Source organism: Lachnoclostridium sp. Marseille-P6806 (assembly GCF_900625025.1).
Classification (GTDB): domain Bacteria; phylum Bacillota; class Clostridia; order Lachnospirales; family Lachnospiraceae; genus CAG-791.
Window position 1 is genome coordinate 57,191 of sequence record NZ_LR130574.1, and the last position, 115,343, is coordinate 172,533.

The following is a 115,343-nucleotide window of genomic DNA, read 5'->3' on the forward strand; positions in this document are numbered from 1 at the left end:
CGATATGGGGCCTGCCATTTGCCGTCGGAGGGCCGTCGTAGAACATATAGATCGGATGTCCCTCATTCTGCTCCACGCTCTTTTCAAAAATTCTGTTTTCGGCCCAGAACCTCGCCGTGTTCTCTTCTCTCTCGACAAAATTCAGATCCGGACTTACTTTCTTATACATATGCCTGTCATCCTCTTCTTCCGTCATTTTTCATGGAACCCGTAAATATCCGACACGTCTCTCCGCCGGGCGGCACTTTGCGCCAAAGTATAAAACCGGGCCCGCGGCCTGTCAAGAAACACGCCGCTCTCTGCCGCGCAGACAGCGACCCCGGAGCCCGTCCCCGCAAAGGCTCTGCCGTCGGACTTCTGCTTCTCCCTCAGTTCGCGCCGAGCCACCGGCTCTGATAACTCTCGCAGAGCTCTTCGACCCATTCGCGCCGCGCGAGCGCTGCTCTCTCTTCCTCCGGCACGGCCGCCGCGCCGTAGAAGATCCCGGCAAGAGCCCCTGCCGCGGCCGCGGCCCGGCCGGCTGCCGCCGCGCCGCGCCCCAAGGCCGCCGCTTTCCCGATGCACTCGCGGAAAGAAGAACTGTTCAGCAGGCACCAGACCGCCGTCTCCAGCGTATCGACGGCGCGGCCGTCCCCCGAAAGGGCCGACTCCGGAAGCGCGCGGAAGCGGCTGATGGCATGGAGCCGCGTGAGATCCGCCAGCGCCGAACGGACCGCATCGTAATCCTTGACCGCTTCGCGGTGCTCCTCCAGCGCTTTCCGCTCCTCTTCATCTGCCGCCTCCTCGCCGACGCGATAGAACAGGAGCATTTCGTTTACCGCATCCTGCACATGCTTCTCCGCATTCTCTTTCGGAAGATGCGTCACCAGATTCCGCACAATCAGGGAATAGAGCTCGCAGACCGCCTTGCTGCGCGGATGAGCGTGTGTGAGCGCCGAGGCCTGATGAAGCAGGGCGCGGTCGGCGTCCGTACAGAAAGGCTGTCCCTGCCGGCACAGCAGAAGCGAAAACGGCAGAATCCGGACAAGAGCCCCGCTCCCGTCCGCGCTCTCATCCCCGATTCCGCAGGAGAGCGGCGTCATTCCCCGCGCGTAGTTCATGATCGCCGCATCGGTCGTCTCCCCGATGCCGGACGCGCTGCCGGACGCCGTATACTCTCCATACATCCGCCAGCGGAAGAGCTTTTCCATCACGTCGCCGAAGTCCGGCGCTTTCTTCGCGGACAGGCTGTCCAGCGCGGCGAGCGTCATGCTGCCGGCCGCCGACCAGAGCGTCTCCGCACCCGCGCTGTCCGGCGTGCTCTCCGCCGTGCCGTCCCCGCAGCGGAGCGGCGGGGACGCCATGCCGAATGCCTCGCCGACGAGAAGTCCCGTCACCGCCGCAGCCGTAAGGCCGCTCTCCGGCCGGCGGAGCGTGATCTGCAGCTGAGGCCCCGGGCCCGCGGCGGCTCCGGCAGATCCCCCCTGCGCGGCGAGCGTCTCTTTCCGGCGCTTTTCCGCCTCCTCACGCAATTTGCGGATATTCTCCATGAATGCCTGATACCGGCGATAGGTCTCCTCGTCCGGCGCGCACATGACGACCTGCATCACATAGTCCTGATGCGCCGCGAGCCACCCGGTCGCCGCGGAAATCACGGCCGGAATCTGCTCCTCCAGCGGGAAGCCTCCCTGCGAGGCTCCCGGAAAGGCGATGCTGTGCAGCTCTCCGCCGCGGGACAGCTCGAGCGCCGCCGCGCAGCCCCTCATAAGAAGCGCCCCGGCCTCTCTCTTCTCCTGCGCCGTGCCCCCCGCAGGATAGGACGGCACAAAAATACGGATCCGGCGCGGCTTCTCTTCTGTCTCATCCGCAAAGACCGCCGTCCCGGCCTCCCTGTTCTCTTTCCCCGCGTCCTCCATACTGACGGCGCCCTGCGCGCCGGCTGAGGCCGCGTCCGCTTTCTGAATGAATACGTGGCTCCGCTTCGCCGTCTCCGCCGTTGTCCGGCGCGCATCCTCCGTCTTCAATATCGCCGCGATCGTCGTCCGCGGCAGAAGGAAGCGCTTTCCCCACGGGTTAATAAGGACCCCCTGCAGCGCTTCCGTCCGCCCGATCATTTCCAGCGCCTCCCGCAGAGGTATGGCGAGCACCGGCGTCTGTGCGCCTTTCTTCTGCTCCGCCTCGCTGGTAAAGAGAACGGCCGCCTCTTTCCCGTCCGGCGATTTCAATCTGTTCAGGACAAAGCGCCTCTGCTTCTGCTTCGGATTGCGGAAATCCACGGTCTCCGCCGCCGGAGCCGCCGCGAGCAGCACCCGCGTCCCCGGAGCGAGCTGACGCCGCACGGCCTCCATCACCGCCATCACGTTCTGATTGGTTCTGTTTTCATGATAGGCAAGAATCGCCGCCTCAATCTCCCCGTTGCCTTTCAGCATGTCCGCGATCGTAATCCTTGCTCTGGTTATCCGTTTTGAATCGTTCATCTCTGACCCCTTTGAAAGCTGTAACTCCAAGCATTAAGAATACTACACAAGCGCCTGTTCTGCCTACTTATTTATATAATCCTCCCATTTTCTTCCAATCTGGAGTATAATCAACTAACCACATGATTACGTGCGGCGCAGGCTGTTTGCCCGCGTTTTCCCAGAAAGGAACCCCCATGCGGCCCCCGCATTTCCCGGAAGCTCTGAAAAAGAAAGAACCCGCCGAGCTCGTCGCCTATGCCGTTCTCATCGCCGGCATGATCTTTGTGCTGATGCAGCTCCTGACCACCTACACCGGTTACAGCTTCTATGAATACCGACGGATCGAGAACGGAATTTCGGGCGAGCTTGTCCGCACGGACGGCAGGACGCTCCGCTTCAGGGGCAACAGCTTCCCGGTTCCCCGGTCCGGCGATACGCTGATCGTGCGTGTCCCTCTCTCCCGGGAGAATCATCTTCTGAATTCCGCTCTCAGCTTCTGCTGGACCGGCGCCGTCGTGACCGCTTCGGATCCGGAGGGAAATCTTCTTTTTTCCTACGGTGAGAACATGGAGGCCGAGGGACATCAGATCGGCGACGTTCTCTGCATTATTCCTCTCCCTGAGAGCGCATGGGAGCACTTCGTCACCCTCACGCTCCGGCAGGCGCAGGGGCGCGGGGCAGGTCACTTTCATTCCCTGCGCATCACAAGGACCGCCAATGCCATTCATTATGCCCTTGTCCGCTATCTGGTTGAATTCGTCCTGTTTATAACCTGCTTCTGGACCGCGCTGGTCTGCACCGTCTTGTTCGGCATTGCCGCCGTGCGCAGACCCGGTCTGCGTCAGTGGTTCTGGTTTTCCGCTTTCTGCGCCGCCTCCTCGGGCTGGGTTATCGGCTATCTGCATTTCATCAATGCCATTTCCCGCTGGAGCTACCTTGCGGCAAATTCCGCATACATCTCAGTCTGCATCATGCCCGCCGCCGTCTCGATGTTCCTCAGCCGCTGGCCTTTTCCGCCGAAAATATGCCGTTTCTACCGCCGGAGCGCGCTGCTTTTCACCGCTTTTTTTGCCGCCGCCGTTCTTTTCGAGCTCTTCACGCCGCTCCACTACTACCATTTTATGGGGCCGCTCTGCACACTGGTTTTCATTCATATTCTCCTTACGGCCTATGTTCTTCTCCGCGTTTCCCCCGCACAGAGCAACGAGCGGCCGACCATGGTGCTCAAATGGGGACTGCTCGCATCCTGCCTGTTTCTCCTCTTAGAGCTTATCCGCTTCTCGGCAGACCGGCTCGTCGACCGTCCGGGTCCGGCCATGCGGCTTTTCCTTTCCATCAATATGGCCCCTGCCTTTGTGTTCCTGACCATTCTCTCTTTTCTTCTGAACAGCATTCTCATGCTCTTTCACCAGATCATGGAGAGCCGCGAAAAGGAAAATCTGAAAAAGATCGCGTGGATCGACCCTCTTTCCGCCATCCCGAACCGGCAGGCCTGCGTCCGCCGACTGGAGGAGCTGGAGCAAAAAGAGATCCGGAATTATACGCTGTATTTTTTTGATGCCGACAATCTGAAAAAAGCGAATGATACCTACGGACACGATATGGGAGACGAGCTGATTATCTTTGTCGCCCACAGCGTCCGGAATACCTTTGAGGACTATCCCGGCTTCTTCGGGCGCTGGGGCGGCGACGAATTCATTGCCTGCGTCATCGGCAGCATTCCCCCCGAGGATCCCATCGCCACGTTCCGCAGAAATATCGAGGAGGGGAATCAATACCATTTCTTCCCCTTTCACGCCTCCGTCTCGCAGGGCTGGGCCGTGAGCACCGCCGAAGCGCCTCTCACGCCGAAAGAGGCCTTAGAGGAGGCCGACCGGCGCATGTACGAACACAAGCGACAAGCCAAGGCCTCCCGCCGCAGCTTTCCGAACTGAGAAAGGGCTCCCCGCCGCATGAAACACGATACCCCCGCAATACCAAAACCGCATCGCAGCAGCATGCTGCTTATCCTGTGCTCCGCCCTCGCCATGCTCTTTCTTCTTCAGTGCATACAGACGCTCCCCGACGTAAGCCGCCCGGACTATCAGTCCGTGGATAATGTGATCACGGTCGACGTTCTGCGCCGGGGCGGCGTGACCGAGCACTATGACGGCGCCGATTTTGCGCCGGCCGGGAAAGAGGAGACGGTCGTCGTCAATCTCTCCCTCCCCGAGGAACGCCGCATCGCGGACGCCTCTCTCTGCTTTTACTGGTACAACGCGACCTGCACCGTTTCCCATGATAAAAAGATCATCTATTCCTACGGCAACAAGCGCTACGAGCGGCAGATTCCGCTGGGGAATCTCCTGTTCACCGTACCGATCCCGGAGAATGCGTGGGGCGATACGCTGCAGATCACGCTCGCGCAGCGGGAGGGAAGCAGCCTCTCCAATGTTCATTCCATGCGCATCATGCCGACCGTCGGCGTCCGGCGCTATCCTCTGATCCGGCACGGCCTCGAGTTCTTCTCTTTTCTCACGCTCGGCGTCAACGCGGCGTTTCTCTTGCTTATTCTCCTGTTGCTCCGCAGACATCTGCGCGTCATGCCGCTGTTTTGCCTCTGCCTGTATACGATTGCCTCTTCCGTCTGGATGTTCGGGTACCTCCGCCTCTTTTATGTCTTCACCAGCAACACGGCGTTTGCGGCCAATATCGAATACATCACCATTTTTCTGGTTCCCATCTCTCTTTCCATGCTGATCAAGGAGCAGAGCGTCGGAAGCCGCGTACAGGCCGCCTCCTCGATTTTCGGCGGAGGCTTTATCGTTCTGTTTATTTTCGCAGTGTTGAACCGCGCCGCGACGGGGATGCACCTGCTGGTGTTCTCCCCGCTCATCGGTCTGTTCATGGCCCTCTATCTGATTGTCTGCGCCGTGCTTCTCCACCTGCTTCCCAAGGCGGAGCGCAACGAAGAAAATTCTCTGCTTCGTTCTGCGCTGACGATCGCTTCTGTCCTGTCCGTGCTTGAGCTTGCGCGGAATGCGCTGAGCCAGTACGCTCTTCTGCCGCCGTTCCTCAGCAGTCTTCTCTCCCGCAGCACCTTTCTCCCTGTCGCGGTACTGTCGCTCCTTTACTCATTCGGCCTGATTGAATTCATGCGCCAGCGCCGGGAGCAGCAGTCGGTCAGAAACCGCAAGCGACTCGATCTCGTCGCCTATCATGACGCTCTTACCTGCATTCCGAACCGCCAGTTCGCTCTGAAAGAATTTCATCTTCTGGAAAAATCCCGCATCCCGGAATTCTGCGTCTTTTTTTTCGACGCGGACGGCCTGAAACGGGCCAATGATCTCTACGGGCACGAGGCCGGAGACATTCTTCTTAGGGAAACCGCATCCTGCATAAAGTCTGCCTTTGAACGCCCGGACAGCTTCTATGCCCGCTGGGGCGGCGACGAATTCATCGCCTGCATCCGTGGCGACGCGGAGCCGGACGCCGTCATGCACAGCTTTTACACGGCTATCGAGAAGACGAACGCCAAAAACCTGTTGCCTTTTCCGATCTCCGTCTCCTGCGGCTTCTGTCAGAGCACCCTGTCGGCGCCTTTCCGCCCGACCGAAGCCATCGAAGAGGCCGACCGGAGAATGTATGCCAGCAAGCAGCAGCGCAAGGCGGCCGCACGCGAACGCGCACTCACGCAAGAAGCTCCGCAAGCTCAAGAATCAGGCGCTTGCTCTTCTTCCAGCCAAGACAAGGATCCGTAATGGACCTGCCGTAGACACCCTCTCCGATTTTCTGCGCCCCGTCCTCGAGATAGCTCTCGATCATAAGGCCTTTCACAAGGTGCCGGATATCCTCCGACACCCGCATGCTGTGGAGGACATCCTTGGCGATGCGGATCTGCTCCATGTACTGCTTGCCGGAGTTGGAATGATTCGTGTCGACGATAACCGCCGGATTGACCAGCCTCAGCTTCGCGTATTCTTTTTGAAGCCCCCGCAGGTCCTCGTAATGATAATTGGAGATGCTGTTGCCGAACCGGTCCGAATGCCCGCGCAGAATGGCATGCGCGAGAGGGTTGCCCTCCGTCTGTACCTCCCAGCCGCGATACAGAAACTTCTGGGGGCTCTGCGCCGCGGTCACGGCGTTCATCATAACCGAAATGTCGCCGCTCGTCGGATTTTTCATCCCTGCGGGAATCCCGATTCCGCTGGCTACAATCCGGTGCTGCTGATCCTCGACCGAGCGCGCACCGACCGCCACATAGCTCAGAAGGTCCGAAAGATAGCGGTGATTTTCCGGATAGAGCATCTCCTCCGCCGTGGAAAATCCGGTCTCCCGGAGCACGCGGGTATGCAGCTCACGGATTGCTATGATCCCGGCGAGCATGTCCTCCGCTTTCTCCGGATCGGGCTGGTGCAGCATCCCCTTGTAGCCGATTCCCTTGGTCCGGGGCTTATTGGTATACACCCGCGGAATAATGAAAATCCGCTCCCTTACTTTCTCCTGCACTGCGGCGAGCCGCGTCATATACTCGACGACCGCATCCTCCCGGTCGGCGGAGCAGGGCCCTATGATCAGGAGAAGCCGGTCGTCCTCCCCGCGGAAAATCCGCGCGATTTCCTCATCCCGCTCCTCTTTGATGCCACGGAGCTTCGCATCCAGCGGGAACTGCGCTTTCAGCTCCTGCGGAGCTGGAATCTTTCTGATAAATTCCATCTGCATTTCCATATTCATCACCATGACGAAGCGCCCTGTGTGAGGCGCATGCCGCAGACAGGCTACGCAAACGATCTGTGAATGACTTCGATGACACGGCTCTGCTGCTCCGGCGTCATCTTGTTGTCCGACGGCAGGCACAGTCCTCTTCGGAAAATATCACTGCCGACGTCCTGCTCCTCTGTTCCGGCGATGTAAGCGTTGCTTTGTCCGCGCCCGTTTCCCTCTACCGTGACAAAGGCGTTCATCCGGTAAATCGGCTGCATGTGCATGGGCTTCCAGACCGGCCGGCCCTCTGCGCGGATCGCCGCAAGCATATCCAGTATTTCCTGCGGACAGCTTCTGCCCGGGACCGACTGATAGAGGAAGTCCCGCTCCCCCCGCACCATCGGGCTCATGGCCTCTTCGCGGATGAGAAGACAGCTCAGCCAGTAGTTCGGCTCGCTGCGCTCTCCGTCAAAGGGGTTCATCTCGATCGGAAGATCCGCAAGCCCCTCCCGGTAACGCTCGTAGATCGCTTTTTTCTGCGCGATGTGCTCCGGAAGATGAGGGAGCTGCCCCCGCACCAGACCGGCAATCACGTTGCTCATACGGTAGTTGTAGCCGATCTCCTCGTGCTGATACCACGGAGCCGCTTCCCGCGACTGCGTCGACCATTTGCGCACCTTATCCGCATCCGCCCTGCTGTCCGTCAGAAACATGCCGCCCGACGAGCCGGTGATGATCTTGTTCCCGTTGAAGCTGATGGCGTTGTAATCGCCGAAGGTCCCAGTCTGCCGGCCGTCATACATTGCGCCGAGAGACTCTGCCGCATCCTCGACGATCAGCGCCCCGTGCGAATCCGCAATCCGACGGATCTCCGCAATCCGGGCGGGCGTACCGTAGAGATGCGCCGCCACGATCAGTCTGACCTCGGGATAAAGAGCAAACGCTCTCTCCAGCGCGGCGGGATCCATGTTCCACGTGTTTCGCTCCGTGTCAATGAACACGGCCTCGCCGTCCTCATAGGCCACCGGATTCACCGTGGCGTCAAAGGTCATATCCGAACAGAATACTTTATGTCCGCGGAGCGTCCCCTCATTCGGACGGGCCATGCCGTAAAGCCGTTCTCCCGCAAGCTTCACCGCAAGATGGAGCGATGCCGTTCCGCAGGACAGCGCCACCGCATGACGGCAGCCGACATATTCCGCGACGCCGCGCTCCAACGCGTCGATGTTCTCCCCCACCGTGGACAGCCAGTTCGTCTCGTAGGCCTCCGTCACATAGCGGAGCTCGTCCCCGTGCATCGTGGGCGACGAAAGCCACAGCTTCTCCTCAAAGGGCCTGATATTCCCCAGTTCTTTCATCGGTCTTTTCTCCCTGTCATAAAATCCTGCAGCGCCATCACAGATGCTCCTCTCCCCAGCGCTTCAGCATCAGAAGAATCGGTATCATGCTGCGCGATTTATCGGTCAGGGAATATTCTACACGAACCGGCATCTCCATGTACTGCTTTCTTTCCACCAGTCCGTCCGTCTCCATCTCCCGGAGGGACTGCGCCAGCATGGTGTTTGTGATTCCGTAGACGGCCCGCCGCAGATCGCCGTAGCGGACGTTTCCCTCATCATTGATGACACAGAGAATCAGTATTTTCCATTTCCCTCCGATGATGTCCAGAACCTTCTTCAGGCCGCAGCCCTCGCCTGCCGTGCTTTCGCAGAGCGACTCCCTCCGCTCTTTACCTGTCGTTTCCATAAAAATCACCATGCCGAAGCTCTCCCGGCGAGACATGCGCCGTAAAATCCGCACACTCGTCCGTTCCCATGTATCCGACTGTTTTCATTCCGATCGTTCCCCGGTAATTTTTCCGTACCAGCTAACTATATACTGCGTACTTGATAAGTTTTCCGTACTTTCAGTAATATGTCAAATATAGAACATTCCACGCCGCAAAACAAGTATATGAGGTTTTCCATGAATCTTTCTGTCGAAACCAATCTTTCCGTTCTGACTGTACTTCTTCAGGGATTTCTGAGCTTCTTCTCCCCCTGTGTGCTGCCGCTCCTCCCGGTTTATTTCGGGTATCTTTCCGGCGGCACCGCGCAGAGCGACGAAAACGGGGTCATGCAGTACGACCGCCGCAGGGTATTCAAAAATACGCTGCTCTTCGTCCTTGGAATCAGCTTTGCTTTCTCCGCGCCGGGACTCGGCATGACCGCGCTCGGTGTCTTCTTCCGCAGCCATCATTTGCTTTTTTCGCGGATCGGCGGCGGGATCATTCTGCTGTTCGGCCTGCTTCAGCTCATCCTGTACAGCACGGACACGTCGAAGCTCCTTCGCATTCCGGGCCTTTCGCGACTCCTCGGATTCTTTGCCGGTGAGCACCGGCTCCCGCTCCGCCTCTCACAGATGGCGCTGTCCCCGCTCACCGCGTTTCTGCTTGGCTTCGTCTTCAGCTTTGCATGGACGCCCTGCGTCGGCCCCACGCTGTCCTCCGTCCTCCTCATGGCCGCGGCGCGAAGCTCCGCCGCGGAGGGCTTTCTTCTGATCGCGGCATATACCCTCGGCTTCGTCATCCCGTTCCTTGCCGCGGGTCTTTTCACCACCAGTCTCCTCGGCCTTTTCCGCAGGCATTCGGGTATTGTCCGCGGCGCGGCGCTGATCGGCGCGGTGATTATGATTCTCATCGGTACGATCATGCTGACCGGCGGAGCGGGCCGCATTTCCTCATGGGTCGCGGCCGGATCCGCTGACCCGGGACGGCAATGTGTTCGGCTATGTCACCGGGAGCCTTTCGGAACAGACCATGCGGAACATCATCGCGCAGACGCAGGAGGACGGCGGAAAATAATCCCGCTTGACATGACCGGATCGGGTATTGTAAGATACTATCTGCGCCACAGGGAATCATTGATGTGACGCAATCGAGGCGTGGCTCAGTTTGGTAGAGCGCTGCGTTCGGGACGCAGAGGTCGTGGGTTCGAATCCCGTCGCCTCGACTTTATTTATATTGAAAAGAGACTGTGGAAAAGGGAAAGTCCGGCTCATAAACCACGCTGATATTGCCGTATCGGCGCGCTGCATGAGACAGACTTTCTGCTTTTTCACAGTTTTTTGTTCCGGTATCGTTTCCCTTTACCGGGCAGATTCCGGAACCGCATCCGTCAGAAATTTGTTTTTCTGCATTTTGAATACGCCATTTCCAGCATTCCGATATTCAGCACCGCAAACACGATCAGGTATACCGGCATGATCCCGATTCCGATATTTTGCTGAAGATGTCCGAACACCATTGGCATAAAAGTGCTTCCCACATAAGCAGAAGCCATCTGAAGCCCGATCACGGCAGCACTGTATCTTTTTCCAAAATTAGTCGGCGCCATATGCTGAATGGCTGGATATACAGGCCCCATGCCGGTACCGATCACAACAAAACCGATGACTGCAATCCAGTAGTTTGCCGTAGGCATTAACAGCATAAGAATTCCTGCGCATTCGACAAAGACTCCAGTCCGAATAAGCCTCTTATCTCCTATCCGGTTGGAAATAAATCCGGAAATAAGCCTGCCGAGCATCAGGCCGCCGAAGATAAGCGAACCGAAGGATGCGATTCTCTCATCTGTCAGCCCCGTCTTTGTGGCGGCAAAGTAGCTTGGCGTCCACAAGAAGCAGGTCGCCTCGCCTGCGCAGTATGCAAAGAAGGCAATCAATGTAAGCACAACCCCCGGCTCTTTAAGCGTTTCCCTGATGCCAGCGCTGTTTCTGTTATCCTCGTCTGTATACGAACCGTTTTTCTTCCATAAAGGCAGTGACAAGATTACCACTGCAAGTATTCCCATCTGTACAAAGGAGGTCCAGCGGTAACCCTCATTCCACCCCGCGTATTTAAGAGCCAGCGACATGATATAAGGGCTGATGACCGCGCCGATCCCATAGAAGCAGTGCAGAAAGTTCATCACTGCGCCCGAATAATTGTTTGCCACATAATGATTGACGGATGCATCGATTGCTCCTGCGCCAAGTCCATAGGGTATCGCAAACACAAACAGCATCCAGTACTGACGGCTGAATGAAAATCCGATCAGACCTGAGATGGTAAGCGCTATGGATGATATTACAATCCATTTTGTATGAAACCTTCTGATCATCCTTGGGCTGAGCAGCGCAGAGATAATCGTCATGAAAGATATCGTCATCGACACATATCCCGCATAGGAGGACGGCACTCCGAATACCATCTGCATTTTAGGCCATCCCGAGCCGAGAAGCGAGTCCGGAAGGCCCAGACTGATAAAGATTAAATATATGACTGCCAACAATAAGGAACCCATATGATTTTCCCCATTTCCGTCCTGACCTGAAGTCAGGTCTATGCGCTGCAATACGTTTTGTACCACAGCATGAAGAAAACTACAATCACTTTATTGTTATGAGAGAAATTCGCCCTCTCTTCTCAATCTTTTTCTTTTTTTCAATCTTTTCTCAAGCTTTTCGCTGTATCATGATAACGTAAGGTGGTGATGGTATGCGAATCCTTTTGGCGGAAGATGAAAAAAGAATGGCGGCAGCCCTTGTTGCGCTGATGAAGCAGGAAAAATACGATGTGGATCACGCGGCGGACGGTGCCTCCGCCCTCGCGGCACTGGAGAGCGGTGTTTACGACATCGCCGTTCTCGACGTCATGATGCCGGAAGTAAACGGTTTTGAAGTTGCACGCAGAGCAAGAAGCCGCGGTATAAAAACACCGATTCTGATGCTTACCGCAAAGAGTCAGCTGGATGATAAAGTAGAGGGTCTTGACAACGGAGCAGATGATTATCTCACAAAGCCCTTTCAGACCAAAGAGCTGCTGGCCAGACTTCGCGCCCTCGGGCGCAGGAACGTGAGCTTCCAGGACAATAAGCGGCGCTTTGGCGATCTTTCTCTGGATACATCAAACGCATCCCTCAGCTGTGATCTCACCGGACAGAGCGTCCGTCTCGGGGAAAAAGAGCTGCGCATTCTGGAATACATGTTCGACAACCGGGGACAGATCATGACCAGAGAGCAGCTGGCCGTAAAGATCTGGGGATTTGAAAATGAGACAGAATACAACAACGTAGAAGTATATATGTCCTTTACGCGGAAAAAGCTGGCTTTTGTCGGATCAAATGTCCAGATCAAGGCAGTTCGCGGTCTGGGATATGAATTGAGGGAACATGATGTTTCATAAATCCCGAAAAAAAATCATACTGGCGATCATGGGATCCCTCATTCTTCTGTTCTCCATTACCCTGACCGTCATCCTGCTTGTCAGTTTCCGGGAAGTGCGGCAGAAGAATACAGATATGCTGAACCGCTACGCAGAGATGTACTCTCTCGAACAGCAGGCGGACAGACAGAACCGGTTCCTGCCCGAATTCGGCAGCCAAAACCTGCCGGGGACAGGACAGAATCAAGGCAGGCCTCCTATCAACGAAAGGCCTGATTATCAGCTTTCCACATTTTATTCCGTAGCCTTGTCCGAAGACGGGACGGTCCTTGCCGTGGATACCGGAGAAAAAACGGTATACGAAGAAAGCACCCTCGTAGAGATCGCAAAGGAGATACTGGTCGGAAACAGGACATCCGGAAGACGCAATCATCTTTCCTACATCGTAAACCGCAGGGACGGATATACACTGATCGCCTTTATGGACAACACCGTATCAGAGGGCGGACTGCATACGCTGCTTCACAATATCCTGATTGTCGGCAGCATTGCGATCGTACTGCTGTTCTTCATTTCTCTCTCGCTTTCAAGGCGGATCATCCGCCCGCTGGAGGAAAACGACCGACAACAGAAACGATTTATCTCCGATGCAGGTCACGAGCTGAAAACGCCGGTTGCGGTAATCAGCGCCAACACCGAGCTTCTTTCCAGAGAGCTTGGAGAAAACGAATGGCTTGCGAATATTCAATATGAAAATGAGCGCATGGGCGATCTCGTGAAGCAGCTTCTGGACCTTTCCAGAGCGGAAAACACCGAAGCGCCCATGGTGCCTGTTGATTTCTCCCGCGTCGTTGCCGGTGAAACGCTTGCCTTCGAGAGCTTCGCATTCGAGCAGGGAAAAACGATCCGGAGCGACCTTGATGACGGAATCCATGTCATGGGAAATCCGGCTCAGCTTACGCAGCTTACATCCATTCTGCTTGATAATGCAGTAAGACATTCCACGGGCAACGATATCGAGGTGCTGCTTAAGCATCCGGCCCACTCCGCTGTCCTCCGTGTGGCAAACGACGATCCGGAGATTCCGTCCGAAAAAATGGAACACCTCTTTGACCGTTTCTATCGGGTCGACGAGGCCAGAAACAGCGAGGGACATCATTACGGTCTTGGCCTTTCCATAGCAAAAGCAATTACAGAAAAGCACGGCGGAAGTATTGCCGTCTCCAGCCATGACGGCAGGGTTCGGCTCACGGTATCGATTCCTGAAAAAAATAAATGAAACTTCAATCTTCTTTCAATCAACCTCCCTTACAATGATCCCATCAAATGTAAGGGAGGTATTCTTTATGGCTTTACAATACAGGCATGAATGGAAGTACATCCTGAATACCGGGGATCTGCTGATACTGCGTAAACGTCTCCGGGCTATCATGGAGAGTGACCCGCATGCGATAAACGGAAGATATCAGATACGCAGCCTGTATTTTGATACCCTTGATGATAAAGCGCTGAGAGAGAAAATCGATGGCGTTGACATGCGGGAGAAGTTCAGAATCCGGCTATATAATCACGATCCTTCGGTGCTCCATCTGGAAAAGAAAAGCAAGCGCAATGGTCTTGGAGTCAAGCATTCTGCAAAGCTGACCGCCGAAGAGGCACAGAAAATCCTGGCCGGGGACCTCGACTGGATGCTTAACCCTGATCGTCCTCTGCTGCAGGAGCTTTACTGCAGGATGCGCTGTCAGGGAATGCGTCCGAAGACGATTGTAGATTATACCAGGGAGCCGTTTATCTTTCGCCCCGGAAACGTCCGCGTCACGCTGGACTATGATATTCGGACCGGACTGAGCTGCACGGACTTTCTGAATCCGGATGCCGTTACCATCCCTGCCGGCGATCCTCCGATTCTCGTTGAAGTCAAGTGGGATAATTTTCTCCCCTCCATCATTCGGGACACGGTTTCCGTGCCGAACCGGCGCGTCGGCTCATTTTCCAAATATGCACAATGCCGTGTGTACGGCTGATTTGAAAGGAGCAAAAATCATGTCATTCTCAGAGATTTTTAAATCAAGCTTTCTTGAAAATGTAACCAGCATCAGCCTTCTGGATATGGCGCTCGCCCTGATATTAGCTTTCGGCGTCGGCCTGTTCATCTTCTTCATTTATAAAAAGACCTATGCGGGCGTGATGTATTCGTCTTCCTTCGGCGTAACATTGATCGCCCTGACGATGATTACGACCCTTGTGATTCTGGCCGTGACAAGCAATGTCGTTCTTTCCCTCGGCATGGTCGGCGCTTTGTCTATTGTGAGATTTCGCACCGCCATTAAGGAACCGATGGACATCGCTTTCCTCTTCTGGTCCATTGCCGCCGGCATCGTGCTTGCCGCCGGCCTGATTCCGCTGGCGGTATTCGGCAGCGTTATGATCGGCATTATTCTTCTGGTGTTTGCCAACCGCAAGGAACACTCCAATCCGTACATCGTGGTGATCTCCTGCGAGAGCAGCAAAAGCGAGAAATCCGCAACGGAATATCTCGCACAGAATACGAAAAAACTCACTGTCAAGAGCAAAACCGTACGTAAGGGCGACGTGGAGCTGAACATCGAAATCCGTCTGAAAGACGACAACACCGACTTTATCAATTCCCTGGCAGACCTGCCGGGAGTCCAGAATGCGGTTCTTGTAAGCTATAACGGAGACTACATGGGATAAGGAGGCGATCACATGTCCACGCGCAGAAATATCGACAGAATATGTATTGTCGTGCTCGTGCTGACGCTTCTCCTGACCGTGGTCTTTATGAACGGTGAAAGGCTGGGAATCAGAGTCACCGCCGATGAGGATGCGGAATCGTACAGCAGCGGCAGCTATTTCACTGAGAATGACTTAGACGGAGATTGGGCTGATAATTCCTATACAACTTATATCACACTCGATGGTTCCGGTGGAGAAATCAATGGCAATGGCGCCTACTTTCTGAACGGAGATCTTGTGATCTCAAACGGCGGATGGTATGTACTTTCCGGCACGCTGGAAGACGGGAGCATCATCGTAGATGCCGATGATTCCTCCAAGATCTGGATACGGCTGAGCGGCGTGAGCATCAACTGTTCCGACGACGCGTGTCTGCAGGTCGATCAGGCGGATAAAGTGTTCCTGACACTGGCCAAAGACACAGAGAATGTATTTACCAGCGGGAGCACATACTCGGAAGATGCGCTGTCGGACAACACAGGCGGCGCTATCTTCTCCCATGATGATTTGACGATCAACGGCAGCGGCAGTCTGGCGATTACCGCCGGATATAAGCACGGCATCGACGTGAATGACTCCCTCGTTATCACCGGAGGAAGCATCACAATCAGCGCGCCGCAGGACGGCATCCATGTCAACGACAGCTTCCGCTATGCAGAGGCGTCATTAATCATAGACGCAGGAGATGACGCTGTTCACAGCGATGACGAGCTTTACATTGAGAGCGGCACAATCCTCATCCATTCCTGCTATGAGGGGCTTGAAGCAATCACCGTTGATATCGCCGGAGGCAACATTACGATTTATCCCCGCGATGACGGGATCAATGCCAACGGTGACGATAACGCAATGGAATTCGGCGGTATGGAGGTTCCCCCCTCCGGCAGCACAGGAAATCGTGACCGCAGCGAAGCAGGCGGGATGCCCGCCCCTCCGGAATTACCAGATGGTGAAATGTCTTCCGTGTTTACCGAAATATCCGGGCGGCAAGAGGAGGCACAGACAGAAACAGACGACTCATCTGATGAGAAAGAGGCATACATCCGTATCAGCGGCGGAACCCTGACGATCATCAACGAAACCGGGCGGGACGCAGACGGACTTGACTCCAACGGAAATATCTATATTGGCGGCGGAGATATCCGCATCAGCCTTCCGGGCGACGGCAACAACTGCGCCATCGACTATGGCAGCGAAAGCGGAGGTGAGTGCATCGTTACCGGCGGAACGGTTCTGGCCTTCGGCGGCTCCAGTATGACGGAAGACTTCAGTTCCGACAGCTCGCAGTGCGCCGTGCTCTATAATCTGGATTCGACAATGGAGGCCGACACGCTGTTCCAGGTTCTGAGCGAAGACGGCGATGAAATCCTCTCTTTCGCTCCCGCCTGCGGGTATTCTTCCATAGCCTTCAGTGCACCGGAGCTGACAGTCGGCGAAACCTATACCATTGTCTGCGGCGAGAACAGCACAGAACTGACACTTGACTCCACTGCCACGTCAACAGGCAGCTCCGGCAGCACGCCGTCACAGGACATGGGACAAACCGGCTTTATGCCCGAAAGCAAGGAGTCCGGCAGCGAAATGCACCGCGGAGGGCCGACTCGGCCAGATGAAAACAAAGAGGATGCGAATGGCTTTGTATCAGAGGAGCCGGTTAATTCCGAAGATAAGGAAATCGCGTCCGGTAACTTTATTTCATTGAACGAGATCGACAAAAATGTCTGGATACTATCCGGTGCATCTGTTCTGGTTCTGGCCGCTGCGATTCTGATTGCAAGGAAATATCACAGAAATTAATGCCTGCGGTCATAAAATAAAAAACATCCATATCGTCGCGAATGTATGGGCTGTAAGCAAAATGGGGTTTTCTTCCCCTCCTCACCGCGAGGACTTTTCATCGTCCTCTCTGCTATCGCCGAAGAAAAACAGCGCCACCGTGCCGGGCCCTGTGTGGCTTCCGATCGTCGTGCCGATCGAATTGATCTCCACCGGGCCGGACAGCTTCGGGAACGCCTGCTCCACCGCCGCCGCCACGGCCTTTGCATCCTCCATGCAGGCCGACTGTGAGATATAGCATTTCCCGCTGTATTCCGTTCCGTTCTCCGCATGGCGTTTCATACGCTCGACAATCTCGCGGATCACCCTGTTCTTGCCTCGGCACTTGCTGCGGACGATGAGCCTGCCCTCCCGGTCCATGTTGAGAAGAGGACAAATACCGAGAAGACCGCCGAACATGCCCGCCGCCTTGGATATGCGGCCGCCCCGGACATAGTATTCCAGCGTCGTGGAAAAGAACCAGTGCGCGGTATTCAGCCGGTGCTTCTGCGCCCACGCGGCAAGCTCCTCAAGCTCCATTCCCCCGTCCCGCAGATCCGCAAGACGGTCCATCAGAAGACCGTAGCCCGAGGAGGCGCCGAGCGAGTCGACAATAAAAAGCTTCCGATCCGGGTATTGCTCCATGAGCTCCGTTTTCGCAATCATCGCCGCGTTATGGCTCCCGGACAGGCCGGAGCTGAGCGTCACATGCAGGATGTCCTTTCCCTCTTTCAGAAAGCTCTCAAAATAGTCCCGGTATTCCTCGGCGTTGACCTGCGAGGTCTTTGTGATGACTCCCTCCGCCATCGCCGCATAGAACTGCTCAAACGGCACCGACCGGCCGCAGTCGTCCGAATACCAGTTCTCCCCGAGCTGAAAGTGAAAGCAGATATAGCGGATGTCTCTTTTTTGAAAGTGTTCCGCCGAAAGATCCGCCGTGGAACAGCAGCTCAACACATAATTCCGACTCATTGTTTTTCCTCCTGCAAATATGCCGAAGACACACAGAAAGAGCACAGCGCCGTGCCCCGTTCCGCGGCTTCTCCGTCACTCAGACCATCTTTCCGTCTCTCAAACCAGCTTCCCGTCTCTCAAACCAGCTTCCCCGCCGGATCCACCAGCCGCCATCCCGGCCAAAGCTCATGCATGACCTCCGGAATGCAGCGCTGGGTCGTCTTGTGGATCGACGGCCGGATCATGATCTTCTCCGTCCCGCGATTCAGGCGCGCCCCCCAGAAGCTGAATGTGGAATTCGCGCAGATATTCACCTCGCAGAGGCTCATGAGCTGCATGTCAAGCAGGCTGTCCCGCCCGGTGTTCCAATCGCAGACCGTGTTTTCCTCCGCCGTCTCGCCGAAGTGAAGTATCCGGGCATATGCCGGATCGTCCGAAAAAATGTAAAAATGGAGCTGCCCGGGCTTTCCGCCCCGAAGCGACCGCACCGCGCCGTCGTAATAGGCAGGCGTGGCGATTCCGCCGAGAAGACGACGGTTTTCAGGGGTCAGATAATCCCCTCTCCTCAGATGAATGGAGACCGCGGTGATTCCCTCCTCCCTCTCCCGCCGTATCGACTCCGCGAGGGCCGCATTTTTCTCTGCCGCCGCCTTGTCCTCCGCCTCCGGGAAAGCAAACAGCTCCCGCAACTCCGGCAAAATGGCCGCATAGTACCTCTCGCAGGCAAAATACCCGGTAAGATAGCCCTCTCTCCGGCTGAGGAGGTCCTCATGGTACATCTCGCTCTCCATGAAAATCTGTCCACGGCGCAGACCCAGCCGTCTTGCCAGACGGCTCAGTGCATCGTCGCCGCCGGTGAAAGCACGCTTCTCCTCTGGAGAGGCAAGCTCCAGCGGCAGCCCCGGAAACAGCGAAAGCTCCAGCGCGCGCCGCGTGCCGACGCCGTCCTGCTCCGCCTCCGAAAACCACGACGCATCCAGCTTTGCCGGCGTTCCAAGCGACAGAAAACGCCGGTACAGCGCATACTGCTGCATCTGATTTCCCAGCCCTCCGGCCAGCTGAACAATAATCATATGAATCCTCCCGGCCGAAGCACCCCAGCCGCTCTCACAGAAGCCCCCAAAGCGCCTTCAGCGCTCAAGCCGCGACAGAAACGCCAGCACCGCCCCCTGCCCCCACGGATAATTCCCGTAATTCTGCGGATGATTCCCAAAATCAATACATTCCGCCAAAGCCTGCTGCACCCGTCCCTGCGGATCGGTCCATGAGCGGAGGGCCCCGGCCGCGCGGTCAAGTGTCCCGGCCGACACCGCCGCTCCTTCCCCGCACGGAAAAAGGACGCTCTCTGCATAGCTTATCATTGCTGTCGCCGAGGTGTCGACAGGAATTTCCTTCCCATCCTCCGACCGCGCGGCGAGATGCCACGTGAACATGCCGTCCTCTCTACGGCAGCTCTCGACAAGAGAGAGGAGCACCTCCGTGCGGCCGTCGGTCACCGCCCTGTCGCAGACCGCGGTAAGATATCCGGAGAGCCCCATGAGATACCAGCCCACAGCGCGCCCCCAGCCGACCAGTCCTTTCGTCTTTATGCCTCCGCCCTGCTGTGCCTCATAGCCATGGAACGGCAGGCCCGTCGTACGGTCAAAGCCGTATTCCCGGAACGCACAGAGCTGCCGTCCGGCGGTCATGAGCGCTTCCTCCCGCTTCTGCGGCCGCACGAGCGCGTAGCGGGACAGAAACAGCGCCAGCTCCCCCACCCCGTCCGCAAGGACGTAGTCATGCGCCCGCCCCGGCCGGTAGATCACCGCGCCGGTCCGGTCTTCGGAGCGCTCCGCGGCAAAATCGTACATCCTGTCGCAGACCGCGAGGTATTTTTCCTCCCCCGTCGCCTCATAACGCGCAGCGAACGCCGCCCCCGCCAGCACGTCGTCGATCTGAAAGAGCCGGCCGCCGTCCCGCTCCCACGCCGCCAGATGCCGGTCCATCGACGCCTGTACCGCGCGCCGGGTTTCCTCGTTCAGCGCCCCGGGCTTTCGCTCCCCCAGCGCAAGGTACTCACTCATCCCCAGAAGCAGCAGCCCTGCGGGCCAGAACATCCGATCCCGCTCCGGGACATATCTCCCGAGGAGACGTCTTGCCAGGTTCTTCGCTCTGACAAAAAGAGATATTTCCCCGTAGCCGTCCAGCTCCCGCGCGGCCTCCGCCGCGATCTGATCCAAAACCGTCAATTTTACACTCCTTATCCTGCAGAGCGCCGGAAGCCCGCGCCCCGCACTCAACCGCCGAATCTCCTTTTCACGAGCCGGAACAGATAGCGCGCCTCCCGCGTGCGTCCGAACACCGCCAGAAAAAGACCGTTGTACACAAGCGTAATCAGCACGCCCATGATAAGAAAACGCGGCAGAGTGACATCCGAAACCGCCGGCAGCAGATGAACGCGGATCCGGTAAAGCCCCGCGAGAATCCCGCCCAAAACCGCCGCGTATTTCAGAGATTCCAGAAAATAATGCGCCGCGCTCCTCCCGAAGCAGACGCGGTATATGATGATCGGCTTCGTGACATTCGCGATCAGACCGGAGACGACCGTGCCCACGTAGACCCCTGTCAGACCGATTTTCTGCACAAGCCAGACAGAGAGTGCCAGATTTACAATGCCCTGCACCGCCGCCAGATATTTGTCCTGCTCAAATACGCCGGCCGCCGTCTTGTAATTGGAGAGCACGATGCGCTCCCCCTTGAAATAAAAATCAAGGAGAATCAGCGCCACCGCCGGAGCCGGGAGGATCCATGCCCGGCCCAGCCAGAGTCCGCCGACAAAGGGCGTGAGAAGAAGAAAGAAGCCGGCCGCGCAGAAGCCGTAAATCCATGAGGCGAAGAAGCGGTATACGGAAAAAATCTCAAACTGCTTCTCCCGGCTCTCCGTCGCGATCAGATTCCCAAGGCTCGAGATCACGGAATTGAAGATGATGTTGACGAAGCCCGCCACCGCCGTAATGACCTGATTGTAGTTGTCCACCATCCCCGAGACGGTGACCTCGATAAAGGACGAAATGATGACGGAGTCCGTCTGGAGCCTCGCCGCGTCCCCTACCCTGTGCCAGACGAGCGCCCTCGTCTTCGTCCATACCTCGCCTCTCTCCTCCTTCGAGAGCGGGGCCGCGCCCTTTTCCCGAAGATACGGATAAAGCCGGTTCAGATAGGCGTTCACGAAAATCTTCTGCACGAGCTGAATCGCCGCGTCTGTGAGGAGATAGAAGTAGAAATTCTTCGTCGTCACCAGAACCAGCATCTGCAGCAGCACGGTGACAATCTTCGTGACGGCCGCAATGTTGGTCTGAATATAGTTTTTCTGCTCCGCGTTGACCAGACTGTATTTATAAGCGACAAAATAGCTGCTGACCGTGTTGAACAGAAAGATAAGATAGTACAGCGTGAGATCCTGCCAGCGGTTGTCTCCCGGATTCCGGATGAATACGGGCAGGAACGGCGTAAGAAGAAGTCCCATTCCGGCCACCGCAAGCGCGATCACATGATAGGCCCTGCGATACATCCGCATATAGGAGCGGACCTTTTCCCGATCTCCGCGCGCCACCGGGGCATACAGGCTGTAATTCAGCGCCGTGCCGATCCCCAGCTCCGCCATGTTAAGGAGCGATAATATCCCCGTGTAGAGACCGTTCACGCCGTTCAGCGTCGCAGATAAGTTCGAGATGAAAACCTGCTTAAGCAGAAAGCCAAGAATCGCCGTCGTCAGCGTGCCCGCATAGCCGAACGCAATATTTTTTGCCGCAGATTTTGTTCTTCCCATCTGAATTCCTGTCTGGCGTCTCCCGTTCATCCCTCTGTTATGCTCCGATACAGCGCCATGACCGCCCGCCCGTTTTCCAGCGCCCGGCGGCAATAACCGGGCATGATGTCATGGAGGTGCGCACGGATTCCGTTCTCATGTGCAAGGAGCCATTCATAGGCGTCAATGAGCTGCCGCTCCTCCCGAAGCTCCTGCACCGGCAGAACATAATGCTCCGCCGTGCCGAACAGCTCCTCGGCGATGCCCTGCGCCTTGACGGAGTACCCCAGCACGAGCGTCGGCACCTCCGACGAATATGCCGCGATCGTCGCATGCGTCCGCGCGCCGATGAAGAAGCGGCACTTTCCGATGATACCCTTGAGATCCCCGGCGTTTCCGTCCTCCGCCATGACGACCCGTCCGGTGCCCTGAAACATCGCCATCAGGCGGCCGAGAGGGATGCGGTCGTCGCTCCTCTCCCAGACCACATGCGGAATCAGGGCAACCGTCATATCCGATTCCGCAAGAATATGACGGATCAGAGCCGCGCAGCTCTGCAGCGCCAGTTCCGGATTCTCCGCATAATCCGCCGCCATCGGACTGAGATTGATTCCGACCGTCCCGCCCCGGAGGACCGGGCTTCCGGCCGGAACCGCCCGCCCGGCCCGGTTTCCCGCCGGGGAGCCGGGCCCGCCTCTCTCCTCCCACACAGGGAGCGCTATGGAGAAGCCCTCCGGCAGCACGGCGCGGGGATTCATCGGCAGCGCAAAGGCGGGGTCTGGGATGCGCCGGAGCTTTGCCTCCGGGATCCCCGCGCCGCGCAGCGCCTCATAGGTTCTTCCCTCCCGCGCGGTGATCAGCGCGTAACGGTGCATATCCTCGATCAGCGCCCGGCTCTCCTTTGTCTCTCCGGTAAGAAGCGCCGGCTCGATGGAGCAGCCCAGCAGCATCGTCCGCGTCCCCTGCCGGTTCAGCATGGCGTTGGCGAGCTCCAGATCATTTACCATGGACGGATAGCAGTAGTTGTCCCCCCCGATGGAGACGGCAAGCGCCGGCTTCTCCGCACCCGTAACCGGAAAGAGCCGGTAGCGCAGGAACGATTCCCGGTCCCTTGTGAGAGCCCGCCAGCCATAATAAAAGATATGGGCGAGACGATGCTCCGCTATGCGGCGTTCCTCGGCAAGCCTCACAAAGCTGCCGAAGCTACCGAGCGCATAGCGCTGATCCTCCGCTCTGCTGTTCGTCACCAGTGTGACCGGCGGCGGAGCGCCCTGCTCCCGGAGCTGCCGAAGCAGACTGTCCGCCAGCGCCTCACACCCGTGATTCCCGCTCCCTGCGTGCATACAGAGCGCGATCCCCGTCTTTTTTCCCGTCATGCCTCGTCTTTCCTTTCCGCCGGCACGCCTCATCCCCGCTTCCAGCGCCCGTATGCCGCATAATACAGCGCCGGCGACAGCCGGAACAGCCGCGTTTTTATCCCGTAGCCTTTCGGCAGGAAATCCTGTACTCCCGGAACCGCAAGGCATTCCCTTACCGTCTGCCGGAGCGTCTCTGTGGTTTCCGCCTCGTCCATCCGCTCCGCCTCAGCAAGCCGCGCGAGCTTCCCGGCGATCAGCATAGCCGAAACCGCACGGATCGCCGCAAGGCGCGCCATGCACCGCGAATCTTCCGCAAGATCGCTCCGCTCCTCCCGTATCCACCGCCCGGCTGCCTCCCAGCAGCGGAGCTGATCCATGTACTGCGGTGTATAGGGCTTTTGCATCGCCCCCGCGGGATTGCTGTAATAATAATACAGCCGCGCCTCTGTCCGCACCACCGTTCCCAGCCTCTTTGTGAGCGCGAGGAGAAACAGCATGTCCTCGCCGATCGTATAGCTCCGGCGAAAATGCGTCCTGCCGATGCACGAGCGCCGGATCAGCTTGCTCCAGATGCGCGTATCGGACGAGAGGATTCCCCGCAGAACAAAATCAGCCCCCGTCATGATTTCCGTCCTCACGGGGTCAAAGAAAGCGCCCGGCGGCACACTGCCCGCCTCCGGCTCCGCCGCCGCGATGTCCGAGGGCTCCGCAAAGGGCAGAAACGAGCAGCCCGCCATATCCGCGCGATAGGTTCTGATGAGCGCCAGCAGAACGCCCAGCATATTCGGCGCGATTCTGTCGTCGGCATCAAGAAATGAGACAAACTCCCCCTGCGCCTCGGAAAGTCCGGCGTTCCGCGCCTCGGAAACACCGCGCTGCTCCTGCGTCAGCAGACGGATGCGGGGGTCCTGTCCGCAGTAGCTCTGCGCCAGCTTCACCGAGCCGTCCGCGGAGCCGTCGTTCACAAGGATCAGCTCCCAGTCGGTCTCTGTCTGCACGAGGACGCTCTCGATGCAGGCCGTCAGCGTTTTCTGCGCGTTATGAAAGGGGGTGATAATACTGATCATCGCGATTCCTCCCGTGGTTTCTCCCGTATGAAAGCGCTCTGTCAGGCCTTTGCCTGCCACAGAAAGATGCGGCGGATGATGCGGACGCGAAGCGGCGAGGGCCGTCTCATCAAGAGTGCCAGCAGACGGTTCGCAGGCTCTCTCACCGCGCGCGGGCCGCCGATCGCGGCAAGAAGCGCCTCGGAATGATTCTCCCCGCAGAGCGCGCGGATGCGTGAAACGGCTTCTCCGGCGGAGATATCCGTCCGGCGCAGCTCGTTTTTCAAAAGAAGAAGAAACAGAAAGGCAAATTCCCGGTCTGCCATCGCCTCCGCCTCCGGAACGGCAAAATCCCGCAGCACGCGCCGGATCACAGCATCCAGCGCCCGGATATTCTCACAGAGCCTCGGATCATAGCGATGCACCATGGACTCCCTGCGGAAGCGGTAGTGATAGTCGTAATGTCCGGGGAGGATCACGACGCGGCCGGCGGACAGCAGAACCGGGAGCATAATGTTCACATCCTCCCCCATACGGATCGCCGGGTTGCAGTAGGGGAGCCCCTCCGTAAGAAGCTCCCTCGGAACGAGCTTCATACAGCGCGAAAGAATCACGGCGCGCCGTTCACAGCCGATGACCCGCCTGCGGATCTCTTTCTCAAGCCGTTCTCCCGTATACACGCCCGGAGCGGCTCCGTGCCCCTTTCTCTCCGCCCGGTTCTCCCACTCCCTCTCGATCAAATAGGAGCAGCAGACAAGCTGCCGTGTCAAAAGGCCCGGCTGCGCTTCCTCCGCCGCCGTCCCCGCGCAGACGAGCGCCTCGATCATCTCCGGCTCGATCCAGTCGTCGCCGTCCACAAAGCAGATCCAGTCCTCCGCCGCCTCGCGAAGTCCTCTCTGCCATGCGGCCATCAGCCCGCCGTTTGTCTGATGCACCGCATGAACATTCGCAAAGTCCGCCGCATAGCGGTCACAGATGCCGGCGCTCCCGTCCGCGGAGCCGTCGTCGATGAGATAGACCGACAGCCGTTTCCAGCTCTGCGCCAGAATGCTGTCGACGCAGCAGGGCAGATCCGCCGCATTATTATAGACCGGTACGATAACAGCGACGGAAAACTCCGCCGCTGCCCCTCTCGCTGTCTCATCCTCTTTCCGCTCCGGCTCTGCCGAGACATTTCTCATAGATTCTCTCCAACTCCTCAATATGGCGCTCCAGACTGTAATCGCGCCGCGCCGCCGCAAGGGACGCCGCACCGGCTGCCTCTCTCTCTTCCTCGTGCGTGAGGTAGCGGATGATGCCCTCCGCCATGCCGGCCGCGTCGCCCGGCTCATAGAGGCGGCCGTTCACACCGTCCTCGATCAGACGGGGAATTCCTCCTGTGCGGGAAGCAACAGCCGGAACGGCATAGCCCATCGCCTCCAGAATCGACATGGGCATCGCCTCGCTGTACGACGGCAGAAGAAACACCGCCGTGCCGTGCATGACGCGATCCTTCTCCTCGCCGCGGATCCAGCCGGGGAACCGCACATTTTTCTCCCGCAGCTTCTCCGGGAGTCCCGCCCGGACAGCCTCCGTCTCTCCCACGCCGCAGAGCACAAAGCGCGCGTCCGGCACCGCCTCGCAGACCCGGGCGATAATCTCCGGCATGTCCCGGCTCCCTTTCATCGGATTGATGAGCCCCAGAAAGGTGACCTGCTTACTGACGCGGCTCTCCGGCGTCGGCCCGTCCGTCCGGATCGCGGTGTAATTATGGAGCACCTCGATCTTTTCTTCTGGGACAATCGCAAGAAAGCGCTCCTTCCATGCCTCGGTCAGGGTAAGGATCACCGCGCATTCCCCGTAGACCCGTTTCACCTGACGCTTCTTGAAGCGTCCCGCCCGGGTATAGAAGCGGTCAAATTCGGACCCGTGGATATGATTCACCACCGGGATCCCGCGCCGCGCACAGGCGTCGATGATCGGAAGCTTCCGCCAGAAGCTCGGACCGAAAGAAGAATGCACATGCACCAGAGCCGGCGGATCGCTGCGAAGAAGCCGCCGAAACGCAAGATACCCCCGGAGCGCTTTCCGGAGCTTCGTCCACTTCGAGCCGTCGCAGTAGGTCTCGATATAGGTGACGTCGTAATCCTCCTCGAGGCGGCTTCCGTAATAGGCGGAAATCACGGCCGTCATTCCGCCCTTTACGTCGCGCTGTGTAACGATCATGCAGATATGCGTTTTCATTTTGCTCCCTTATGAAACAGCACGACGCCCACGGTCTGCAGAAGAATCTTGATATCCAGCGCGAGGCTCCAGTTGTCGATATACTGGAGATCAAGACGCACCACCTCGTCAAAATCCGTGATGTCCGACCGGCCGCTCACCTGCCAGAGCCCGGTGAGACCCGGCGTCATGGAAATGCGCCGGCGGTAATGCTCATTGTACTGCTCGAACTCTTTCTCTGTCGGCGGCCGCGTTCCCACAAGGCTCATGTCGCCCTTCAGCACATTCAGAAACTGCGGAAACTCGTCGAGACTGGTCCGGCGCAGGAAGCGCCCGACCCTCGTGATCCGCGGATCATTTTCCATCTTGAACATAAGACCGTTCATCTCATTGCTGCCCTGCAGCTCCCGAAGCCGCTCCTCCGCGTCCCGATACATCGAGCGGAACTTATATATCCGGAAGCGGCGCCCGTTTTTTCCGACGCGAAGCTGGGAAAAGAACACCGGCCCGGGCGAGTCAATGAGGATCGCCGGGGCAAGAAACAGCGTGATGATCCCCATGAGCAGAACACCGATCAGCCCACCCAGAATATCCATCGCCCGCTTGCACAGAAGCCGCTTGCTGCTGTACCGGAAGCGAGTATAGGAAATGACGGAGTAATCCCCGAACATGTCCACCTTTCCCGCAGTTCCCTCCAGATCGGGGAGCTCGAGATTGTAATGCACGGTGACGCCCATCTCCTCAAAGCCCGCGATGATCCCATGCATCCGATATTGCGAGATCTCCGGTGTATTGATGAACACCTCGTCGAACGGGACCGTCGTCATGAGCTCCGTGAGATTCTGCAGCCCCATGAATACCGGAATCCCGAAAATATCCTCTTTCATCTCCGTGGCCGCCTGGCCGGGTTCCGCGAGCACCGCCCCGATCACCTCAAGACCGGCGTCCGCCTCCCGCCGGAGGCGGATGATCGTGCTCTCCATCTGCTCCGCTCCGGCAATGACGAGCACCTTTGTCACCAGCAGCTCCGCCCGCATCGCCCTGCGGAGAATTTCCTTATATATGCAGTGCACCGTCAGCAGGGCCGCGCCGTCGATGGCAAAAAACCACAAAAATACAGTCCGGGAAATATAGAGCGAAAGCCTTGCCATGAACACGAACACCACGGCGATCAGCAGAATCACCGCGTTGAATTTCAGCACCGCCGTCAGCTCCCGGAAATATCCCCGCTTCAGATAATCATGATTCCAGTCGAGGAAAAAGCTGTACACCGACGCCCCCATCAGAAACACCGCGAGAATGAGATAATGGATCCGGGAACTCGCCATATCATTATTGTTGCCGTAGCGTATCCATGTCGCGATGAGGTAGCTCACCGTGATGCAGACCATGTCGAGAAACCACAGACTGTATGTGCGGAATACATTTTTGTTCTGATTCATGAAAATCACCATTCCGAAGCACTTTATGCGAGGCACACACCGCAAGATCCGCGCAGGCGGTTTGCGGATGCGATGGGGGCGATTCGGGCTTCGGCACAAATCGCCGTGTGAAAATCAACGCATCCTCGTGATGTTTCACACCATTCCTCCGCGCAGAATGGCCGCGCCTCCGCCCCGTCAGCCGCCCCTGCCTGCCGCGGGAGCCGTCCTCTCCTCCCCCAGGAGCCCGGGAAGATACGAGGCCAGAAGCGGCAGCGCGATGTTGCGCCCGAGATAAATCGAGACGACATGCGCCTCAATCAAAGTATACAGCACAAGACAGCTCACCAGCATGTACGCCGCAGCGTCGCGGCGCAGACGGATCTGTCGGAGCCATTCGAATACGAGCTGGGTCAGCAGAATCATCGGGATCACGCCGTACCAGTAAACGACTCTCAGCCACCCCAGATCAAAATAGGACGTATTGGCGCGGTCCGAAAACCAGTACCATGTCGCGAGCGTCCCCGAGAAAAAGGTCGTGCCCCACAGCGAGGCGACGCGGCCCGTCAGCACATGGCCGTCGAGCCAGTGAATCAGGGGAATTTTCGTCCCCCAGACGGCTGCCGCCGCAAGGAGGACAAGCCCTGCCGCAAAGACGGCCCCGGTCACCCGGTACACCGCGTCCCGTGCGCGGAGGCGCTTCCTGTAATGAAACGCCATGGACATCGCGATCGCAAGAAACGCCGTTCCCGCCGCCGCCGCGGAGCGGCACAGCCGCCAGAGCACAAAATGCAGGACAAGGAGCGCGGCGTAATGCTGCCAGCGCAGCCTGTTCTCCCACAAATAAAGGCCGAGGATCAGGAGCATCGTCAGCATGCAGTGCGCAGCGTTCGGATTTCCCATACCGAAGCAGTACCGCAGATCCGTCCCCGTCCCGTCAAAATCCTGAACCCGGTACAGATCGCCGAAGATCCCCGCCGCCGCGAGAACCGCCAGCGCAAGGCAGCCCGCAAGCGTGACGAAAAAGGAATACTTCATCACCCGCCGGTGATCCTCACCCCGAAGCGCCGCAAGCAGGACGGCGGCGCGGAGAAGCTCATTTCTTCCCGCGCAGCGCCATGAAATCACGCCGAGAACACACGCGGAGAGGAAGAACACCAGCTCCCGCCGCGTGAATTTTTCCGAAGCCGCCTTGATCAGAAAGAGAAGAAAGGTGACGCGGAAAATCTGCCCCGGATACGGCACCGTCGCGTTGCTCTTATCCCAGATCACAAGAAGCAGCTCGATGGTGAGCGCCGTCCAGAACGCAGATTCTGCCGGAATGCGGAGCAGGGCCCGCAGCGGCTGCAGCACGGCGTTCATCCGGTCCGCCGCTATTTTGACCGGTTTGGTCAAAAGGTAGACGGCCGTGTCCGCACGGCGCTTCCGCTCCGCCCGTCTCTCCTCCCGGAGCGCGTGCCGGTAGCGCCGCGCCGCATCCGGAATCCCGAGATCCGCGGGGAGCTCCTCCTCCGGCAGATGGTTCGCCGCGAGCCTTGCCAGAAGATAATCAGCAAAGCGCCGCCCCCGCTCCGGGACGTCCGCCGCTCCGGAAACCGGCATATAGCGCCGGTAAATATACAGCAGCTCACGGATGTTTACCGTCTCGTCGTCCCGCACACTCTCCGTGAGCTGATCTCCGGAGAGGCCGATGGTGACCCACGGCTCGGGGGAGCAGGCAAAATGCGGATTTCCCTGCAGGAGCCGCAGATAATATTCCTCATCCACAAGCCACGTGAGCTCCGGGTCATAGCGGCAGGCGGACGGCGCGCTCCGCCGCACCAGCACCGCGCTCGGCGCACCGATGGTATTGCCGAGAAACAGATTTCTCCAATCCTTACGAAGCAGCGCCTCGTCCTCCGCCGAGATGCCGCGCGGCGTCCTGTGCAGCGTACCGTCCGAAGCAAAGAAAGCCTGATATGTCCCACAAAACGCGAGATCCGCCTCCGGATGGCTCTCAAGAAGCTCCACCAGAGAGCCGAGGCTCCCCTCATCCGAAAACCAGTCGTCATGGTGCATGAGCTTCACATATTCGCCCTGCGCGAGCGACAGCGCCCGGTTCCAGTTCCGAACCGCTCCCAGTCCCGGAGTATTGCGGAAATAGCGGAGCAGAACGCTTCCCGGCCCCTCCCCGCAGCGTCCGGAGCGGCGGGCGGCCTCCCGGACGGCGCGCTCGACGGCGTCACTCCCCGAGTCATCCGTCACAATGAGCTCAAAGTCCGTATAACGCTGCGAAAAAACAGATTCCAGCAGCCGTTTGATTCCCTCCGGATTCTCATACGCCGGAATACAGATTGACAGCTTGGGCATAGCCTGCTCCCTCAGTTGCTCTCTCAGACGGATGCCCGTCCGCTCTCCGGGCCGACTCCGGCAGCACACCGGCGCAGCTTATCCGCCGCGCGCCGAAGCTTCCGGCAAAGGGCCTGTTTTTGACTCAGCAGACGAACCGCCGGCGCATCACTTTCCCATGCCCTCTGCCGCTTTCTGCGGGCAAAGCGGCGGCTCCTCCGGTACGCCGAAAGCTCCTCCCGGCACTGTTCTGCCGTACAGAGCCTGCCGTCCCGACCGAGATACGCAAACGCATCATAAATATTCTGCTCCGAGGCCCAGTAACCGTCCGAAACGTTGTGACGGGCCCAGTATTTCGGCGCAATCACCATGCGCACGGTATCGCTCGTATAGGCCGGAAAGAACGCGAAGCTCGAATTGGAAAGGATAAGATAACGGGCGTTCTTCACGGTCACATAGTCTTTTTCCGGAGAAAAATGATACGCAGGGAGCTCCGGCAGCAGCTCCCGCGCCGCCTCCATGTCGTCCGTCACAATCATAAAGCGCATGGCGGGATTCTCCCGTCGCATGAGCGCCATGGCGTCCGTCCAGTATTTTTTCCGGAGAAAAAGCTCACTCTTGTCCCGGTACTCCCCGCCCCGCAGGTTGAGGATGCACAGATCGTCCGCCGTATATTCGTCCGACTCGTACTCCGGCTTCACGGCAAGCCAGCGGCGGATATCCCCGCGGTGCCCGCGGAAATACGCCTCGGCCTGCAGATTTCCGTACAGGAGCGTACAGACGTCTGCTCTGCCCGCGATCTCACGAAGCCCCGGATCCGCCCCGGCAATATAGCAGCCGCGGGTCATGTCATGCGGCGAGTTTTTGCAGTATATCCGCTCCTCGGCCTCGTCGTACCGGACAAGCCGCACGCCCGGCGGCAGCTCCTCCGCGCGCTGTCCCGGCCCGGCGGAGAGGAAATCCGCCTGCAGAAGCTCCCATCCCGCCGTTACAAAGGGCACGCCGAGCTCCTCGGCGAGGCACCTTGCCGTGACATAGCAGAAGAGCCGGTTTCCGAGCCCCTGCCCGGGAAGAAATTCCGTTCCGATCATCCGCGCTCTCCTCCGCCGCGTCCGCACCGCCCCCGCAGAAGCATGCGCCTGCGCGCTTCGATGGCGCCGACGCTGACCCTGTCCCAGAGCCGCTGATACCACTTCGGTTCCTTATAAAGAAGATAGGAAAAGCGATCTATATGCTCGCGCAGATACCGGGGATAGCTGTCGTCAATCACGCTGACCACCAGCTCGCTGTCCCGTCCCAGAATATCCTTTTTGCTGCGAAGATTGCTGCCGACCTCAAAGAGCGTCCGGCGGTTATTGTAATTCTGATGCGCCGCGCTCCGGATCTTGTAGCGGACCCGGTCCTCTACAGACTGATCCTTTCCCCCGCCCATATAGCTGAAATGCCAGCCGCCGCGGTCCACCCGCACGCCGATGGCCTGCTGCTCCCTGTCCCGGAGCTGCTCGGTCGTGTACTGCGACAGGAGGCGCTTACGGCATATTTTCGTCCCGAGCCAGCGCTTTGGCTCCGCGCCCTCAAACTCGCCGGTCGTCGAAAGATTCTTTCCGGAGACATCCTCAAGATTGAGAAAGCAGTAAAACAGGCGCTGCGCCAGCATATAGATCCTGCCGTCCTCCACCGCGGGGAGAAGCTCCCGGAGCGTTTCCGGATCAGGAATTTCATCCACATCGGAAAAAATGATGATGTCCTCCGGCTTCGCTTCCGTGAGGCCGCGCATCACCGCGCACTTCTGATGATGATCCCGCGCATAGGCGTCGCAGTCCATCGGCGTGTCGTCCACAACCACATGGATGATCCTGTCCTTGAACTCCCGGAACAGCTCCCGGTTCTCCTCATAGAACAGAGGCTTGGGATCCCCCGAAAAGGTCACTGTCGACTCGCTGATGACAAAGCGGTCGACCACATCGCTCAGAATATGGAGCCGCAGATCCAGAATATCCAGCTCATTGAAGAACTGAAAGCAGTCATATACCATAGTACTCCCCATACCGAAGCGTTTTTTTGCGAGGCACGCGCCGTAAAATCCGCGCAGGCGGTTTTGCGGCTGCGATCAGGAGCAATTTGGGCTTCGGCACAAATTGCTGTGTGAAAAATCAGCGCATCAGCGTGATTTTTCATACTGAGCCCCATGCCGAAGCGTCCCCCGCGAGGCACGCGCCGATTCCCGCAGATCCAGTCTGTCCATCAGCTTCTGCACTCTTCGGCTCTTGAAAAGAAAGTTCGGATACTCCGCGTTCGTCCCCGCCCATTTATGAAAGACAAAGGGGCGTATCCCCTCAAACTCCGGCTGCATGCTCTCGTGCCCGAAATATTTCGCAAGCTCAAACGGCGCAAAGCGCATCCCCGCCTCCTCAAAAAGAAGGTGATTTTTTACGCAGATAAAGCCGTCCTCGTTGAAAAAGCCGTGATCCGCCTCAAACGGCATGCCGCTCTGCGAGGGAAATTTCAGCAGCCGGAGACTGCGGATCGAGACGCTGTTCCCGACACGGATGAGCCTGCCCTCCGGGTCGCGGTAAGTGACATCGTCTTTCGGAACCGGGAACGGCGAGCCGATATAATCGTAATCCAGAAATTCATCCCGCCAGCTTTCCGGGTTAACCACAAAGCCGTCGTAATGCACGAGAAGCATATAGTCCGTGTGAATGTACCTCCACATCTCATAGATCATATCGTAATTGAACCGGTCGATATGGTCGATTCGGTCAATATGCTGATAGCGGATATTCTTTGGAAGAAACAGCGGCTTTTTGTGCGAAATCAGCGTCACCGCGGCAAAGTCGACGCCCCGGCAGCTGTATTCCAGCGCTTTTACGGTCGCCCCGAGCTTCACGCTGGTCATCGCCGCCAGCGTCACATTCGGAAGCTGCAGTTTTCCGTTTTTATATTCTGCCATATCCTATTTCCCGCTCTGCCCCCTGTCTTCGGAAACAATGGTCCGAATAAGACGCCGCGCGCCGCTTTTCAGCGGAACCGCGAGTCTCTCATAGAGCGCCGCCGCACGCGCATAGCACCCCGGCGAGCGCAGAAACAGCGCCATCCGGAAGCGGTCGCCTCTTCTCACATAATCCGCGCCGTATATGCGGCGAATCTCGTCTCTGTTACTCTCCGCCAGCGCCTCCAGCTCCCGGGCATACGCTTTCATCCCCGGCGTTCTGCGAAACTCCAGGTCATAGGCAAGGAGCCTCCGGCAGAGCATATACAGCGCCCGGTCCGCAATATCGGGCAGGCCGTTTTCCCGGAAGCAGGCGATCTGCCCGCACCAGTTGGGGATCTCGTCCCGGAGCCGCCGCTCGCCGAGCTTCCGGTTCATGATGCTCCCCTGCCGGTCGGAGAGATAGTCATACAGAGGCTCCCGCAGCACCGCGCAGACCGTGATGCGGCAGAAAGTCCGTCCCGTATAAACAATATCCTCTGAATTTTTTCCCGTCTGGAAAAGAATGCCGTCCGCGATATCCCGCCGGAACAGCTTGCTCCAGACGGAATTGAAGAGGATGGGCTCCCCGGGGCCCAGATAGTTTTCGAGCGCTCCGCACCTGTTTAATAATACACTTCCGGAAAGTATATGGTCAATGTCGCGGGGACGGGCCGGAGAGCGCAGAATGCTCTCCGCCTGCGTCTCCTGCACCTGCCGGTACTGCACGGCGGAGATCTCCGCTCCCGTAAGAAGACAGGCGCGCACCATGGCTTCATACATCTCCGGCTCGCACCAGTCGTCCCCGTCGAGATACCCGATGTAGTCTCCCCGCGCCTCGGGGAGCGCCGCGTTCCGGGCGTCCGAAAGGCCGCCGTTTGCCTTGTGTATCACGCGGATTCGGGGGTCCCGCGCCGCGTAGGCGTCCGCGATCCCGGGCGTCCCGTCCGTCGAGCCGTCATCCACCACAAGAATGTCGAGCCGCCGCCATGTCTGCCAAAGAAGCGAGTCCAGCGCGCGGGGAAGATAGCGTTCGATATTATAGGCCGCGACGATAACGGAAACGAGCGGCTCCGCAGCTCCCGGCCCCGCGGCGCGCTGTCCGTCCCGGTTGATCCGCAGCATGTCTTCCGTGAAGATATCCGTCCTCGCGGCATCCGAGCCGTCCGGCATATGGATCCAGAGGGACGGCGCGATCACCTGCTCCGATGAAGCAAGAAAAGCCCCCCACCAGCTGAAGCTGCTGTTGGCGATGATATGTCTCCGGCAGCAGCTCATAAGATAGAGATCCAGATAGCCGTGCTCCTCATCGCTCCCGGAGAGAACGGTAAATCCGGCATTCTCCGGAAGCTCCATCTGCGAAAACTCTCTCTCCGCAAGAGGCGCCTCGTTCGTGAAGATATAAAAATGCACGGCGCCTCCCGAAGAGGGCTCCGCCGCGGCGATGCGCAGCGCCGCCTCATAATAGGCCCGCGTCGTGATCCCGCCGTAGGTCTCCGCCTTGTCAAGATAATCGCCGAAGCGAAGATGCACCGCGACCGAATTTTCCGCCCGGAGCTGCTCTCCGCGCCGGCGCAGCGCCTCGTCCAGCCCCGGCATCCCCTCCGGAAAGGCAAAGCACTCCCTGATCTCCTGCTCAATATCCTCAAAATAGCGGGGACTCTGGAAACAGCCGCTGAAATACACCTCATCCAGAGAAAGAAGCTCCGGGGCAAAGATAAAATCGCGGTCGCTCCGCTCCCGCGAGCGGCGGCCGAAGATCTTCCGCCGAATACGCGCCGGGAGACGGAGCGAGGCGTCCCGGAGACGCGTGATATCCTCTTTCCGCGCGCGGGGATAGTCGATGCCGAAAAGTCCGAGCTGAACCGGGCGGCAGACGCCCGTCTCCTCCTGCCGCTCATAGCCGCTCACATCGTCAAAAAAGACCTCCCGCCCGAGAGTGCGGAGCTTTCTTCCAAATGCGTATTGAAACATCTGATTTCCGAGGCCGCCGGAAAGACGGATAATGACCATAAATCCTCCATGCCGGAGCGCCCGCAGGGATGCCCCGCGCCGGCCTCCCATCACAGGGCGCCGGCCGTTCTTCTCATAACTATATCACAGCCGCAGTAATCATGGGGTTTTGTCCAGATACCGCCGCATCTCGGCAAGAAATACGGTTCCCAGCAGCGAGTTCCATGCGGGCAGGGAGCCGATCCCAATGCTGCGGCTGACCGGCGGAGAAAAATAGCGCATGACCAGCTTCCCGGGCATCGACTTCTGCACCAGCTCCTGCGAAATGGAAATCCCCACGCCTTTCTCAACAAAGGCGGCAATCTCCCCGTCATCCCGGAAATAAAATTCCGAGTCCGGCGTTTGCCCGAAGCTCTCGAGAAGCTGCTTGATGTCATTGTCGCAGCCGGGCGCTTCCATGATCAGCGGATAGCGGATCACCTCGGCGAGCGTCACCTCCTCAAGCGCTTCGAGAGGATGCCCCGGCGGAAATATGACGCACAGAGGGTCCCGGTAAAGCGGAACAAAGCGGAGCCCCTGTGCCGCAATCGAGGACAGAAAGCCTACGTCCGCGATGCCCTGCCGTATCCAGCTCCGGATCTCATCGTAGTTCCCGTCCATGATCTCCAGCTTCACGAGCGGGTAATGCTCCCGGAAGTACAGCACCATATCCGGGAGCCACGACTCCGTCACGCTGGAAAAGGAGCCGATGCGCAGCGTCCCCTCGACCTTATTGTTCATGTCGTAGGTGAAGCTCCGCAGATTTTCCTCCTCCCGAAGAACATTCCTCACATAGGGCAGGATCCTCTGCCCATTCGCCGTGAGCTCCACCCCGTTCCTCCTGCGGATGAAAAGCTGTATGCCCAGCTCCTCCTCCAGCCCCCTGATCACATGGCTGATCCCGGACTGCGTGTAGCCCATGGCCTCGGCGGTGCGGGATACGCTCCCTGTTTCCGCCGCCTTGAGAAAAATCTGATATCTGCTGATGCTCATGACCTGCCGGCTTCTCTCTTTCCATTACTATTTTTCATATCTTATAGTTTAACCATTCATTTTACATATATCAATGCACGGGTTACGCTCTCAGAAGTTATGTATTCCGGTTTGGATTCCGGATTCGATTCCTGCGGGCATCCGCAGACGGGAGGAACAGATGAAAAGCGAATCATCCTTTACAGGCCAGCTCGGTTTTATCCTGACCGCGGCGGGAAGCGCCGTCGGCGTCGGAAATCTCTGGCGTTTTCCCTATCTCGCCGCCAAGGACGGAGGCGGTCTGTTCCTCATCGTCTATCTGATTCTTGCCCTGACGTTCGGCTACACCCTGCTCTCCTCCGATATCGCCATCGGCCGGAGAACGCAAAAAAGCTCGATTCTCGCCTATACGGAGATGAACCCGAAATGGAAATTTCTCGGTGTTCTGACATTTCTCGTCCCCGTCATCATCATGACCTACTACGCCGTCATCGGCGGCTGGATCACCCGCTATGCCGCGGCGTTCCTTGGCGGCGAAGCTCTGAAAACCGCAGACGCCCATTACTTCACCGACTTTATCTCCTCTCCGTGGATCGCGGCCGCGTTCGCCCTGCTCTTCATGGCGGTCACGGCGTTCATCGTCTACATGGGCGTGGAGAGCGGCATTGAAAAGGTCTCGAAATTCATGATGCCCATTCTTCTCATCATGGTGATCGGCATCGCCGTGTTCTCCCTGACGCTCCGTCACGAGGACGCGGACGGCCGCATCCGCACGGGTCTTCAGGGACTTCTGATTTATCTCACGCCCGATCTCACCGGACTTACCGTGAAGCGCTTCCTGCAAATTCTTCTGGACGCCATGAGCCAGCTTTTCTTTTCCCTTTCCGTCTCCATGGGAATCATGATCACCTACGGCTCCTATGTGAAGAAGGACGTCAATCTGAACCACGCCGTCACCATGATCGAGGGCTTTGACACCCTCGTGGCGTTCCTCGCGGGAATCATGATCATCCCGGCCGTCTACGTGTTTCAGGGAACCGAGGGGATGGGCGCCGGTCCCAGCTTGATGTTCATTTCCCTGCCGCAGGTGTTCGCCTCCATGGGAAAGGCCGGCGCCGCGGTCGGAGCCGCCTTTTTCATCATGACCGTCTTCGCCACGCTGACTTCCTGCATCTCGGTCCTTGAAACGATTGTGGCCAACTGCATGATCATCTTCCGCAGCGGACGGAAAAAAACAACGCTGGCGCTCACGCTCGTCTATCTCGCCGCATCCGCGGTCATCGCCCTCGGGTACAGCGTGTTCTACGTGGAGATCAAGCTTCCCAACGGCTCGGTCGGACAGCTCCTTGACCTGATGGATTACATCAGCAACAGCGTCATGATGCCGTTTATTGCTTTCCTCTCCTGCATCCTCATCGGCTGGATCGTGAAGCCGCTCTATGTCACAGAGGAGATGGAATACGGCGGCGCCGTCATGCGGAAAAAGGGCCTTTACAGCGCAATGGTGAAATATGCCGCCCCGGTTCTGATGCTGATTCTCTTCATTCAGTCCACGGGAATACTGAACTGATCGGCCGGGGATTTCTATACAATAATTGCGTATCACATGAATGAATCAAGAAATGGTTTCTGCCGCGTCTGTATCGATTTCAGCGGCAGCCTGATCTTATATCTACGGCGGGCAGGGTATAACCCTTGCCCGCTTTATTTGTACGCCCCACTCATTGCCCGCGGGAATAAATTTTCATAGATGCTCTGAAAATTCACATTTTCGTGATACAATATATGGCGTACACCGTGACGAAGAGGAGGCGTAAAGCCGCCTGCGCGGATTCTACGGCGCATGCCTCGCACAAAACACTTCGGCATTGAGGATTACTATGGCTGTAAGTTACAAGAAATTATTCCATATGCTGATAGACAGAAATATGACAGCTGCGGAGCTTCAGAAAAAAGCCGGATACAGCGCCAATATTTCAACACGAATGCGCCGGGACGAGTATGTGTCCCTCGATTCGATAGAAAAAATATGCCGAGTATTGGGCTGTAAGGTAGACGATATCGTTGATTTCATACCTGATGAGGATAAGGTGTCAGAGAAATGAGATTTATCGGAAATAAAGAGTCAATCGTAGAGCAAATTGATTCTTTTATTGATAGCAAAATAACATCCAATGATAAGCTCACTCTATTCGATGCGTTTTGCGGAACAGGCTCTGTATCAGACAGATTAAAAAATAAATTTGGCGTTGTTATTAATGACAATCTTAGGTGGGCCACCGTTTATACCGCCGGCAGATTATATGCTCCAATCTGTCATTTTGAAAAGCTTGGCTTTGATCCGTTTGATTTTTTAAATCAAAGCTGTGATAAAATTCACGGTTTTATATATAAAACATACGCTCCGACGGAAAGCGAAAGAATGTATTTTACTCCTGAGAATGCAGCACGGATCGACTATTTCAGAAATCAGATAGAAGAATGGTATAGAGGCGAATTGCTTACTGAATCAGAATATATGTTTCTTCTTGCCAGCCTTATAGAGTCAGTATCAAAGGTTTCAAATACTGCAGGAGTATACGGTGCGTTCTTAAAAAAATGGGATGGACGAGCATTAAAACCGATTGAATTTGTAAAGCCGTCATATAATGAACGCACACCAGAAGATGTTAAAATCTATAATGATAAAATAGAAACTATCATTTCGAACGTCGAATGCGATATTCTATATTTAGACCCACCGTACACACAGAATCAGTACGGAACACAATATCATTTGCTTGAAACATTAATTTTGAATGATTTTCCTTGTGTTAGCAAGGTGACGGGATCTCGCCCCGTCATGCCTATGAGATCTGATTGGTCTAAAGAGTACAAGGTTAATATCCTTTTCGACAAGATTATTGCTAAAACCAAAGCGCGCTATATTGTCCTTAGCTATAACAATGACGGCTTCATGTCTAAAGAATATATTGAAGCTGTTATGAAACGCTATGGAAAAGCAGAAACATATTGCTGTAAAAAAATTAGCTATAAAAAATATCAGAACTGGAAGTCACAAAACCATAAGGAACATTTTGAATATTTATTCTTTGTAGAGAAAAAGAATCCATCGAATGTTGTATATGAATCACCGCTCAACTATATAGGAAACAAAACTCGTGTAATTACAGAAATAAAAAAAGGTCTTCCTGTCGATATAGACAATTTTATAGATGCGTTTGGGGGCGGTTTTAATGTTGGAATCAATATAAATTCTGAAAGCATCATATACAATGAGTACAATCACTTTGTCAAGGAACTTATCGAATCCTTTTGGCATTATGATACGTTTTCCTATATTGTCTATATGAAAAAAATAATACAGCGCTTTAAATTGGAACGTGGAGATAAAGATTCCTATCTCAAAGTGCGCAATTATTACAACTCTTTTAGAGAGAATAAACGTGATCCACGATTATTACTCGTAGTAATACTATATAGTTTTCAACAACAGGTTCGTTTTAATGGAAACCATGAATTTAACAATCCTGTGGGGATGCGATGGTTTAACGATAAGATTTTGGAAAAGCTTATAAGTTTTTCCCGCCGTATAAAGGAATTAAATGTTCGATTCTACTGTTCAGATTACACGGAAATGTTTCAACATGTTAATGATGGGCACACGTTCATATATCTCGATCCACCGTATATGCTTACCAATGGCTCGTATAATGATGGAAAAAGAGGTTTTAAAGGCTGGGATGCTTCGCAAGAGTTTGCACTCTTCAATTTTTTGGACAGATTAAACAGCGTGGGAAGCCGATTTATGCTGTCCTACATTTTGGAACATAAAGGCAAAATAAACCAAAATCTACTGAATTGGACGAGAGACAACAATTACCACATCATAGAATTGGGAGATATTCTAGGGATATCCGGAAGTCGCAGAAAGGAAATATTGGTAGTCAACTATGAATGATAAACCTTTATTTGTAATCAAGCGAAATTTACAAAAATCTGCACAGACAGGGGTAACCTTTCAAGATCAACTTGAGGATGAAAACCTAAAAGATATCTGCCAGAAAATAACCGGTCGCTCGGATTATAATTGTCAATATGTAGAAAATGATTATAGCGATGTTTTTTTAGCTAACACCTATAATAAGGGCCGTCTGGCAACACTCCGCTATGGTGGCTATGTTCACTTCATAACATTTTCAGAACTAGCTGTCGAGGGACGCAACTCAAGTATTCAGAGCGTGCCTACGGCATTTAATATCTTTTATATGTGCCCGTATGAAAAGAAAAAATTATATTATTATTTCATCTGCAAACATGGAAATCCAGCAACAGATTATCATTTGTTCATCTATAGGCTTATGCAGACAGTAGGATTCACTTTCTTGAATTTTCCCATCTCATCCGCAACAACTAGTTTTGTAACAATTGAAGACATGATGCGAGCACGTGATGAGAATCGCGGAACAAACAGAAGCAATAATTCCACTTATATTAGCAAAAACGAAGACGGCAAATATGAGGCTTATTGCAAAACCTATGGTGCAAGCAAATATGAATCCAGTCTTATATGTTATGCAATGTCCATGATAATTGGGCACGCAGAAAAAATAAAGCTATATGAAATATTAGAAGGCAATTTGAACGAACTGCCAGACTCAAGTTTACAAGTCCTTAGAAAAATGGACACGGTTGATATTATAAAAACCGACTTGACTTTTGAAAAAAGAATTTTTGAAGAGAGCCGTGATAATCAACTGCGTTCTCCGAGGTATCAGTATAATCTGCTCAATAAACTCGGAGAGAAACATTGCGCCCTGTGTGGATGTACGATTCCTGATATAATTCAAGGCGCACATATCTGGCCTGTTGCGAGCATAAAGGCTGCAAAATCAATCAGTATAGATGATAAAGTTCGATATGCAACAGATGGGGATAATGGCCTTTGGCTGTGCGAGAATCACCATAAATTGTTTGATAGAAACATAATTGCAATTATGAGTGATGGTTCCGTTAAATATAATCATAGCCTTTCCGCATCCTATATTCCTTATCTGCATACATTTACAGAAAATACACAATTGCCGTCCATGTACCTAAACGATAAGTTTAAGCACTATGTTGAACTTCGTAACAGAGTTCTGGATGCTGCAAGTTTTGTCAGGTTTAAATTGCACTCATAATTATTCAGCCGGCTCAGCATATCTTTTAAGATATACAAGTACAGCTGAAGATAAGCGGAAGAAAGAACTGACCCTTGAGAAGTCAAATACCCCGCCGCAGAACACCTGAATAAAATTGCCGAAGCCCAAATAGCCCCCCATCGCAGCCGCAAAACCGCCTGCGCGGACCTTTCAGCAAACGAAACTGCTGTCCGGCAGAGGGACGGCACGAGCCGCAACGCGACTCGGCACCCTGCGCGCTGGCGCTGGGTGATTGCGGCGCATACCTCGCCGGGAACACTTCGGCACGGAGGACAACATGAAGATTGCGCTGCGCATGGATGATATTACCGCCGATATGGACTGGGCCCGTTTCCGGAGAATGAAAGCACTGCTGGACCGCGCCGGAATACGCCCGCTCATCGGCGTCGTGCCGTCGCCGCAGGATGCAGGGCTCCATTTCGAGGCGCCGCACGAAGACTTCTGGGCTTCCGTAAGACAGTGGAAAGAGGCCGGCTGGACCATCGCCATGCACGGCCTCACACATGTTTATACCACGGCGGACGGCGGCATGTTTCCGCTGAACCGCCAGTCCGAATTTGCGGGCCTTTCTCTCTCCCGGCAGCGGGACATGATCGCGGAGGGGAAACGGCTTCTTGCAGAGCAGGGCATCCGCACGGATATCTTCATGGCCCCCTCCCACTCCTACGACCGGTCTACTCTGACGGCCCTGAAAGACAACGGCTTCACCCGTATCACGGACGGCTTCGGCCGCGCGCCCTACCGCTGCGCTGGCATGACGTTCTATCCGATCTCCGCCGACCGGCGCAGGGCTCTTGCCGCCCGCAGAGGCATGACCACCTTTGTCCTCCACACAAACACGATGACAGAGAGCGACTTCGCTTTCTATGAGACACTGCTGGAGGGGGGAAAGGTGATCTCCTACGACGAGCTGCTGCAATGCCCGGCCGGGCCCAGAGGTCCTCTCGGGTGCGCTCTGGAGTACGGCATGGCCCGCGGAAAGCGCTTCCTTGTCGGGCTCCGAACTGGGCGGGGGTGATCCTCCGCGGCGTTCAGGCGCTCTGCCGTCCGCCTCTCTCTGATCTCATCCATTCCTCGAACATCAGCACATACCAGATCTGCGGCCTCCACACGCCGTTCCGCATGAAATCATCCCAGAGCCGGCGCACCGCCGATACATTGAGAAATCCCTCCGCCCGGAGCCTTTCCGGCACAAGCAGCTCCTCCGCCCACTCTCTGAGTCCCGGCTCGCGGAGCCATCCTGCCACCGGCACGGAAAAACCCTTTTTCGGCCGGTCCATGAGCTCTTTCGGCACGTAGCGGTAAAGGACGTTCCGAAGTATCCGCTTCCCCGTTCCGTCCCCGCGAAGAAACTCCACCGGGAGAGACCACGCAAATTCCACTACATCCCTGTCAAGCAACGGCACGCGGGTCTCCAGAGATACCGCCATAGACGTCCGATCCACCTTTACCAGAATATCGTCCGGCAGATACAGCAGCATATCCCCCAGCATGCAGTCATGATACAGCTCTCCCGGCTCGTCCGGCGGAAGCGCGGCATACGGCGTCTCCTCCGGGATCAGCGGGAGCGCCGCTCCGTCTGGGGAAAGAACAAGGCCGTCCGCAAACGGATCGCTGCAATATGCGGAATCATGAATGTCAAGAGGCCCCCGCGCGGCAAGCTGAAGCCCCCGCCCCCGCCACAGCTTCTTTCCGGCAAGCGGGCTGCGCAGGAGAGCCGCCCCTGCGGGCCTCCTGAGGAGGGGCGGGAGCTTTTTCGCTTTCCGCCACTTGCCCTCCGCCCACGAATAGGCATTATAACCCGCAAACAGCTCGTCCCCTGCATCGCCGGAAAGGGACACCGTCACGTGCTGTCTCGTCATCCGGCTGACGAGATAGGTCGGAATCTGCGAGGAATCCGCAAAGGGCTCGGAGAACATCGCCGGAAGCAGCGGAATGACGGCCTTGGCGTCCTCCTCCGTGATATACAGCTCCGTGTGATCGGTGCCGAGCTGCCGTGCAATCTGCGCCGCCGCCTCCGCCTCATCGTGCTCCCGGTCCTCCATGCCGATCGTGAAGCTCCGGACCCGCGCCGTGCTCTCCGCCTGCATCAGCGCCGTGATCGTGCTGCTGTCAATCCCCGCGGAGAGGAACGCGCCCAGCGGGACATCCGCGGCGCTCTGCTCCCGGACGGCGCGCCGGAGAAGACGCTCGAGCTCTGCCGATGCCTCCTCAAAGCTCCCCCGGAACCGGTTGCTCTGTCCGCGCTGCGCCGTCTCCCGCAGCGACCAGTAGGGGGTCACAAAGGCGCTCAGCTCCCCGACGCTCCGCACCGCGCGCCCCGTCCCCGCACCGCCGCGCGAGACGCCCTCCACGCCGTCCTCCGTGACTTTCAGCGTCAGCGTCGTCCCCGGCAGGAGCTTCGCCGCATTCCGGTAGATCGTGCAGGGCGCGGGGATATAGCCCCGCGCAAAATAAAAAGGCAGCACACGGCGATCCGGCTCGCCGTCAAAGCCGTCCAGCAGAGCAAGGCTTCCCAGCTCCGAGGCAAACGCAAAGACAGCTCCCGCAAAGCCGTAATACAGCGGCTTCTCTCCGATCCGGTCCCGCATCAGCGTGAGCTCGCGCCGCTCGAGATCATACAGCGCGACGGCAAACATCCCCCGGCACGCCCGCAGCGTCTTTTCTATTCCGAACGCCGCAAAGCTCTCGAGGAGAATCTCCGTGTCCGAGCTCCCCCGCAGGGAAGAGACATTCCCCTCCGCGAGCAGCTGCGCACGGAGCTCCGCGCTGTTATAGATCTCGCCGTTGTAGACCATCGCATAGCGCCCGGAACGGGAGAGCATCGGCTGCGCGCCGGTTTCCGTGAGGTCCACCACCGCAAGGCGGCGATGCCCCAGCGCCACCGCGCCGTCGCCGGAGACCCAGCTCCCATCCGCATCCGGCCCGCGGTGCGCCATGCGGCTCTTCATTCTCTCAATATTCTCTTTTGCCGCCGGCCCGCCGTGAATCAGCCCCGCGATTCCGCACATAAAAAACCTCCATTCACTCCGCTTCCTCCGGCTTTTTCGCGTAGCTCCCGTCCTCGATATGCCCCCGTATCGTCTCCATCGCCGCCGCCTGCTCCGCCGTCCACTGCTCATAGGCCGTCTGCCACGAGCCGTAGCGCGCATCCCCGCGGCGGTCCGGCAGATCATAGTTCTCGGCGAGGTACCGCTCAAACCATGCCGTGACTTTCTGCGCTCCGGAGGCATTGGTGTGACTGCCGTAGTCCTTGAAGTCAGACGCTCCATCAAGACCAATCGCCCCGTACTCCCGGTTCATGTTCACAAAACCGAAGCCCTCCGAGCGCACGCGGGTCCCGATATAATTGAACATCTCCATCTGTTCCTTTGTAAGGAGGTAGGGCGAAACGATAAAAAGAGCCTGCTGCCCTCTCTCGTTCAGCCAGTCCATGAGCTCTGTCAGACACTCGTCCTGTACCGCCGGAATCGGCGTCTCCGCCATATCCTCCGACCAATCCTCCAGCACGATGGGAGCGACATCGTCTGTGATATCAAAGCCTTTCTGCGCGTCCGGCACGTTGTAAAAAGCCGTTTCCCACTGACCGAAAAGGCGAAGCGAGCGCCAGTTTGCATGATATTTGAAAATATCAAAATAATAGCTGTACGCTTCCTTGTCCGGATCCGAGATCCCGCCCTCCACGCGGCTCTCGTCAAGCAGGGTGCGGATCGCCGCCGCCCGGTTAGCCGAGTAGCGGAGATTGTCCGTCACCCCGCGCGTGAATGCCATGTTGTTCGTCATATCATGCTCGTCGCCCGTGTACATGCGCACTTCAAAGATGAGAAGCTCCGGGCTTTGCCGCGAGAGCGCCTCCTTTGCGAGATAGAGCTGGGCTGCCGGCCGCTGCGTGTTCGTCGAAAGAGGGTAGCACACCAGTCCCGTCTCCCCGTACATCTGCGGCGTGCTGTAATACGGGAACACCGGACTCGACCCGATCATCACCGCGTCGATGCTGTGCTTCGGCTCCGCATAAAATCCGTTGAAGCGGTCCTTGACGTCTCCGTTTGTTCGCAGGATATACGTGAGGCGCGCGAGAAGAAACAGAAAGAGGGCAAGAAAAAGAGCCGATTGCATCCATTGTTTTCTGGTCATTCCGATACCTGTCCCCCGCTGCTTCCATCCAGCACGCTCCGCAGATACTCTTCCCAGCGGGCAAGCGCCTGCTCCGGAGCGCAGAGCTCCCGGACCCGGACGGCGGCCTGTCCCATCCGCGCGGCAAGCTCCGGCGCCTCCAGCAGCTCCCGGCAGGCCTCCTCCATCGCCCTGGCATCGCCCACCGGGACAAGGATCCCGTTCTCATGGTCACGGATGAGCTCGCCCGGGCCGCCGCAGGGACAGTCCGTCGCGATGCAGGGAAGTCCCAGTGCCATGGCCTCGAGCAGAGCGTTCGGCATCCCCTCCCGGTTCGAGGCAAGGAGAAAGAGCGACGCCCGGCTGATCCGTTCCGCCACGTCCTCCGTCGTCCCGGCAAAAAGAACCCGCTCCGCAAGTCCGAGCCGGCATGTCTCCGCCTCGAGCGCCTCCCGCGCGGGGCCGTCTCCGTACAGCACCAGCCGGTACTCCGGAAATGCCGCCGCCAGACGTGAAAACGACGTGATCATCAGCTTTTGATTTTTATTCTCATCGATGCGTCCCACGGAGACAATGGTCTTCTCCCGCTCGCCCGTCCACGGCTCCCGCATGAACTGTTCATGCAGCGGATTCGGAAGAATCACGGCCTTTTCCGCGATAACCTGCGGAAAAAAATCCTTTCCCGCCGCGGTCTGGAGCACGACTCCCGCCGCGCGCGGGAAAAACCGCAGCATCTCTCTGCGCAGTCTCGGATCGGCGTACTCTCTCGCGGGATCGCTGCGGACGGACACGACGACCGGAATCCCCAGTCCCGATGCCGAGGACAGGGCCATGACGTTATTTTTTCCGATAAAGGAGAGTATGATATCCGGCCGCTCCTTTTTCCATATCCCCCGAAGCTTTTTCCAGCGGCGGAAAAAATTGACCGGCCTCCCGACAAGCGGCAGCGCACAGAGCTCCCGCCCCGTGATGTCCGAGAGAACCCGGCGGATGCCGTCTCCGCCCGCATGACGCAGCCGGTATTCGTCCGGACGGCGGTACTGGGTCACAAGCGTCACCTGCCAGCCCCGCTCGCAGAGATAATCCGCCAGATTCGCCATCACGCGTTCCGCACCGCCCTTATTCAGTGAATTGATAAACAACGCAATGTTCGGCATCCGCTTCTCCGTGTTCATCCCATATATTTTTCATACCACTGCTGAAAGACAAAAAACGACCATGCCAGCTTGGAATAGTTCGCCCCGGTCGCAGGACCCCCGTCCCCCTTTGCAAGGTAGCCCGCCATGAGCCTTGCGGTATAATCCGAGTCGAACAGTCCCTGCCGGGCAAGAAAATCCCGGTCGCAGTACGCCTCGAGCCGCTCCCGGAGAGGGCCCCGCAGCCATTTGTCGAGCGGAACGCCGAAGCCCCGCTTGGGCCGATCAAGAAGCGCGCGCGGGATGTAATCATAGGAGAGATCCTTGAGTATCGCTTTCTTCTCCCCTCTGCGGCACTTGAACGCATGGGGAATGCGGAACGAAAGCTCCATCACCTCCTGATCGAGGATGGGGCAGCGGGTCTCCAGCGAATATTTCATCGACGCACGGTCGACCTTGCACAGAATATCGCCCGGCAGATAGTACTCCATGTCAAGCAGCATCCTCCGGATCTGCCAGTTTCTCACGCCGTAGCGGCTCTCCACCGGATAATTCACGGGGAGCATGCCGCCCGCGGAGGGGCCGCCGCTTCCCTCCGGAGCCTGCACCATCCGGATCGCATGCTCCACATAGCTCCCCGCGCCGAACTGGGTCTTCGTCTCGCGGTTCCGGTTGGCCGCGACCACGCGGACGCGGAACGGATAACGCGATTCCAGCTTCCGCCCCCCTCCGGCCGGAAGCTGTCCCACCGCATGGGCGAGCGCCCCGATTCCGTCAAGAAGCTGTGCCTGCCGAACATTGTCATAGATATTGTAGCCGCAGTAAAACTCGTCGCCGCCGTCGCCGGAGAGGGCGACCGTGACCTCGCGCCGCGCCAGCATGGACACAAGCATGGTCGGGATTTGCGAGCTGTCCGCAAAGGGCTCGTCGAAGTATGCGGGAATGCTGTCCACAAGCCCGAACATCTCGTTTTCTCCGATGCAGAGCTCCGTGTGATCGGTCCCGAGATGCCGCGCCACCTCCCGCGCGTATCCGGATTCGTCGTACTGCTTCTCCTCAAAGCCGATGGAAAACGTCCTGAGGGGCTGCCCGCCCTCCTGCAGGGATATCCTCTGCGCGATCGCCGAAATCAGCGAGCTGTCGTAGCCCCCGCTGAGAAAGGAGCCAAGCGGAACATCCGCGACCATGCGCTCCCTCGTCGCGGCGGTGAGCGCCTCCGAGAGCCTCCGCTTCGCCTCCGCGTAATCCCGGATCGGATCGGCGGCCATCCGGTGATAAACCTCCGGAACGCTCCAGTACCGCGTCTTCATAAGACGCTTCTCTGCCGGCCCGCCGCCGAGCCGCAGCGTCATCCGCATGCCCGGCTCCAGCTTGTACACATTCTCAAAAATCGTCTCCGGCGCGTTGATGTACTGCTGAAACAGGAACCTCGCCATCACATCCCGCCGGATGCACCCGGTAAAGCCCGGACAGAGCAGAATCGGCTTCAGCTCGGAGGCAAAGGCCAGCTCCGTTCCGTCAAGCCAGTAGTAAAAGGGTTTCTTCCCGATGCGGTCCCTCGCAAAGACAAGCTTTCGCTCCTCTCTGTCATAGATCGCGAGGGCAAACATTCCCCGCAGATGATCGAAGCAGTCCTCTCCCCATTTCCGGTACGCCGCAAGAATGACCTCCGTATCGCAGGAGGAGCGGTAGGGATAATCCGGCAGCTCGCTTCGCAGCTCCCGGAAATTATAAATTTCTCCGTTGAACACGATGACGAGCCCCCCGTCCGCCGAGGTCATCGGCTGATGGCCCTGCGGGGACAGGTCGTTGATCGAAAGCCGCCGGTGCGCCAGCAGAACCTGCACGCCCTCCGCCGCCTCAAAGCGGGCGGTTCCGGCGTCATTCGGCCCCCGGTGCGTCATGCTGTCGTTCATCGCCGACAGCGCCTCCTCCGTAATCCGTTTTTTTCCGATGTATCCGCAGATTCCGCACATACGAACCACTATGCCGAAGCACTTTGTGTCAGGCGCGCGCCGCAAAATCCGCGCCGGCGGTTTTGCGGCTGCGATCAGGAGCAATTTGGGCTTCGGCACAAATTGCTGTGTGAAAAATCAGCGCATCAGCGTGATTTTTCACACAAATAACCCGCCATTCCGTGTCATTGCTTCCGCAGGAGGCTGGGAACCGTCTCAAAGTGCTCCCGCAGCTCCGCGAAATCCTTGCACTCATTGTCGATCGAATCGATCATTTCCATGTACTTCTCATCGATCAGAGTGCGGTAATTGTTCAGATTGTCATAGCCCTTTTTCGTCCACGCAAAGGGATGCGTCAGAATCTGCACCCTGCGGTGTCCCCGGATATTCGCCTCGTCCGGATAACCGTAGCGCCAGATATGATTGGCGTCGGACATATATTTGACCGCAAGGGACGTATCGTCCGTCACGTTCGGCGCAAAGCTGAAAAAGTCGTCCTGGTAGGCGTTGAGTATCCCCGGCAGCTTGATGTTTTCCGCCAGAACATCGGGCGAGGGCCGGTGAATCGAGAATGCGCGGATCTCAAAGCCCAGCATATCGCTCAGCATATCGATCTCCTTGCGTATTCTCTTCCGGACGAGCTCCATATCCGTCATGCCGTTCAGCGCAAAGTGCAGGCCGATATGCTGCCCGCGCTCGTGCATGTCCGTGAGAATATCGCGGTTCTTGCGGGAAAGGATATTGTAGGAATTGTTCGTCCACTGGAAAAAGTAGGTGGAGCGGAAATCCATACTCTCCTCCACCTTGGCAAGCTCTCTCGCCCTCTCGACGGAATATTCCACATCGTGGCGCATGATGATGAACGCGTCCCGTTCAAGGGCCTCTGCATAGTCCGCCTGCAGCCCGGTCTCCTTGATGCGCCGGATGATTTCCCGATAATCCTCATATGAAAACATGTTCTCTCCTTTGCCGAAAAACGAGCGCACGGCTCGGCATTCCGGATTCTCTGCACTGTGAGGAAACACTCAGCGCGCCCCGGGAGCCGAGACCGTCTCCAGATATGCGCGCCACTGCCGGAGTATCACCTCCCCGGAGGCGCGCTCCGAGAGCCGCGCCGCCTCCGCGCCGAGGCGCTCCGCCAGCGCGTCGTCCTCGATCAGCCGACAGATTCCCTCCGCCAGCGCCTCCGGATCCCGTATGGGCACCAGCAGTCCGTTTTTCCCGTTTTCGATAATCTCTGCCGGCCCGCCGCAGGGACAGTCCGTCGCGACCACCGGCATACCGAGGGCCATGGCCTCCATCAATGCGTTCGGCAGCCCCTCCCAGTCGGAGGAAAAGGCATAGATCCGGCCCTTTGTGAGCTCTCTCTCGAGCTCGCCACAGGCTCCCATCAGCATAACATAGGATTCCGCCCCCCGCTCCCGGATTTTTCTCTCCAGAATTTCTTTCGTCCCGTCGCCGCTGTCCCCGCCGTAAATCCGGAGCACATAGTCCGGGTGCCTGCGGTGCACGAGCTCAAACGCATCCAGCAGCATCGGCTGATTCTTGAAATCCACAAGGCGCGCCGACTGCACGACGCTCTTTTCGCTGCGCTCCGGCCGCGGACGCCCGATGTATTTCGGGTGAATGGGATTCAAAATGATCGCGGAACGATCCTGAAGATACGGACGGAAAAACTCCCGCTGAAGCGTGGTCTGAAAGACGCAGCCCGCGGCCCGGGGAAAAAGCAGGCGGATCTGAATCCGGTCCGAGAGGCGGTCATAGTGCCCCACCGGGTCCGTGCGGATCGAAATGACCACGGGGACGCCGGTCCCTTTCCCGGCCATCAGGGCGCGATAATTAGCACGCTGGGCGAATGCGCAGAGCACATCCGGACGCTCTGCCTCCATGAACTGCCGCAGATATTTCACCCGCAGCCGGAACTTCCGTACGCGGCTCTTTTTTTCATCCTCCGGGCGAAGCCCCACATGGACGCGGCGCACACGCGGGTCCAGTAAATACTCATTCTGTCCCGTCTCCTCCGTCGCAACGAGGACCTCAAAGCCCTCTGCCGCAAACTGATTGGCCAGATTGCTGACGACGCGCTCCGCGCCGCCCTGCTCCAGATTGTTGAGATGAAACGCTATTTTATGCATAGAAGATAAACGCTCCCGCTCCTCAGTACAGAAGATCGCCCGCCTGAGGCTCCGCCCCGCCCTCGAAACGGTCGATGAGGAGCGAGCCGTCTACGGTCCGCACGACCGGCCTGCCGTCGAAGACATCAACGATTTCACCCGGCGCATAGTCCGAAAAATCGATCATCTCATCAAAGGGATGCGCCTCCCATACCGTGATCCGGAAAGCGTCCTCCGCATCCGCCCCTTTTTTCAGGAAGCAGTACGCACCCGGAAACGGCGCGGTCACGCCGCGGATCAGATCGTAGATATGACGGGTTCTGTCGTGGAAGTCGATCTTCCCGTCCGCCGGCGTCCGCTTGGCGTACCACGAGTCAAAGTCCTTTGAATCCCTGCGGATCGGAATTTCCCCGCCCTGCCGGTAGGCTGCGATCAGCTTTCGGATGAGGCGCTTGCTGCAGATCATGTTTTTGTACTGCGCCGTGCGGATATCATCGTGTTCGTTCAGCGAAAACAGCTCCGTCGCAAAGACGTTCGGACTGTCCGCTTTCTCATCATAGCGGAAGAGATTCAGATGAAAGCGCGTGTCGCCGAGAATGATCGACCAGTTGAGCGGCGAGCGCCCGCGCCCGAACGGCAGGTAGCCGCAGTTCCCGTGAAATCCGAAGATGCCGCGCGAGAACGCGTCCAGAACCGACGGCGGGATGAGCCTCTGCCATCCCATGACGATGCCGAGGTCAAAGGTGTTTTCTCCGATGAAGCGCTGCGTCCTCTCGTCGGTGAGGAAATAGGACTTTGCTTCAAACACCGGAATCCCGTATTTTTCTGTCAGAAACGAGAGCCCCTTGAAGCCGGAAACCTGATTGCGCGCTGTCACCTCCTGCGCGATCGTGATGACCAGTTCCACCGGACAGAGCTCCCTGTGAATAAATTCAATGATATGTTCGGACGTATCCTTGACGCCGAAGACGACAACACCGTAGTGCATATGAATCCTTTCTGCAAAACGCCGCGCAGGAATCACCGCTGCCGCGCAGCGTCAGATGCCGAGAAACTCCCGGCAGCGCTCCCTGTACCGCTCCATGGAAAAATCCGCCGCGCGGACTTTTCCCGCCCTGCCGGCCTCCTCCCGCGGCGATTCCAGCAGCGCCCGCATGCTCTGCGCCAAATGAATATCCTCCTCGGGGATGTGCTCCGCGGAGAGATCCTTTTCTCCGGAAAGCGGCGGAAGCAGCACGCCGCACGGCGCGCCGGCCCCGGAAATCAGAATTTCACGCGGGCCTGTCGGGCAGTCCGCCGCGATCACCGGAACGCCCAGCGCCATCGCCTCCACCAGAGCATTCGGAAAGCCCTCGTTGATCGAGGTCAGGATATACCCGTCCGCCATCTGCAGCAGCGGATGCGGCTCATGCAGGACACCGGTAAAGAGGACATGCTCTGCTATGCCGAGCTCAGATGCAAGCGCTTTGTATTCCGCAAAATCCCCGAGACCGATGATCACAAGCCCCGCGCGGGCAACGTCCCCCGCCTCTCTGCGCAGGACGGCGAACGCCTTGATGAGATGCCAGAAGCCCTTGACGTCGTCCTCCCGCCCCATGCTCATGAAAAGCACGGCATGGCGCTCCGTAAACCGGCGGATATCCTCTCTCTCATTAAAAAGTGCCGCCCGTCCCTCCGCAAGAGCCGCCCTCTCCGGCACGGAAACCGGATTGTAGAGGGTCACGGCGCTCCCGCAGCCGTAATCCCGGCGAAGCTCTTCTTCAATGGCCGCGGAACAGCATATCACCTGGTCAAAGCGTCGGCAGAACAGACGGATTTTCCACGGATTCTGCATATCCTGATAGCTCCGTATGCTGCCGATGCAGCGGTCGCCCGCCCGGGCAAAGACATTGGCCAGATTCGCCGTCTGCCCCAGACTGTAAGAAATCCGGATTCCCAGCTTTTTTTTCAGTCTTTTCAGGGCGCGGACCCTCGCCTGCCACGTGACGAGCTTGCCGAGTCTCCCGGCTCTGCTCGGGAGCCCGAGATCCACGACCGTGAGCCCCGTCACATCGTAGTCCGTGTGCTCGGTCGTAAATGCCGCGATCGTGATTTCATAGAACGGGGCGAGAAGCCGCGCCGTCAGTACACAGACCCGCTCAAAGCCGCCCTGATGAAGCGCCGGCACGACAAGCAGAAGACGCGGACGGGACGAATTGTTTTTTATTTCAGCGACAGATACCATTCCTGCATGCTCCTTGCCTGTCTGCGGATATCAAACCCGGCCTCCGCGAGAGCGGCCTGCGCAGCCTCTGAACGCCCGGGCCGTCCGCAGAGCTGCACACTCTCCGTCCCTGCTCCAGCCGCCCGCTCTGTGCCCTCCGCACAGAACGCAGCGTCGCCTGCAGCCTGCTCCGACGCCAGCGTCCGAAGCTCTCTGATCCAGCGCTCCGGCTCCTCCAGCGAAAGCCTTTCTACAAACGGCGTGACCGCCGTCTCGTCCGTGATCCGATCCGAGATCAGACAGGGAAGCCCCGCCGCCTGCGCCTCGATCACCGTCCCCGGCAGCCCCTCGTACAGCGAGGGAAACACAAAGACATCCATCGCCTGATATAAGGCCTGCGTCCTCCTGCGCGGCTGCTGCCCGCAAAACATCACGCGCTGTGCAAGTCCCGCCGCGGCAAGCCGCTCCCGGACGGCGTCCATGCGCCTGCCCTCTCCGACAAGGAGAAGACGGAAATCCCCTTTCTCCCCGCTGCACAATTCGATGAAACGCTCCGCAAGATAGGAGTGGTTCTTGGCATCGTCAAAGCGTCCGACATGCCCCAGAACAACGGCATTTTCCGGGATCCCGAGCTCCTGCCGGACGGCCTTTCGGACAGCGGGCCGAAAGCGAAATTCCTCGATTTCCAAGGCATTCGGCACCACTCTGACCCGCCCGGAGCGCATCATCCGTCTGCCGTATACCGCCTCCCCGGCAAGCCGCGAGCAGGCCAGCAGATGATCCGCCGCAAAAGGGAGCGGCACGCGCAGAAGTCTTGTCGCCAGCCCGCGAAGCCCGGACGAAACGCCGGCGCTCCGGACGTGCGCAATGACAACCGGCACCCCCGCGCGCTTCGCGATCGGCAGGTAGACCGAGGCCATGGATGTCATATGCCCCTCGACAGCGGCAAAATCATGGTGCTCCGCAAAAAAACGCCGCGCCGCCCGCCGGTATGCCGCGAGGTTTTTCCCATTGAAGCGGGGCAGCGCATAGATCCTCGCGCCGAGAGTGCGTGCCTCCGCGTCATAGGCCTCCGGCTCCCGCCGCTGCATGAGCTGCTCCGTCGTCGGAGATGCCGTCCCCGGAACCGGCGCAGCGCTGTGCACCAGAAAATCGAACTGCACCCGGCTCCGGTCAATGTGCCGGTAAAGATCCATGATGCGGCTCTCCGCGCCGCCCATATTCAGAACGCCGAGCACATGAAGAATGCGGATCGGCTTTCCGCCTGCCATGTCTCCCGTCATCTCCCTCTCCGCCGGAACATCCGCGCTCCGCGCACGCTCACAGGTTTTCACGATACCAGTCGATCGCGAGCTGAATGCCCGCCCTGAAATCATAGGACGGATCGTAGCCGAGCTTCTCCCGCGCCGCCGTGATATCCGCGTTGGAATCCCGGATATCCCCTCTTCGTTCCGGTCCGTAATTCGGCTCGCGCACAATCCCCAGCGCATCGCAGAGCGCATGGTAGACGTCGATCAGATATTCCCGGCCGCCCGCGCCGATGTTGTAGGCCGCGCCCGCCGCATCGCCGGACGCCAGACAGGCGCGCAGGTTCCCCTCGATCACATTGTCGATGTAGGTGAAATCACGGCTCTGCCGCCCGTCCCCGTTGATGGTGGGCGTCCCGCCGTTCATGAGGAGCTTCAGGAACTTCGGAATGACCGCCGCATACGCGCCGTCCGGATCCTGTCTGCGGCCGAACACATTGAAATAGCGGAGCCCGTAGGTATCAAGACCGTACAGCTTTTTGTAGAGCTTTCCGTATTCCTCGTCCGTCCGCTTGGTCAGCGCATAGGGAGAGAGCAGCTCGCCCTCGCCGCCCTCCTTTTTGGGGAGCGTCGTTGAATCGCCGTAGACGGAGCTCGAAGAGGCGTACACAAATTTTTTCACGCCGTTCTGCCGCGAGGCCTCCATCATATTGAGTGTCCCGCGGATATTGATCTCCTCGTAGAGAAGCGGCATTTCGATGGAGCGCGGGACGCTTCCCCACGCCGCCTCGTTCAGAACATAGTCCGCGCCCTCCGTCGCCGCCATGCAGGCGTCAAGATTCCGGATGTCCTCCTCAATAAAGCGAAAGCGCGGATGAGCCAGAAACGGCTGTATGTTCTCCTTATGTCCGGTGGACAGATTGTCCATGCAGCGCACGGTATACCCCATGCGAAGCAGCGCCTCACAGAGGTTGGAGCCGATAAAGCCCGCCCCTCCGGTGACGAGAAATACACTGTCCGGATCAAATTGCAACTGTTCAAAGCTCATAATTCATCCTCTCCGCCTGCCGCGGCAATCAATTCACTTGTATCATTGTAGCACAGATGCTCTTTATATCAGAAGCAGCGGTCAAGAAGCGCCCGGAGCTCCTCAAAGCTTTCCACCCGGTTCACCTCCTCCCGGATCCGGGAGGAGCCCGGGAATCCCGCGATATACCACGCGACATGCTTGCGCATCTCCTGCATGGCGACCGCCGGGGACTTGAAGCGAAGCTGAAGCTCCGCATGCCGGAGTATCATCGCTTTCCGCTCCGCACCGCCGTGCGGCGAATGCCTCCCGGCGCTCCGCGCCGAATCGTCCCCGCCGCGGAGAAGATATTCCTGTATGTCACCGAAAATCCACGGGTTCCCCTGCGCACCCCGGCCGATCATCACCGCGTCGCACCCTGTTTCCTTAAAGAGCCGGAGCGCGGAGGGGCCGTCCGTCACATCGCCGTTGCCGAATACCGGGATGCGAAGCGCCTCCCGGACCTCCGCGATTTTCGTCCAGTCAGCCCGCCCGGAGTACATCTGCGTCCGGGTTCTGCCATGGACGCCGACCGCCGCGGCGCCCCCCTCCTGCGCGGCCAGCGCACATTCCACCACATTGATATGCGCCTCGTCAATGCCGGTTCTCAGCTTGACCGTCACCGGGCGCGAGCCGTGGGCGGCCGCTGCGCGGACCAGCTTCTCAATGAGCTCCGGCGATTTCATCAGCGCCGAGCCCTCGCCGTTGTTCACGATTTTCGGCACCGGGCAGCCCATGTTGATATCCAGAAGATCAAAGGACGGCAGAAATCCGTCCTCTGCCGTCCTCCCCTCCTCCATGCGGTCCAGCGCCTCCGCCATGATCTCCGGTTCATGCCCGAAAAGCTGCAGGGAAACCGGTCTCTCCTCCGGAAGCGTCCGCATCAGGGAAACGGTGGCGCGGTTGCGGTAACAGACCGCTTTCGCGCTGATCATCTCCATACAGACAAGCCCCGCCCCCTGCTCATGACAGAGCAGACGAAAAGGCAGGTCGCTTACCCCTGCCATCGGAGCCAGTATGAGCCGGTTCGTAAGGACGGCGCTGCGTTCTCTGCCTTTTATTTCCAGTGGTTCCGTATAATATTTATTCATCATCGTCCGTGGATTTCCATATCGCCGTGCTCTCCTCATCGAACACGCTGCCCGGATCCTCGTGAAATATCATGATGCGGTAAAACATGGAAAGGGACTCGAACAGCTCTTTCTTTTTCCGGCGGAGCTCGCGGATCATCAGCCCGCAGCCGATTTCATCATAGAGAAGATCGCCCTCGTCCGCCTGCGTCTCCATCTCGACGTCCCCGGCAGGCGTAAACACGATCGTGAAGATTCCGCCGACCTCCTCCGTGAAGAGCACGCAGAGAATATGCAGCTCGTCTTTCACACTCTCCGGAAGCCTGTCAAAGGCCCGGTTGAAATAATATTTCTTATCATAGGCGCTGGCCGCGCATAGTACGACGCGGATCCTGCGGTGTTCCAGCTTTTCATCCATCAGACATAGCCCTCCACTCCGCGGACGGAAACCTCCCCCGCGGAAATAAGACGCAGCTCCGGCGCGCCGCCCTCTCCCCCGGGGCCTCTCACGGCGTCCGGGAGCACGCGCAGCTCTCCGCGGTCCGTGATGCCGACCGCCGTGCCGTTAAACGGTTCTTTCGGATCCATGACGCGCACGCCGCGGTTCATATTCACAAGCAGCGCCTCATACCGCGCGCGAAGAGGGCGGAGCGACCCCGCCTCCTCAAAAAGACGGTAAAGCTCTTCAAAGCGGCGCCAAATCCTTGCCGTAAGAGCCGCCCGGTCAAGGCGTCTCCCGCCCTCGGCAAGCCGCATGGAGGTCGCCGTATCCCGGAGCTCCTCCGGAAATTCTGTCATATTGACATTGATCCCGATACCGATCGTGACATCGCGGATCTCTCTCTCCTCAAGGCGAAGCTCCGTAAGAATGCCGCACATCTTCCGCCACGCCGGCACCGAACGGCTCCTCACGACCACATCGTTCGGCCACTTGATCCGATACTGCGGCACGTCCTTCGTGTCCTCCTCTGCAGCCAGAGCAGACGCGGCGGCAGATTCATTCGCCGCCTCGCAGGCCGCCAGAGCCATGACAATCGTGACCATCGGCACAATGTCCGTGGGGAGCTTCGGCCGAAGCAGAAGACTCATATAGATATTTCCCTCGTCCGGCGAAATCCACGCCCGCCCGCGGCGGCCCTTGCCTTTGGTCTGCCGCGCCGAGACGACGAGCGTCCCCTCCGGACTGCCCTCGTCGGCCAGAGCGGCAATATCGTCGTTGGTCGACCTCGTTGCCGCGCGGAAGATAACCGGATGTCCTACCCACGCCAAAAAGGCGAGCCGGCTCTCCAGCTCCGCCTGATTCAGGATATCGGCATCCTGCGTATCAAGAAGACGGTACCCCCGGTTCGGAACCGAGGCAATCGGATAACCCTCCTCCCGGAGCCTCCCGACCGCTTTCCACACCGCGGTGCGGGAAATGCCGAGCTCCCGGCTGAGCTGCTGCCCGGAGAGAAAGTCCCCCTCCTCTTTGAGTCTGCGAAGTATTTCTTTTTTCAAAATCAACCGCCGTATTTCAAAATGCTGTGCGCGCCGATCCGGGCGGCATCCGTCCTCCGACGCGGTTTCCGCTGCGTCATGACTCCAAAAGCGTCTTCGGAAGCTCTCCCCGGAACGACTCCGGCACGCCGAGCGTCGCGGCGATCACCGCCTTGATCGTGTGCATGCGGTTCTCCGCCTCCTCGAACACGACCGACTGCGGCCCCTCGAACACCTCGTCCTCGACCTCCATCTCCGTGACGCCGAACTTCTCACAGATACGGCGGCCGATCCCGGTTTTCTGATCGTGAAATGCCGGCAGGCAGTGCATGAAAAGAGCCTGCGGCCCCGCGGCCTCCATGAGTCTGCGGGTGATGCGGTACGGCGTCATCGCCTCGATGCGCTCGGCCCAGACCTCATCCGGCTCTCCCATCGAAACCCACACATCCGTATAGAGGACATCCGCTCCCGCAGCGCCCGCCTCCGGATCGGAGGTCAGAGAAATGCTTCCGCCCGTCTCCTCCGCCGCCGCGCGGCAGAGCTGCGTCAGCTCTTTCCCCGGGAAATATTCCTCCGGGCCGCACAGCGTAATGTGCAGCCCCATTTTCGCGCCGGCCGCCATCCACGAGTCCGCCATGTTGTAGCGGCAGTCTCCGAAGAACGTCAGCCGCTTCCCGCGGAGCGTCCCGAGGCGCTCCTGCATCGTCAGCAGATCCGCCAGCATCTGCGTCGGATGAAATTCATTCGTCAGGCCGTTCCAGACCGGAACCGACGCATAGCGTGCAAGCTCCTCGACAATCTCCTGCCCGAAGCCCCGGTACTCGATCCCCTCGTACATGCCGGACAGCACGCGCGCGGTATCGGCGATGCTCTCCTTTTTCCCGATCTGCGATCCCGTCGGGTCAAGATACGTCGTCCCCATCCCGAGGTCATGCGCCGCCACCTCAAAGGCGCAGCGGGTGCGGGTGCTGGTCTTCTCAAAGATGAGCGCCGCATTTTTCCCGCGGAACCACTCGGTGAGGACCCCCGCGCGCTTCGCCGCTTTCAGCCTTGCGGCCAGCAGGAGAAGAGCGGAAATCTCCTCCGGCGTGAAATCCAGCAGCTTCAGAAAATCCCGGCCTTTCAGCCCCTCCAGAACGGACATGGCTCCTCCTCCCGCGCGGCAGTCAGGACAGCAGCCCTGCGCAGACGTCCCGCCGCATCGTTAATGGAGATATGTTAGCACAAACCATGGAGCAACGCAAAAGGCGGGTGAACGCGACACAGGCAGGGATGCTCTGTTTGTCACCCCTGCCTGTATTCTGCGGCGTTTAATAAATTCCCGGCATCAGAGGATCATCCTCTGCCCCGCGGCAGAGATTTTCCCCGCGAATCCATTTTTCATCCACGGCAACAAACTTAATGTTGCTGCGGTTGTTCCAGCTGTATACCGTAAGAATCGTCCCATCTGCAGCCTGCACCATGGCAGGATATTCATAGCGGCGGTTATTGATGTCGTTGTATGGTCCGAAAAAGCCCTCGCCGGGCTCTATGATTCTTCGATACGGCCACGTAACGCCCCCGTCATCGGAAATCGCCGCGGCCACCGGGCAGCGCTGCTTCGGCCAGACCGTCCTTGTCATGTCGTCATTAAATTTCACATGGTTATAAATCACCGCTATCGCGCCGCTTTGAAGCGCAGTGCAGGAGATGCTGGAATTATTGTTGGGAAGCTCTGTCCTGACCGGTGCCGTCCACGTCTCCCCGCCGTCCTCCGATACCGAGCGCCAGATGTTGTCGGCAAAGCGGCTGCGGAAGAAACAAATCAGACGGCCGTTATCCGTCTCAACGATATTTGCGTGGACGCGTCCCGCACTGTCCGGCAGATCAACTCTCCTCCAGCTTCTTCCCTCATCATCCGAGATGCGAAATACCGTGATATCGCTTCCGTTTCTTGTGTGATCGTCAAAGCACATCCAGTTCCCGAATATCCATCTTCCGTTCGACAGCACCTGAATTTTCTGTCTGCAGAAAGAGCCGGGCTCGCCGAACATGGTTGATGTCTCTCCCCATGTATATCCGTTATCATGCGAAATCCGTCTCCGAATTTCCGCTGTGTACTGAAGATTGAATTCGACCTTGATTTCCGGCGTTCTGGATATCTGCGCCGTATATATCACCCAGATATCTCCATTCGGAGCCATAAACAGGGAGGGATTCTGTTCCGAACGGGTCGGATCATCTGAAATGATCTGCGGCTCCGTCCACTGATCGGCCCCCTTGTTCAGCCTTGAAAGCGCAATGCTGATATCTGCATTTCCCTCGTCGCTTCCCGCAAACCAGCAGCAGAGAATGTCCCCATTGGGAAGCTCCAGAAGATCAGAAGCATGACAGCTTGCATAGGGGTTCGGAATCAGCGCTTCCACCGTATCAAGAAGATTATTATGATAAAGCTTTCCATCATTCCTCATAAGAGGAATCTCTATAAGTCTGCGATCCGATAACATCATTCGCCTTTCCCCATGTCAGCCCTTGACCGAGCCGATCAGAATGCCTTTCTTAAAGTATTTCTGCACAAACGGATACACCAGAACAATCGGAACCATCGCGACAAATGTGGCCGCGGCTTTCAGATTCTGCTGATTCAATGTAATTCCGCCAATTACAATATTTTTGAAGGTTGTGGATGATCCCTGATCCGTGATGACGACCGACTTCAAAACCTGCTGGATCGTCTTGAACGAATCAGATTTCAGATAAATGAGCGGGAGCGTGTACTGATTCCAGATCATAACCGCATAAAAGATTCCAAGCGTCGCGAATATCGTTGTCGAAAGAGGCATATAGACTTTCCAAAGAATCTGAAAATCATTTGCACCGTCGACCTCCGCAGCCTCCTCAAGCTCCTTGGGGATCCCCTGCAGAAAGGCCCGGCAGATAATCAGATACTGCGTACTGATCGCTCCCGGAATGATCATGACCAGCGGATTATCGACAAAGCCCATTTTGCTGTAAATAATATACTGCGGAATGAGGCCGGCATCGAATACCCATGTGATAATGAACAGCTTGGAGAGGATATGGCGGGTTTTTATTCTCGGGTTATTTAATACATACGCCGTCAGGTATGTACAGAAAAGCCCTGCAGCCGTTCCAATAATCGTATACAGAAAGGAATTCCTCAGGCCCGTAAAGACGTGAAAATTTGTGTTGGATAAAATATAACGAAAGGATTCCAGATTAAAGCCCATCGGCCAGAATGTCACTTTCCCTCTGGACAAATACACGCCGTCGCTCGATCCCACAAAAAAGATATACAGGAACGGATAGATGCAGATCAGCGCGAGCAGTATGAGCAGCGTGCCGTTTACCGCATCAAATACAGAAATCTTTTTCCTGTATGCAATATGTTTTTTTACACTCTCTTTCGCCATCATTCCGTCCTCTAGAACATCCTCGTCTCTGCGTACCTGTCAGCAAGCTTGTTGACAAGTATAACTAGGATATAGGCAATTACAGATTTCAGTATATTTGCAGCAGCGCCGTAGCTGTAATCCGGAAATCCCTTGGATTCAAAGCCGATGCGGTAGACATAAGTCTGAATAACATCAGCGGTATCATAGGTGCTCTGGTTATACATAAGGAGAATGCGGTCCAGATTTACGGTAAAGATATTACCAACGCTGATGATCAGCATGGTAATCACCGTCGTGGAAATACAGGGAAGCGTGATCCGGAACATCTTGCTCCAGCGGCCGGCCCCGTCGACCTCCGCAGCCTCATACAGCTCCGGACTGATGCTCGTCATAGCCGCAATATAGATGATGGCCGAATATCCAAAAGTCTGCCAGACCTCCAGCAAAACATACAGAAACCGGAACCATGACGCCTTTGCCATAAAATTAATCGGCTGCCCCCCAAACGTCCGGATGATATTATTGACGATTCCGGTATTCGGGTTCATGATCATCGCCAAAATAGACACCATAACCGCCGACGAGATAAAATATGGCAGAAAGCTCAGGGACTGGACAAATCCGCGGACCTTGGCGTTTCTGATTTCATTCAGAAAAAGGGCAAAGATCACCGGGACAGGAAATGAAATTCCAATCGAAAGCACGGCGAGGATGACTGTATTGTTTACCACTTTCGGGATATACGGATCCTTGAAAATCTTAATAAAATTAACAAGCCCGACAAATTTGCTTCCAAAGATTCCCTGATAAGCGGAGAATTTTTGAAACGCAATCACCATCGCCGCAACCGGTCCGATCTTAAAAAAAATCAGAATAAATAATCCGGGAAGCAGCATAAGATAAAGGCGCCAATTACGTTTGATATCCCTGAAAATGCGTTTTCCCGTACTCTCCCTTTGTAATCTGGCTATTGTCCGTCTGTTCTCAGCCATTTGCCCCTCCGGATTAAAGCAGTACCGATGGCTTTGATGGCTCCGCCATCGGTACTGTATATGTCTCCTCTGTCCGCTTCACGAAATCACTGAACAGACGCCTGTGTTTCGTTGTAGGCCGCCGCCTCGATCTCCTCGATCCGGGAAAGTCCAAGGCCGTCCATCTCATCCACAAAAGCCTGATAGTTCGCTTCCGTCAGTTCTCTGTCTCCCGTAATAAATGCCGTCAGGCCGGCCACCTGCGCATCATAGACCGTTGCCACAAGACTGACCATCTCCGAAAGCTCTTCCGTCGTATAATTGATTGTTGCTACCGGCTGAATATTTTCATCCTTAAGGAGCCTGCTCATCGCTTCCGACACCAGCTCGTCATTCCATTTGAAGAATGCGGAATTGTCAACCGGCTTGCAAACCGTAAAGCGATCCGAGAGGAAAGACCATTTCTTCTCTCCGTCAGGCTTGGACTCTTCCTGATGATACAGCCCGTCTGGGAACTGCGGTTCGCCCTGATCATCATATTCAAAGCTCTCGCCCTCCACGCCGTAGCTGGCAAGAAGCTTTCCCTCCTCGGTGTAGAAATAATTGATAAAGCCAAGAATTGTTGCAATGGTATCTTCGCTGCAGTCAGAGCTGATTGCCGTCGCATTGCCGTCCTGCCATGTGGGACAGGTCGTGACAGGCATCACCTTACCGTTCTCATCCTGCAGGAAGTCAAGAACCGCCATCTGATATCCGGCATCCGCATCGGTTCCGCCGTTGTCCATGAACCACTGAGGTCTCGCATAATAATCATAGAAAACGGAACCGTCGCCGCCCAGCATCGCCTGTTCCCAGTCGCCCTCGGAAAAAGTTCCCGCAATCCACTGAGGATTGATCAGTCCCTCGTCATACCATTTCTTCATCGTCTCAACCATGGTATAGGCATTTTCCGATTTGATATCAAAATTCCCGTCTTTCTCATGCGTGTAATAAACGCCGTGCGCTCCGTCCGCATCCACATAGGAGGATGCCCCGAACCATGCCGCAAAGCGAAGTGCCGAATCGCGTCCGGTCAGAGGATAATAGCTCGGATTATCTTTCCCATAGTAATCTTTCAGCGTTTCAAGTGTCGCAGTAAAATCGTCAATCGTCTTGATTTGAGACGCGTCCACTCCTGCCTTTTCAAACTGATCGGCGCGATAGCCGATGACATCGACCAGCTCCGGAGTTTCCTTTACCAGTCCGTAGATGCCGCCGTCCCCGGCTGTGATATAAGCTTTGTAATCAGGATTCTCGTCAATATACTTTTGATAATCCGGCGCATATTTTGCAATATAAGGCGTCAGATCGACAAACGCCCCCTGTTCGCCGTAGACCTTGGCCTGGGAAAGCTCGCACATGCTGGCATCTTCCAGCGTATGGCTTGTAACCCTCTGATCGATTTCCGCATATACATCGTCGAACTCATCCGGTCCTTCAATATAATTGACGCTGACCCCCAGACGCTTCTCCGCTTCGTCATACCACTTCTGATCCTTGATCCACGTGACATAGGTGCTGCGCATGAACATGTTATACGTCTTTGATCCCTGAACCGTATAGCCGGAATCAGAAGCAGCTCCCGACTCTGCCTGCCCGTCTGCCGGCGCCGCTTCGGTTTCTGCTTCCGCACCCGAAGCTGCCGCCCCGGGCGCCGAGCCGCACCCCGCCGTCAGGACACCGAGCATTGCTGCCGTAAGTATCAGACTGATACTTTTCCTGTATTTCATACATACCTCCCTTTTCTGCTGATTACAGCACTGTGCATTTGTTCAATTTAATACACACCTTATCCATTGATGCTTTTCATTCTAACAGTTTTGTTTCAATTTACAATTTTTAAGTCCCTGTTTTTGTGTATTTTTAGTTTCAATTTGAAACAATCTATTGCTTTTATTTTTTATGCTTATGCTGTTTTTCATTCATGTAACATTTTATTTCTGTTTTCCGCCAGCTTTGCGGCATAATCAACCGCATTGGCAAGACTCCTCTCGTTGCTCGTTCCCGTTCCGGCAAGCGCATATCCCGTCCCATGATCCACGCTGACCCGAATTACAGGGAGGCCAAGGGTAACATTGATCCCCTCCACAGCTTTCCAGTTTTTCTTTGTTCTGTCATAGACAAAGCCGACCGTCTTGACGGGAATATGTCCCTGATCGTGATACATGCAGACAACGATGTCATACCAGCCCCCGATCGCCTGCGAAAAAACGCTGTCCGGAGGCAGCGGCCCGATGGCATTGATCCCCTCTTTCACGGCCGCCTCAATGGCGGGTGTTATTTCCTCAATTTCTTCTCTGCCGAAAAGCCCGCCCTCGCCGCAGTGCGGATTAAGGCCGGCGACCGCGACACGCGGCTCCGCGATTCCGATGTCTCTGCAGGCGCGATCCGCAATTTCAATCACCTCAAGCACTCTGTCTTTCCTGACCCGGCTGCATGCCTCGCGAAGAGAAACATGCGTCGACACATGGATAACGCGAAAATCCCCGTGCGCAAGCATCATGGCATATTTTGAGGTTCCCGTGTATTCCGCATATATTTCCGTATGTCCGGAATAATGGTGCCCCGCCATATTAATCGCCTCTTTACTGATTGCATTGGTAACCGTTCCGTCAATCTCGCGATCCATGGCCAGCCGGATGAGCTTTACAACATATTGAAATGCCGCTTCTCCGCCAAGCGCGCAGGGCCCTCTGCCAAACGCCCCGGGCCCCTCGCCCCCGCAGAGATCAGGAATTTCATCCTCAGGAACGAGTGCAAGATCAATGACATCAATGATGCCCGGCTGAAAAAAAGCTTCCGAAACAGAGCCGACAGCATGAATCTTTACCTCCGCTCCGTACACTTTTTTCGCGACCGCCGCCGCATACACGAGACAGCTCCTGTCTCCGACAACAATCGGCCGGCATTTTTCCCATATCTCCCTGCCCGCAAGCAGCTTAACCGTAATTTCCGGTCCGTTGCCAAAAGGATCTCCCATTGAAATTCCAATAATTGGTTTTTCCATCACTGTCCCTTTCCGTTACCTCATTCCGTTCTTCCGGTTTTCATCCAGAACGGCCCGGAGAGCTTCCGTACCCTCTTCGCTCAGATAGTTAAACGGGCGCCTGCACTCTCCCACATTGCGGCCGAGCATCCTGACCGCTTTCTTTACCACGGTATTCGGATTTCCGTATCGAAACACCGCCCGGAACGACAGGATAGAATCCTGCGCTTTCTGCGCTCCGTCCATATCTCCCGCTTCAAACAGATCGTAAATGGATGAAAGCGTTTCGGGATACACGTTTGCACATCCGGCGATCCCTCCGGAGCCGCCGGCCTGGAGCGCTTTCAGAATAAGAGCGTCATTGCCCGACAAAACGCGGAAATCTTTATCCAGCTCTCCGGCAAGAGAGAGATAGGCGCTCAGATTGTCCCAGTCTCCGCTGGAATCCTTGACACCCATAATGACATCCATATCTCTTGCCAGCCGGTAAACCGTCTCCGGAAGAAGCCTGTTTCCGGTTCTTGCCGGGATGTTATACAGAACAATGGGAATATCGACCTGACCGGCGACCGCAGCATAATGATCGTACAGCTCTTTCTGGGATGCCGCGGCGAAGCCGGGCGTAATAATCGACAGAGCATCCGCTCCGATCTCCTGCGCTTTCCTGCTGACACGTATCGTATCGCCGGTCGAAATACAGCCCGTTCCCGCATAGACCGGTACTCTGCCTCTTACCTCGTCGATGGCGACACGCAGAATCTCATATTTTTCATCTTCACTGAGAATATAGCCCTCTCCATTTGTCCCGAAACAGAAAATACCGTGAACTCCACCCTCAATCAGCCGGTCGATCTCTTTCCTCAGTTCCTCGTAATTAACGCTTTCATCCTCATACATCGGCGTGAGAACCGGCGGAATAATTCCGTGAATATCCAAATTCTTCATATATCCCCCTCTTCTTTCACAGTACGGAAAGATAGATGCTTCGGGCGTCCTCGGGCGTCACCCGGCGCATATTGTTGACAAGAAGCCTCTGCTGTTCCATCGCGCCCTTTACAAGCCCGTCCAGATCATTTCTGCTGACGCCGAAGCCCGACAGATCCGACGGGATGTCAAGATGCTTTACGATCCGCTCCATCCAATCGATCATATATCTGCTCTTTTCCGCGTCGGCTGTGCATTCCCTCTCCGCATGCACACAGCGGTCATAGGCCTGTACAAGCCTTTCCCGACAGGCCTCTTCGTTGAACCGCATAACCGGCATCAGCATAATCGCATTGGAAATCCCGTGCGCAATATGGTATTTTCCGCCCAGAGGATAACTCAAAGCGTGCACTGCCGTAGTTCCGGACGCTGCAATCGCCACGCCCGCATAAAAGCTGGCGATCTGCATCATTCTCTTTTCATGGATTGCTTCCTGATCGTCACAGGCCTTTTCTATGCTGCTCAGAATCATATCCAAGGCCTGTATGGCAAACACATCGCTGAACGGATTGGACTTGTTGCCCGTCCAGCATTCGATCGCATGACAGAGGGCGTCTATCCCGGTCGCCGCCGCAATGTTTCTCGGCAGCCTGCGAACCATCTCGCCGTCAAGAACAACATAATCCGGCATCATCTGTCGATTTACAATCCCGACCTTGATCTCCTTTTCCGGAACCGCAACGATGGCATTCGGCGTTGCTTCCGCGCCCGTTCCGGCCGTCGTCGGTACCATAAGCGTTGCAATCTGCTTATATCCTATCCCCGGATTATTCAGAAGATCTTTTACATCGTACTCATCCGTAGCCAGTATCGAGGTCAGCTTCGCCGCGTCCATCACGCTTCCCCCGCCGACCGCAATAATAAAGTCACAGCCCGAGGCACGAAATTCCCCGACACTTTCCTGTACCTGCCGATAAGACGGCTCCGTTGCAAGGTTATCGAAAATACGGTAGTCTCTGCCCGCTTTCTCAAGCCTCATCGAAACAGGCTCCAGAAGCCCTGCCGATACAATTCCCTTATCTGCATAGACAGCTGTTCTTTTTGCGCCTTTCAGTACCTCCGGAATTCTGTCAAGGGCATTTTCACCGGCAAATACCATGCCCGGCATCTGCAATTCATATTTTGTCAGCAACATTTACCTCCTCCCGCTGCAGCAGCCAGTCTGCAAGCTCTGCCAGTATCGTTTCATGTCCCAATCCTCCCGACTTTGAAATCATCTGGAGCCGTCTCCCTTCCCATGCAAAAACAGAAAGAACAGTCCCCGGAAATATTTCCTCTACGGGAGTGAGTGATTCCACGCTCAGCTGCTCCAGAATTCCCAGAAGAGTATCTCCTCCGATAACCATAAGCGCAGCCTCCCGCTCTCCCATCAGAACCCTCACCACTTTTCCAAGAGAGGCCGGGATCCGCTTCTGCACCTCATGGGCAGACAGTCCCTTTTCTGACGCATACTGATCCGTAGCGGCTTTATCCGCGGAAGAACTTCCATCCACGATACATCTCGAATGCTTTCGATACTCGTCAAGCATCTCCTCCAGCTTTGATTTTCCAGCCTCCGTTTCCCAGTAATCAGACTCGATTTTTTCCTCTGCCGTGAGAGAAATACGACAAAAGCCATTCTGTTCCGCAGCCCGGAGCTGCGCCTCCGTAACAGGGTTAAGGCTGCTGTTGATCACAAGAATTCTGCTCTCATATGCGGCAGCTCTCACCGCCTGCGCTTTCATTTGCAGCAGCTCCGGCAGAACAGCGGCAAATCCCGCACATCCGGCCATAATTTCAAGCTTCCCTGCCTCGTACAGCCCCTTGGCGATTTCCAGCTCTTCCGCCTCGCTTTGAGAATCATATACACCGATTCCTGCCGGAACTTCCCGTTCCGGCTCACTGCCGGAGCAGAAGAGATGCACCGGAACATCACTCTGCAGACGGATAATCTCCGGTATGTACGAAACCGTAACCGGATCAAAAGGATCCCGTCCGAAAACGGATTCCGCCACCGGACACCCGTCTATATACTGAATTCCGTTCCGCGTGATACGGTTTGCCTTGGGAAAGGCCGGAATAAAAGGCAGGTAGCCTTTGCCCGACGCTTCCAGAAGCGCAGACAGCTCAGCGCCTATATTTCCGCGAAGCCCGGAATCTGTTTTTTTGTATATGCGGGGCACATGATGTTTCACTGCACAGCGCGTCAGCCGGTAAACAATATGATACGCATCCGCCGGACACATATGCCGGCTTCTGGTATTCACAACCAGAATGCGCTCGCCGCCCTGAAAATCCTCCGGAACGATCTGATCGTTTATTTTTACAATTGTCCGGATTCCGGCAGAAGCAAACTGTACTCCTGTATCCAGCGCACCGGTAAAATCATCCGCAATAACCAATAAATCAATCATATTCTCCCCGTTTTGAAACAGTATTTTGAAACAGCATCTTTCCGATCCGCTCTTTCGTTTCATTATGAAATCCATTTTAGCAGAGCTTTCCTCTGTTTCAAACGATTGCATCGCATCTTTATGTTCAAATTTGAAACATTCCTATTGAAACCAAGCGATTTACTCTCTATAATTAAGATCAATACATATGACAGGGGTGAAACGGAAATATGAAAAAAGTGAGAGTGCTGGCCATTGCTCCCTATTCCGGAATGACAGAAATGCTCAACCAGATCAAGCAGTCGAGAGACGATATAGACCTTACCATTCAGCAGGGAAATCTTCATGACGGACTGGATATTGCCCGCACTTTGCTGCGGCAAAATACCTATGACGTGGTAATTTCCAGAGGCGGAACCGCAGAGCTGTTAAAAAAGGAGCTGAATAATATTGTCATCGAGATTCCACTCTCCGTCTATGACATACTTCGCTGCATCAAAATGGCGCAAAACTATGGCGGAAAGTTCGCCATAGCCGGCTTCCGCGGAATCACAAGCAGCGCGCAGGTTCTCTGCGATCTTCTGCAAATAGATACAAAAATCGAGACCTTTCAGGATGAATCCGATGTTCTTCCTGTTTTGCAGAACATCAGAGAGGAGGGCTTCTCGCTGGTCGTATGCGATCAGATCGGTCAGATAACGGCACAATCCATCGGCCTGAACTCTATTTTCATACCATCCGGGCTGGAAAGCATTCATCAGGCCATTGCGGAAGCCGTTCACACAGTACATGCCAATTCCGTCGTTTACAGACAGATGGAAATTTTCAAATCCGCAATCATGGCGGACGAATGCTCACACATGATATTTGATACCGCCGGAAATGTGATATTTTCCTCCATAAAAAAAATGTCGATTGAATCGCGGGTAAAAGAGCTGTACCACACGCATTTCAAAAACTCCGACAGCGAGGAGAGTCTTGGAATCGTCAGAAAAATCGGAGGGATCCCTTTTGAAATTCGCGTTAAATTCTTTTGGATTGATAACCAAAAGTATTCTTTCCTGAAAATAGCAGAGAAGAGAAATCTATACGGAGAAGAGGATCGCACGATCGCGGTATATAACAATATTCAGGATATTTCGCAGGCGGAAAGCATGGCGGGAAATAACAGCGCAAATCTCGTCGGAGAGCTCTATACTCTGATCGGAAAATATGCCTCTACCTCTTATCCAATCGTTATTACCGGAGAGTCCGGAACCGGAAAAGCAAAAGCCGCTGACCTCATCTATGCGGGCAGCGCCTCTCATATACATCCCTATTATGTCATTAACTGCAGATTGATGACGGATGCGAAATGGAATTCTCTGATGAACGACGATTCCTCCCCTCTGGGAGAGAACAACATCACCATCAATTTCAAGGATATGCAGGAATTAAGCGATTCTCAGCTGTCCGAACTGTATGCGTTCATAAAAGATACGGCTTTATTGACGAGAGACCGGATTATTTTTTCTGTTCTTCTCCCGGGAGAGCGGTCAGATATGATCAGAGAAAAACTGATGAATCAGTTTTCATGTCTTCTGCTGGCTTTGAAGCCTCTCCGGGAACGCACCGAAGACATCCCGGGCATTGCAACCATCTATCTGAATCAGCTTAATGATGCGCTCGGAAAGCAGATCATAGGCTTTCAGGCTCCGGCCATACAGCTTCTGCAGCAGTACACATGGCCGGATAATCTGAATCAGTTTCACAGAATCATGAAAGAACTCACATCGATTACAGACGGGTATTATATTTCTGAAGCAGATGTAAAATACATCCTCGGTCAGGAAAAAGCGCACGCAGCAGGTTCCCTGCCTCTGCCCGACGCGGCAGCCCCGGTAGACCTCCATCAGCCCTTGGTTCAGATCGAAAAAGATGTCCTCAATTATGTCCTCCGACAGGAAAACATGAGCCGGGAAGCTGCGGCAAAGCGTCTGGGCATCAGCCGTACCACACTCTGGCGAATGCTGAAAAATCGTTAAGAAAACGCTGAACCACGTTTTTTAAAGTGATTCGGTATTCATTTTCCTGTCAGAGACCTGAAATCTCTGAGAAATGATCGCTTTACCGACGGGACGGACATTGGCTGCTGTTGCTGTGATCGTATGGACATAACCGCTTCCGGCGTCGGCTCCGGAATGGATCTTCATCCCGTAATACCACTGGTTACCCCCTTTTGTCTGATGCATTTCGGGATCGCGTTTGCCTTCCTTGTTCTTTGTTGAACTCGGGGGCGTTGATAATGGCTGTATCCACGATTGTTCCTCCATGCAGGATCCGTCCCGCTTTTTCAAGATGACGGGACTTCAGGAGGGTGGTGGCATCCGGTATCTGTTCCTTATAAAAATCAGGGTGCATGAAAGATCTCATGGCGCAGCTGTCATAGATCGTATCTTCCATTGCTGCATCGGAAAGATTGAACCAGTTCTGCATGAGATACATGCGGAGCATGCTCTCGATTCCCCTCGTGGGGCGCCCGCGCTTTCCGGAGGGATAGCAGGGCTCGATCAGGGCGATCCATTCTTTCCAACCGTACTGGTGGCAAGGGCATTGACACCGGCCGAGCTGAATAACACAATCCGGGCTATTACTGCCGCCGTAATCCGCCCTGATCTTCCTCTCATCAATCTCATCACCACCCCCACGCTGAAACATTTCACACATCTGCACAAAAATGGTCCATTTATGCGGTTTTCATAGAATACCAATAGAATTTCATGCTCTTTTTCCTCCCTTCCCTCTGGGAAATCGAGTAGAAGGGACTTATTTTACAGCCTCTTGCTTTCTGAGAATCTTCACGTCATACGGTGCAAATGAAATGGTTTCTCCCGCAGCATAGGTTTTTCTTGCCACTATGTCCGTCACGGAAACCTTCAAAAGGAGCTGCTTTTTTTCCTCTTTATGGTTCAGGCAGAACCAGAAGTCACCCTTTTCGCTGCTGCGTCTGGTGATTTCCATCCTCTCCGGAGCTTCTTTCGTCAGCTCCCGCGCGCAGGATTCGATTCCGGCTTCTTCGCAGATCACTTTCATGAAGTCATGGTAGAACGCCGCATTGGATCTGGTTCCGATATAGTAGACCTGCCCTTTCCCGTAAGCATTGCGGGTCAGAACCGGTGTCCCCGCGTAAAAGTCGCTCTGATACTCTGCGAGTCCCTCTGCCTGCTCGCAGTGCGAAATTGCAAAGACATAGCGGCCCGGATACTCCGTTCCGTTCCAGACAAAGCGGTTTTCTTTCTCTTTCAGTGCATCAAACTCTTCCGTCCAGATCCCCGCCAGGCCGCGCAGCTCCCCCGGATAGCCGCCGCATACCACCTGATCGTTTTCATTGGCAATGCCGCAGTACAAAGACAGAACCAGCGTACCTCCGTCCTGCACGAATTTCTCCAGAGACTCTTTCACTCCCGGCTTCACCATATACAGCTCCGGTGCGATCACCAGCTGATAGCGGCCCAGATCCTCCTGCATTTCAATGACATCCACATCAATATTTGCAGCAAACAGGGGCCGGTAATACTGCAGCACCTCTTCCGGATACTCGATATCAAGGGAGAGGCCTGACGAACCCTCGATCGCCCAACGATTGTTCCAGTCATACAGAATCGCCGTTTTTGGCTTCGCCATGCTGCCAAGAGTTGCGTCTCCAAGCTCCCGCAGCTCCGCGCCCAGCTGCATACACTCCCGAAACACCCGACTCTGGTCGCTGCCAACGTGCTGAATCACTGCTCCGTGGAACTTCTCGCAGGAGGCCATACTCTGCCGCATCTGAAAGAACATCACCGTATCTGCGCCGTGCGCCACTGCCTGATAGCTGATGAGCCGCATCTCACCGGGACGTTTCAAGGTTGCGCTGGGCAGCCAGTTGGACACGCTCGGCGTCTGCTCCATCAGGCAGAACGGAAGATCACGCTTCACGCCTCTCATCAAATCGTGCTTAAACGCGATGTCCGCCGGGCCCTCTGCCGCCTCCGGATAGTTGTCCCATGCGACAAAGTCCATATATTTTCCCCACTTCTGGTAGTCCAGTCCCGGGTACAGCCCCATCAGATTGGTGGTGATCTGCGCGTCGGGGATCCACTTCCTGATCGCGTTGTATTCCGCCCGGAAGTTTTCCAGCATGCTGTCGGACATAAATCGTTTGTAATCCAGCGTAATCCCGGGAAACATGCTTCTTCTCTCCTCGAAGTGCTCGCTCAGAAGGTTCGGAGCCACAATCTCCTCCCATTCATAGAACGTATGTCCCCAGAAATGTGTATTCCATGCCTTGTTCACGGCCTCCAGGGAGCCGTACTTTTTCCGAAGCCACACGCGGAATGCGTTCTCGCAATTCTCACAGTAGCAGGCTCCTCCGTACTCATTGCTGACATGCCAGGCCACAATATTCTTCTGACCCCTGTAATGCTCTGCAAGGCGGGAGGAAAGCTCTGCCGAGAAATGCCGGAAAGCGCAGCTGTTCGGGCAGGAGTTATGACGTCCGCCGAATTTTCTCTTCATACCGTTAAATTCTGTGCGCAGGATTTCCGGATAGCGCCTGGCCATCCATGCGGGATGCGCACCGGTTGAGGTTGCCATACAGATGCTCATTCCGTTGTCCGTGACACACTTCACGGTCTCATCCAGCTCCAGGAAATCATAAATCTCCTCCGAGGGCTGAATCATTGCCCAGTTGAAAACGTTGAGTGTCACAACGTCAATACCGGCCTCTTTCAGATATTTCATGTCCTGCTCACGAGTTTCTTCCGGCCACTGCTCCGGATTGTAATCCCCGCCGTACAGTATCTTTGTCACTTTAGAATTGCCGATCATAACTCCCTCCCTGTTGAAAGTGAAATTTTCGAAGCAACATTTCATACCCCTCGAAGCGTTCGCAGTTTTCAAACCGGAATGATTCCGGGAGACGAAGCATTTCCTCCGCATTGTGCTTCCGCAGAACCTTCTCCAGAAGGTGCTTCTTCTGGAGAAAGTACAGGATCGCGCGCTGGCGAAAAGAGAGTATGTAGCGCTCCTCCTTCGAGGCATCCGGAAAATACATGCCGCAGAATTCATTCACGGCTTTTTCTCCCCGCGCGGCATCTTCATCGTGATCCCACGTTTTGCCGAACTCCCCGGCAAGCTTCATCCAAAGAGACTCCTCTTTCGGATAAACCAGTCCCATGAACCGCGCATCCTTGTAGCTCCAGAGCGTAAAGGAAACCTGATATTTACGGCAAAGCCTTACCGTCTCCTGAAGGAGCGTCACCGTAAATTCCGGATTTTTCCAGTCCGTCTCATACCCGGCTTCTCCGCACAGAACCGGGCGGTCAAACCGTTCCCGGATGTTCAAAAGCGAAGTGAAAACATCCTCGAACACTTCTCTCCGCTTCGCCGGATCATAATCTTTCTGATACAATGCCGGTTCCCAAACCGTCGGATAATAATGAAACATCAATGCCGTCTTTGCATCCTTCACTTCACGGATGCAGTCGAATTCCATGGCAAAATGGTCACCCTCCAGGAACAGAATGTGATTCCCGTCATACCGCCGGATCTCCCTTGTCGTTTCCTCGTAAAAATCCTGAATCAAAGAGGTTCCCGTATCCGTTGACCGATCCGAAAACACACAGGGTTCATTCAAAAGATCATAGCCGAGAAGATACGGTTCTTCGCAATACCGCTCCGCAATTCTTCCCCAGAGCTCTGCCATCTGCCTCCGGAAGACCCCATAATGCCAGAACTGCGTGTGACCGGTGCTGTTGTCGCTGTGCCAGTCCGGATTCTGTCCTCCCGGCACGGCGTGAAGATCCGGCAGAATATAAATTTGATACTTTCTGCCGAAAGCAAGAAGCCGATCCAGATATCGGAACCCCTCTTCTCGAAATGCATCCGGGTTTTCATCCTCCAGAAACAGACGATAGTTAAACGGCACCCGAAGAAGATTGATTCCCATATCTTTCAGATAGGCAAAGTCCTCCTCCGTCACAAACTCCAGAACAAATTTTTCAAAAAACTTCTGCGCCGTCTCCGCACCAAAGACCGCTCTAAAGCTGTCCCGCATCTGGGAATCCGTGCAAGGCATTCCTACCATGAAATGTTCGATATTCAGCCAGGAACTGATACCGAGACCCTTGAACAGCACCGGCTTCCCGTCACATACAAATTCCTTCCCCCGTATTTCAATAAAACTTCCCATTTTCCTCCCGGCCCGTCTTTCCGCAATGAGCGGTCTTCTCCCTTCCCGGCTTTCCGCCGTCTGTTTTTCCGAAATGACCGGCGGCGAATCCATACCGTCTCCCCGTTCAGAAAAAATTACAGTTTCACTTTCTTAAAGATGAAATCATTCAGATTCATCTTGCTGATCATGTCAATGACCTCGCCTATGGAGATCTTATCAAACTTCCGCAGAATGTTGTGAATCTGCGTTTTCACCGTGGACATTTCCACCTGACGCAGCTCACATATCTCTCTTCTGGACTTGCCTTCCAGAAGAAGCCCCAGAATTTCCAGCTCCGTGGTCGTCAGCGAAGAAACAAGATTCACAGCGTACAGAAAACTGGTCTCATAAGAGCGCACTCTCTTGAATTCCCCGAGAATCCGCGATGCAATCTCCGGCCTCAGCGGACAGTTGTTCTCATAGACATTGTGAATGCTCCTGATAATTTCCTCCTGGCTCGCGTTCTTTAAGATATAGTCGCATACCCCCAACTGGAACGCTGTAAAGATAAGCTCGTCCTCTTCATACACCGTCAGGATAATGATCCGCACTTCCGGATTCTCCTGCAGAATGCTTTGCGTCGCTCGGATCCCGGCATCCGGCGTCTCCATTTCAATGTCCATCAGGATGACATCCGGCTTCGTTTCCCTGGCTTGTTCCACGGCTTCCTCGCCGGATCCGACGACCGAGACCACCTTCAGATTTTCCGAAGCGTTGATGATTTTCACATACTTTCTCCGGATCGGTTCCATATCCTCTGCAATCAAAACTCTAATCTTCCTGTCCATTTGTGCTCTATATCTCTCCCTCCTCCGCAGTGCCCGCGTTTTGCAAAATAGACGGCAGAACAATCCGAAATGTGGTTTCTTCGTGCTCTGTGCTTTCCACTTCAATTCTTCCGCCGTGCGTCGTAATAATCTTGTACGTCAGTCCCAGGCCAATTCCCCAGTGCTTCTTAATCGGAGCCGAAGAATAGAACGGTGTAAAGATTTTATTCATATTGACTGCCGAAATGCCCGCTCCGTTGTCCGTGATCGAAATCTGTACCCAGTTGTCGATAGAATAAATCCGAACGTTCAGAATACTGTTCCTGTCCGGGCACTTCTCCATCGCCTCCCGTGCATTCATCAGGATGTTGTGCACCGCCTGATCAAAATAAGCGCTATCGACCATAACCGCTGGAATTTTCTTTCCATATTCTGTCCGGATCTCGCAGTCCTTGAAGTCCGGTGCCATATGCTCCAGAATTTCATCCATAAGACAGCAGATATCCGTCCTTTTCAAGATAAGTTCCGACATCTTCGTGCTGTGGTGGATTTCATCCAGCCGCCGATACAGGTTGTCGCAGCGCTCCAGAATTTCTTTCTTGTCCTCTTCCTCCGCCTCTCCGACGTTCAACATTTCCACTTCCGCCTGAATTGCAAGAAGCTCATTCTTCATATAATGGCAAAACGTCTTGGAGGTGGTATCCGCCGCATCAATCTGACGCCGGATGTTCAGTTCGTTTCTCTCCAGCTTCCTGCGATTTACAATGGAGTGCCCCAAAAAATATATGATGACAAAGGTCGCCAGCACCAGATAATACGGATAGAACCGGTAAACCAGATTGCTCCCGGAGAGAGGCACAGACCGGTAGGAGACAAAGCCTGCCAGCCTCGACACCTTGACGAAGCTCATCGGCGCGAACCAGAAGATGAATAGATACGCAATCGCAATACAGGCAAAGCAGAGGCTCTCTCCCCACGCATAGTACCGGAAGAAATACGCCGGTGCCACCTTACAATTGATCCAGAACACTCTTCTCACCGCGTCAATAATCAGTCCGCAGTTCAGAATGCAGGTCACCATATGGATGATCTTTCCTGTCTCTCCGAACATCGGAGCATCCAGTACTTTCGGATACAGGAGAAGATACAGCGTCTCCTGGACCTGCGGATCATAGAACAGACACTGAATTCCCAGAAAGAGCACCAGCTGACGCCGAAATCTCCGGTTATTCCAAACCGCCGCATCCGACAGAAATGTCAGCGAGAACTGGACGAAAAGGTAAATGACCAGGAGAGCCGATGCATTCAGCCAACGGATCAGCCAGCCACGCGGCACTGCAGCAAACATCAGAGCCTTCCAGATCCCCTGCGGCAGGGAAAAATAATTGTTCACGACATTATAGTAATAGGCATCCCGGGCAATATAGGCCACCAGAGCAATGATTGCCATCGTAAAGGCCGCAAGTGCCCGGGACAGATATTTATCGGATGCTTTCTTGTCTTTTCTCGTCATAAAGAAAAGGACAAGGACCAGAATGATCAGGATAAAATAAAACATCTGTCCCCCCACTGCTCTCTTCCGGCCGGGTATGTTCTGCGTCAGCGGCCCCATCCTTCCTATATCCCATCGGCTTCCCGTCAGGTATGCTATACTGTAACTGCTGTCCTCCCGCATATTTTATCCCTGCCCTCTATCTGAAAGAATTCCCGAATAAAATATGCATGCCGTTACTTGTTATTGTACCATTCTGCTGCCATGGAGGTTATTTCGCATGAAGCGCCATTTGGTTGCATGCCCCCTCGTTTCCTGCTCCGGAATACGAATCCATCCCTTTCTGACCCCGATCTTGGGCGTTTCTCTGGCCGCAGCCGCTCTTCTTGGCGGCTGTTCTCCTGCACCGGAAATACAGCTTTCTTCTGCTCTCTCAGAGGAGCCGATTACTCTCAACGTCTGCGTGTGGGCCGATGAACTGACCTATGTCACAGCCGCAGCGGATGCCTACAACGCTATTTCCAAAGATGTCGCGGTCCGCGTGCTTCCGCTGTCTAATGACGATTACGATCAGCATGTCGATGATGTCCTGATAGATTCCGCTGTTTACGATCTTGTCGGTATCAAGGGAATTGCCAAGACGGTACAGCTGGCCAATAAGGATCTGATTCTCGATCTCACTGATTATATCCGCGACAGCATTGCACGCAATACGATTGACACGACGGCGTACGGCAACATGTTCAACGACATCACCTACCAGGACCGTTATTACGCCATTCCAACCCGCACGACCTGCTGGGCTCTTTTCTATAACAAGGAACTTTTTGATCAGGCAAATCTTCCTTACCCCGGCCAGATGACCTGGGCCGAGTATACCGACCTTGCACAGAAGCTGACCGATTCAAAGAACAATATCTATGGCGGATATTTTCTTCCCTGGATTCCCAATTGCATCGCCCTGCAGGGCGGCAGCTATCTGACCGACGATGACACCTCGCCTCTCCGCCAGTCTCTTCAGCTGCTGAATTCCCTTTACGCCACCTCACACATCAGCTACTACGAGATGGAGGATGTCGAAAACCCGCCGGAGAATGTCTACAATACCTTTGAAGACGGGCGGGTTGCCATGGTGCCGAATGGAGAATGGATGGTGAATCTCCTCCTTCAGGACGAGGCCGCCGGCAAATCCATTCCGGACTGGGACATTGCACCGATGCCCGTCAGCCCCGGTCAGGAGAATGGCTCCACCTGGGGCCAGTACCAGTATATGAGTATCTGCTCCTCGACGAAGCATCCGGTAGAGGCCTTTGATTTTCTTCTTTTCCTGTGCGGCAGGCCCGGGGCAGAAATTTATGCTAATCACGCCATCATCCCCGCCTACTCAGATGATCAGATCGCTGTCTCCTATCAAAAAGCTGCCGGTCACGATTCCGCACACTATTTCTTCGAATCCAAAAAGATGCAGGAACAGCTTCCCATCCCCGGTTATCAGGAAACCATCGAGATCTTTAATCGCGAAGCCAAGAGCTATTTTGCCGGGGAGCAGACGCTGGATGAAGCAATGGAGCATTTCGAAACGGAACGTTCCGCGATCTTCGCCGCTCCCTAAAAGTTTATACGTCTTTCTCAGCCTTTCAGACCCGAGAAAGCAATGCCCTCGATCAGATACTTCTGTGCGCACACGTACAGCATGATCATCGGAATCAGAGAGCAGACTGTTCCTGCCATGATCAGGCCATATTCCGTCTTGTACAGGGTGCGGAATGCCGCGAGCCCCAGCTGGATCGTCTTGATCTTGTCATCGTCCAGGTAGATCATGGGCGCCATGTAATCATTCCACATGAAGTTGAAAGTGAATACCGTCAGTGTTGCAAGTCCGGGCTTGCACAAAGGAAGGATAATCCTCCGATAATTCGAGAATTCGCTGCAGCCGTCCATTCTCGCGGCCTCGCAGAGCTCATCCGGAATTCCCAGCATAAACTGGCGAAGAAGAAACACGCCAAATGCGCTGAACAGATTCATGCAGATCAGGGACCATGGGCTGTTGTACAGTCTCAGCGTCTTGTTGACGATGAACTGCGGAATCATAATGGCATGCCAAGGGACCATCATCGTTGCAAGGTAAGCGAGAAACAGCTTATCTCGTCCAGGATAATTCAGCTTCGCGAAAGAGTACGCCGCCAGGGAACAGGTAAACAGCTGCCCCAGCGTAACGATCAGCGAGTAAACCAGTGTGTTCAAATAGTACCGGAGGAACGGAATCTCCGTCCAGACCTCCACATAATTGGAGAAGCGGATCGGCTGCGGAATCCACCGGATCGGATACAGAAAAATTTCATTGTTATACTTAAACGAGGATGACAGCATCCAGACAAACGGAATGATCATCGTAATACCAAAGATCAGAAGAACAATGGACAGAATCGCACTCCGCACCGGATGATAGTCTTTTTTCTTGATTACAGCTTCTTTTGCCATAATTTTCTCTCTACCTTCTTCTATAGATTAAGCGGCATAATGATTATTCAGACAGTATCCTGGTTTGCTTCGCAAATCCTCAATATGAAACAGCCGTTCAGCGTCCGCTCTGCTGTTCCCATTGTTATCACATGTATGTAACCCACTTTTTCTGTCCTCTGAACTGAATCAGCGTAATAACAAGAATGACGGCAAACAGGAAATAAGCCATTGCAGATGCATATCCGTAGTGCATATACTGAAAACCCTCCTGATAGATCCGGTATACCAGTACGTTGGTTGCCCGTCCCGGGCCGCCCTCCGTCATGATTTGAATCAGATCGAAAACCTGGAAAGAAGAAATAACAGAAAGAATGGTAACCATGAACGTCGTGGGCGACAGGAGCGGGAGCGTAATGCTGAAGAACTTTCGGACCGGGCCGGCGCCGTCAACCTCTGCGGCTTCATAGAGCTGCTTCGGAATGCCCTGAAGTCCTGCAAGAATCATGACCATGTAATACCCGACGCCTTTCCAAACAGCTACGATCATGACCGCCCAAAGTGCGAATTTCGTAGAAAGCAGCCACTTCGGAGGGTTGGCGGTTCCGGCGGCGCGAAGAACGTTGTTGATCGGCCCTACGGTCGGGTTGAACAGAAGCGTCCAGATGATGCCAACGGCAACCATGGAAGTAATGTACGGGAAGAAATACATGGTCTTAAACAGGCTGGAGCCTTTGATCCCTGTGTTCAACGCCACCGCAAGAAGCGTGGAGAGTATCAGCGTGACCGGAACAGTTATCAGCGTGTAGAGGAAATTGTTCTTCACTGATACAATGAAATAGTCATCCTTGAACATATCGATGTAATTTTTAAATCCGACAAAATCCATCTTGGTGAAACCGTCATAGTTAGTAAGGGAAATGGCAAATCCCATCACGATCGGAATCATCATGAAAATAAAAAAACCTACAAAGTTCGGAAGAACAAAAAGATATCCGGAAATAATTTCTCTGCGTCTTGCTTTCGTAAATCCTTTCGACTTCGTTCTTTCTTTTTTCGGAGTGTCTTTCATATTTACCTTTCCTGTCGCCCGCGGCATTTATAGTGTTTGAGAAAAATGCCATCCGACATTTCTTCCAAAATCTGCCCTTCGCAGAAAAGAAAGGGACTTTTTCTCCGATTACCTGAGAAAAAGTCCTTCGCCAGAGAATTTCATGCAGTCCTTTTCACTTTCGGAGCAATGATAACCGAACCGATTCCGCTCCAATCCTACTTCGAGCTTTCTGCACGAAGAGCATCCGCATGATCCTTGAAGTCCGCCATCGTGGCATCAATGTCCTGCTCACCCAGGAAATACAGCTGAGCCTGCTCATTGAACGCGTTCAAGAACTGATCATAACCTTCGGTATTCGGCTGCTCCTGAATCTTCTTCGCATCGAAGAGAACCTGTACGGATTCCTTGCCGGAAGCGTCTTTCAAAGCCTGCGCTGCACTGTCGGTAGAGTATGCATGAATCATACCGGAGGAAGCGTAAACTTCTGCACCCTGCTCGCCGCAAAGATACTTCAGGAAATCGAATGCCTCATCGGGGTGCTTCGTGGAAGCGGTAATGCCTGCGAACTGGAACTGGCCCCAGCTTGTTCCGTCCTCAACGCCTTCCGGAACCGGCATCGGAGCGACCTCCCAGTTGACATCGGTCTTACCCTCTGCCTGTGCCTGCATCAGCATGTTAACGCACCACTCACCGTTTGGAAGAAGAGCGACATGCCCGTTCTCGAACTCAGAGATGTAGTCATAGGTGCCGGAGGAAACATCCTCGTAGCTGTAATGAGATCCGTCGGAATACAAACTCTTCAACAACTCAATGGACTCCTGCAGATACTGCGTGTCCTCATCATTTGCGTAGGAGCCATGCTGTACCGCATCGAATACATAGATCCACGGTACCCAATAGCCGGCCTTGATCGGTGTTCCATCCTCTGCCGTCTTACCGTTATAGAAATCTCTGAGCTTGTCTGCGTACTCCTTATACTCCGTCCATGTCATCTGGCCAGGCTCCTCGAGTCCTGCTTCCCTGATCAGATCTGCATTGTATAAAAGCGCCCAGCAGGTTGTCCTGGTCGGCATGATGTAGTACTTTCCATTGTAAGTACTGTTTTCCCACATCTCGCCATACTTGCTGGTATCCAGCCCGCTGCCCGCGATTCTTTCGGTCAGATCCAGAAGTGCACCGCCTGCCGCATAGGTGGTTGCCTGTGCCATACCACGGATATCAACCAGGTCAACATCCGACTGGCCGGCCAGAAGAACCTTAAGCTTATCGTCATAACTGTCACTCGGAATTGAGGTCAGCGTTACGTGAATCTTATCCTGAGAAGAGTTATACTGATCGACAACCTTGGAAATATAATTTTCCTCATCACTCCAGATATAGAAAGAAAGATCAACCGCGCCGTCTGCTGCCGTGGCGTCTGCATCCTTTGCCGCCGCAGAGCCGGAACCGGAAGCTGCTGCGGTGTCCCCCGATGCGGAAGATCCGCAGCCTGCAAGTATGCCGCCTGCAAGTATGCCGGTCAACACCGCCGTCAGCACTCTCTTCATTGCCTTACTTTTCATAGCTACCCCCTTAAATAAAAAACACCTTATCCTTCTCAGAAACCATCTGACAGGGCAAGGATACGGCAGAATGCACGAGCTGAATAGGATGATCTTTTATAAACCTCAAAAGCCGCTTTCTGAAGTATTTTCCCTTCAGAAAGCGGTAACCGAATGGCAGAGACGCAATCAGAATCCGTAAAAGCAATGCGCGCCGATGACCTGTCCGCCGGAGATGCGCGCCTGACAGAAGAAAACTGCGTCTCCCACCGGCCGTGCGCCGGACACAGCTTCCCGCGCCGCCTCCATGCAGCTCTCCGGCACGCCGCCCCGCGCAACCAGTGATGCACACAGCCTTGCCGGAAGAAACTGTCCGGACTGCATGATCACCGCCTGCATAGCGTCCGGGAACCTTGTGCTGAGCATCCGGTTGATGACGACATTGCCAACCGCCACCTTTCCCTCGTAGGATTCCGTGTTGGCCTCATAGAAAATCAGCGCGCCGAGAAGCCGCACATCCTCCTCTGTGATGCTGTCCATGATCTTCTGTCTCCGGCTGGCCGCCGCCTCTTCTTTCAGCCTCTTCTCCGCGGCCCTGCCTGCTGCTTCCGCAGCGGCTGCCGCCGCATCCGCCGCCGCGCTCTTCTCCACCGCATCCGCAGCGGCTGCCGCCGCATCCGTCACAACATTCAGCGCTACATTCTGCACGGCCGCCAGCATTTCCGTATCAATCGAATCGCTGAGGAACAGTCTCTGCGCCTCCTGCACCGTCTCTGCGGCCGTCTGCGCCTCCGCCCCCAGCTTTTCCGCCTCTTTCTGCGCAAGCTCCGCTTCCATCTGCGCAGCCGCCGCACGGCCTGCTGCCTCACCCGCAAGCGCCTGCGCCGCATCCGCGGTCATCATTGTCATTTCCGTACCGGCGGCAAGGGTATTGACACCGGCCGAGCTGAAGAACACAATCCCGGCCATGATCGCCGCCGTAATTCGCCCTGCTCTTCCTCTCATCAATCGCATCATCAACCTCCAGGATGAACTATTTCACACATCTGCGCAAAATTTATTAATATTGTTTTGCGTTTTGTTACAGACTTATTACGTTCGTCGAGGAGAGATTGTATTTTAACGTAATATTTTTGTCAAGTTTTCTCCATTTTACCGCAGGGAATGTCCCCCACCATGGAAACTCCTTTTTCTTATCTTCCGAAAACAGCCCATTTATGCAGTTTTCAGAGAACACCAATAAAATTTCATGCTCTTTTCCCCTCCCTTTTCCCTCCGAAAAAAAGAAACAGGATTGTACAATTTCCTGTACAATCCCGTTTCCCCGTTTACTTTGGAAAACCTCTCAAGTCCGCTGATTCAGCGGATCAGACGCTTCTCCTCCGTCATTTTTTCTCTTTTTTCAAAGCAGGCAGACTCGCACGTCTCCAGAAGCCGTTCGGGGTCGATGGAAAAATCTGCCGTTTTCGTTTCCGGTTTCCTTAAACGCCTTATATATAGCGGATATTATTTCTTTATCTACGATTTCGTTTCCTTTTTTCACAGCTTTTTCGATTTCTCGATGGCTGCGCCGACGGCCTGCATAACCGCCCCGCGGAACGCATTCTTCTCCAGCGTCTCGACACCCTCGATGGTCGTGCCCCCGGGGGAGCAGACCATATCCTTCAGCTCGCCGGGCGTCTTGCCGGATTCCAGCATGAGCCGGGCCGCACCAAGGACCGTCTGCGCCGCGAAGCGGTAGCTCTGCGCTCTGGGAAGCCCGCCCTTTACCCCTGCGTCCGCCAGAGCCTCAATAAACAGGAATACAAAGGCCGGCGAGGAACCGTTGACGCCGCCTGCCGTGTCCATAAGCTGCTCCGGTACAAGCTCCGCCATCCCGCAGCAGCTCCCGATCAGGCGGAGAACCAGCCCGAGCTCCTCCTCCGTCACATTTTCATTGCGGCAGACCGCGGCGCAGCCCTCGCCCACAAGAGCCGGCGTATTGGGCATGCACCGCACGATCTTCACCGGGCCGGGAAAGGCCTCCGAGAGCCACTTCGTCGTCTTCCCCGCCGCCACGCTGACGATCAGCGTTCGCTCGGTCACCGCATTCCGGATATCCTCCAGCACGACCGGGAGGTACTGCGGCTTGACCGCCAGAAACAGGATATCGGCCTCCGCGGCGATCTGCGCATTGGACTCCGAGGTCCGGATGCCGAAATCCGCCTCCATTCTCCGGCGGGTCTCCGCGGTCGCCGCCGAGCCCGTGATGTCCTCCGGCGCCACGGCCTTTTCTTTCAGAATTCCCCCGATCAGCGCCCTTGCCATGTTGCCCAGTCCGATAAATCCGATTACCATGATTTCCTCCCTTGTTTCGTTCCCTGCGGCACCGCAGGAAAAATTCCGCGCAGGCAGATTTAACGCTGCCATTCGCCTCCCCGCCGCTGCCGTGCAGGCGGATTTAACACTGCCGTTCGCCTCCCCGCCGCTGCCGCGCCGCCTCGTACAGCAATATGCCCGCCGCCATCGCTGCATTGAGCGATTCGATCTTTCCCTGCATGGGGATTCTCAGCCTCTGCCGCGCCGCGGCCGCCGTTTCTTCGCGAAGGCCGCTCCCCTCGTTGCCGATAAGAAACGCCGTTCCTTTCCTATAAGAAAGCACATCATAGGACGCCGCGCCGGACATCTGTGCCGCGCAGGTCATAATGCCCTGCCGGTGCAGCTCGCTGAGCGCTGCGGAGAGATCCCCGGTGTAGAAAAACGGCATACGGAAGACGGAGCTCATCGTCGCCCGCACGGCCTTGGGATTCGTCACGTCCGCGGTCCCGCGGCTCATCAGTATGCCCGTCGCCCCGGCCGCCTCCGCCGTACGGAACATGGTTCCCAGGTTTCCCGGGTCCTGCACATCCTCGAGAACAAGGAGAAGCGGCTCCTCTCCGTCCGCTCCGAGAAGCCCTGCCAGACTGTGCTCCGGCATTCTCACGACGCAGAGCACGCCCTGCGGGGTCTGCGTATCCGAGACGCGGAGCAGCGCCTCGTCCCCAATGAGAGTGTACCCCGTCCGCGCCAGCTTTTCACGGTTTGCGAGATCTCCGGCAAAGCTCTCCGTACAGTATATTTCCGAAAGAAATTCCTCCGGCGTGTCGAGAAAGAGGCGCCGGCCCTCGATCACAAAGGCGCGCTCCTCTCTGCGCGTCTTTGCCCTCTGCTGCAAGGCCGCAACCCGTTTCAGACGCGGATTCGATGCGGCGGTGATTTTTTCCTGCATGATCATCCCCCATGCCGAAGCACTTTAGTGCGAGGCACGCGCCCCAAAATCTGCGCAGGCGGTTTTGGGGCTGCGATCAGGGCTATTTGGGCTTCGGCACAAATAGCCGTGTGTAAAAATCAGCGCATCAGCGTGATTTTTCACACTATCCCCCATACCGAAGCACTTTGTGCGAGGCACGCGCCGCTTTCCGTCACCGGCTCAGCGCCTGACTGATCTCAAACTGGTACTCCGGAATTTCCTTTGTCATCGTGAGAGCCTCCTCCATATCGAAGTCCTGAAATTTTCCGTCCCGATAGCCGATGACACGGTTCGTCCCTCCCGCCGCCAGAATATCCGCCGCAAAGGCGCCCATAATGGAGGCGTAGAAACGGTCCTTGCAGCTTGGCGAACCGCCGCGCTGCATGTAGCCGAGAATGGTCGCCCGCGTCTCAATCCCCGTGGCCGCCTCGATGCGGCGCGCCATGGAGGTCGAATGACCGATCCCCTCGGCATTGATGATGATGTGGTGCTTCTTGCCGTGCTTGCGGTTGGAAATGATGTTATCGATGATCCGCTGCTCGTTGTAATCGTATTTTTCCGGCAGAAGAATGTCCTCCGCGCCGTTCGCCACGCCGCACCACAGCGCGATATAGCCAGCGTTCCGTCCCATGACCTCGATGATGGAGCAGCGCTCATGAGAGGACGAGGTATCGCGCACCTTATCGATCGCCTGCATCGCCGTATTGACCGCCGTGTCGAAGCCGATCGTATAATCCGTGCAGGCAATGTCAAGATCGATGGTGCCGGGCAGACCGATCGTATTGATTCCCTGTCTCGCGAGCGCCTGCGCTCCGCGGTAGGAGCCGTCGCCGCCGATGACGACCATCCCGTCGATCCCGTGCTTCCGGCAGATCTCCGCTCCCTTTTCCTGCCCCTCCGCCGTGCGGAACTCCGAGCAGCGGGCAGTGCCGAGTATCGTCCCGCCCCGCTGGATGATATCCGAGACGCTGTGCTTGTCCATATCCACGATCTCTTCGTTCAGAAGCCCCATGTAGCCGCGCTGTATGCCCTTGACCTTAAGGCCGTTTCCGATCGCGCGCCGCACCGCGGCGCGGATGGCCGCGTTCATGCCGGGCGCGTCGCCCCCGCTGGTCAGAATCCCTATCGTCCTTACTTCCTTTGCCATAACCATCCTCCACACCGAATGACGCTGCGCCGCTTTCTGCGGCTGCCATAATCATAGCGCACTCTCACCGAAAGATCACGTTTTCCTTTCCAAAGCACTCTCCGAGCTCCGCAAGAAGTTCGTCCGTAACGCGGACGCCGAAGCCCGGCGGAAGCGTCTTCATCATCCTCGGCTGATCCACATAGACTGTGACCTTGTCCGGCCCGCCGTGATCCCCGACGAATCGCATCAGCGCCTCTTCCCCCTCCCGGTACTCCTCCATGGTGGCAAAGCGCACCCAGAGCTTTCTGGGGATCCCGTCAAAGGGCGTGATCTGCTGACAGACGAGCTTCCCCTCTTTTTCCTCCTCCACCTGCACCTTGCCGCAGATGAACACCTTGCCGTCCTCGGTGAGGAGCCCCGAAAACTTCTCGTAATCGCGTGGGAAGACGATGACCTCCACCGAGCCGGTCAGGTCCTCGAGCTGCAGAAAGCACATGATCTGGTCCCGCTTCGTGTACTTGACCCGCTTGTCCGCGATCATCCCTCCGATCGTCACGATCTCGCCGTCTTTCACCTCGGTCTGCCCGCTCTCCTCGTCGATCGCAAAATCAGAGGCGCGCTTCGTCACATGGGCTTTCCAGAGCCCCTCGTAGTCCTCCATGGGGTGCCCCGTGATATAAACTCCCAGAACCTCTTTCTCGAAGCCCAGCCGCATCTCCTTTGTATACTCGCCCACATCCGGCATGGCGACGCTCAGCTTCTCTCTCGTCTCCTCCGGCGCAAAATCAAACAGGCTCATCTGCCCGGCAAAATCATTTTTTTTCGAGGCCTGCAGGCTGTCCGCGATCTGCGCATAGACGCTCATCATCTGTCTCCGCGTATGACCGAAGCAGTCAAAAGCGCCCGCCTTGATGAAATTCTCGACCGCCCGCTTGTTGACCTCGTTCCCCGCGGCGTTCATGCGGGTCAGAAAATCCTGCAGATCACGGAAAGGGCCGAAGCGCTCCCGATCCTGCACCACCGCGTCGATCACATTCCGCCCGACGCCCTTGACCGCCGTCAGCGCATAGCGGATCGTGCCGTCCCCCGCCGAAAAGCCCGCTTCTCCCACATTGATGTCCGGCGGAAGAATACGGATACCCATGGAGCGGGCGGACAGAATATAGCCCGCGAGCTTCGCCGGAAAATCAACCACCGAGGTCATGAGGGCCGCCATGAACTCCGCGGGGAAATAGTATTTGAGCCACGCCGTCTCATAGGTAACGACCGCGTAGCAGGCGGCGTGCGACTTATTGAACGCGTATTTTGCAAAGTCGATCATCGTGTCGTAAATATGATTCGCCGCCTCCTCCGGAATGCCGCGGGCGACGCAGCCCGGCACCCCCTGCTCCGGATTGCCGCTGATGAAGTTCTGCCGCTCCTCCTCCATGACCGACTGCTTCTTCTTGCTCATCGCGCGACGGACCAGATCGCTCCGCCCCAGCGTATAGCCGCCCAGCTCCCGGACGATCTGCATCACCTGCTCCTGATAGACGATGCAGCCGTAGGTCGTCTCCAGAATCGGCGCGAGCTCTTTGGTTTCGTATCGTATCTCACCCTGATTCTTTTTGCCGGCGATATACTTCGGGATAAAATCCATCGGCCCCGGTCGGTACAGGGCGATTCCCGCAATGATATCCTCGAAGCTTCCGGGCCGGAGCTCTTTCATGAAGCTCTGCATCCCGCCGCTCTCAAGCTGGAACACGCCCTCGGTCCGGCCGGTCGCAATCGAGGCGTAGACCTCCTCATCGTCGTCGCCGATCGCGTCGATGTCGATCTTCTCCACGCCGGGATAGCGCCTCCGGAACGCCGCGAGGCGGGCGGAAAGACGCTCCGGCGGGAGCTCCCTTGTCCGGGCGAGGCTCCGGTCCGCGAACAACGCCGCGTTCTGGATCACCGTGAGCGTGCGGAGCCCCAGAAAGTCCATTTTGAGAAGCCCCAGATGCTCAATCGTCGTCATGGTGAACTGCGTCGTCATCGAACCGTCCTGCGCGCGAGAAAGCGGCACGAGCTCCTCGGCGGGCTGCGAGCAGATCACGACGCCGGCGGCATGCACGCTGGTGTGCCGGGGCAGACCCTCCAGCCGAAGGCTCATGTCCACAAGGCGCTTTACTTTATCGTCCTCCTCATACGCCTTTTTCATCTCCGGATTCATTTTCAGCGCATCCGTCAGCGTGATTCCGAGCTCATTCGGAACCATCTTGGCAATTGTGTCGCAGAAGCTGTACGGCAGGTCCATGACGCGGCCGACATCCCGGAGCACGCCCTTGGCGAGCATGGTTCCGAACGTGACGATCTGCACCACCTTGTCCCGGCCGTACTTCTCCGTGACATAGTCGATGACCTCCTGCCTCCGCTCAAAGTCGAAATCCACGTCGATATCGGGCATCGAGACGCGCTCCGGATTGAGGAAGCGCTCAAAGAGAAGCTGATAGCGTATCGGATCGAGATTCGTGATATGGAGACAGTAGGAAACCACCGAGCCCGCAGCGGAGCCTCTGCCGGGGCCGACGCTGATGCCGTGCTCTCTCGCATAGTTGATGTAGTCCCATACGATCAGAAAATAATCGACATACCCCATGCTCCGGATCACATCCAGCTCATAGGCAAGGCGCTTTCTCACCTCGCCGCCCTGCGCCTCGTCCTCCGGATAGCGCTCCTCCATGCCGTCCTCGCAGAGCTTGTTCAGGTAGCTCCACGAATCGTAGCCCTCCGGAACCTCGTAATGCGGGAGTTTCGTCTGCCCGAATTCAAAGCTCACGCAGCACCTGTCGGCGATCCTCTGCGTGTTTTCAAGCGCCTCCGCCGCATACGGGAAGACGCTTCGCATCTCCGCCTCGCTCTTTACGTAGAACTGCCCGCCGGGATAACGCATGCGGTCCTTATCCTCGAGCTTTTTCCCGGTCTGAATGCACAGAAGAATATCGTGCGCCTCCGCGTCGTCCGCATTGGTGTAGTGACAGTCGTTCGTCACGATCAGCGGGATGTGAAGTTCCCGGCTCATCCGCAGGAGCGCCGCGTTGACGGTCTGCTGATCCGGATAGCCGTGATCCTGCAGCTCGAGGAAAAAATTCCCTTCCCCGAAGCAGTCCCGGTATTTCTTCGCCGCCTCTTCTGCCGCCGGGATATTGCCGCGGACGATATTCCTCGCTACCTCGCCCGCGAGACAGGCTGAGGACGCGATCAGCCCCTCATGATTCTCGCGGAGCAGCTCCATATCGACGCGGGGACGGTAATAAAAGCCCTCGGAAAAGGAACGGCTGACGATCTTCATCAGATTTTGGTAGCCCTGATTGTTCTCCGCCAAAAGGATCAGATGATAGTAGCGGTCCTCTCCGCCGGTCTGCTCCCTGTCGAAGCGTGAATTCGGCGCGACATAGACCTCGCAGCCGATGATCGGCCGGATGCCCTCCTCAATGCAGGCATTGTAAAAATCGATCACGCCGTACATGACGCCGTGATCGGTAATCGCCGCCGCGTTCATGCCGAGCTCCCTGACCCGCTTCACGTACTCCCGGATCTTGTTGGAGCCGTCAAGGAGAGAATATTCTGTATGGGTATGAAGATGAACAAATGACATAACTGCTCCTCAGGAAAAATCCGCCTCTGCTCTCTGCCTTATTTTACCAATCCGCATCTTAAAATGATGAAGATATTTATGAAAATTTGATTTTCCGGCCAAAAATTGCAAAAATAGTCTCAGTCCCGCTCTCTGCGGGCCTGTATGCGTTCACTGCTTCGCCCGGAGAATCCCTTATGACGAATCTGCTGCTTCTGGCCTCTGTTGTGATCTTTGCCTGCGTGCTCCTGCACCGCCTCTCCGCCCGGCTGGGGATTCCCATGCTGCTGGCTTTCATCGTACTGGGTATGCTGTTCGGCAGCGACGGTATTTTCAAGATCCCCTTTGAAAACTATTCGTTCGCCGAAAACGTCTGCTCGTTCGCGCTCATTTTCATCATGTTCTACGGCGGCTTCGGCACAAGCTGGAGGCAGGCCCGTCCCTCAGCGGGAAAAGCGGCGCTGCTCTCGACGCTGGGCGTCCTGTTCACCGCGCTCCTCACCGGCGCGTTCTGCCATCTGGTGCTGCGCCTTGACTGGCTGCCCTCTCTCCTTGGCGGTGCGGTGGTAAGCTCGACCGACGCGGCCTCGGTATTCTCCATCCTCCGGTACCGGCGGCTGGGCCTTAAGGAAAACACAGCCTCTCTCCTCGAACTGGAAAGCGGAAGCAACGATCCGATGTCCTACATGCTGACGGTGGCTTTCATCGCCATGATAAACGGACAGGCGGGGCCGGAGTCCATGTTCCGCCTCCTTTTCCTCCAGCTTGTTCTCGGCGCGGCGGTCGGCTTTGCCGCGGCGTTTTTTGCCCTGTTTCTGCTGCACCATATCCGCTTTGATGCGGCAGGCTTCGACATGGTATTCGTGGCCGGCGCGGCCATCGCTTCCTACGCCGCCGCAGCCGCCATCGAAGGAAACGGGTATCTCGCAACCTACATCACCGGGATCGTGCTGGGCAACCGCCGGCTGCGGAACAAAAAAGAGCTCGTCCATTTCTTCGACGGGCTCACCGCGCTCATGCAGATGCTTCTGTTTTTCCTGCTGGGTCTTCTCTCCGCGCCCGCAAGGCTCCCCGCCTTTGCCGGTCAGGCGATACTGATCTTCCTCTTCCTGACCTTTCTTGCGCGTCCCGCCGCCGTCTTCACCCTGCTCGCGCCGTTTGGCTGCCGGCCGCGGCAGATACTTCTCATCTCTTTTGCGGGACTTCGGGGCGCAGCGTCCATCGTGTTCGCCATCCTTGCCGTGCAGGGAACCTCGCTGGGCGACACCGTGTTTCACATCACCTTCTTCATCGTCCTGCTCTCCATCCTGCTGCAAGGCTCACTCCTGCCATGGGCGGCGAACCACCTCGGAATGGTGGACAGCGACAATGACGTCATGAAGACCTTTACCGATTACAGCGAGGACATGCCGGTGCAGTTCATTGAATTTTCGATTCCGGAGCAGCATGTCTGGGCCGGGAAAACGCTCCGGGAGATCGAGCTCCCCCCGGGCACGCTGGCCGTCCTCTCCGAGAGGAACGGCAGCTCCCGCGTGCCGAACGGGGACACCGTGCTCTGTCCCGGGGACCGCATCGTTCTGGGCGCCGCAAAGCCCGGAGAGCAGAGCCGCGTTCTCCTCTCAGAGCAGGTAATCCGGAAAAACAGCGAATACATCGGCAAGCCTCTCTCCGCGCTGCCAAAGGAAGAAAACTGTCTCGTCATTCTGATCGAGCGCGGCATGGAAACCATCATCCCCGGAGGAGATGTCCGGCTCCGGGAGGGAGACATTCTTGTCCTGAACCGCGGCGGGGAAAAGGACTGAGCCGCCATTCATTTCCTACCGTTCAGCGCCGGCTTTCCCGCAGAAACGCCTCCCCGATGATCAGATCCTCGGGCGTCGTGAGCTTGATGTTCCGGTAGTCCGCCTCAACCATATGCACCGGCGCTTCCCCGGCATACTCCACGACCATAGCATCGTCCGTGATCTTCATGCCTCCGGGGAGCGCCGCACCGCTCCCGAGAACACGCTCGTAGGCCCGCACGGCCAGATCATACGCGAAGCACTGGGGCGTCTGCACCATCCACACGCCCTGCCGGTCGGGCGTCGCCCGGACAATGCCGTTTTCATCCGTGAGCTTCACCGTATCCTTGGACGGCATCCCCGCGACGGCGGTATCATAGCGGAGTACCGTCTCGTACAGCCGCAGAAGAACGCTCTCCGTAAGAAACGGCCTCGCACCGTCATGGATAAACACATAATCGCAGGGCCACGAGACGGACTGCAGCCCGCTGTACACGGAATGGCAGCGCTCCGCCCCGCCCGCCGCAAATGCGCGGAGCTTTGAGGCGGGGACAGGCGGCAGGGCTCCGCCCTTTTCTTTCCGTCGGTTCTCATTTCCGCCGCGCAGCGCCGGAGCCCTGTCCTCCCGCAGTCGGACCGCGGGAAGCACATGCTCCCTGATATAGCTCTCCTCGCCCTCCGGCACCACGACGACGATGTCCGTGATCACCGCGCTGTTTTCAAGCGTCTCCATGGGCCACGCGAGCACCGGCCGCCCGCCGAGCTGCATGTACTGCTTGCGCACGCCGCTGTTCATGCGGGAGCCCTTTCCCGCCGCCAGCAGAATTGCCGTTACCCGCTTTTTCATTCCACTCCCCCGCGCCGGAGCGCCGATACCCGCTCCCCGAGCTGGAGATTCGGAACCGCGTTCAGGTCATAGCCGCTCCGCACTCCCCTGCGGTATTCGTAGTAGGCCGCACTCCCGATCATCGCCGCGTTATCCGTGCACAGGACGGGTGGCGGACAGAAGAAGTCAATCCCGCATTCCCCGCAGGCCGCCCGGAGCTGTCTGCGCAGCGCGCTGTTTGATGCGACGCCCCCCGCCAGTGCGAGACGCCGGAAGCCGTACTGCTCCGCCGCCTCCATGGCGTGCCCGACGAGCACATCCACCACGGCCTGCTGGAAAGAGGCCGCCACATCGTTCACCCTAATCGCTTCGCCCTTCACATCCATCTGATTCAGATAATTGAGCACCGCGGATTTGATCCCGCTGAACGTAAAATCATAGGCGGAGTCCGCGACTCTTCCCCTCGGAAAATGAATCGCCTCCGGATTCCCGAGCTTCGCCGCCTGATCGATCTTCGGCCCGCCGGGATAGCCCAGTCCAATGGCGCGCGCCACCTTGTCAAAGGCCTCGCCGGCCGCGTCGTCCCGGGTGCGGCCGAGAATTTCATACTCCCCGTAGTCGCTCACGCGCACCAGATGCGTGTGCCCCCCGGAGACCACAAGGCAGGCAAATGGCGGCTCCAGCTCCGGGAACGCAATGAAATTCGCGCTGATATGTCCCTCGATATGGTGCACCCCGATGAGCGGAAGCCCGGTTCCGAACGCCAGTGCTTTCGCTGCCGACACACCGATCAGAAGAGCTCCGACAAGCCCCGGCCCGCAGGTGACGGCAATCGCATCGAGCTGCGCAAAGCTCCGGTCCGCCTCCTCCATGGCCCGGCGGATCACCTGATTGATCCGCTCCGTGTGCCTGCGCGAGGCGATCTCGGGCACAACACCTCCGTACAGCGTATGGATGTCGATCTGGGACGAAATCTCGTTCGAGAGCACCGTTCGTCCGTTCACGACGACCGACGCCGCCGTCTCATCGCAGGAGGACTCTATGGCAAGAATGGTAATATCTTTCTGTTCCGACAAAACTCAACTCCTTAATGAATCCAGAACTTCTATTGAATCAGCCCGCTGAAAGCACGCGCTTTCCCTGGTGCCGCGCCGTCAAAAGGCACGGGTCCGCCCCTCCGCGGCGTCACGTCTCCTCAAAATGAAGCTCCGCGCTCTTTCCGTCCTTTCCCGGATACGCCGCAGGGAAAATCTTTTTCACCTCCGGCATAAATTCCTCGGGCCGCACGAGCGAGGGGCTGTAATGGGTGAGCCAAAGCTCCCGCACCTTTGCTTTCCGCGCAAGCTCGGCCGCCTCCAGAAAGGTCATGTGCTTGTGCTCTTTCGCTTTCGCGGTCTTATCCGCCTCTCCGTACATCCCCTCGCAGATGAACAGATCCGATCCGGCGGCATTGCGGACAATCGCTTCGCAGGGCCGCGTATCCGTCGTATAGCTGACCTTGAGGCCTTTTCGAGGCGGACCGAGTACCATGTCCGGCGTGAGGACTCTTCCGTCCTCTGCACAGATTTCCTCTCCTCTCTGCAGGCGGTTCCAGAACATTTTCGGAATATTCAGGCTCTCCGCGCGGGCCACATCAAATTGACCGTTTCGGTCAATTTGTATAAAATAGCCGTAGCATAGAACGTTGTGATTCACGCGGAACGCATGGATGTGAAAATCGCGGAAATCGCGCCTCTCCGGAAAGCGAATCGTCTCTTCATTGCCCGAGAGCTCATGAAAGCGAAGCGCAAAGGGGAGCTCGGGCGCAATGACCCGGAGCGAATTTACCACGCGTTCCAGTCCTTTCGGGCCGATCAGCAGAAGCGGCTCCGTCCTCTCCGCGTTCCCCATCGAGAGAAGAAGCCCCGGCAGGCCGCTGATATGGTCGGCGTGATAATGCGTAAAGCAGACGACGTCGATCGGCTTCGGACTCCAGCCTTTCTTCTTCATGGCGATCTGGGTTCCCTCGCCGCAGTCAATCAGCAGACTGATTCCATTGTACCGGACCATCAGTGAGGTCAGCCAGCGATAGGGCAGCGGCATCATGCCTCCGGTTCCGAGCAGACAAATATCGAGCATTCCGTTCTCCATTTCCAAAAATTATCGAAGCCACTGAATCAGCGCGTCCTCCGCAGGCTCCGAATAAAATCCCGGCCGCACCCCCTCGGTGCGAAAGCCGATCCCCTCATACAGTGCGATCGCCGGCGCATTCCCGGCCCTGACCTCGAGCGTGAACGCCGTGATCCCGTTCTGCCTCCCGTCCCGGATGAGACGCTCCAGCATCCGACGTGCCATCCCCTGTCTGCGAAAGTCCGGATGCACCGCAACATTTGTGATCTCTCCGTCCCCGCCGAGCTTCCTCACGCCGCAGACCCCCACGACCGTCTCCGTCTCTCCTGCGGGCTTCTCTCCCGCCTCCCGGCCGGACGGCAGTTTCCCGGACGGCAGCTTTTCGGACCGCAGCTTCCCGGACGGCTCTGAAACGACCGCTACATAATAACTCGCATAGGAAAGCCCCAGCGACGCCCGGTATTCCTCCGCGGACCACGGCTCTGCGGAGCAGAGGCTCTCGAGCGCCGCCGCCTGCACGACATCCCGCTCTTCCATCGGACGTACAGAAATCGGCCGCACGGAAACCGGACACACGGTAATGCCGGGCGTCTTTTGTCTGCGCACGACCTGCGACGTGTCGATTCCCGCCGCGCGCTCCCGCTCCGCCTGTGACAGGCGCAGATATTCGGGACGGAAGCTGTCGGGATCGACGAAGCACGTCTCGCCCTGCTCCCGATAAAACTGCATGGCGAGCGCGGCCGTCGACGCGGCCCTCTGCCGCGCAAGATGCGGAGGCGCATAAAAGTGCGGCACCGTCATGAGCTCCCGAAGACGCTCCCGGTAAACCGGCGCGCCGTCCCCGAGGAAGATCACCTCTCGCCCCAAGGCATTCAGCGCCGCCGCCGTCTCCTCGACGGACACGGCGCACTGCGGGCGGAGCACACGCAGGAGGAGCGCCGCCTCCCGCGAAGTTTCCTCCTGCGAAGCCTCCTCCCGTGCCGTCTCCTCCCGCGGATTCTCCGTTCTTACAAATTCATAAAAGCCGGTGTAAACCTGACTGCGCCGGGCATCCATCAGCGGACAGATCACCCGGTTCTCCGTGCCGTAAAGATTATAGGCGAGGGAATCCGCGGTCGGAACCGGGATGAGCGGCTTTGCGAGCGCGAGGCCCAGCCCCTTTGCCGTGGCCGCACCGATGCGGATTCCGGTAAAGGAGCCGGGCCCTCCGGTCAGCGCAATCGCGTCGATCGACGAGAGTTCGAGGCCGCACATGCTGCGAATCTCATCCAGCATCGGCACAAGGCTCTGCGAATGTGTCTTTTTGTACTGTACATTGTAATCTGCGGTCAGCGTGTCTCCGTCGAGCAGAGCGACGCCGCAGACCTGACCTGACGTTTCAATGGAAAGAAGCTTCATGAATATCTTTCTCCGATCGTGATTCTCCGATAGGAAAATCCCTTTTCAAGATCCTTTTCGATGCGGATCGTCCGCGTGTTCTCCGGCAGAAGCTCCGCGATGAGATTCGCCCACTCGATCAGGCAGACGCCCTCTCCGCCGGCGTACTCGTCAAAGCCGATCTCGAACATCTCCTCCGGATCCGCAATCCGGTACACATCAAAGTGATACAGGGGGATGCGCCCCTCCTCGTAGATCTGCAGGATCGTGAACGTCGGCGAGTTCACCGGCTCCGTTATGCCGAGGCCCGCGGCAAAGCCCTGCGTGAATACGGTTTTGCCGACGCCCAGATCGCCCTCGAGCGCATAGACCTCTCCCGGCGCCGCAAGGAGTCCTAGCTCCCGTCCGATCGCATAGCTTTCCTCCGCGGAAAAGGACTCCCGCACCGCTTCGGAATTCGATTCCGCTGCTCCCATTCCCATCGCCGCTTCTTTTTCCTCCTGCTCTCCGAACTGATTTCATATCAGTATAACACAAATACCGCGCAGGGCTCCCGCCGGATCAGGAGCCGGAAATCCCCGTCGTGCTCCAGCGCATGATACAGCGCCGGCTCCAGATTTTCATTCACCACAAGGTAATCAAAATCATAGCGGTCCAGAAAATCCCTGTAATACAGTTCCCCTGAGGAGAGCTGCGCATATTCGTGAAAAATATCCGCCCGGCCGTTCACCGATTTCAGAAATACCTCGGCCCGGCCGTCGATATAGGGGCGGAAGCCCCGGTATTCCGCATAGCTCCCGGTGTTGAAGTCGGCATAAATGACCGCTCCGCTCTCTGCCTCCTCCGCAAGCACGTCAATAATCTGTTCGTTTTCCCGAAGCTGGCGGACGTCCTTTTCCGACGCGCTACATCCGCTCAGCAGGGCCCCCGCCAGAATGACGGGCAGCGCCGGGAGCAGGTTCCACCGGAGCCGGAGCCTGCGGTCCCGAAGAAGAACCGCCGCCGTAAAGCCGCCAAACTGTGTAAAGAACATGATGTTCCGCTGCGCGGTCAGAGCGAACAGGAAAAATCCCGCCAGAATCATGTAATACCGCGGCGGCATTTTCCGGTTCCCGATGCACAGGGCCAGCGTCACAAGGAGCGTCCCGAGCAGCCAGTCATAATCGTGAAAGGTGGTCGGATTCAGCTCAGAAATCAGGCGCGTCATATCCGCATCGCCGTAGGACCGGAAAATATAGAACACGGACCACGCGCCGTAGGGATTCAGAAACAGCGCTCCGAAAGAGAGGAGTCCCGCCCCCGCAAGCGGCAGCTTTCTTCTGATGTGAAAGAAGAGTTTTCCGTTCTCCGCGGAAAAGTCAGCCAGATACGGAAGAAGAACCAGAAAAAAGCCGGGCCAGAGCGTCGAATGCACCCCCATCTCGAGCCATGCGAGCAGCGGAAGCCGCAGAAGCCCCCGGACTCTCCCCATTTTCATATACTGCTCCAGACAGTACAGCTCCGCCGTGAGAATAAGGATTGTGACGGTCTGCGGCCGAAGCAGGAAAAAGCGAAGCCCGAGCAGGGTGATCACCGCCGCGGCCGCCATGGAAATCTGCCGGTTCCCGCTCGTCAGGGCGCAGAGCCGGTACTGAAGCGCAAAAATCGCCGCGACGACCAGCCCGAGGCTAAGGCGCAGCCCCCATATTCCCGCGCTCTCATACAGATGATAGAGCGCCGCGCAGGAAAGCCACTTTTCCACCGAGAAGCGAAACCCCTCGTGCATCGAAAGCGGATCGGCATGGGGAAAACCGTTCTCCAAAACCCAGCGCCAGTGCGCCAGCATAAAATAGTCGTCGCCCAGAAGATACGCCCTGCCAGCCGCCGTCAGAATGCCGATTCCCGCAAGTCCCGCAAAAAACAGCGCGGTCCTCCGATCGCTGCCCCGGCTGATGTTCTGAATCATTTCCTCTCCCCCTGTTCTGCGGATCACATTTCTCTCCGAAAAAACACAGCCGCGGGCGATCGGCATATCCATCGCCCACGGCCGTTCCGTTCCCCGTCTTCTTTCCGTTTATTGTATGATGCGGACAAACTTTTTCGCCTTATTGGTCTGTGCCGCCTTGGTCGACTCCTGCCAGTTGTCCGACGCGTCGATGGACCAGTTCCCGTTCATGGTGATCGTTCCGTTCGAGAGAACGCCGCCGACAATCGTTCCCCCGTTGTTGAGCTGCAGATGCTTCCCCGGGTTCAGCACAATGACCGCTCCCCGCAGCACCGTGCCCTCTCCCCAGTTTCCGACCGTGATGTTGCCGTTCAGACTGACGAGGCAGGCTCCCGAGCCGGAAACCTGCACCGGACTGTTCATCGTGATATCGCCCTCGACCAGCATGCAGCCGTCGTACGGAACATCCACGCCCCCCATGTTGACGGTGATGGAGCCCGGAAAATAGATGGGCATGTTCTTTGCCGAATTTCCGCCCTGCTCCAGACAGTAATCGAGAAATTCCTGAAGATTCGCACCCTGATGGAACTCATAGTTCATTCCGTTCCGGACAATGTGAGCCTCCCATGAATTCCCGTGGTAGAGGTCCTGAAGATATGCGTTGTAATAATCGTCCTCGAGTCGGACCGCCTTGTCTTTCAGCTCATAGAGCTTATCCCACTTCCATGTATAGTTGTTGTGAACAATTTTCTCGACCGGATCCGTCTCCGTATCCTCCACAAAGTTCACCGCGGCTCCCGTGGACGTCTTGCTGCCGTTTTTGACATAGTCCTCGACCGCGCCCCTCTGATAAAAGGTGCCGTCCACCGCCGTATATGCGCCGCCGTTAAATGAGATCTTCGTATTGGAGCGGACATCTCCTCCGATTGCTGCTCCCGGCTCGTTGAAGAGGATACTGCCCGACGAGCGCACCGAGCCGTCGACCTGTACCTTTCCGAGAAAGGAGGAGCCGTTGGAATAGACGCTCCCGGTGATCTTTCCACCGGACGTATTCCAGCTGAAATTCCCGTTGCTCTCCACGCCGCCGTTGACCGTCACCGGCGTCGTCACCTCGGTTCCTCCTCCGGAGAACAGCGTGCCGTTGATCGTCATCACGCCGCTCGGCTTGACGGTGAGCTTGCCGTCCGCACTGACCGAACCGTTCAGCGTCGCCGGAGAGGTGACCGTCACATTGCCGCCGCAGTTGATGCCGCCGGACACCACCGGATTGCCCCCGTAGCCTTTCCACTCAAAATCCTTTCGCGATTCAATGGCTCCGTTGACGGCGTAGGGATTCTCCGTATTGGTATTCTCCTGAATCTCCAGCGCCGCGACCGCTGTCACCCGGATGAGCGTCGTGTCCTTGCCCGATAGAAGCGTCGAAAAATAATTGTCCGTCGGACGTTCAATCGTCACCGTGACCTTGGAGCCCGATACCCCCGGCGTTCCGTCGACCGACATGGTAAGCTGCCCGTCCATCAGCGTCAGACCATTTTCAGACGCCGCCTCATAGGCCGATTCCCTCGCCTCTTCGGAGGTCTTTCCGTTTTTCAGCAGCATACTGGCCGCCATCAGGGCCGCGGAGTCCGCCGCATTCTGGTACCGGCGCTCCTCGGAGAACCACATCCCCTCGTCGATGCTGACCGCGGCAAAGCCGATCAGCACGACAATGATCAGTGCGACAAATACCGCCGCGACGCCGCGCTCCGAACCATCCTCATGAAACAAAGACCATACTCTCTTTTTCATCGCCCGCCTCACGCTTCGCCTGTCCCGCAGACGTCTCCTCTTCTTTCCGGCGCAGCTCGCTGAGCTTCCGGATCATCCCGAGCTTGTCCTCATACATCTCTTTCATTTCCCGCTCCAGCATGGAGATATAGGATTTGTCCTGCTTTGACGCCGCCGTCATCTGTTCTGCGGCGACAGAGAGCATCGAGTTTTCCTCCCGGAGATTTTCATTCTTCTCCGTGAGCACCCGTATTCTGTCATCCGACAGCTTCTGCTCCGCCGCAAGCGCCGTCATCTGTCCCCGGGCCTCCTCGAGCAGCGCGCGAAGCTTCTTCATCTCGTCCGCCGACATGGCGTCCTCGTAATCCCGCGCCTTTTTCGAGAAAAGGCTGACTCTGGAACGAAGAAACTCGATGGCGGAATCCTTTTCCCTCGCCTCGCTGTCCGCTTTCATGCGCACGCTGTCAAAGCGGCTCTGCACCAGCCCGAGCTCTGTCCTGAGAGAGAACAGCTCCTCCTGCAGCGTCCGGATCTCCGTGTCTTTCTCCCTGACGGCCTCCTCAAGCTGCCGCGATGCCGCATGCTCTCTCTCAAGCAGCTCGGTGAAGCGCAGGTTCTGCGGGTTCTCTGCCGGCTTCTCCCGCTCCCGCTTCTCCTGCTCCTGTTTCTCCTCTTCGCCATGCCACACAAAGAACGGCTCTGCGCCGTCCGTCCGTGCCTCCCGAAGCGCCGCTCCGGCCTCTTTTGACGCGGTGCTCTGCGCCGCGCTCTCCTCCGCGCTCCGGCGAAGGCTCTCGTTCTCCTCACGGAGCGCCTCATATTCGCGCCGCGCCGCCTCTGCCTGCTCTTTCAGCCCTGGCACCTGTTTCGCCTCCTCCGAGAGCTCGTCCCAGTCCTTGACGAGCTGATTGTACTTGCGGATTGACAGCTCATTGTCCTCCGACAGCGAACGGTTTCTTGTCCGGAGCTCGTCGATGATGTGATTCAACGACGCCTCCTTATCCGCCTGCCCCTGCACCAGCGTCTGGAGATACGCTTTCACCGCGCGCTTGTCATAGCCGAACAGCGCCGTCCGGAACGAGCTCACGTCATGCATAACGGAATATTTTACGCCCGCATCCGCATTTTCCCGGGAAAGCTCCGCGGCAGGCAGAGCCGTTCCGGGAGATGCTGTCGCCGCCGAAATATTTTCTTCCTGTCTGTTTTTCTTTTTTCCGAATCTCACAGAAACCTCCGTTATCCCGCTTTACTGCACCCTGCGCAGCGCCTCGCCCGCACGGATGCCGCGCGCCTCTCCGGCATTCAGCTCCAACACGCTTTTTGTTCCTCTCACCATGCGCCCGATACGCCACGGGCGTACCGTTTCACTGTACAGCACCCGGTTCCCGGCATCAAGATATATCACATCGATTGTGAAACGCATGAAGCAGCAGTGAATGGAGGAGCATGGTCTCATCCACAGCCCCGTTCCCTCCGGCAGCTCTCTCCTGCCCATCAGCCCGAGGAAGCGGCTGAAAAACGTATCCGCTGTCCGGATATCAAAGACGGCCTCATCAAATTTCATTCTCATTCCATACTCCGCTCCTGATATTCCGGCGGCAGGCCCATCCAGGGACCATTACAGCCCGCCGATCAGATTCATTGCGGCCGGCCCCATCAGAACAATGAACAATACGGGGAAAATAAACAGGACCATCGGGATCAGCATCTTGATGGACGCCTTGGCCGCTTTCGCCTTGACGTCCGCCACATGCGCATTGCGGGCCGCAACCGCCTGCGTCCTCAGCATGTTGCTGAGGGGAATGCCCATTTCCATCGCCTGCACGACCGCCGCCGAGAAATTCGTGACCGCCCGGCAATGGCAGCGCGACGCCATATCCTTGAACGCATCCTTGCGCTGCCTGCCCAGCCCCAGCTCCTTGACAAGCACCGTAAGCTCGTCAACAATCGGGCCGTCCATGGAGCTTGTGATATATTCCAGCGCCTGATCGAAGCCCATGCCGGCATCCACTGAAATCGAGAGGAGGTCGAGCACATCCGGAAGCTGAATTTCCATCCGCGCCTGCCGCAGCGTAATGCGCGAGCTGACCACAAAGCGAAGTATGATGGTGGGGGCAAGAACCGCCGCCAGCACGGCCAGCATGCCCAGCATGGGATCCTGCAGCCATGCCGTCATGGAAAAAAACATCCCGAAGATCCCGCAAAGGAGCGTGAGCATGAAGCGGAGGAAATGGAACGCCGACGGCGTCAGGGCAATGCCGGCGCTGTACAGCTGGGCCGCGAGCTGCTTCTCGGCCTTTTCGCTGCGCTGCGTGCGCGCCCTGCGCGAGTTTCTCTCCGCGTAGGCGCCGAGGCGGTTCTGCATTTTCCGCAGCAGGCTGTTCTCACTCCGGTATCTGGTCCGGAGCGTATCGATATCCCGGTCCGCAATCTGCGCAATTCTTCTGCGGTACAGCATATAGCGCGAAAGACGCGGGCCGACAAAGGCATATATGAGAAGATAGACGCTGAGTCCTCCCGCGGCCGCCGCGAGGCAGCCCAGCTCTGCATTGGATACCGGCATGATTCCCCTCCGCAAAAGGCCGCTTTACAGCCTGACATCCGTGATTTTGTTCATCATCATAAAGCCCGTGATCTCCATGATTGCCGCGACTGCCAGGAGCTTCTGGCCGGTGCTGCTGTACAGGAGCTGCCCGATGTAATCCGGATTCCGGATTGCGAGGAAAATAAGAAGAACGATCGGAAGTCCTCCGATGATCAGCGCGGACATCTTCCCCTGCGCCGACAGCGCGCGGACCTCCTGCCGTATCTTGATCCGGGTCTTGACCGTCTCGCTGATGGTCTGCAGAACATCCGAAAGATTGCCGCCGGTTCTCTGTGCGATTTCCAGCGCGGAGATCAGCATCTTCAGATCCTCATTCCGCACTCTGTCGTACATGTGCAGCAGTGCGTCATGCTGCGAGGTGCCGTAATCCATCTCCGCGAGAGCCTTGGCAAACTCTATGGAAATCGGCGGCGTCATATCTTTTGTGATGGCCCGTATGGACTGCTGAAAGGAAAAGCCCGAGCGCAGGCCGTTGCAGATCGTCAGCAGGGCATCTCCGAGCTGCGCGCCGAACTGCTCCATCCGCTCCGCCTGCTTCTTTTTGAAAATGACAACCGGAATGAGGAAGCCGGCGCTCCCCGCGCCGACCGCCACAATGGTTCTTCCCGTAAGGACAAAGGCAAGAAGTACGGGCAGAGCCACCGCCGCAATCCAGAGAACCAGAAATTCGCTCGCCGACACCGGAAGATCCGCTGATTCGATCTCGCTCTCGAACTTTTTCGACACTTTCAGAAATTTCCGGTTCCGCTGCTTGCCCTGCCGTTCTTTCATCGTTTTGGCAAAGAGGGCGCCGCGGTCCCTCTCGGCATACAGCTCTTTCACCATCTTCTTCACGCGGACGCGGTCGGGACGATAGAGCAGGGAGAACACGATGAGCCCCGCGGTCAGCGCGCTCATCGCCACAAGCGCCGCAATATAAATGCTGAATGTCATTCCGCTCTGCACCGTCTCCTCCTGATACAGTCTGTATTCCCGCCGCTTCTCTCTCCGTGAGCACGTTTTCCCCGCGGCCTACGCCTCCGCGGAAAACCAGTCGTCCGTGACCATGCAGCCGGACAGCTTCAGCTTCTCGATGCAGGTCGGACGGATGCCCGTGGGAACAAATTCTCCGACGATCCTCCCGTTCTCATCCGTCCCGGACTGGCGGAAACGGAAAATATCCTGCATGACGATCTCCGTGCCCTCCATCCCGGTGATCTCAGAGATCGACGTGATCTTTCTCGAGCCGTCCCGGAGACGCGCCTGCTGCACCACAATATTGATCGCAGAGGCGATCTGTCCCCGGATCGCCTTTTCCGGCAGATCCATGCCCGCCATCATGACCATGGTCTCCAATCTCGCCATCATATCGCGGGGACTGTTGGCGTGGCCGGTCGTAAGAGAGCCATCATGGCCGGTATTCATGGCCTGCAGCATATCGAGGGCCTCGCCGCCGCGGCACTCGCCGACGATAATCCGGTCGGGGCGCATACGCAGCGCATTAACCACCAGATCCTTGATCGCCACCCGGCCCTTTCCCTCGATGTTGGCCGGCCGGGATTCGAGCCGCACCACGTGAATCTGCTGAAGCTGCAGCTCCGCGGCGTCCTCGATCGTCACGATGCGCTCCTTATCGGGAATATACGCGGAGAGCACGCCGAGCAGCGTCGTCTTGCCAGAGCCGGTTCCCCCGGAGACGATGACGTTGAGCTTTCCCTTGACGCAGGCCTCGAGAAACAGCATCATACGCGGCGAGGCCGAGCCCCACGCAATGAGATCCTGCGCACTGATCCGATTTGTCGGAAACTTTCGGATCGTAATGGTCGGTCCGTTCAGCGCCAGCGGCGGGATGATCGCATTCACACGCGAGCCGTCCTGAAGACGCGCGTCCACCATCGGAGAGGACTCGTCGATGTGCCTGCCGAGCGGAGAAACAATGCGGTCAAGGATCAGCAGCTCATGGGCGGTGTCCTTGAATTTCGCGCCCGACAGGTGCAGAATTCCTCTCTCCTCGACATAGATCTGATACGGCCCGTTGACCATGATCTCCGAGATATTCTGATCTTTCAGCAGACGGTCCAGAGGTCCCAGACCGATGATTTCCGAGACGACATCCTCCACCACATCGCTCTGATCCACTTTCGGAATGGGGTATTCCCCCCGGATCAGCAGATTTTCCACCGTGGTCCGGACAAATTCGATCTTGTCCTTCGCCACGTTGCTGTCATAGTTCTCATTCAGATAGGTGACCGACTCCGCCTGGAGCTTCGCTTTCAGCGCGATATACCGATCCGCTGGCTCCTGCGTCTCCTCCTGCAGAAGCTGCGGGGGCTCCGGACTTCCCGCCGCCTGCGGCGAGGCGATCTGCTCCGCCACCGAATTTCTGACCTTCTGTTCATTTAACAGCTCAAGAAGTCCTGCCATCCTGCCTGTTCCTTCCGTCACTTTCTCCGGCCGTCTTTTTTCGCGGAAAGTGTCATTTTATTAAACTTCGCATATTCCCGGCTCACTTCCTTGGGGGACATGTCCCAGATGTCGAAATCGTCCACCTTGGCGACCGTGTAGGCTGCAATATTCCGGAATATTTTTGCGATCGCATTGTGGGGATAGCTGACGACGACCGGCACACCCCGGTTCACCGCATTCGACATCGGCCGGTAATCCGAGCCGATCGCCGCGATGATACGGCAGTCAAGAATCTTGTGAACATCCCGCAGGGAAATGATGTCGTATTTGGAATAGCGGTTCACAATGGCGCAGGCCTTGCCCTTCATCCCGAGGATATTGATGATGTTTGCCGCCAGCTTTGCGCTCCGCAGCACGTTGAGCTGGAGGGAGGTCACGAGGTAGATGCGGTTCATCCGGCCGAAGAGCTTCGTATGGAAGACGTTCATCCCGCCCGGCAGGTCGATCAGAATATAATCATAATAGACCTTGAGGGTATCGAATATCCCGATGACGCGGTCGACGGACACCGTCTCCGCGTACTCCGGGCTTTTGGGCGCCGCCAGCACATGCACCCCCGACGGAGCGATCTCCATATAGGTCTCGATATCGTTGATGCTGGGTGCCCCGTAATCCGAGACAAGATCCGCAATGCTCTTTTTGGGCGTGATGTCCATATACGCGCACACATCGCCGAACTCCAGATCGAGGTCGAGAACCGCCACGTTTTTCTCCTCCGCGGCCAGCGTAATGGCGAGATTCACGACCACGGTCGTGCTGCCGACGCCGGCCTTCGGGCTGTATATGCCGATCACCGTGGAGCTGTCGAGCACCGTGTTTTTCCGCGTGCCGAGGTACCCGATCCGCGCCGTCTCAGCCTCTATGATCCGCCCGAGCTCCGCAAGAAATGCGCGGGCGTTCTGCGGATATTCTCCCGCGTAGCGGACCCCGCAGCTGATGCACTCCTCATACTGGGCGCTGTCCAGCGTCTCCGAAAAGACAAGCGTGACCACACGGGGCTTATAGACATAGATGCGCTTTGCCAGCAGAATAAGATCCTTGTCGCCGCCCGCAAGCGCAACGATCACCACATCCGGGTTCAGCGAGTCTATCTGCTCCAGCGCCGTCTTTTCATTCTGCGCCGTGCCGAGGATATCCAGCTCGTCCGCGAGCTGCGCGGCAAGAGCTCCCACCCGGCGGATCGCATCTTCATATTTTCCTACTACGAGAACACCTGTCATCAGTCTGCTCCTGTCGCTGCGCCGCCTCTTACATTTCGTCCATGGACTTTGCCGTAAACTCCGTGTGCTCCGGATTTCCGGTCTCCCCGGGCGAACGGAGCGTCAGCACAACGCTGCCGTTCTGGGAATCCCAGACGATTGCCTGCGCCAGCTCCGGCGACACAAACATGGTCACCGTCGTATAGGCCACCTCCTGCGAGGAGGACGTCTCGCCCGTCTCCGACTCCTCCGTCTGCCTCACAATCGAGCGGTCAAGCGCTGCGATCTCAATGTTCTCCGCGATGTATTTCGTGACCGATTCGCTCGAGGAGGCGCCGTTCTCGCCCGGAATCTCCCGCGAATAGGTAGACAGAATATCCACATGGTCACCGACCTGCAGAAGCCCCGCCACCGACGACGTATCGCTGATGGAAATGGTCACCGTCCGCATTCCCGCGGGAACCTTGTAGGAAAAGGAGTTCACCGCACTGCTCCCCTGATCGACGACCCGGTTCAGCAGCACCTGCTCCCCCGCGTAGATCTCCACATCCGCAAACTTGCCGACGACCTCCGCCGCATCCCGCGCCGCGTTCATCAGGAGCTCGCTGTCCGTGGTCTGCGACGTCGAGAGCATGTCCGAGGTGATCCTCGTCCCTGCCGGAATGTTGTACGCCGCTTTCACCACCGTCACGGCGACCGGCTTTTCCGCCTCATTCTGCTGAATGTAGTAAAACGCCATCAGCGCGGTAACCAGGGCGCAGAACAGCGCCAGAATCTTCACACGTGCCGTATCCACAGGCTCCCTCCCCGATCAGTTCGCATAAGGCTCGACCGGCATGGCCGCCTGCGCCTTGATCGTAACGGTATTGCTTCCGGTGATGACCCCTGTGAAGCCCGTCATATAGCTGATCTGCTCCTCCATTTTGATCACCGCATAATCTCCGTTATTGTTGAAATATGTCATCGTCGGCGTGCCGTTTAAGGCGTGCGAATTCATATACCCCTCCGCCTGATCGCGCACATTGGAATCCTGCGCGTGTATCGCCGCATAGCGGGCGGTTTCCCCACAGATATTCGTCAGCTCATTCTTGCAGGAAAGTATCCATCCGAAATCAATGATCGCGCACAGAAGCGCAAGAAGAAACGGCAGAACGAGAGCGAACTCGACCATCGCCTGCCCGTTCTCCCTCATGCCCTCCGCTCCTTGCTTTTCTCCGCTGCGGCCGTGGCCGCCGCGCTTTGTTCCCCGATGAAAGCGTTTCACCCTTTTATGCGCTCCCCCGCCTGTATCTGTTCCCGGTCTCACCGTCTATTTCATGGCCTCGGACACCGCGAGCAATGTCGAAGCGGTGCGGACGGAATGCGCCTGTCCCAGCGCGGAAAGCCCCGCGACAGCCGCGAGCGCCGCCAGCGCCAGAATCACAGCATATTCCGCCATCGACTGTCCCCGCTCCCCTCTCATGCCGCTATATATCCGCACACTCTCTCCCCCTGTCATTCCCGTTCAGACAAAGAAAGGCACGAAGACAAGCTTCATGCCCCCTCTGCGCGCCCGAGTCCCGCTCACGCCGCATGACAACAATATACGGTTCACGGGAGCACAGGCTGTTCTGCTTCTTACTTCAGATCATTCTCAACATTCGTGATCTTCGTGTTGAGACTGGTGCCCAGCAGTCTGAACGCCGCGATTGCCGCAACGGCGACCAGCGCAAGGATCAGGCCGTACTCGACCATTCCCTGTCCGGATTCCTCGTCAAAAAGGAATTTCTTCATGGTATGCATCCTCCTTTCTCATAAGAATCGCTGTATGCTAAAATGCCGGATACGGCACGTACAGCCAGCAGATCCCCGCCATCATTCCAAAGCCAATGAACGGGCCGAACGCAATCAGGGACTTCAGCGTAATCCTGCGCATAAGAAGCATGGGAACGATATACAGGAGCATCGCGAGAACCATCCCTCCCAGCATACCGATGATGCGCGCCGACAGAGTGAACAGAAAAGCGCTGACCGAGAGAAACTTGATGTCCCCTGCGCCGAAATAATTATGGAAATGGAGGAGCGCCGTAAAGCTCAGCATGAACGCACACATAAAGAGCATGCTGAGGATGCTGTACGGGATATTGACCCACGGCTCCCGCCGGTTGCGGATCAGAATTCCCAGAGACAGAAGCAGCATCGGGAACAGACAGAGGTTCGGGATGATCCTGCACCGGGCATCCACAACAATGGTGACCGCCGACAAGAGAAGTATCAGTCCGTAAAGGCAGAATGTGACGAGGTCCGCCTCCATCGCCGCGACAACGGCGGACGACGCGAGGAGCCCTGCCGCCGAGAGCAGATATGCCGCGAGTTTCTTGTTTCTCCCGCACAGATCGCTCTTTTTCTTGTATTTCATGAGGGCATCCGGCAGAAGCATGAGCAGAAGCAGCTCTGCAAGGATAACCGCTATTCTGATAGGCATGGCCTGTTCCCTGTCTCTATCTTTACGTTTTCTTAATCGTTTTCAGGGCGGTCCGCAAAAAACTTCCAAAGCATCTGCGGAATCCCGGCCGCCTGGAGACACGTACCCTGCCCCGGGACGCAGCCAATTACCGGCGCACAGCCGGCCGCCGGTGTATAAAAAAAGATTGCCGCAGTGTCCGATCCTGCCGCCCTCTGTGCCGAAAACAGAGCAATATTTGAATGATACAGTTGTATTATACTATATCGTTTACGTTTTGTCCAATTTTCTGTTGCAAAAATATGCTTTTTTGATGATTATGCCTGCATTTTTATATATTAAAACGTTTTTCTCTTAAATACTATTGCCAGCGGCAGTTCACTCCCGACTGTTTTTCTTCAACGTTTTCGGTTATTGTCGCAGGAATCAGGCGCGGCCGTCCTGTCCCGGACAATGCGCCGGAGGCTCGCGCGCCACGCCCAGCCAAGAAGACAGTACAGCGCCGCCGGGACGCGGAGCCCTGCCACCTCACGATAGAGTCTCCAGATGCGCTTCACCGCCGTCCACTTATTCGACGAGAGAGACTGCCCCGCCGGACGGCGGTAGACCACCAGCAGCTCGTCCAGACCACGGGCCGCAACCCCTGTCTTCAGAATATTCCACCATGTTGCCGTATCCTCGGAGCCGATGCACGGCATATGCAGGAGCTCACGGTCCAGCTTCTCCGTATCCAGAAGCACCGTGGAGGTGAAAATAACCGTGCGGCTGAGCGCCTCCCGATACGAGAGTGTCGGCGGCACATGCACAGCTCTCCCCGTCGGAACGGCGTTTTCGTCTCCGAACTGATAGGAGCAGAACACAAAGGCCGCGTCCTGCTCCTGCATAAAGCGAAGCTCCCGCTCGAGCTTCTCCGGCCGCCACAGATCGTCGGCGTCAAGGAACGCGACATATCTGCCGGAAGCGGCGTCGACTCCGGTGTTTCTTGCTGCCGCGGCCCCCTCATTACGTTTTTTGCGTATCAGGCGGATCACCCCGCGGGCGTCCCCCCCGCCGGAGCCCGCCGGCGTGCTTCCCGCATCCTCCGAAAGCGCCTGCCACTCTTTTTTATCACGCTCATGCGCCGTGATCTCCTCGCCGATCAGTGCCGCGCTCCCGTCCGACGAGCCATCGTCCACAAGAATCAGCTCCCAGTCGGTAAAGCTCTGCATCCGCACGGCGCGGATTGTCTCCCGGAGATAGCGCTCTGCATTGTATACCGGAACAATAATACTGATCATAGCTTCTCACTTCTTCTTTGCATTAATCACCATGCCGAAGCGCCCTCAGCGAGGCGCGCGGCGCAAAATCCGCGCAGACGGTTTTGCGGCTGCGATCAAAGGCTATTTGGGCTTCGGCACAAATAGCGTGTGCCAAATCTCTGCGCCGGCGTGATGTTTCACACTCCCCCAAAAGGCAGCTCCGGCTTCTCAGGCAATTATAGCAAATTCTCCGCCCCGGAATATGCGATTTTACTCTCCGTCCTTTCCGACCGCGGCTGTTCTGTACACAAATTTCACCGAGTTTTCACTGACGCCGTCCTCATCCCTGCGCGGAATGGCTCCGGTAAAGCTGGTATATTCCTTTCCCGCATCCGATACGGCCTCCCAGCGCTCAAGAACTGCGGCCGCCTCATCGCCGAAAAGCTCCGTCACCCGGCGGATCCCCTCCTCATTATAGCGCCGGAGTCCGTCGAGCAGCGTCTTTGTCCCGTCGTCCAGTCCCTGTGCGCCTGCAGACAGCCGCTCTATTCCCTCGAGCAGCGTCTTTGCGCCGGCATCCAGCGTCGCCGCCCCGTCACGGAGCGAATATGCGCCGTCCTGCAAAGTCTCCGTCCCGTCAAGAAGCGGCGTTACGCCGCCCGCGAGCTCCGCTGCGCCGGAGGAAAGTCTGTCGGCTCCCGAGCAGAGCTCCGATGCGCCGTCTGCGAGCTTTCCCGCGCCGTCCGCGGCCTGACTGGCCCCGCCGCGAAGCTCCGATGCCCCATTCTTAAGCTGCAGACTTCCGTTCTTTACCTCATTCACTCCCCGGTCAAGCTGTACTGCGCCGTCCGAGAGAGCGGAGGTTCCCGCTTTCAGACGGGCGCTCCCCTCAGAGAGCTGTGATGTTCCGTCCAGAAGCTGCGATGCACCCGACGCGAGAACTCCTCCCCCTTGCTCCAACGCCGCTGCTCCGGTATGAAGCGCAGCCGCCGCCTCACAGAGACTCTGCCCGGAGCCTCCGCCGTTCACCGCGCGGTTCAGCGCCGCAGCGCCCGCCGAGAGCTGATCTGCACCGGATTCCATGGCGGACAGCTTCTGTGCAAGGGATTTCATCCCGCCCGCAGTCTGCTGTGCAAGTCCATATGCCGAAGCCGCTCCTGCTCCCGGATTCTCCGGCAGAGTACCCGCAGAGGAAAGCTGCTCCTGCAGCTGCTCCAGCTGAGAAACCAGAGCCGAGGCTGCCTCCTCATCCGCCTGCGCTCCGGCAAGCGCCTGCACAGCGCTCTCATACTCCGCAAGCGCGGCGTCCAGAGCTTTTGTATCAACGGTGCGGGCATAACGCTTTATCACCGCTGCGGCCGGCGCCGTGCTGCTTCCCGCTCCCGCAGAGCCTCCGGATTCCATATTGTCCTCCGCTCCGGCACCTTCTCCTATTCCGGCATTCTCTCCTGTTCTTGTTCCGGAATCTGCCTGTGCCGCAGAGTCTGCTGATGATCCGGAACCTGCCTGTGCCGCAGCGCCTGCCTGCGTCCCGGAATCTGCCTCTTCCCCGGAACGTTCTGCCGCTTCGGAGTGCTCTGCCGTCTCATCAATAAAAATCTCCGGACTTTCCGGAACCTCTCCTGTCTCCGTGCTCTCGCTCTCCACCGGCTCTGCCGCCGCAGAAACCGCCGCCCTTGCCTGCTTCACCCGCTCTTCTCCCGCCGTCACAGCGCTCTGTGCGGCAGAGTGCTCGTCCCGCGCGCGGGAAAGCGCCGCTGAAATCATCTTCTGCATGGCATCCCTGCTGTCCGCAAGGCTCTTCCTGCCGCTCTCCTCCTGCGCAAGAAGCGTGCAAAGCTGTTCCGAAGCGCTCTGGAGCTGTGCGGCGCCGGAGGCAGCCGCCGTAAGCCCCTGCTTAAGCCCCATACCCGAAGAGCCGCTCCCGTCGCTGTCAAGCCCTGAGGACAGGGCCTGCGCGGCCTCGCTCAGATTCATGGCCGCACCGCCGCCCGTTCCGTTCACCGCATCGTCAAGCGCCGCCGCGCCGGCTGCAAGCTGTCCGATTCCGCTCTGAAACACGGGGAGCTGCTTCATCATGCTCTGCGTCCCGGCGGAAAGTCTGGCCGCACCGTCCCTCAGATTCTCCGCGCCGGCATCCAGTTCCTTTGATTTTGCCGCCAGCGTCCCGGAGCCCTCCGCCAGCGCAGAGGCTCCGGCCGAAAGGCGGTCTGTCCCTCCGGCGAGCTCTGCCGCGCCGCTCTGCAGTTTTCCCGTTCCGTCGCGGAGAGACGCCGCCCCCGACGACAGCCTCCCGACGCCGTCCGTCAGATCGGATGCGCCCGAAGCAAGCTCCCCTGCTCCGTTCCCGAGCTGCTGCATGCCGTCCGACAGCCTGTCCGTCCCGTCCGCGAGACGCTTCGCGCCGTCAAGGAGCGAGCCCGTGCCGTCTGTGAGCTTCGATCCCCCGTCCGTCAGCTCTGCGGCTCCCGATGCGAGCTCCGTGGAGCCCTCCGAAAGCGATGCGCCGCCCTCCGTGAGGCGGTCGATGCCGCTTTGCAGCTCCTCCATCTGGTCTGTCAGCTTCCCGGCGTCAAGAGCATCCCCGAAATCCATACCGGAGAGATAGTCTGTGGTCGCCATGGTCAGCGTCATGTCGAGCGCAAAATCCTCAGCATCCGCCTCCACTTCCACATACTCAGGGATATGGATCTCATCCAGCTTTTTTCTTGCCTCCGCATCCTGCACGCCCGCTCTCATATCCTCCCAGTCAAGCGATTCGCGAAGTCCCGGAAGCGCCATGCCGACCACAATGCTGTTTTCTCCCTCCGACATCACCTTTCCATTGGTCACGCGGATATTGCTGAAATGGGAGGCGGGCAGCACCAGACCGCTGAGCATGGCAAAGGGCAGCGCGATCTCCTCTCTTTTTCCGCCGATCACCACCTCCGTCTTCGCATGGTTCACATAGTCGAAGCGGATGCGGACATGACCGCTCTTCCCCGCAAGCTCTTCCGGAGCGATTTCCTCTCCGTCCAGATAATAGCGGAGCTTCACCTCAACGGGGAGCTCCTTGTCCGTCGTTCCCTGATAATAGACATCCGCATGTTCCGTGTCCCATGTAATGGTTCCGTCGCCGTTCTCCGTATAATCCCCGTAGCCGTTCACATTCGTGATGTCGCGAAGCTCGGTCCTGTCCTCAAGGGACGGCTGTCCGCCGGGGTTCCTCAGCCAGTCGCTGACGATCACCTTTCCGTTTTTCCCTCGCGCGTCCGCAATGACATACACCGTCTCCTCCTTGCCGTCCGTGCTGCTGTGCGAGGGGAGCTCTCCCGTCATCGCCGTACGCAGAATACCGTCTCCCGCCTCGCTCACGGCGCCGGCCTCTCCCGCCGCACCGCATCCGGCCGCCGAAAAAGCCAGCGTCACCGCGAGCAGTGTGCAAAGAACCTTTATTTTTTTCTCTTTCCCGATTACAAGATTCCAGCGTTTCATCATTTCCTCCTTTGCATTGTCGTTTTCAGAATCAGCGGATCGAACGCATACAGGCAGGCCGGCAGCACAAAGACGACGATCAGCATACTGATGAGCGCGCCCCTCGCCATCAGCACACAGAGCGCCCGGATCATATCGATGTCGGAGTAGATTCCCACGCCGATGGTCGCGGCAAAAAAGCTGAGAGCACTCACGAAAATCGACTTGGCCGAGGTGAAATCCGCGATGCGGACCGCCTCAAAGCGCTCCTTTCCGCTCTGCCTCTCCCGCAGATACCGGGTCGTGAGCAGAATCGCATAATCCACCGTCGACCCGAGCTGCACCGTCCCGATCACGATATTGGCGATAAAGGGGAGCGTCGTTCCCGTATAGTACGGGATCGCCATGTTGGCGAGGATCCCGGCCTCAATGACCGCCACCAGCAGAAAGGGAAGCGAGATCGAGCGGAACACCAGCAGAATAATCAAAAAGATAATCCCGATAGAGGCCGCCGAAACCGCTGTGAAATCACGGTTTGTGATCTTGATGAGATCGTTGGTGCCGGGCGCCTCCCCGATCAGCATCGAGCTGCTGTCGCAGGCTTTGGCGATGGCCTCAAGCTGCTCACACTGTCTGCCCGCCTCTTCGCTCGCAACCGGATACTCGGAACCGATCAGAAGAAGCTGCCATCGGTCATTCTCCAGACTGTCCCGAATCGAATCGGGAATCATCTCCCTCGGGAGCCCCGCTCCCTTGAGCGTGCCGAGGCCGAGAACATATTTCACGCCGTCCACCTGCCGCATTTGTTTCGCGAGGCTCTGCACCTCCCGGTCCGGGACATCCGCGTTCAGCATCAGCATGTGGTTTGTGCTCATGTCAAAATCTTCCCGGAGCTTCTCATTGGAAACGATGCTGTCCAGAGAGCGCGGAAGCGACTGATCCAGATTGTAGTAGACGCGGATATGCCGGTTTCCGTAAACGGAGGGGATCAGCGACAGCAGCGCCAGCGCGAGAAACAGCCCGCGGTACCGGAGCGCAAATTTCCCGATCCCGCGGAACTCGGGAATAAGCGGCCGGTGCTTTGTTTTCCGCAGCATTCCGTCAAAGACCAGTATCAGCGACGGAAGCACGGTCACACAGCTCACGACGCCGAAGATCACGCCCTTTGCCATAACGATGCCCAGATCCATTCCCAGCGTGAAGCTCATGAAGCACAGAGCAATGAAACCGGCGACCGTGGTGACGGAGCTCCCGACCACAGACGAAAAGGTCGCCCCGATCGCATCCGTCATTGCCTCTTCCCTCGTTTTTCCTCTTTCCAGCTCTTCCTCGTAGCTGTGCCAGAGGAAAATGGAGTAGTCCATCGTGACCCCGAGCTGCAGCACGGCGGCCAGCGCTTTCGTCACATAGGAAATCGAGCCCAGGAACCAGTTCGTTCCCAGATTATAGATAATCGCCATCCCGATGCTGACGAGAAAGAGGATCGGCGCAAAAAAGGAATCCATGGAGAGCATCAACACCGCCAGCGCAAACACCACGGCCAGCACCACGTAGACCGGAGCCTCCCGGTCCGACAGATCCTGCGTGTCCACCACCACCGGCGTCATGCCGGCGATGAAGCACTTCTCACCGCAGATGCGCCGGATATCCCTGACGGCCTGCATGGTCGCCTCCGAGGAGCTCGTGTCATCATACAGAATAAACATCATCTTTGCATCGGCGTCCGGGTTATCAAACGTTTTGCGGATCTCCTCCGGAAGCAGCTCCATCGGCACGGACAGGTCGAGAAAGCTGTCGTACCAGAGCACATTTTTCACATGCTCCACCGTCTCGATTTCCGCCTTGAGATCGGCTGTCTGCTTCGCGCTCATCCCCTCCACCACGATCTCCGAAAAAGCGCCCACGCCGAACTGCTCCGTCAGAATATCCTGTCCCTTCATCGTGTCGATGTTCTGCGGAAGATAAGAGAGCATATCGTAATTGATTTTCGTCCGCGAGTACATGACGGCAGACGGCACAAGCAAAAAAACCGCAAGTGCCAGAATCATGTACCGGAAGCGGACAACAGCAGCTGATAAACGATGCAAAATACACCTCCTGATTCCTTTTTTAAAAATGACTATCGGTCAATTATTTAATGCAGTGTCGGTTATAGCACATAAATGACCGTTGGTCAATTATTTTTTCGCGAAGACTTGCCTCCCCTCTGTTTTGCACCTATAATCAGGGAAAAAGAACGCGCCGCCGATCACCGCACGGCTGCGTCAGAACGGGGACTCCTATGGCGATCAGACTGAGCGGAAAGGCCGAACAGAATAAAAAAGCAAAAAAAGACGCCCTCCTCAACGCAGCGTTTGAGCTGTTTACGAGGCAGGGCATCAACAAGACCTCCATCTCCGAT

General features: G+C 56.7%; 94 protein-coding genes and 1 tRNA gene (2 of these 95 running past the window's edge). 18 read left to right on the forward strand and 77 right to left on the reverse strand.

The genetic code is table 11. From position 1 onward, the window contains the following. Positions 1 to 169: the 5' portion of an isoleucine--tRNA ligase gene (gene ileS / locus E0E20_RS00280; protein WP_130836082.1), read on the reverse strand. The gene continues 3,029 nt to the left of window position 1, outside the view; 169 of the gene's 3,198 nt are visible here — the first part of the coding sequence; it begins with the start codon at positions 167 to 169; the stop codon falls past the left edge of the window. A gap of 199 nt (positions 170 to 368) precedes the next feature. Continuing rightward, the gene (locus E0E20_RS00285) at positions 369 to 2,456 is read right to left on the reverse strand and encodes an ADP-ribosylglycohydrolase family protein (protein WP_130836083.1); all 2,088 of its coding nucleotides are present in this window, start codon (positions 2,454 to 2,456) and stop codon (positions 369 to 371) included. 176 nt (positions 2,457 to 2,632) lie between these two features. Between E0E20_RS00285 and E0E20_RS00290 the strand changes: the two genes are divergently transcribed. Next, positions 2,633 to 4,372 carry a GGDEF domain-containing protein gene (locus E0E20_RS00290; protein WP_165443910.1) on the forward strand — a complete coding sequence of 580 codons (1,740 nt, stop codon included), beginning with the start codon at positions 2,633 to 2,635 and terminating at the stop codon, positions 4,370 to 4,372. A gap of 63 nt (positions 4,373 to 4,435) precedes the next feature. Next, positions 4,436 to 6,178, forward strand: a complete 1,743-nt coding sequence (locus tag E0E20_RS00295; protein ID WP_165443911.1) for a GGDEF domain-containing protein — start codon at positions 4,436 to 4,438, stop codon at positions 6,176 to 6,178. On the opposite strand, the gene E0E20_RS00300 is transcribed toward E0E20_RS00295, so the two are convergent. The 3 genes from E0E20_RS00300 to E0E20_RS00310 are packed head-to-tail and all read right to left on the reverse strand — an operon-like array spanning position 6,108 to position 8,879. Continuing rightward, positions 6,108 to 7,139, reverse strand: a complete 1,032-nt coding sequence (locus E0E20_RS00300; protein ID WP_334295334.1) for a 3-deoxy-7-phosphoheptulonate synthase — start codon at positions 7,137 to 7,139, stop codon at positions 6,108 to 6,110. The two genes, E0E20_RS00295 and E0E20_RS00300, sit on opposite strands and share 71 nt — an antisense overlap. 56 nt (positions 7,140 to 7,195) lie before the next feature. Then, complete coding sequence (locus tag E0E20_RS00305) at positions 7,196 to 8,479, reverse strand: DegT/DnrJ/EryC1/StrS family aminotransferase (protein WP_207302807.1); 1,284 nt, start codon at positions 8,477 to 8,479, stop codon at positions 7,196 to 7,198. Positions 8,480 to 8,516: 37 nt separating this feature from the next. Next, complete coding sequence (locus E0E20_RS00310) at positions 8,517 to 8,879, reverse strand: winged helix-turn-helix transcriptional regulator (RefSeq protein ID WP_242622585.1); 363 nt, start codon at positions 8,877 to 8,879, stop codon at positions 8,517 to 8,519. Between the two features lie 207 nt (positions 8,880 to 9,086). Here E0E20_RS00310 and E0E20_RS00315 point away from each other — a divergent pair, with 207 nt between their 5' ends. Together E0E20_RS00315 and E0E20_RS00320 are read left to right on the forward strand one after the other, a co-directional pair. Further along, entirely contained in the window at positions 9,087 to 10,031 is a 945-nt protein-coding gene (locus E0E20_RS00315; protein WP_165443912.1) for a cytochrome c biogenesis CcdA family protein, read from the forward strand. Between the two features lie 6 nt (positions 10,032 to 10,037). Beyond that, a tRNA-Pro gene (locus E0E20_RS00320) sits at positions 10,038 to 10,111 on the forward strand. 165 nt (positions 10,112 to 10,276) lie between these two features. On the opposite strand, the gene E0E20_RS00325 is transcribed toward E0E20_RS00320, so the two are convergent. Then, positions 10,277 to 11,494, reverse strand: coding sequence for an MFS transporter (locus E0E20_RS00325; RefSeq protein WP_242622586.1), 1,218 nt, complete (start codon positions 11,492 to 11,494; stop codon positions 10,277 to 10,279). A gap of 143 nt (positions 11,495 to 11,637) precedes the next feature. Here E0E20_RS00325 and E0E20_RS00330 point away from each other — a divergent pair, with 143 nt between their 5' ends. From E0E20_RS00330 to E0E20_RS00350, 5 genes are all read left to right on the forward strand, one after another. Further along, complete coding sequence (locus E0E20_RS00330; protein ID WP_130836089.1) at positions 11,638 to 12,324, forward strand: response regulator transcription factor; 687 nt, start codon at positions 11,638 to 11,640, stop codon at positions 12,322 to 12,324. Further along, positions 12,311 to 13,582: a sensor histidine kinase gene (locus E0E20_RS00335; RefSeq protein WP_207302808.1), complete on the forward strand. Its 1,272-nt coding sequence runs from the start codon at positions 12,311 to 12,313 to the stop codon at positions 13,580 to 13,582. The genes E0E20_RS00330 and E0E20_RS00335 overlap by 14 nt, the downstream gene beginning before the upstream one ends. A gap of 67 nt (positions 13,583 to 13,649) precedes the next feature. Continuing rightward, positions 13,650 to 14,327, forward strand: a complete 678-nt coding sequence (locus E0E20_RS00340; protein ID WP_130836090.1) for a polyphosphate polymerase domain-containing protein — start codon at positions 13,650 to 13,652, stop codon at positions 14,325 to 14,327. 19 nt (positions 14,328 to 14,346) lie between these two features. Beyond that, the gene (locus E0E20_RS00345; protein ID WP_130836091.1) at positions 14,347 to 15,018 is read left to right on the forward strand and encodes a DUF4956 domain-containing protein; all 672 of its coding nucleotides are present in this window, start codon (positions 14,347 to 14,349) and stop codon (positions 15,016 to 15,018) included. A gap of 12 nt (positions 15,019 to 15,030) precedes the next feature. After that, positions 15,031 to 16,857, forward strand: a complete 1,827-nt coding sequence (locus E0E20_RS00350; RefSeq protein ID WP_130836092.1) for a carbohydrate-binding domain-containing protein — start codon at positions 15,031 to 15,033, stop codon at positions 16,855 to 16,857. An 81-nt stretch (positions 16,858 to 16,938) separates the two neighbouring features. On the opposite strand, the gene E0E20_RS00355 is transcribed toward E0E20_RS00350, so the two are convergent. The 15 genes from E0E20_RS00355 to E0E20_RS00425 all read right to left on the reverse strand — a co-directional run bounded on the left by E0E20_RS00355 (position 16,939) and on the right by E0E20_RS00425 (position 35,927). Continuing rightward, a complete protein-coding gene (locus tag E0E20_RS00355; protein WP_130836093.1) occupies positions 16,939 to 17,847 on the reverse strand; it encodes a DegV family protein in 909 nt (302 codons plus the stop codon). Between the two features lie 119 nt (positions 17,848 to 17,966). After that, positions 17,967 to 18,902 carry an alpha-1,2-fucosyltransferase gene (locus E0E20_RS00360; RefSeq protein WP_130836094.1) on the reverse strand — a complete coding sequence of 312 codons (936 nt, stop codon included), beginning with the start codon at positions 18,900 to 18,902 and terminating at the stop codon, positions 17,967 to 17,969. Between the two features lie 57 nt (positions 18,903 to 18,959). Further along, the gene (locus E0E20_RS00365; RefSeq protein ID WP_130836095.1) at positions 18,960 to 20,057 is read right to left on the reverse strand and encodes a glycoside hydrolase family 88 protein; all 1,098 of its coding nucleotides are present in this window, start codon (positions 20,055 to 20,057) and stop codon (positions 18,960 to 18,962) included. A gap of 47 nt (positions 20,058 to 20,104) precedes the next feature. Continuing rightward, positions 20,105 to 21,637 carry a lipopolysaccharide biosynthesis protein gene (locus E0E20_RS00370; protein WP_130836096.1) on the reverse strand — a complete coding sequence of 511 codons (1,533 nt, stop codon included), beginning with the start codon at positions 21,635 to 21,637 and terminating at the stop codon, positions 20,105 to 20,107. A 26-nt stretch (positions 21,638 to 21,663) separates the two neighbouring features. Next, positions 21,664 to 22,992, reverse strand: a complete 1,329-nt coding sequence (locus E0E20_RS00375) for a polysaccharide pyruvyl transferase family protein (RefSeq protein ID WP_130836097.1) — start codon at positions 22,990 to 22,992, stop codon at positions 21,664 to 21,666. Between the two features lie 29 nt (positions 22,993 to 23,021). Next, positions 23,022 to 24,041, reverse strand: a complete 1,020-nt coding sequence (locus E0E20_RS00380) for a glycosyltransferase family 2 protein (protein ID WP_130836098.1) — start codon at positions 24,039 to 24,041, stop codon at positions 23,022 to 23,024. 41 nt (positions 24,042 to 24,082) lie between these two features. Then, positions 24,083 to 25,201, reverse strand: coding sequence for a glycosyltransferase family 2 protein (locus tag E0E20_RS00385; RefSeq protein WP_130836099.1), 1,119 nt, complete (start codon positions 25,199 to 25,201; stop codon positions 24,083 to 24,085). Then, a complete protein-coding gene (locus E0E20_RS00390) occupies positions 25,161 to 26,243 on the reverse strand; it encodes a glycosyltransferase family 4 protein (RefSeq protein WP_130836100.1) in 1,083 nt (360 codons plus the stop codon). Before E0E20_RS00390 ends, E0E20_RS00385 begins: the two co-directional genes overlap by 41 nt. After that, positions 26,240 to 27,664: a sugar transferase gene (locus E0E20_RS00395; RefSeq protein ID WP_130836101.1), complete on the reverse strand. Its 1,425-nt coding sequence runs from the start codon at positions 27,662 to 27,664 to the stop codon at positions 26,240 to 26,242. The genes E0E20_RS00390 and E0E20_RS00395 overlap by 4 nt, the downstream gene beginning before the upstream one ends. 177 nt (positions 27,665 to 27,841) lie before the next feature. After that, on the reverse strand, positions 27,842 to 29,992 hold the full coding sequence (locus E0E20_RS00400) for a glycosyltransferase family 2 protein (protein WP_130836102.1): 2,151 nt from the start codon (positions 29,990 to 29,992) through the stop codon (positions 27,842 to 27,844). A gap of 23 nt (positions 29,993 to 30,015) precedes the next feature. Further along, positions 30,016 to 31,062, reverse strand: a complete 1,047-nt coding sequence (locus E0E20_RS00405) for a glycosyl transferase (protein WP_130836103.1) — start codon at positions 31,060 to 31,062, stop codon at positions 30,016 to 30,018. Beyond that, positions 31,059 to 32,006, reverse strand: coding sequence for a glycosyl transferase GT17 family protein (locus tag E0E20_RS00410; protein WP_130836104.1), 948 nt, complete (start codon positions 32,004 to 32,006; stop codon positions 31,059 to 31,061). The genes E0E20_RS00405 and E0E20_RS00410 overlap by 4 nt, the downstream gene beginning before the upstream one ends. Before the next feature lie 126 nt (positions 32,007 to 32,132). Continuing rightward, entirely contained in the window at positions 32,133 to 32,924 is a 792-nt protein-coding gene (locus E0E20_RS00415) for a DUF5672 family protein (RefSeq protein ID WP_242622587.1), read from the reverse strand. 3 nt (positions 32,925 to 32,927) lie between these two features. Continuing rightward, entirely contained in the window at positions 32,928 to 34,955 is a 2,028-nt protein-coding gene (locus tag E0E20_RS14105; RefSeq protein ID WP_242622588.1) for a glycosyltransferase, read from the reverse strand. A 99-nt stretch (positions 34,956 to 35,054) separates the two neighbouring features. Continuing rightward, complete coding sequence (locus E0E20_RS00425) at positions 35,055 to 35,927, reverse strand: LysR family transcriptional regulator (RefSeq protein WP_130836105.1); 873 nt, start codon at positions 35,925 to 35,927, stop codon at positions 35,055 to 35,057. Positions 35,928 to 36,087: 160 nt separating this feature from the next. On the opposite strand from E0E20_RS00425, the gene E0E20_RS00430 reads away from it, so the two are divergent. The 5 genes from E0E20_RS00430 to E0E20_RS00450 all read left to right on the forward strand — a co-directional run bounded on the left by E0E20_RS00430 (position 36,088) and on the right by E0E20_RS00450 (position 42,128). After that, positions 36,088 to 37,476, forward strand: a complete 1,389-nt coding sequence (locus tag E0E20_RS00430; protein WP_130836106.1) for a sodium-dependent transporter — start codon at positions 36,088 to 36,090, stop codon at positions 37,474 to 37,476. A 310-nt stretch (positions 37,477 to 37,786) separates the two neighbouring features. After that, positions 37,787 to 38,011: a helix-turn-helix domain-containing protein gene (locus tag E0E20_RS00435; protein WP_130836107.1), complete on the forward strand. Its 225-nt coding sequence runs from the start codon at positions 37,787 to 37,789 to the stop codon at positions 38,009 to 38,011. Next, complete coding sequence (locus E0E20_RS00440; RefSeq protein ID WP_130836108.1) at positions 38,008 to 39,867, forward strand: DNA adenine methylase; 1,860 nt, start codon at positions 38,008 to 38,010, stop codon at positions 39,865 to 39,867. Before E0E20_RS00435 ends, E0E20_RS00440 begins: the two co-directional genes overlap by 4 nt. Further along, positions 39,860 to 41,089: an HNH endonuclease signature motif containing protein gene (locus E0E20_RS00445; RefSeq protein ID WP_130836109.1), complete on the forward strand. Its 1,230-nt coding sequence runs from the start codon at positions 39,860 to 39,862 to the stop codon at positions 41,087 to 41,089. The genes E0E20_RS00440 and E0E20_RS00445 overlap by 8 nt, the downstream gene beginning before the upstream one ends. A gap of 298 nt (positions 41,090 to 41,387) precedes the next feature. Then, positions 41,388 to 42,128, forward strand: coding sequence for a DUF2334 domain-containing protein (locus E0E20_RS00450; RefSeq protein WP_130836110.1), 741 nt, complete (start codon positions 41,388 to 41,390; stop codon positions 42,126 to 42,128). A gap of 13 nt (positions 42,129 to 42,141) precedes the next feature. Here the strand turns inward: E0E20_RS00450 and asnB (E0E20_RS00455) are convergent, their stop codons facing one another. The 22 genes from asnB (E0E20_RS00455) to E0E20_RS00560 form a co-directional block, all read right to left on the reverse strand. Next, positions 42,142 to 44,121 carry an asparagine synthase (glutamine-hydrolyzing) gene (asnB, locus tag E0E20_RS00455; protein ID WP_130836111.1) on the reverse strand — a complete coding sequence of 660 codons (1,980 nt, stop codon included), beginning with the start codon at positions 44,119 to 44,121 and terminating at the stop codon, positions 42,142 to 42,144. Between the two features lie 13 nt (positions 44,122 to 44,134). Then, complete coding sequence (locus E0E20_RS00460; protein ID WP_130836112.1) at positions 44,135 to 45,244, reverse strand: SGNH/GDSL hydrolase family protein; 1,110 nt, start codon at positions 45,242 to 45,244, stop codon at positions 44,135 to 44,137. Beyond that, positions 45,241 to 46,380 carry a glycosyltransferase gene (locus tag E0E20_RS00465; RefSeq protein ID WP_130836113.1) on the reverse strand — a complete coding sequence of 380 codons (1,140 nt, stop codon included), beginning with the start codon at positions 46,378 to 46,380 and terminating at the stop codon, positions 45,241 to 45,243. Before E0E20_RS00465 ends, E0E20_RS00460 begins: the two co-directional genes overlap by 4 nt. A gap of 14 nt (positions 46,381 to 46,394) precedes the next feature. Continuing rightward, positions 46,395 to 48,335 carry an asparagine synthase (glutamine-hydrolyzing) gene (asnB, locus tag E0E20_RS00470; RefSeq protein WP_130836114.1) on the reverse strand — a complete coding sequence of 647 codons (1,941 nt, stop codon included), beginning with the start codon at positions 48,333 to 48,335 and terminating at the stop codon, positions 46,395 to 46,397. 164 nt (positions 48,336 to 48,499) lie between these two features. Beyond that, entirely contained in the window at positions 48,500 to 49,270 is a 771-nt protein-coding gene (locus tag E0E20_RS00475; RefSeq protein ID WP_130836115.1) for a hypothetical protein, read from the reverse strand. 69 nt (positions 49,271 to 49,339) lie between these two features. Continuing rightward, positions 49,340 to 50,449 carry a glycosyltransferase gene (locus E0E20_RS00480; RefSeq protein WP_130836116.1) on the reverse strand — a complete coding sequence of 370 codons (1,110 nt, stop codon included), beginning with the start codon at positions 50,447 to 50,449 and terminating at the stop codon, positions 49,340 to 49,342. Between the two features lie 22 nt (positions 50,450 to 50,471). Beyond that, a complete protein-coding gene (locus E0E20_RS00485; protein ID WP_130836117.1) occupies positions 50,472 to 51,416 on the reverse strand; it encodes a methionyl-tRNA formyltransferase in 945 nt (314 codons plus the stop codon). A gap of 51 nt (positions 51,417 to 51,467) precedes the next feature. Then, positions 51,468 to 52,652, reverse strand: coding sequence for a glycosyltransferase (locus E0E20_RS00490; protein ID WP_130836118.1), 1,185 nt, complete (start codon positions 52,650 to 52,652; stop codon positions 51,468 to 51,470). Then, positions 52,631 to 53,914, reverse strand: coding sequence for a glycosyltransferase (locus E0E20_RS00495; protein WP_242622590.1), 1,284 nt, complete (start codon positions 53,912 to 53,914; stop codon positions 52,631 to 52,633). Before E0E20_RS00495 ends, E0E20_RS00490 begins: the two co-directional genes overlap by 22 nt. A gap of 37 nt (positions 53,915 to 53,951) precedes the next feature. Next, positions 53,952 to 54,926 (reverse strand): SDR family oxidoreductase, encoded by a 975-nt coding sequence (locus E0E20_RS00500; protein ID WP_130836119.1) that lies wholly within the window; start codon positions 54,924 to 54,926, stop codon positions 53,952 to 53,954. A gap of 68 nt (positions 54,927 to 54,994) precedes the next feature. Then, entirely contained in the window at positions 54,995 to 56,038 is a 1,044-nt protein-coding gene (dusB, locus tag E0E20_RS00505) for a tRNA dihydrouridine synthase DusB (RefSeq protein WP_242622591.1), read from the reverse strand. After that, positions 56,028 to 56,432, reverse strand: coding sequence for a DUF6145 family protein (locus E0E20_RS00510; protein WP_130836120.1), 405 nt, complete (start codon positions 56,430 to 56,432; stop codon positions 56,028 to 56,030). Before E0E20_RS00510 ends, dusB begins: the two co-directional genes overlap by 11 nt. After that, positions 56,432 to 57,511 carry a biotin--[acetyl-CoA-carboxylase] ligase gene (locus E0E20_RS00515; RefSeq protein ID WP_130836121.1) on the reverse strand — a complete coding sequence of 360 codons (1,080 nt, stop codon included), beginning with the start codon at positions 57,509 to 57,511 and terminating at the stop codon, positions 56,432 to 56,434. Before E0E20_RS00515 ends, E0E20_RS00510 begins: the two co-directional genes overlap by 1 nt. A gap of 76 nt (positions 57,512 to 57,587) precedes the next feature. Continuing rightward, complete coding sequence (gene argF, locus E0E20_RS00520) at positions 57,588 to 58,634, reverse strand: ornithine carbamoyltransferase (protein ID WP_130836122.1); 1,047 nt, start codon at positions 58,632 to 58,634, stop codon at positions 57,588 to 57,590. 166 nt (positions 58,635 to 58,800) lie between these two features. Then, the gene (locus E0E20_RS00525) at positions 58,801 to 59,940 is read right to left on the reverse strand and encodes a sialidase family protein (protein ID WP_242622592.1); all 1,140 of its coding nucleotides are present in this window, start codon (positions 59,938 to 59,940) and stop codon (positions 58,801 to 58,803) included. 54 nt (positions 59,941 to 59,994) lie between these two features. Next, positions 59,995 to 60,906, reverse strand: a complete 912-nt coding sequence (locus tag E0E20_RS00530) for a carbohydrate ABC transporter permease (protein ID WP_242622593.1) — start codon at positions 60,904 to 60,906, stop codon at positions 59,995 to 59,997. A gap of 8 nt (positions 60,907 to 60,914) precedes the next feature. Further along, a complete protein-coding gene (locus E0E20_RS00535) occupies positions 60,915 to 61,877 on the reverse strand; it encodes an ABC transporter permease (RefSeq protein ID WP_130836123.1) in 963 nt (320 codons plus the stop codon). An 86-nt stretch (positions 61,878 to 61,963) separates the two neighbouring features. Next, positions 61,964 to 63,625 carry a hypothetical protein gene (locus tag E0E20_RS00540; protein WP_130836124.1) on the reverse strand — a complete coding sequence of 554 codons (1,662 nt, stop codon included), beginning with the start codon at positions 63,623 to 63,625 and terminating at the stop codon, positions 61,964 to 61,966. Between the two features lie 188 nt (positions 63,626 to 63,813). Then, complete coding sequence (pdxA, locus tag E0E20_RS00545) at positions 63,814 to 64,905, reverse strand: 4-hydroxythreonine-4-phosphate dehydrogenase PdxA (RefSeq protein ID WP_207302809.1); 1,092 nt, start codon at positions 64,903 to 64,905, stop codon at positions 63,814 to 63,816. A gap of 12 nt (positions 64,906 to 64,917) precedes the next feature. Then, on the reverse strand, positions 64,918 to 65,826 hold the full coding sequence (gene dapA, locus E0E20_RS00550; protein WP_130836126.1) for a 4-hydroxy-tetrahydrodipicolinate synthase: 909 nt from the start codon (positions 65,824 to 65,826) through the stop codon (positions 64,918 to 64,920). A gap of 16 nt (positions 65,827 to 65,842) precedes the next feature. Beyond that, positions 65,843 to 66,997: an iron-containing alcohol dehydrogenase gene (locus E0E20_RS00555; RefSeq protein WP_130836470.1), complete on the reverse strand. Its 1,155-nt coding sequence runs from the start codon at positions 66,995 to 66,997 to the stop codon at positions 65,843 to 65,845. Then, a complete protein-coding gene (locus E0E20_RS00560; RefSeq protein ID WP_165443913.1) occupies positions 66,981 to 68,258 on the reverse strand; it encodes a four-carbon acid sugar kinase family protein in 1,278 nt (425 codons plus the stop codon). The genes E0E20_RS00555 and E0E20_RS00560 overlap by 17 nt, the downstream gene beginning before the upstream one ends. 209 nt (positions 68,259 to 68,467) lie before the next feature. On the opposite strand from E0E20_RS00560, the gene E0E20_RS00565 reads away from it, so the two are divergent. Next, on the forward strand, positions 68,468 to 70,261 hold the full coding sequence (locus tag E0E20_RS00565; RefSeq protein ID WP_130836128.1) for a sigma-54-dependent transcriptional regulator: 1,794 nt from the start codon (positions 68,468 to 68,470) through the stop codon (positions 70,259 to 70,261). Positions 70,262 to 70,445: 184 nt separating this feature from the next. Here E0E20_RS00565 and E0E20_RS14715 read toward each other — a convergent pair whose 3' ends face one another. The 5 genes from E0E20_RS14715 to E0E20_RS00590 all read right to left on the reverse strand — a co-directional run bounded on the left by E0E20_RS14715 (position 70,446) and on the right by E0E20_RS00590 (position 76,791). Continuing rightward, positions 70,446 to 70,721, reverse strand: a complete 276-nt coding sequence (locus E0E20_RS14715) for a transposase (RefSeq protein ID WP_165443914.1) — start codon at positions 70,719 to 70,721, stop codon at positions 70,446 to 70,448. Positions 70,722 to 71,042: 321 nt separating this feature from the next. Then, entirely contained in the window at positions 71,043 to 73,082 is a 2,040-nt protein-coding gene (locus tag E0E20_RS00575; protein ID WP_130836130.1) for a beta-galactosidase, read from the reverse strand. Further along, positions 73,066 to 74,445: a glycoside hydrolase family 5 protein gene (locus E0E20_RS00580; RefSeq protein WP_130836131.1), complete on the reverse strand. Its 1,380-nt coding sequence runs from the start codon at positions 74,443 to 74,445 to the stop codon at positions 73,066 to 73,068. Before E0E20_RS00580 ends, E0E20_RS00575 begins: the two co-directional genes overlap by 17 nt. Positions 74,446 to 74,561: 116 nt before the next feature. Continuing rightward, positions 74,562 to 75,254, reverse strand: a complete 693-nt coding sequence (locus E0E20_RS00585; RefSeq protein ID WP_130836132.1) for a response regulator — start codon at positions 75,252 to 75,254, stop codon at positions 74,562 to 74,564. A 7-nt stretch (positions 75,255 to 75,261) separates the two neighbouring features. Further along, positions 75,262 to 76,791, reverse strand: coding sequence for a sensor histidine kinase (locus E0E20_RS00590; RefSeq protein WP_165443915.1), 1,530 nt, complete (start codon positions 76,789 to 76,791; stop codon positions 75,262 to 75,264). Positions 76,792 to 77,005: 214 nt separating this feature from the next. Between E0E20_RS00590 and E0E20_RS00595 the strand changes: the two genes are divergently transcribed. Continuing rightward, the gene (locus E0E20_RS00595; RefSeq protein WP_165443916.1) at positions 77,006 to 78,337 is read left to right on the forward strand and encodes an extracellular solute-binding protein; all 1,332 of its coding nucleotides are present in this window, start codon (positions 77,006 to 77,008) and stop codon (positions 78,335 to 78,337) included. 17 nt (positions 78,338 to 78,354) lie between these two features. Here the strand turns inward: E0E20_RS00595 and E0E20_RS00600 are convergent, their stop codons facing one another. The 8 genes from E0E20_RS00600 to E0E20_RS00635 form a co-directional block, all read right to left on the reverse strand. Beyond that, positions 78,355 to 79,206 (reverse strand): carbohydrate ABC transporter permease, encoded by an 852-nt coding sequence (locus tag E0E20_RS00600; RefSeq protein WP_130836135.1) that lies wholly within the window; start codon positions 79,204 to 79,206, stop codon positions 78,355 to 78,357. A 127-nt stretch (positions 79,207 to 79,333) separates the two neighbouring features. Next, complete coding sequence (locus E0E20_RS00605; protein WP_130836136.1) at positions 79,334 to 80,257, reverse strand: carbohydrate ABC transporter permease; 924 nt, start codon at positions 80,255 to 80,257, stop codon at positions 79,334 to 79,336. Between the two features lie 197 nt (positions 80,258 to 80,454). Continuing rightward, positions 80,455 to 81,801 carry an ABC transporter substrate-binding protein gene (locus E0E20_RS00610; RefSeq protein WP_242622594.1) on the reverse strand — a complete coding sequence of 449 codons (1,347 nt, stop codon included), beginning with the start codon at positions 81,799 to 81,801 and terminating at the stop codon, positions 80,455 to 80,457. Between the two features lie 168 nt (positions 81,802 to 81,969). After that, positions 81,970 to 82,785 (reverse strand): cell wall hydrolase, encoded by an 816-nt coding sequence (locus tag E0E20_RS00615; protein WP_130836137.1) that lies wholly within the window; start codon positions 82,783 to 82,785, stop codon positions 81,970 to 81,972. A gap of 534 nt (positions 82,786 to 83,319) precedes the next feature. Beyond that, a complete protein-coding gene (proC, locus tag E0E20_RS00620) occupies positions 83,320 to 84,117 on the reverse strand; it encodes a pyrroline-5-carboxylate reductase (RefSeq protein ID WP_130836138.1) in 798 nt (265 codons plus the stop codon). 103 nt (positions 84,118 to 84,220) lie between these two features. After that, entirely contained in the window at positions 84,221 to 85,027 is an 807-nt protein-coding gene (locus tag E0E20_RS00625) for a TrmH family RNA methyltransferase (RefSeq protein ID WP_130836139.1), read from the reverse strand. Positions 85,028 to 85,220: 193 nt separating this feature from the next. Next, positions 85,221 to 86,195 (reverse strand): 6-phosphofructokinase, encoded by a 975-nt coding sequence (gene pfkA / locus E0E20_RS00630; RefSeq protein ID WP_130836140.1) that lies wholly within the window; start codon positions 86,193 to 86,195, stop codon positions 85,221 to 85,223. A gap of 64 nt (positions 86,196 to 86,259) precedes the next feature. After that, positions 86,260 to 89,796 carry a DNA polymerase III subunit alpha gene (locus tag E0E20_RS00635; RefSeq protein ID WP_130836141.1) on the reverse strand — a complete coding sequence of 1,179 codons (3,537 nt, stop codon included), beginning with the start codon at positions 89,794 to 89,796 and terminating at the stop codon, positions 86,260 to 86,262. Positions 89,797 to 89,972: 176 nt separating this feature from the next. Here E0E20_RS00635 and E0E20_RS00640 point away from each other — a divergent pair, with 176 nt between their 5' ends. Beyond that, positions 89,973 to 91,577 carry a potassium/proton antiporter gene (locus E0E20_RS00640; RefSeq protein WP_130836142.1) on the forward strand — a complete coding sequence of 535 codons (1,605 nt, stop codon included), beginning with the start codon at positions 89,973 to 89,975 and terminating at the stop codon, positions 91,575 to 91,577. Positions 91,578 to 91,599: 22 nt separating this feature from the next. Here the strand turns inward: E0E20_RS00640 and ispD are convergent, their stop codons facing one another. The 21 genes from ispD to E0E20_RS00740 all read right to left on the reverse strand — a co-directional run bounded on the left by ispD (position 91,600) and on the right by E0E20_RS00740 (position 115,029). Next, complete coding sequence (ispD, locus tag E0E20_RS00645; RefSeq protein WP_130836143.1) at positions 91,600 to 92,403, reverse strand: 2-C-methyl-D-erythritol 4-phosphate cytidylyltransferase; 804 nt, start codon at positions 92,401 to 92,403, stop codon at positions 91,600 to 91,602. Next, positions 92,400 to 93,458, reverse strand: a complete 1,059-nt coding sequence (gene tsaD / locus E0E20_RS00650) for a tRNA (adenosine(37)-N6)-threonylcarbamoyltransferase complex transferase subunit TsaD (protein WP_130836144.1) — start codon at positions 93,456 to 93,458, stop codon at positions 92,400 to 92,402. The genes ispD and tsaD overlap by 4 nt, the downstream gene beginning before the upstream one ends. A 109-nt stretch (positions 93,459 to 93,567) precedes the next feature. Continuing rightward, a complete protein-coding gene (locus E0E20_RS00655; protein ID WP_130836145.1) occupies positions 93,568 to 94,500 on the reverse strand; it encodes a ribonuclease Z in 933 nt (310 codons plus the stop codon). 21 nt (positions 94,501 to 94,521) lie between these two features. Further along, complete coding sequence (gene tsaB, locus E0E20_RS00660) at positions 94,522 to 95,889, reverse strand: tRNA (adenosine(37)-N6)-threonylcarbamoyltransferase complex dimerization subunit type 1 TsaB (RefSeq protein WP_130836146.1); 1,368 nt, start codon at positions 95,887 to 95,889, stop codon at positions 94,522 to 94,524. Beyond that, complete coding sequence (tsaE, locus tag E0E20_RS00665; protein WP_242622595.1) at positions 95,886 to 96,350, reverse strand: tRNA (adenosine(37)-N6)-threonylcarbamoyltransferase complex ATPase subunit type 1 TsaE; 465 nt, start codon at positions 96,348 to 96,350, stop codon at positions 95,886 to 95,888. Before tsaE ends, tsaB begins: the two co-directional genes overlap by 4 nt. A gap of 41 nt (positions 96,351 to 96,391) precedes the next feature. Then, positions 96,392 to 97,840: a hypothetical protein gene (locus E0E20_RS00670; RefSeq protein WP_130836147.1), complete on the reverse strand. Its 1,449-nt coding sequence runs from the start codon at positions 97,838 to 97,840 to the stop codon at positions 96,392 to 96,394. Positions 97,841 to 97,921: 81 nt separating this feature from the next. Beyond that, the gene (locus E0E20_RS00675; protein ID WP_130836148.1) at positions 97,922 to 99,580 is read right to left on the reverse strand and encodes a pilus assembly protein TadG-related protein; all 1,659 of its coding nucleotides are present in this window, start codon (positions 99,578 to 99,580) and stop codon (positions 97,922 to 97,924) included. Continuing rightward, positions 99,549 to 100,784: a hypothetical protein gene (locus tag E0E20_RS00680; protein WP_130836149.1), complete on the reverse strand. Its 1,236-nt coding sequence runs from the start codon at positions 100,782 to 100,784 to the stop codon at positions 99,549 to 99,551. Before E0E20_RS00680 ends, E0E20_RS00675 begins: the two co-directional genes overlap by 32 nt. Before the next feature lie 21 nt (positions 100,785 to 100,805). Then, complete coding sequence (locus tag E0E20_RS00685) at positions 100,806 to 101,129, reverse strand: DUF192 domain-containing protein (RefSeq protein WP_130836150.1); 324 nt, start codon at positions 101,127 to 101,129, stop codon at positions 100,806 to 100,808. A 48-nt stretch (positions 101,130 to 101,177) separates the two neighbouring features. Further along, the gene (locus E0E20_RS00690; RefSeq protein WP_130836151.1) at positions 101,178 to 102,122 is read right to left on the reverse strand and encodes a type II secretion system F family protein; all 945 of its coding nucleotides are present in this window, start codon (positions 102,120 to 102,122) and stop codon (positions 101,178 to 101,180) included. A gap of 24 nt (positions 102,123 to 102,146) precedes the next feature. Continuing rightward, on the reverse strand, positions 102,147 to 103,097 hold the full coding sequence (locus tag E0E20_RS00695; RefSeq protein ID WP_130836152.1) for a type II secretion system F family protein: 951 nt from the start codon (positions 103,095 to 103,097) through the stop codon (positions 102,147 to 102,149). Positions 103,098 to 103,175: 78 nt separating this feature from the next. Next, positions 103,176 to 104,567, reverse strand: a complete 1,392-nt coding sequence (locus tag E0E20_RS00700) for a CpaF family protein (RefSeq protein ID WP_130836153.1) — start codon at positions 104,565 to 104,567, stop codon at positions 103,176 to 103,178. A 17-nt stretch (positions 104,568 to 104,584) separates the two neighbouring features. Next, positions 104,585 to 105,829, reverse strand: coding sequence for an AAA family ATPase (locus E0E20_RS00705; RefSeq protein WP_130836154.1), 1,245 nt, complete (start codon positions 105,827 to 105,829; stop codon positions 104,585 to 104,587). A 28-nt stretch (positions 105,830 to 105,857) separates the two neighbouring features. Then, on the reverse strand, positions 105,858 to 106,604 hold the full coding sequence (gene cpaB, locus E0E20_RS00710) for a Flp pilus assembly protein CpaB (RefSeq protein ID WP_130836155.1): 747 nt from the start codon (positions 106,602 to 106,604) through the stop codon (positions 105,858 to 105,860). Positions 106,605 to 106,619: 15 nt separating this feature from the next. Then, complete coding sequence (locus tag E0E20_RS00715) at positions 106,620 to 107,072, reverse strand: TadE/TadG family type IV pilus assembly protein (RefSeq protein WP_130836156.1); 453 nt, start codon at positions 107,070 to 107,072, stop codon at positions 106,620 to 106,622. A 45-nt stretch (positions 107,073 to 107,117) separates the two neighbouring features. Continuing rightward, positions 107,118 to 107,288, reverse strand: coding sequence for a hypothetical protein (locus E0E20_RS13810; RefSeq protein ID WP_165443899.1), 171 nt, complete (start codon positions 107,286 to 107,288; stop codon positions 107,118 to 107,120). A 137-nt stretch (positions 107,289 to 107,425) separates the two neighbouring features. Next, the gene (locus E0E20_RS00720) at positions 107,426 to 107,581 is read right to left on the reverse strand and encodes a Flp family type IVb pilin (protein ID WP_130836157.1); all 156 of its coding nucleotides are present in this window, start codon (positions 107,579 to 107,581) and stop codon (positions 107,426 to 107,428) included. Positions 107,582 to 107,618: 37 nt separating this feature from the next. Continuing rightward, positions 107,619 to 108,272, reverse strand: coding sequence for a prepilin peptidase (locus tag E0E20_RS00725; RefSeq protein ID WP_130836158.1), 654 nt, complete (start codon positions 108,270 to 108,272; stop codon positions 107,619 to 107,621). 377 nt (positions 108,273 to 108,649) lie between these two features. After that, entirely contained in the window at positions 108,650 to 109,528 is an 879-nt protein-coding gene (locus E0E20_RS00730) for a glycosyltransferase family 2 protein (RefSeq protein WP_130836159.1), read from the reverse strand. A 231-nt stretch (positions 109,529 to 109,759) separates the two neighbouring features. Beyond that, positions 109,760 to 112,963 carry a hypothetical protein gene (locus tag E0E20_RS00735; RefSeq protein ID WP_165443917.1) on the reverse strand — a complete coding sequence of 1,068 codons (3,204 nt, stop codon included), beginning with the start codon at positions 112,961 to 112,963 and terminating at the stop codon, positions 109,760 to 109,762. After that, positions 112,963 to 115,029, reverse strand: coding sequence for an efflux RND transporter permease subunit (locus E0E20_RS00740; protein ID WP_242622596.1), 2,067 nt, complete (start codon positions 115,027 to 115,029; stop codon positions 112,963 to 112,965). Before E0E20_RS00740 ends, E0E20_RS00735 begins: the two co-directional genes overlap by 1 nt. Before the next feature lie 194 nt (positions 115,030 to 115,223). Between E0E20_RS00740 and E0E20_RS00745 the strand changes: the two genes are divergently transcribed. Further along, positions 115,224 to 115,343 carry the 5' portion of a TetR/AcrR family transcriptional regulator gene (locus E0E20_RS00745; RefSeq protein ID WP_130836161.1) on the forward strand. Its footprint extends 522 nt past the window's final position, so 120 of the gene's 642 nt are visible here — the first part of the coding sequence; its start codon is at positions 115,224 to 115,226; its stop codon lies beyond the right edge, outside the window.

Bases quoted from the DNA above. Each gene is read 5' to 3' on its own strand.
- E0E20_RS00465 (WP_130836113.1), bottom strand. From the start codon at position 46,380: ATGCCGAACATTGCGTTGTTTATCAATTCACTGAATAAGGGCGGTGCG.
- tsaE (WP_242622595.1), bottom strand. From the start codon at position 96,350: ATGGGAATGGGAGCAGCGGAATCGAATTCCGAAGCGGTGCGGGAGTCC.
- E0E20_RS00435 (WP_130836107.1), top strand. From the start codon at position 37,787: ATGGCTGTAAGTTACAAGAAATTATTCCATATGCTGATAGACAGAAAT.
- proC (WP_130836138.1), bottom strand. From the start codon at position 84,117: ATGGTAATCGGATTTATCGGACTGGGCAACATGGCAAGGGCGCTGATC.
- E0E20_RS00605 (WP_130836136.1), bottom strand. From the start codon at position 80,257: ATGAAAGACACTCCGAAAAAAGAAAGAACGAAGTCGAAAGGATTTACG.
- E0E20_RS00595 (WP_165443916.1), top strand. From the start codon at position 77,006: ATGAAGCGCCATTTGGTTGCATGCCCCCTCGTTTCCTGCTCCGGAATA.
- dapA (WP_130836126.1), bottom strand. From the start codon at position 65,826: ATGAAGAATTTGGATATTCACGGAATTATTCCGCCGGTTCTCACGCCG.
- E0E20_RS00700 (WP_130836153.1), bottom strand. From the start codon at position 104,567: ATGGCAGGACTTCTTGAGCTGTTAAATGAACAGAAGGTCAGAAATTCG.
- E0E20_RS00405 (WP_130836103.1), bottom strand. From the start codon at position 31,062: ATGATCGGAACGGAATTTCTTCCCGGGCAGGGGCTCGGAAACCGGCTC.
- pfkA (WP_130836140.1), bottom strand. From the start codon at position 86,195: ATGGCAAAGGAAGTAAGGACGATAGGGATTCTGACCAGCGGGGGCGAC.
- E0E20_RS00610 (WP_242622594.1), bottom strand. From the start codon at position 81,801: ATGAAAAGTAAGGCAATGAAGAGAGTGCTGACGGCGGTGTTGACCGGC.
- E0E20_RS00450 (WP_130836110.1), top strand. From the start codon at position 41,388: ATGAAGATTGCGCTGCGCATGGATGATATTACCGCCGATATGGACTGG.
- E0E20_RS00300 (WP_334295334.1), bottom strand. From the start codon at position 7,139: ATGCAGATGGAATTTATCAGAAAGATTCCAGCTCCGCAGGAGCTGAAA.
- E0E20_RS00305 (WP_207302807.1), bottom strand. From the start codon at position 8,479: ATGAAAGAACTGGGGAATATCAGGCCCTTTGAGGAGAAGCTGTGGCTT.
- E0E20_RS00380 (WP_130836098.1), bottom strand. From the start codon at position 24,041: ATGATCAGTATTATCACCCCCTTTCATAACGCGCAGAAAACGCTGACG.
- E0E20_RS00415 (WP_242622587.1), bottom strand. From the start codon at position 32,924: ATGGCAGAATATAAAAACGGAAAACTGCAGCTTCCGAATGTGACGCTG.
- E0E20_RS00400 (WP_130836102.1), bottom strand. From the start codon at position 29,992: ATGCCCAAGCTGTCAATCTGTATTCCGGCGTATGAGAATCCGGAGGGA.
- E0E20_RS00685 (WP_130836150.1), bottom strand. From the start codon at position 101,129: ATGAGAATGAAATTTGATGAGGCCGTCTTTGATATCCGGACAGCGGAT.
- E0E20_RS00625 (WP_130836139.1), bottom strand. From the start codon at position 85,027: ATGCAGGAAAAAATCACCGCCGCATCGAATCCGCGTCTGAAACGGGTT.
- E0E20_RS00525 (WP_242622592.1), bottom strand. From the start codon at position 59,940: ATGAGGAATGATGGAAAGCTTTATCATAATAATCTTCTTGATACGGTG.
- E0E20_RS00345 (WP_130836091.1), top strand. From the start codon at position 14,347: ATGTCATTCTCAGAGATTTTTAAATCAAGCTTTCTTGAAAATGTAACC.
- E0E20_RS00730 (WP_130836159.1), bottom strand. From the start codon at position 109,528: ATGATCAGTATTATTGTTCCGGTATACAATGCAGAGCGCTATCTCCGG.
- E0E20_RS00600 (WP_130836135.1), bottom strand. From the start codon at position 79,206: ATGGCAAAAGAAGCTGTAATCAAGAAAAAAGACTATCATCCGGTGCGG.
- argF (WP_130836122.1), bottom strand. From the start codon at position 58,634: ATGTCCGTTCTGGAGGGGCTGAAAGGCCGGGATTTTCTGAAGCTGCTG.
- asnB (WP_130836111.1), bottom strand. From the start codon at position 44,121: ATGTGCGGAATCGCGGGGCTGATTCACGGCGGGCCGGCGGCAAAAGAG.
- ispD (WP_130836143.1), bottom strand. From the start codon at position 92,403: ATGAAAAAGCGGGTAACGGCAATTCTGCTGGCGGCGGGAAAGGGCTCC.
- E0E20_RS00560 (WP_165443913.1), bottom strand. From the start codon at position 68,258: ATGATTGATTTATTGGTTATTGCGGATGATTTTACCGGTGCGCTGGAT.
- E0E20_RS00480 (WP_130836116.1), bottom strand. From the start codon at position 50,449: ATGCATAAAATAGCGTTTCATCTCAACAATCTGGAGCAGGGCGGCGCG.
- E0E20_RS14105 (WP_242622588.1), bottom strand. From the start codon at position 34,955: ATGGTCATTATCCGTCTTTCCGGCGGCCTCGGAAATCAGATGTTTCAA.
- dusB (WP_242622591.1), bottom strand. From the start codon at position 56,038: ATGATGAATAAATATTATACGGAACCACTGGAAATAAAAGGCAGAGAA.
- E0E20_RS00335 (WP_207302808.1), top strand. From the start codon at position 12,311: ATGATGTTTCATAAATCCCGAAAAAAAATCATACTGGCGATCATGGGA.
- E0E20_RS00580 (WP_130836131.1), bottom strand. From the start codon at position 74,445: ATGGGAAGTTTTATTGAAATACGGGGGAAGGAATTTGTATGTGACGGG.
- E0E20_RS00675 (WP_130836148.1), bottom strand. From the start codon at position 99,580: ATGAAAAAGAGAGTATGGTCTTTGTTTCATGAGGATGGTTCGGAGCGC.
- E0E20_RS00640 (WP_130836142.1), top strand. From the start codon at position 89,973: ATGACGAATCTGCTGCTTCTGGCCTCTGTTGTGATCTTTGCCTGCGTG.
- E0E20_RS00440 (WP_130836108.1), top strand. From the start codon at position 38,008: ATGAGATTTATCGGAAATAAAGAGTCAATCGTAGAGCAAATTGATTCT.
- E0E20_RS00490 (WP_130836118.1), bottom strand. From the start codon at position 52,652: ATGGTATCTGTCGCTGAAATAAAAAACAATTCGTCCCGTCCGCGTCTT.
- E0E20_RS00695 (WP_130836152.1), bottom strand. From the start codon at position 103,097: ATGACATTCAGCATTTATATTGCGGCGCTTGTGGCGATGAGCGCGCTG.
- E0E20_RS00690 (WP_130836151.1), bottom strand. From the start codon at position 102,122: ATGCCGGTATCCAATGCAGAGCTGGGCTGCCTCGCGGCGGCCGCGGGA.
- E0E20_RS14715 (WP_165443914.1), bottom strand. From the start codon at position 70,721: ATGTATCTCATGCAGAACTGGTTCAATCTTTCCGATGCAGCAATGGAA.
- E0E20_RS00295 (WP_165443911.1), top strand. From the start codon at position 4,436: ATGCTGCTTATCCTGTGCTCCGCCCTCGCCATGCTCTTTCTTCTTCAG.
- E0E20_RS00430 (WP_130836106.1), top strand. From the start codon at position 36,088: ATGAAAAGCGAATCATCCTTTACAGGCCAGCTCGGTTTTATCCTGACC.
- E0E20_RS00720 (WP_130836157.1), bottom strand. From the start codon at position 107,581: ATGAAGAAATTCCTTTTTGACGAGGAATCCGGACAGGGAATGGTCGAG.
- E0E20_RS00485 (WP_130836117.1), bottom strand. From the start codon at position 51,416: ATGCACTACGGTGTTGTCGTCTTCGGCGTCAAGGATACGTCCGAACAT.
- E0E20_RS00635 (WP_130836141.1), bottom strand. From the start codon at position 89,796: ATGTCATTTGTTCATCTTCATACCCATACAGAATATTCTCTCCTTGAC.
- E0E20_RS00725 (WP_130836158.1), bottom strand. From the start codon at position 108,272: ATGCCTATCAGAATAGCGGTTATCCTTGCAGAGCTGCTTCTGCTCATG.
- E0E20_RS00375 (WP_130836097.1), bottom strand. From the start codon at position 22,992: ATGACGGGAAAAAAGACGGGGATCGCGCTCTGTATGCACGCAGGGAGC.
- asnB (WP_130836114.1), bottom strand. From the start codon at position 48,335: ATGTGCGGAATCTGCGGATACATCGGAAAAAAACGGATTACGGAGGAG.
- E0E20_RS00510 (WP_130836120.1), bottom strand. From the start codon at position 56,432: ATGGATGAAAAGCTGGAACACCGCAGGATCCGCGTCGTACTATGCGCG.
- E0E20_RS00410 (WP_130836104.1), bottom strand. From the start codon at position 32,006: ATGGTATATGACTGCTTTCAGTTCTTCAATGAGCTGGATATTCTGGAT.
- E0E20_RS00395 (WP_130836101.1), bottom strand. From the start codon at position 27,664: ATGAATCAGAACAAAAATGTATTCCGCACATACAGTCTGTGGTTTCTC.
- E0E20_RS00500 (WP_130836119.1), bottom strand. From the start codon at position 54,926: ATGAGCTTTGAACAGTTGCAATTTGATCCGGACAGTGTATTTCTCGTC.
- E0E20_RS00340 (WP_130836090.1), top strand. From the start codon at position 13,650: ATGGCTTTACAATACAGGCATGAATGGAAGTACATCCTGAATACCGGG.
- E0E20_RS00355 (WP_130836093.1), bottom strand. From the start codon at position 17,847: ATGAGTCGGAATTATGTGTTGAGCTGCTGTTCCACGGCGGATCTTTCG.
- E0E20_RS00615 (WP_130836137.1), bottom strand. From the start codon at position 82,785: ATGAGAGGAAGAGCAGGGCGAATTACGGCGGCGATCATGGCCGGGATT.
- E0E20_RS00350 (WP_130836092.1), top strand. From the start codon at position 15,031: ATGTCCACGCGCAGAAATATCGACAGAATATGTATTGTCGTGCTCGTG.
- E0E20_RS00590 (WP_165443915.1), bottom strand. From the start codon at position 76,791: ATGTTTTATTTTATCCTGATCATTCTGGTCCTTGTCCTTTTCTTTATG.
- E0E20_RS00285 (WP_130836083.1), bottom strand. From the start codon at position 2,456: ATGAACGATTCAAAACGGATAACCAGAGCAAGGATTACGATCGCGGAC.
- E0E20_RS00495 (WP_242622590.1), bottom strand. From the start codon at position 53,914: ATGACGGGAGACATGGCAGGCGGAAAGCCGATCCGCATTCTTCATGTG.
- E0E20_RS00735 (WP_165443917.1), bottom strand. From the start codon at position 112,963: ATGAAACGCTGGAATCTTGTAATCGGGAAAGAGAAAAAAATAAAGGTT.
- E0E20_RS00315 (WP_165443912.1), top strand. From the start codon at position 9,087: ATGAATCTTTCTGTCGAAACCAATCTTTCCGTTCTGACTGTACTTCTT.
- E0E20_RS00385 (WP_130836099.1), bottom strand. From the start codon at position 25,201: ATGAGAAATGTCTCGGCAGAGCCGGAGCGGAAAGAGGATGAGACAGCG.
- E0E20_RS00540 (WP_130836124.1), bottom strand. From the start codon at position 63,625: ATGAAATACAGGAAAAGTATCAGTCTGATACTTACGGCAGCAATGCTC.
- E0E20_RS00360 (WP_130836094.1), bottom strand. From the start codon at position 18,902: ATGATTATTGTTCAGCTGGCCGGAGGGCTGGGAAATCAGATGCAGCAG.
- E0E20_RS00475 (WP_130836115.1), bottom strand. From the start codon at position 49,270: ATGTTTTCATATGAGGATTATCGGGAAATCATCCGGCGCATCAAGGAG.
- E0E20_RS00575 (WP_130836130.1), bottom strand. From the start codon at position 73,082: ATGATCGGCAATTCTAAAGTGACAAAGATACTGTACGGCGGGGATTAC.
- E0E20_RS00655 (WP_130836145.1), bottom strand. From the start codon at position 94,500: ATGCTCGATATTTGTCTGCTCGGAACCGGAGGCATGATGCCGCTGCCC.
- E0E20_RS00290 (WP_165443910.1), top strand. From the start codon at position 2,633: ATGCGGCCCCCGCATTTCCCGGAAGCTCTGAAAAAGAAAGAACCCGCC.
- E0E20_RS00425 (WP_130836105.1), bottom strand. From the start codon at position 35,927: ATGAGCATCAGCAGATATCAGATTTTTCTCAAGGCGGCGGAAACAGGG.
- E0E20_RS00445 (WP_130836109.1), top strand. From the start codon at position 39,860: ATGAATGATAAACCTTTATTTGTAATCAAGCGAAATTTACAAAAATCT.
- E0E20_RS00585 (WP_130836132.1), bottom strand. From the start codon at position 75,254: ATGGACAGGAAGATTAGAGTTTTGATTGCAGAGGATATGGAACCGATC.
- E0E20_RS00565 (WP_130836128.1), top strand. From the start codon at position 68,468: ATGAAAAAAGTGAGAGTGCTGGCCATTGCTCCCTATTCCGGAATGACA.
- E0E20_RS00330 (WP_130836089.1), top strand. From the start codon at position 11,638: ATGCGAATCCTTTTGGCGGAAGATGAAAAAAGAATGGCGGCAGCCCTT.
- E0E20_RS00460 (WP_130836112.1), bottom strand. From the start codon at position 45,244: ATGACCAGAAAACAATGGATGCAATCGGCTCTTTTTCTTGCCCTCTTT.
- E0E20_RS00530 (WP_242622593.1), bottom strand. From the start codon at position 60,906: ATGATGGCGAAAGAGAGTGTAAAAAAACATATTGCATACAGGAAAAAG.
- tsaB (WP_130836146.1), bottom strand. From the start codon at position 95,889: ATGAAGCTTCTTTCCATTGAAACGTCAGGTCAGGTCTGCGGCGTCGCT.
- E0E20_RS00535 (WP_130836123.1), bottom strand. From the start codon at position 61,877: ATGGCTGAGAACAGACGGACAATAGCCAGATTACAAAGGGAGAGTACG.
- E0E20_RS00390 (WP_130836100.1), bottom strand. From the start codon at position 26,243: ATGAAAACGCATATCTGCATGATCGTTACACAGCGCGACGTAAAGGGC.
- E0E20_RS00310 (WP_242622585.1), bottom strand. From the start codon at position 8,879: ATGGTGATTTTTATGGAAACGACAGGTAAAGAGCGGAGGGAGTCGCTC.
- E0E20_RS00370 (WP_130836096.1), bottom strand. From the start codon at position 21,637: ATGGGAAGAACAAAATCTGCGGCAAAAAATATTGCGTTCGGCTATGCG.
- E0E20_RS00705 (WP_130836154.1), bottom strand. From the start codon at position 105,829: ATGACAGGTGTTCTCGTAGTAGGAAAATATGAAGATGCGATCCGCCGG.